We start from the raw sequence: 114,485 nt of genomic DNA on the forward strand, positions 1-114,485 counted from the left end.
ATCAGCTGCGGCAGGGCCGCGAGGCGCTCGATCGACGGGATCCCGACGACGGTCGCGTCAACCAGGTCGCTCCGCAGCGAGAAGTGCAGCGCGGCAGCCGCCAGGTCGACGCCGTGCTCCTGTGCGAGCGCGCGGACCCGCTCGAGGTGCGCGGCGAAGTCGGCCGGCATCTCGCGGTATCCGTATGACGCCGCGTTGTTCGCGAGGGTGCCGCCGCCGAACGGCGCCGCGTTGACGACCGTCATGCCGAGGCTGCGCGCGGTCTCGAAGAGGGTCGTCGCGGACCGGTCGACGAGCGTGTAGCGATTGTGCGAGAGCACGACGTCGAAGACGCCGGTGTCGACGTACTGCTGCACCTGGGCGAGCGTGCCCGACGCGATGCCGACCGCGCCGATCAGGCCCTGCTCGCGCAGATCGAGGAGGGCGGGCACGGCGCCGGCGGCGCCCATGGCCTCGTCGAAGGAGATCGTGTACGGGTCATGGAGCTGGTACAGCGGCAGGCTCTCGAGGCCGAGTCGAGTGAGCGACTCGTCGAGTGAGCGCTTCACGCGGTCGCCGTCGAAGACCCCGGTGCCCGGCTCGCTGTCGGCCTTCGAGTAGACGAGCTTGTCCTGCGGCAGCCCGCCGGCGCGACGGATAGCCGATCCGAGCAGCTCCTCGCTGCGGCCCCCGGCGTAGTTGTTGCTGGTGTCGACGTACCCGATGGTCGAGGCCAGCAGTGCGTCGGCGAGCTGGTCACCGCCCTCGCGCTCGCCGAGTCGCGAGGCGCCGAGGATGACGGGCGTGGGGGAGAGGGATCGCATCTGCTGCCTTCCGAGGCGTGGGTGCAGGGTCGCCCCCGACGATACGCGTGGTCGGCGTCGGCGCGCGGCGGGTTGACGCGGGCGAGACCCGCGGGTTCGCCGAGAAAAATGTGGAGGGGCTGACGGGAATGAGCTCGCATCTCGGACTGATAAAGCCGCGAATCGGAATGCTCGGTTGACGAATGTTGTCTGTAGCTACTCCAGACAACGCGATCCCACCTCTACGTTTCACAGGGGTGGTGGCCGCTCCTGGTCAGGCTCGAGCATCGGCTGGCAGCGCTCGATCCGACGTACAGGGTGTCGCAAGTGAAGTCGAAGTTTGCGGTCCTGCAGTTCTACCTCGCGAGCATGCCGCGGAGCGACGTTGGCGCAGCGTTCGCGGACGCGATCCGCGAAGCGGAGGCAGAGGCTTCGCAGACCTGCGAGCTCTGCGGCAAGCCCGGCGTCCTGCGAAGATCGCGAGAAGGAACGTACGCACTCCTGTGCGCCGAAGATGCCGGAACCGACTACAGATCGACGCGCGACGGCGCTGACGGCAGCGATCGGCGATGAGCGACCTTGAGTTCCGCCCGGTGGTCGCGCTCGACATGGACGGCGTGCTCGGAGTCCCGCCGACTCGGACGGGCAGCCCCGCGCGAGACCTCGTCTCCGTCGAGATCACGTACCGCCGCGACGCGTTCCCCTGTTGCTTTCGCTCCGGTCGCGATGCCTACGTCATGTGGGCCGAGATCCCCGACTTCTGCGATGATCCGCAACCGCGGAAATAGGACATCGCGTCACGCTCGCGGTCGCTGCAGCGTGGCTATCCATCGACGTCGCTGCTGCATTGGATGAACTCGAATAAGGAGCCAGACGCATGAATGAATCGGACCGCCCCGTTATCGCCTTCGACTTCGACGGCGTGGTCCGCGTCCCCAACGCGCGGCCCGGCAAGGAGTACCGCGACCACATCCTCACCGCCGAGATCGAGATCAGGAAGAGTGCGTTCCCGGCCGAGCACCACAGCCCGCCCCTCTGGGACAAGCAGGGCCTGTGGCGCGAGAGGCATTCCTTCTCAGGTGTCGCCGTCGACTGGATTCGCAGCCTCCTAGTTCGGGACATCGAGGTGGTCTGGGCCACCACATGGGTCGACTACGTGAACCAGCATTTCGCCAGTCCGCTCGGTCTCCCATCCCTGCCGGTCGCTGTTGTCAACGACGGCATCCGCGACGAGGACGCGGTCGTCTGGAAGGCGAGACAGCTCGCCGGGTACCGACCAGGCCACCCGCTGCTTTGGATCGACGACGAGATCGAACCTACCTGGGCGGGTGCCTTCCACCTCGTCCGACGACAGGGTGGGAGCGACGCCACCCGCTACCACCGTGTCACGGACCGCGAAGCCGGATTTACTCAGAGCGATGTGGACGCGTGTGAGCCGTGGCTGGCCCAGTGGTTGTGACGCATCGCCCGCCGCGATTCCGGTATCGGGGCCCCGTTCATGACCGACGTCGGCTGTTGTCGTCGCTGGGTAACGCCCACCATGATCGCGCCGCCGACACGAGCTCCCAGTACGCGTCCACGGCTGCGACCGGATCGACGTCGCCGTCGTACTGACGCTGAATCTGCAAACCGTCCATCACGGCGATCCCCAGAGTGGTCACCAACTCGCTGCTGACCCCGCGCAATCCGCCGTCCACGTCGGCGCCAGGCTCGCGGGTCTGCTGGCGAGCTGCTGCGAAGTGGTCTATGAAGTAGCGGTGCGCAGGGTGCTTCGGGTCCGACGCTTCCGCAGATAGCGTGACGTAGAGCGATGTCAGTCCCGGATGGTCCGCGGCGTGACGTGCCACTTCGCGGGAACGCGATGCGACATCCGAGTCCACCGTGTCGGCTAGGCGATCGGCGATCGAGGCGTCCCGCAGATTTAGGACTTCGACGAGGAGATCCTCCTTGTTGGCGAAGTAGTGCAACAGGAGGGCCTGCGAAAGTCCGACGCGCTTGGCGAGCTCCCGCATAGAGGACGAGGCGTACCCGGATTCTGCGAATAGCTCGGCCGCGGCTGCCACGATCTCGCGCCGCCGTTCCACGCCCTTGCGGTAGGGTCCTCGAGCTCTGCTGGGGTCGGGCATGGCACAACGATAGTTCCCCTCTTCACGAGGGAGCGCAAAAACTTGTCATTCGACCAACTTATGCCTCATACTCGAGCTGACTCCGACCGATCTCTGTGGTAGCGATTTGCACGTCGGGCTCGCTGGCTGTGCACCTCACCAGTGCAAAGAACACCACGTACGGAGCACAATGACCGCGCCCGACGCCCGCCTCACACCCGACGGAACCGTCTACCGTGACCTCAACGGCAATGGGGAGATGGACGTCTACGAAGATCCCAGGCGCACGCCGGAGGAACGCACAGACGACCTCCTCGGCCGGTTGTCTTTGCCTGAGAAAATAGGGCTGATGTTCCAGACCGTCATTGAGGCGGGACCGAACGGAGCGCTGCTCGAAGCTCCGGGAAAGATCAGCAAGTCGGCGACGACTGAGGTCGTGGTCGACAAACACCTCACCCACTTCAATGTGCACGGCCTAAGCAGCGCACACGACGCCGCGCGATGGAACAACGCGCTTCAACGCCTCGCTGCTTCCAATCCGCACGGCATCCCTGTCACCATTTCCACCGACCCACGCCACGCGTTCGTCGAGAACGCCGGCGCATCCTTCGCCGAGGGTCCGTTCTCCAAGTGGCCGGACGCGCTGGGTTTGGCCGCGTTGGACGATCCTGACACGACCCGGCGGTTCGCCGAGATCGCTCGGGAAGAGTACCGGGCGGTCGGCATACGGTCAGCGCTCCACCCCCAGATCGACCTCGCCACTGAGCCGCGGTGGTGCCGTCAGTTGCAGACGTTCGGTTCGGATCCCAGCAGGGTTTCCGTGCACACCGCCGCTTACCTGCGAGGTTTCCAGGGCGCGGCGTTGGACGCGGACAGCGTCAGCTGCGTCACGAAGCACTTTCCCGGCGGAGGTCCGCAGAAGGACGGAGAGGACGCTCACTTCCCCTACGGCAGGGAGCAGGTCTACCCGGGTGCAGCGTTCGATGATCACCTTGCGCCGTTCGTGACAGCCATCGCGAACGGAACCGCAGGAATAATGCCCTATTACGGCATGCCGATAGGGCTCACCCTGGACGGGGAGGAGATCGAAGAGGTGGGCTTCGGGTACAACCGCCAAATCGTTCAGGGTCTCCTTCGGGAGCGACTCGGCTACCAAGGCGTGGTCGTGACCGACTGGGAGTTGGTCAACGACAACCACGTCGACAACCAGGTGCTGCCCGCGCGAGCTTGGGGAGTCGAGCACCTCGACGCCAGCGGGCGGATGCGCAAGATCTTGGACGCAGGCGCTGATCAGTTCGGCGGAGAGGAATGCGTCGAACTACTCGCAGAACTCATCGAGCAGGGTTTGGTCGCGAAGTCGCGAGTCGATGAGTCAGCCCGCCGTATCCTTCTCGTGAAGTTTCAGCTCGGGTTGTTCGACGATCCATTCGTCGACGAACTCTCCGCCGCCGCGATCGTCGGAGACGCGGAGCACAGGGCCGAAGGGGAGAACGCGCAAGCACGCTCCGTCGTGATTCTCGAAAACGGAAACGTGAGTCCAGTGTTGCCGGTCCGTCGTGACCAGCGCATCTTCGTGCAGGGGATCGATCACGAGGTCGCGGCTCGCTATGGCGAGGTCGTGGCAACTCCTGCCGAGGCGGATGTCGCTCTCGTCCGCATCGCCGCTCCCTACGAGCCACGCGACGACCTCTTCCTCGAGGCATATTTCCATCAGGGAAGTCTCGAGTTCCGACCCGGTCTCGTCTATGCACTGACGTCGATCGCAGCTGAGGTTCCCCTGATCGTCGACGTACAGCTGGACCGAGCGGCGGTACTCACGCCCATTGGCCGTGCGGCATCAGGGCTCACCGTGACGTTTGGTGTCTCTGACGAGGCGCTCTTGAGGGCGTGGTTCGGCGAGGTGGCTCCGGTAGGGATTCTTCCGATCGCGCTACCACGCTCGATGGACGCGGTCCGGGCCGTCGAGTCGGATGCGGGTTTACGAGGCAACGCCGTTCTGTATCCGCTCGGGCACGGCCTCAGGCTCGATGCTGGGGATAACGCCAGCGGGCGGGCCGTCGCTCCTCCCACGTCGCTGTGAACACCACCCACGCATGCGCGCCGCCATCCCGTTCGTATCGGGTTTTCTTTCGCAGGAGGCCGCGACATGTCCGGGTCGCTGAAATAATTGACACGCGTCAAAATCGGTGCTTCCCTAGGAAACGCACAACCCGATCCGGAACTTCCCGCACCGCGATCGGAACCAGCGCCCGACGACGGGCTCGTGAAAGAGGCACGCAATGCGACGCAAAGACGCGGCAAACATCCCGCTGACCAACGCCCCGATTGAGGAGGTCTCGAGGCTGACCCGAGGCGTGGATGAGGAGGACCCGACGACGACGGAACTCCGTCTGCCGAAAGTGGGTGGCGGGTTCATCTTCACCTACGGGCTCGTCTACTTCGGCTACTTCCTTGCGCTGTTCATGCCAGCGCTGTTCAGCCTCCCCTACAAAATCCAGCTCGTTGATCCGGCGAGCAAGGAAACCGTCTTGGGCATCGTCGTCGGCGTTAGTGCGATCGTGCTCCTGCCCGCAGGCCCGATCGTGGGCGTCCTGAGCGACCGCAGCAAAATCCGGTGGGGTCGCCGTCGGCCATTTCTCCTGCTCGGGCTGGGCGCCTATGCGCTAAGCGCGGTCACCATCGCGCTCGCACCCAACGTGCCGCTTGTTCTCGTCGGTTACCTCATCGCCCAGGTCGCCGGTGCTCTCGTGGGCGCCGCCCTCAACCCCGCCCTCGCCGAGCGCGTGCCCCCGTACCAGCGCGGCAAGCTGGGTGCGCTCAGCGGCGTGATGGCCTCAGTCGCAGGTGTGTCTGCGAGTCTCGTGGGCAGCTTCCTCACGGGCAACCTGCTGCTGCTGTTCCTCCTGCCCGTAGCTGTGCTGGCAGTGGGTGTCGCGCTGTGGATCTTCGTCGTGCCCGACGCCCCGGCGCCCGAGCGGTTCCAAAACCTTTCCATCGGATCATCGCTGCGCTCGCTGCTGTTCGACCCGCGCAAGCACCCCGACTTCGCGTGGGTGTGGGTCGGCAAGCTCGCCATCGGCATCGGTACGGCGTTCTTCACGACGTACCAGCTCTACTTCGTCCTCGATCGCCTGGGCTTCACGGCTGAGGAGGCCGGTCGCCAGCTTGCCGCAGTCGGCGGACTGTCGCTTCTGGCCACGGTCGGCTTCACTGTCCTCGGCGGGTTCCTCTCCGACAAGCTGCGTCGGCGCAAGCCCTTCATCTACGTCGCGTCGGGCATGATCGCCGCCGGCATGGTCGTAGGCGCCTTCGCTCCGAGCCTCGCGGTGTACATCGTCGGCGGCGTGTTGCTGGCCGCCGGTTCAGGTGCGTTCAACTCCGTCGACCTGGCGCTCGCGTCCGACGTGCTTCCCGACAAGGCCGCGGCAGGCAAGTGGATGTCGATCTACCAGGTCTCGGGCACCCTCGCGACCGCCATCGGCCCCGTGATCGCCCCGGTGCTCCTCGCGATCGGCGGGGGCGCAAACTACACCGTGCTCTTCGTCGTCGGCGGCATCATCGCCCTCGGCGCGGCTGTCACGGCGTCGCGGGTGCGCGGCGTGCGGTGACATCCCATAGGCCTCAGCGGTGACCGCCGGGGGCGCGCCCGGCGGCCACCGCTTCGACCTCGACGCTCACGGAACCGCTTCGCGAGCACTCCACCTCCGAATGGAAACGATGATGAACGACGACAACCGCCCCTACCTCGATGCGACGCAGCCCGTCGGCGTCCGTGTTCGGGACCTCCTCGGACGGATGACCCTCGAAGAGAAGGCGGCCCAGACGGCCTCGCCGTTCGGCACCGCCGTGGACGCCCACGATCCGCCCGCAGCGGGGTGGGGTGCCGCGGTCGCGGCGATCGCCGCGCTGAACCTCCCGCCGCGCGAGGCCGCGGAGAAGGTCAACGAGCTGCAGCGCAAGCACATCGAAGACACCCGCCTGGGCATCCCGGTACTGCTGGCCGAGGAAGCGCTGCTCGGATTCAAGGTGCAGGGCGCCACGACCTTCCCAGATGCGATCGCGCAGGCCGCGACCTGGAACCCGGAGCTCATCACCGAGATGGCCGCCGAGATCGGTGCGCAGATGACCGCGCTCGGCGCGCGCATGGCGCTGTCGCCGCTGGCGGACGTCGCGCGAGACCCCCGGTGGGGCCGGGTCGGTGAGACTTACGGCGAAGACCCGTATCTGGTCGGCGCAACCTCCGCCGCCTTTGTCCGCGGCCTGCAGAACGCCGTCGCCGACATGCCCGTCATCGCCGCGCTCAAGCACTTCGTCGCCTACGGCGCCAGCGACGGCGGGCGCAACACCGAGCCCGCTCAGGTCGGTGAGCGCCTGCTACGCGAGTTCTACGGGCTGCCGTTCGAGATGGCGATCCGCGACGGCGGCGCCGAGGGCATCATGCCTTCGTACAATGACCTCGACGGCGTCCCGGTCACCGGCTCGCGCGAGCTGCTCGACGACCTCCTGCGCGACCAGTACGGCTTCACGGGCCTGGTCATCTCCGACCTCGACGCGATCGCGCAGCTCTCGACCAAGCACGCCGTCAGCCCCTCGCTGGTCGCGGCCTACGCCGACGCCCTCAAGGCCGGCGTCGACCTCGACCTCGACAACCGGGTGTCGACTGACCGCGTGATCGACGCCGTCCGTCAGGGCCTGTTGAGCGAAGAGGAGCTCGATCGCGCGGTGGCCGCGGTGCTCCGCGCGAAGTTCCGCCTCGGACTGTTCGAGCGTCCCTACGTTGATATCGCCTCGGTGCCCGAGCTCCTCGACACACCGGATGCTCGGAACCTGGCCCGTCGCGTCGCGGAGCAGTCGATCGTGCTGCTCAAGAACGATCCGGTCAACGGCGCGCCGCTGCTGCCCCTGGCCGACGATCTCGGCACGATCGCCGTCGTCGGTCCGAACGCCCACCGCCCGCTGGGCCAACTCGGACACTACGCCTACCAGGTGCTCGACAGCATGACCAAACGCTTCGCGCTCGCCGCGAACCCTCAGGCGCGGCTCGAGGACGTCGAGGAGCTGCGCGGCAAGACCGGCGCCGACGACGCAACGCTGCTGGTCGACACCGTCCCCCTCGTGACCTTCGCCGACGGCATCCGTGATCGCGCTGCCGGTGCGACGGTGCTCTACGAGCCGGGATGCCCCGTCGAGAAGAGCGATCGCTCCGGCATCCCCGCCGCCGTCGAGGCCGCGCGCCACGCCGACGTCGCCGTCGTCGTCGTCGGCGACCAGGCTGGCATCAACGGATTCGGAACCGTGGGCGAAGGGCTCGATAGCGCGACGTGCGAACTTCCCGGCGTCCAGCGCGAGCTCGTCGAGGCGGTCGTCGCCACCGGCACCCCGACCGTCGTGGTGCTCAGCCACGCTCGTCCGTACGTGCTGGGTTGGCTCACCGAGCTGCCCGTCGCGATCGTCTCGAGTTGGCTCGGCGGAGAAGAGGCGGGCGCGGCTGCGGCCGCCGTCCTCTTCGGAGACGTCAATCCCGCCGGTCGCCTCCCCATCGCAATGCTCCGCGACGTGGGTGCGGCGCCCGTGCCGTACTGGCGCACCCTCAATCCCGTCGACAGCTATGTCGACGGCTCGGCCGGTGCGGTCTTCCCCTTCGGTCACGGCCTCAGCTACACGACGTTCGAGTACCGCGACCTGCAGCTGCAGTCCCCGCGGGTGAGCACTGACGGCGTCATCCGCCTGACGTTCACCGTCGCGAACACCGGTGGCGTCGCAGGCGACGAGGTCGTGCAAATCTACGGTCGTGACCTGGTGGGCCGCACGGCGCGCCGCAGCCGCGTGCTGCTCGGCTTCCAGCGGCTGACGCTCGCGGCGGGCGAGGAGCGCCAGGTTCTCGTGGAGGTGCCGGCGGAGATGTTCGCCCTCTGGGACGTCCGCGAGGGCTGGGTCGTCGAGCCGGGCGCCGTGCAGCTGTTCGTCGGCGGTTCATCGGCCAAGACGCCGCTGCGCGAGCAGCTCGACCTGACCGGCGCTGTGCACCGGCCCGGTCGTGCGCGGGCCTTGCGGAGCACCGTGACCCCGGGCGGCGAGCTACCCGCATCCGCTGAGGACGACGCGCTCGAAGCGGCTCCCGCAGTGGCGCCGCTGACGTCCGAGAGCATGATCGCGGAGTGGCTCGTGCACCCGCGCGGACGGAAGCTGCTGTCGGAGGCGCTCGGCGGAGCCGACGAGGAAGTGCTCGCGCAGGCGGCCGGCCTGACGCTCGAGCAGCTGGTCATGTACAGCCAGGGCGCACTGCCGGCGGAGCTGCCCGCGTTGCTCCTCGAGCGGGTGAATACGCCCTGACGCTCAGCGATCCCGGGCGGTGCTGCCGCCCGGGATCACCGAGACCGACGACCTGACGGTCTCGAGCGCATTCGTCGGCAGCGGTCCGTCGCCGTTCAGAGCGCGCACGATCTCGTGGGCGCTGAAGCGGACGTCGATGTCGACCGTGGTGATGGAGGGCTCGCTGACGCCCGCCACGACGGTGTTGTCGACGCCGATGACACCGATCTCGTCCGGAACTGCGCGGCCGGCGTGGCGCGCGGCGGCGGCGACGGCCAGGGCCGCGTCATCGTTGTAGGCCACAACTCCGACGTCGCGCGGCGGGAGCAGACGGGCGAGCTCGCCGCTGCTGTCGCGCGCGAGTCCGAGCCGGACGGTCGGGAGGGTCGGGATGCCGGCCGCCGCGGCCTCGGCGAGGGCGCCCTGCTGTCTTGCGAGGGCGAACGGCTGCTCGCGTTGATCCTCGGGCATGGCCACCACGATTGCCGGGTAGCCCCTTTCGATGAGGTGGCGAGCCTGCAGCGCGCCGATGCTTTCGTCAATCGCGATCTGGAGCTCGCGCGGCTGGTCGACGACGCGGGCGCCCAGCCGGTCGAGCTGCTCGTGCTGTGCGGGCGACAGCGGTGCCACGCTCCACAGGCCCACGGGGCGCAGCGCCAGCACGGCATCGTCGATGAGCTCCCCGCCGGCTGAGAAGCGGATGAGGTTCGTCGTGCCGGTCTCGGCCAATTCGTCGGTCACCCGGTCGATGAGTTCGCGCAGGCGCGGTCCGAATGAGATGTTCGGCAGCAACGTGATGACGATGTCGCTCTTGCCGCGAACGAGCGCGCGGCCGGCGAGAGACGGGCGGTAGCCGAGCTCTTGCGCGACGGCCTGGACGCGGTCGACCATGTCGGGTTTGAAGCGATGTCCATGACCGTTGAGGATCTGGCTCACCGTCGACCGGGACACCCCTGCCCGGGCTGCGACATCGGCGCTGCTTGTCATCATCGGATCCCTTCTGACCTTTCAGCATAGAGAACGGCCGGATCTTTGACACGCGTCAATTGCTGTGATTCGATGGTCGCGCGGCGGTCGACAGGGCCCGTCGCCAGAAGCGACGAGGACGACGATGACCGTGATGCCCCCCGTGTCCACGACGACCGACGAGGCGATCGAGCGCTGGCAGGCGCGATCGGATGACGAGTCCGTCGTGACCGTGCGTCTCCCCGACGACGCGATGCTGCGGGCGGGCCGTTCGGCGTCCGCCCCGGGCGGCGCCGAGGCCGGCTGGTTCCTCGGCGGCGACTACGAATACACGACCACCTGGACGGCGCCTCGCGGCGACGGTGAGGTCGTGCTCGTGTTCGAGGGCGTCCAGGGCGACGCCGATGTCAGCGTCAATGGCACCCCCGTCGGGACGGTGCGAAGCGGTTACGTCGAGGCGGAGCTGCCGATCACGACCGTCGTCCGGTGGGGCGAGGTCAACGACATCCGGGTTCTCGTCCGTCACCGCGACCAGCCGGCCGAGCGCTGGTATCCCGGGTCGGGCCTCTACCGGCGCGTGCGCGCCGTGGTCCGGCCCGTCGTCCACTTCGGGCGTGACGCCGTCCAGGTCCGGACCGTCCGCCTGGAGGCGGCTCGCGCGACCGTGCGGGTCGATGCCCAACTGAGCGGTCGCGTGCCCGCGGGTGCGCGACTGGAAATCGAAATGTCGCTGGGCGAGACCGTCGTTGGGCGGGCGTTGGGCGAGGCAACGGTCGGATCGGTCGAGCTCGAGGTCCCGCAGCCCCGCCCTTGGAGCGCAGAAGACCCCACGCGCTACACCGTGACGGTCACCGCCGTCACCGGCGATGAGGTGCTCGACCGGTGGGAGAGCAAGGTGGGGCTGCGGACGGTGTCGGTCGACGCGAGCCGCGGCCTGCGGGTCAACGGCCGACAGGTGCTGCTGGCCGGCGCGTGCATCCATCACGACAACGGGCTGCTGGGCGCCGCGACCCACCGGGCGGCCGAGTACCGCCGCATCCGCCTGCTGAAGGAGGCGGGCTTCAACGCCATCCGTAGCGCCCACAACCCGCTCTCGCGCGACCTGCTCGACGCGTGCGACGAACTCGGGATGTACGTGCTCGACGAGCTCGCCGATTACTGGTTCGTCCGCAAGACCCGGTTCGACCACTCGGCGCGGTTCCGCGACACCTGGCGTGAGGACGTCGACGCTCTGGTGGCGAAGGACCGCAATTACGCCTGCGTGATCATGTACGCCTCGGGCAACGAGATCCCCGAGACCGCGACGGCGGCCGGAGTCGAGCTCTCGCGGGAGATCACGGAGTACTTCCACGCCGTCGACGCGACCCGCCCGGTCACCCTCGCGATCAACCTCTTCCTCAACGCGATGGTCGCGATGAACGCCTCGCCGTACGCCGTGGGCGGTGCGTCCGACGCCGAGGAGCCGGCCATGGCCGGCAGCACCGAGGCCAACGTGATGATCAACCACATCGGCCGCATGATGAGCATCGTCTCGCGGCTTCCCCGCGCCGACCGGGCATCCCGCGACGCGTTCGCCACGGTCGACGTCGCCGGCTACAACTACGGCGTCGCCCGATACGCCCAGGACGCGAAGCGGTATCCCCACCGCGTCATCCTCGGGTCCGAGACGCTTCCCGGGGATGTCGCGAAGGCGTGGCGCCTCGTGCAGGACATCCCCTCCGTCATCGGCGACTTCGTCTGGGCCGGCTGGGAGTACCTCGGCGAGGCAGGCGTCGCCGTCTGGGTGCCAGGCCGGCGCGCCGGACTCGCCAAGCCCTACCCGTACGTCATCGCGGGCCCCGGCATGTTCGACCTGACGGGTCGTCCGGACGCCTCGCTGCGTCTGGCGCAGGCGGCGTGGGGCGCACTCGAACAGCCGGCGATCACGGTCCGCCCGCTGGACCGCAGCGGTCAGCCGTATGTGCGCTCGGCGTGGCGGATCACCGACGCCGTCGAGAGCTGGGCGTGGCGGGGGAGCGAAGGAAAGCGCGCAGAGGTGACCGTCTACAGCGACGCCGACGAGGTCGAGCTGGTGCTGGGCGGCCGGTCGATCGGCAGGCGACCCGTGGGCGAGCGCCGCGGATTCCGCGCGACGTTCACGACGCCGTGGGAGCCGGGCGTGCTGCGCGCGATCGCCTACCGCGGCGGAGTCGAGGTCGGCCGCAGCGAGCTGCGCTCCGCCGCCGATGACGTCGCTGTCGCGCTGAATCCGGAGTCGGACGTGATGCGGGCCGACGGCGACGACCTTGCGTTCGTGCACGTCGAGCTCGCCGACGCCGAGGGCGTCGTCGAGATGCTCGCCGACGATCGCGTGTCGATCGAGGTCTCCGGACCGGCCGAACTGGTCGGCTACGGCACCGCGCACCCGGCCCCCGAGGCCTCGTTCCTCTCGGCTGTCACGACCACCTACCGAGGACGCGCCCTCGCGATCCTCCGCTCGACGGGTGCGCCCGGAATCGTACGGGTGACCGCTCGCGCCGAGCGACACGGTGGAGCCGTCGTCGACATCCTCGCCGTCCCCGGCGACGAGCCCGTTCTGGAAATGGCGAGCGCGGGAGAAGGCGCCGCATGAATCGAGGAGACATCATGATCGACCCCGCCGAGATTCCGCTCGACGACAAGCTGGCCCTGCTCTCGGGCGACACGTTCTGGGAGACCCACGCGGTCCCCGACGCCGGTATCCGCTCGCTGTTCCTCGCGGACGGCCCGTACGGACTCCGGCACCAGTCCGGTCAGCACGACAACCTCGCGATCTTCGCGAGCGACCCCGCGACGTGCTTCCCCCCCGGAGTGGCGATCGGCTCGAGCTGGGACCCGGCGATCGCCGCCCGCCTCGGCAGCGCGGTCGGCCGCGAGGCGGTCGCGCAGGGCGTCGATGTCGTCCTCGGGCCCGGCGTGAATATCAAGCGCAGCCCGCTGTGCGGTCGGAACTTCGAGTACTACTCCGAGGACCCGCTCGTCTCGGGTGTGCTCGGTGCCGCGTTCACCGCGGCGCTCCAGGACGAAGGTCCCTCGGTCTCGGTGAAGCACTTCGCCGCGAACAATCAGGAGACCAACCGGCAGACGATCAGCTCGGACGTCGATGAGCGCACCCTGCGCGAGATCTACCTCCCCGCCTTCGAGCGGACAGTCCGCGAGGCCCGCCCCCGCACGGTCATGGCCTCGTACAACAAGATCAACGGCGTCCACGCCTGGGCGAACCCGTGGCTGCTCACCCAGGTGCTCCGCGAGGAGTGGGGCTTCGACGGCATCGTGATGTCGGACTGGAGCTCGGTGACCGACCCCGTGGCCGCCGTCGAGGCGGGTCTCGACCTCGAGATGCCGGCTGAAGAGGGCCGGGTCGCGGAGTTGCGTGCGGCACTCGACGACGGGCGCCTGACCATCGAAGCCGTGGATGCCGCTGTCGCGCGGCTCCTCGCGCTGGCAAAGCGCCCGCGGCCCGAGGCCGGCAGCGTGGACGAGACCGCCCACCACGAGCTCGCGCGAGAGCTCGCGGAGGCCTGCGCGGTGCTGCTGCGCAACGAAGGCGGCGTCCTCCCGCTCTCGCGCGGCACCGACGTCGCCGTCATCGGCCTGCTTGCCGCCGAGCCCCGCTACCAGGGCGGCGGCAGCGCTCATGTGAATGCGACGCGCGTCGACGAGCCGCTGGCTGAACTGCGCGCGCTGGTCGAGGCGGGCGGCGCACGTGTGTCGTATGCGCCGGGCTACCGGCTCGACGGTGAGGCTTCCGACGACCTCGTCGACGAGGCCGTCGCCCTCGCCGCAGCGGCGGATGTCGCCGTCGTCTTCGCCGGCCTCGGCGAGGAACAGGAGTCCGAGGGCTTCGACCGCGAGACCCTCGACCTCCCGCGCGAACAGGTCGAACTGATCCGGCGCGTCGCGGCAACGGCCCGCCGCACGGTGGTCGTGCTGTCCCACGGCGGCGTCGTGAGCCTCGAGGGCTGGCACGACGACGTCGATGCGATCCTCGACGGGTTCGTGCTCGGACAGGGTGGCGGACGCGCGATCGCGCGCCTTCTGATGGGCGAGGCGACGCCGTCGGGGAAGCTCGCCGAGACGATCCCGCTGCACCTGGCCGACCACCCGTCCTGGCTGAACTTCCCGGGCGAGCGCGGTCACGTCCGCTACGGCGAAGGCGTCCTGGTGGGGTACCGCTACTTCTCCTCGGCTGAGGCGCCGGTACGGTATCCGTTCGGTCACGGCCTGTCGTACACGAATTTCGCGTCCGAGCTGCGCGACGTCGAGGTCGTCGGCGACGACGCCGTCACCGTCACCGTCGAGGTGCAGAACACCGGTGAGCGCGCCGGTGGCCATGTCGTCCAGCTGTACGTCTCGACGTCCGCGGGGGATGTGCGCCGCCCGACGCGCGAGCTGCGCGCCTTCACCAAGGTCCACCTCGCGCCGGGCGAGCGGACGGAGGTGCGGATCGGGCTCGACCGTCGCGCTTTCGCGTTCTGGGACATCGACCGCTCCGACTGGACGGTCGCGCCCGGTGCGTACGCGATCCAGCTCGGCGCCGACGCGGCGACGGTGCTCGCCGAGTCGGTCGTCGAGCTCGCCGGTGATCGCCTCGCCGGCGCCGTGACCCTCGACGACGCGATCGCCGCATGGCTCGATCACCCCGAGATCGGCGACGCCACCAACCAGACGCTCGGCTTCGCCGCAGTCGAGATCCCCGCCGAGCAGATGGCGCAGGTCCGCTCGATGACGATGCGTCAGTTCGTCCGCATCTCGGGACTACCGGTGCCGCTGGAGGCCCTGCAGTCGCTGGCTGACCGCACCACCACGTCATGAGAGGGAGCAGACGTATGAAGCTCGAAGGAAACGTCTTTGCCGTCACCGGCGCCGGCAACGGAATGGGGCGGGAGGTGACGCTCGAACTCGTGCGGCGGGGTGCCCGCGTGGCGGCGATCGACCGCGACCCGAACGCGTTGGCGAGAACCGCCGAACTCACGATCGAACCCTCCCGGGTGAGCACCCACGTGGCGGACGTCACCGATGTCGAGACTGTCGCCGGCCTGCCCGGCCAGATCGTGAAGGCGCAGGGGCGCGTCGACGGGCTCGTCAACATCGCCGGCATCATCCACCGGTTCGTGCCGTCGACGGAGCTCTCGCGCGACGAGCAGCAGCGCGTAATGAACGTGAACTTCTGGGGCACGGTCAACATGTGCGAGGCGTTCCTCCCGGTGCTCGCGCAGCGGCCGCAGGCCTCGCTGACGAACATGTCGAGCCTGTCGGCGCTCATCGCCTTCGCCGGACAGACCATGTACGGGGCGAGCAAGGGCGCGGTCAAGCAGTACACCGAGGGGCTGTTCCAGGAACTGCACGGCGGCCGCGTCGAGATCAGCGCGATCTACCCCGGCAACATCGCGACGGAGATCAGCAAGAACTCCGGTGTCGCGATGATCGACGCGAAGGGCCAGAAGGTGCGGGCGACCACGCCGCACGACGCCGGCGTGGCGATCGTGTCGGGCATCGAGAAGGGACGCTTCCGCATCCTCGTCGGCAGCGACGCGAAGCTGCTCGACACGCTCGTCCGGGTCGCACCGCGCTGGACGACCAAGCTGATCGCACGCCAGATGGCCTCGGTCCTGTGACCGGGTCAGCACCGAAGGGACTCACCTCATGACCTCATTCCCCGACGGCTTCCTGTGGGGAGCGGCGACAGCTGCCCACCAGGTGGAGGGAAACAACCTCAACAACGACTGGTGGCGCCTCGAGCAGGTCGCAGCCGACTACGGCGTGCAGTCGAGCGGCGACGCACTCGACAGCTACCACCGGTATCGCGAGGACATGCAGCTGCTCGCCGACCGCGGCTTCACCGCTTACCGCTTCAGCCTCGAGTGGTCGCGCATCGAGCCGCTTCCCGGCCGGTTCTCGCGTGCCGAGCTCGCCCATTACCGCCGCATGATCGAGACCGCGCGCGAACTCGGACTCGAGCCCGTCGTGACGCTCCACCACTTCACCCACCCGCTGTGGTTCGACGACCGCGGCGCGTGGCTCGGCGACGGCGCGGTGGAGGCCTTCACGGCGTATGTCGAGCAGGCGTGCTCGATCCTCGGCGACGTCCGCTGGATCGTCACGATCAACGAGCCGAACGTGCTCGCGATCACTCATGGCGGCCAGCGGCAGGTGGCTCTCGGCAACCCGTATCCGACCAACGGCATGCCCGACCAGGAGATCGGCGACGCACTGATCGCCGCGCACCGTGCGGCCGCCCCGATCGTGCGCCGCCTCACCGACGCCCGGGTGGGGTGGACCGTGGCCAACCAGGCGCTTACCCCGACGCCGGACAACGCCGACAAGCACGCCGAGGTGCAGTACCTCATCGAGGACAAGTACCTCGAGGTCTCCCGCGACGACGATTTCGTCGGCGTGCAGTCGTACACGAGCCAGACGGTCGACGCCGACGGCATCGTCCCTCACGCCCCGGCCGAGGACAACACCCTCATGGGGTGGGCCTACCGCCCCGACGCGCTCGATATCGCCGTCCGGCACACCCGCGACGTGGTCGGCGCGGAGGTCCCGATCCTTGTCACCGAGAACGGCATCGCCACTGACGACGACGAGCGCCGGATTGCGTACACACGGAAGGCGCTGACCGACCTCTCCCGGGCAGTGGCAGAGGGCATCGACGTCCGCGGCTACCTGCACTGGAGCCTGCTCGACAACTTCGAGTGGGGCCACTGGGGGCCCACGTTCGGTCTCGCCTCGGTCGACCGTGAGACGTTCGAGCGCATCCCGAAGCCCAGCCTGGACTGGCTCGGCGAGGTCGCTCGACGAAACGGTGGACCTGTGTGATGAGGCGACCCACCGAACACGTCGTCACACGCTCACGCGAGAGGAGCCTCGCGCAGAGACTGGCTCTTTTCATCGCCCAGAGACAGATGGGTGATGGTCAACGCGCGCGGCGGAGCCAGTTCGACCACCTTGCTCCCGATGCCGGCAGCATCGTGTTCCTCGGTGACAGCATCACGGAAGGCGGCTTGTGGGAGGAATGGTACCCGGGCGCCGGCGTGGTCAACCGCGGGATCGGCGGGGAGACGGCACCTCAAGTCATGACGCGCCTCGACGTCGTCGCGAACGACCCCGCCGCCATCTTCCTTCTCATCGGCACGAACGACCTCACCCTGCGGTATCCGGTCGAGGAGATTGCGCAGAACGTCCGAGCCATCGTCGAGAGGGCGCGCGCACTGGCACCGAACGCCCCGATCTACCTCGAGAGCGTCATGCCGCGCGGAGCGAAGTGGCGACGGAAAGTTCTACGCCTGAACGACCTCCTGAAGCGCGTCGCGGTACAGGCGGGAGCGAACTACGTTGATCTCTGGCCAGCGCTCGCGGATGAGGACGGAGCGCTCAGGCCGGAATACACGATCGATGGTCTGCATCTCACGGGCGCGGGCTACCGTGCCTGGGTCGCGATTCTGCAGCCCGTGATCGCGGCCCTGCGCCCGGCCTGAGTGCGCTCGGCTGCCGCGCGCAGGTGCTACTCGCTCACCAACCCCGACCGGAAGGCGAACGAGACCACCTGCGCGCGGTCGCTCATCCCGAGCTTGGTCATCGCGCGGTTCAGGTGGGTCTTGACAGTGTGCTGCGAGATGAACTCCCGCGCGGCGATCTCGTCGTTTCGCAGGCCCGCCGCGACCGCCACGACGACGTCGCGCTCACGAGGGGTCAGCAGCTCGACGAGACGGGTCAGCTCGGGGTCGGCGCGCAGCGCCCGCGAGGGCGAGGCGACGTGCCGCACGAGCGCGCGCGCCGCGGCGCTCGAGAGCTCGGTGTTGCCGGCCAGGATCGAGCGGATCCGACCGATGAGCTCGTCGGGTTCAACGCCTTTTCCGAGGAACCCGTCGGCGCCCGCTGCGATCGCGTCGAGAACAGTCTCGTCGCCCTCGAAGGTGGTGAGGACGAGGATCCTCACGTGCGCGTCGGGGAGTTCCCGGATGCGGCGGGTCGCCTCGGCCCCGGTGATGCCGGGCATCCGTATGTCCATCAGGATGAGGTCGACCTCGTTCGCAGCGGCGGCCGCCACGGCGTCGTAGCCGTTGTCGACCTCGGTGACGGTCAGGTCCGGTGCCGACCCGAGGATGCCGCGCAGGCCCGCCCGGATCAAGGGTTGGTCATCGACGATGAGGATGCGCGACATCTCAAGCCCTTTCGTTCGCGTCGAAGTGCTGACCGGTGGGAACGGTGAGTGAGACGACCCACTCCTCGCCCGACCGTTGCGAACGGAACCTGGCCCCGATGAGCTCCGCCCGTTCGGTCATCCCGATGACGCCGAAGCCGGTGCGGCCGGCGGGCTCGGGACGGCGGGTCACGGGGTTCGTCACGGTCATCGTCCACTCGCGATCGGTCGCCGAGAAGACGATCGCCGTCGTCCCGTTGGCCCCGTGCCGGTGGGCGTTGATCAGCGACTCCTGGAGGATGCGCATCGCGGTGACGTGAACCGTCGCGGGGGCGTCGGCAGGCAGCCAGGCTCCGGTGACCTCGGTGCGCAGACCCAATTCGCCCGCGGCGCGCAGGATGTCGTCTAGCTGGGGGCGCACGCCCTCCCGGCTGCTGGCGGACTCGTCACGCAGCAGCCCGAGGATACCCTGCACTTCCGCGAGCACGTTGCGCGCCGTGCTCCGTACGGTCTGCAGGGCCGCGCGGGAGTCATCCGCCTCGGCGGGCAGAGCCGCCTCGGCGGCGCCGGCGTTGACGGCGATGACGGCGACGTTGTGGGCCAGCTCGTCGTGAAGGTCCCGGGCGATCTGGACGCGTTGCGCGCTCAGACGTCGCTGGATCTCGCGGTCGCGGTCACGCTCGAGCTCGTCGGCGCGACGCGCGAGGGCGGCTACTAGGGCCCTCTGCGCCCCTATCGAGGTAGCCAGTCCCCAGATGCCGAACGTCCAAGCGACGACCCCCAAGGGCAGTCCGGGCGAACCTTCGGGTGAAAAGGTGAGGGCAAGCGCCAACAACGACGCCGCGAGTCCAACTGCCACCCACACCGAGCGCGAGACCGGCCAGTGCAGCGCAAGGGAGAACAGCACGATCTGCGCTGCCGCCCACGGGCCGACGGCGGGTGCGCCCACGAGCCCGGGGATGACGATAGCGACGGCGGTCGCCGACAGAGCCACCCACGGCATCCGACGGCGAAGGAGCAGGGCGATCGCGACCAGCACGGCGACGCCGACGACGATCGGCACGCCGAGCCACGACGCCCCGAGTATCCAGGCGACGAGGGACCCGGCGCCGAGCACACTGAGGACGAGCTCCCACCCGTCGTCCCGATGAACCCGCCACGGCATATCGTCGCTATTCCCTACCGTCACGCCGCCGCGAGGGCGTCGGCCCAGCTCGTGCCCGCCTCGATGAGACCGCGCCATCTGGCGGCTGCCTTCGCGGCCTTAACGGCGGTAACACCCGTGAGGCGGCCATCCTGACAGTACACCGCGACGAACGAGTCGCGCTCGGCATCCTCCGCCACAATCCGCACTTCGTCGGCCCGGCCGAGGTGCCCGTGCGACTGGACGCGCTGGCCGAGCTGATCGGTCCAGAAGTACGGCACCGGATCGAACGCGACAGGCTCGCCGGTCGCGATCCGCGCGCCGACGTGCAGCCCGGAGTCCGTCGCCTGCGTGCGGTGGGGCACCCGGAGCTCGCGCGCGAACCGGCGGCTCGGCCATCGCAGCACGTCGCCGACGGCGTACACGCCGGGCGCCGCGGACGCGTCGACGCCGGCCCTCACGCCGTCAGCCGTGTCGAGTCCAGAGCCGGCGATCCAGTCCACCGCCGGGTCGGAGCCGACGGTGGCGATGACGACGTCGGCCAGCTCGCTCGTACCGTCGGCGAACACAACCCTCGAGCCCGCGGCAGCGGCGGGCTCGATCCCGACGGCGCGGCCAGCGTCGCCGCGCCGGACGCGTAGGCCGCGCGCGTAATGGGCCGCCATGACCCGCCGTGCCGGTTCCGCACCGAGGAGGGCCGCCAGTGGCTCGCCCGTGGGACAGGCGAGGACGGTTTCGGCGCCGAGGTCCACGGTCGTCCCTGCGATCTCGGTGCCGAGCACCCCGCCGCCGATAACGACCACGCGGCGCGCTCCGGCGAGGGCGGTGCGCAACCGCATGCCGTCCTCGACGGTGTGCAGCGACAAGGCACGGTCGCCGCCGGGCATCGCGAGCGTCCGCGGCCGGACGCCGGTCGCGATCACGACGTGATCGAATGCGAGCGCGCGGCCGTCATCGAGGTGGACGCAGCGAGCGGCGACGTCGAGACCCGCCGCCCGGCCGTGATGACGCTCTACGCCGAGGCCGGCGAGGTGGTTCGCGGGGCGCAGGGCGAGGGCGGCGGCATCCAGTTCGCCCCGCAGGAGCGCCTTGGACAGCGGTGGCCGGTCGTAGCTGTCGTGCGGTTCATCACCCACGATGGCAACGGGCAGGTCGTAACCGTCGGAGCGCAGCGCCTCGGCGGTGTGCAGTCCGCTCGCGCCGGCCCCGACGATCACGACGCCGTGGCGTCCGCCCGTCACGACGTAATGGCGATGACGGCAGCGGGGCAACGCGCCGCCGCCTCCCGGACCGCCTCGTCCTGCTCTGCGGGCGGGTTCGGGTCGAGCACGACCACCGTGCCGTCGTCGTCGTTCTGGTCGAACACGGCGGGGGCCGCGAGGGCGCACACTCCCGCCCCGACGCAGCGCGGCATGGCGATGGTGAAAGTGCTCATGCCACGACCTCGTCCCAATCGACCCGCAGTTCTCGGATGCCGTAGACGACGGCATCGTTCTTATAGGGGATCTCGTCGGCTGGCATGACAACGCGCAGGCCCCGCACGCGGCGGAACAGCTCGGGCAGGGCGATGCGCAGCTCGAGGCGGGCGAGGTGCTGGCCGAGGCACTGGTGCGGACCGTAGCCGAACCCGAGGTGTGCCGAGCTGCGGGCGAGATCGAGGTCGTCGCCGTCGTCGAGGAACGCCGCGTCGCGGTTGGCTGACTCGAGGACGACGGCCACGTGCTCGCCCGCGCGCACGGTGACGCCGCCGATCTCGAGGTCCGCGACGGCCTTACGCAGCACGCCGTTGTGGACGATCGAGAGGTAGCGCACGAGCTCGTCGACCGCCGTGGCCTCGGTGGCCGGGTCGAGCAGCCGAGCGGCCTCCTTGGGGTGCTGCAGGAGGGCGTGCGTGCCGAGCGTGATCATGTTCGCGGTCGTGTCATGGCCCGCCGCCAGCAGCAGCATCGCGATGCCCTGCAGCTCGGCGGCATCCATCGGCCGTTCGGTGGGCTCGAGGATCAGCCGGCTGATCAGGTCGTCGCCGGGGTTCTTCAGCTTCGCGTCGACCAGCTGGGCGAAGAAGGTCACGCTCTCGTAGGCGGCGGCCTGGCGCTCTTCGAGGGAGAAGCGCAGGTCGACCTGCGCGGCGGTGAAGCGCTCGAACTTTTCGCGGTCCTCCTCGGGCACGCCGAGGAGTTCGCTGATCACGAGCGCGGGAACTGGAAGGCCGAAGGCGCGGTACAAGTCGATCGGGCCGGAGGTCGCCGCGAGCCGGTCGATGTGCTCGGCCACGACGCGACGAATGAACGGCTCGAGGTGCGCGACGCGCTTGATCATGAACTCGCGCGCAAGACGCAGACGCAGACGCGAGTGCGCGTCGCCGTCGTGGCGCAGCAGGACACCCGGGGGCGGGGGCGCACCGAGGGCGTCCTTGTCGCCCATAAGGTGGCTCGAACTCGAGTCGATGTTGCTGAAGGATGCGCCGTCTCCGAGCACGCGCTGCGCGTCCGCGTAGCGCGTGACGAGCCAGACGTCGATGCCGGCAGGCGTGCTCACCCGGGTGATGGGTGACTCCTCGCGGAGCGTGCGGTAGCGGGGGTCGGGGTCGAACGGGCAGCGCTGGGTCGGGAGTGCCTCGGTGGGCGATGAAGTCGGGGGCATCGGTGCTCCTTGAATCCGGGGGGCGATTGGAGACAGCTTCGCCCGGGGCAGCCGTGACGGCATCCCCCGGGCGAAGCAGACGCGACTACCGCGTCAGCAGTACATCGGACTCCTCGGCGCGTGCGACCGGAGCCACCGGGAGGTTCTCGCCCTCGATGTCGACCCGCGGGATCACCCGCTCGGCCCACCGCGGCAGCCACCACGCGGCACGGCCGAGCAGCGCGAGGGTCGCCGGCACCAGCAGCATCCGCACCAGGATCGCGTCGGCGACCACGCCCACCGCCAGCGCGAGGGCGATCGAGCCCACGAGCGAAGACGGGCTCAGTGCGAAGCCGCCGAAGACAGCAGTCATGATGGCCGCGGCGGCCACCACCACGGGTGCGGCGCTGCGGAATCCGGTGCGCACGGCCTCGGCCGGCGACAGGCCGTGGCGGTACGCCTCGTGGATGCGGGTGACGAGGAACACCTGGTAGTCCATCGCGAGGCCGAAGAGGATCCCGGTCACGATGATCGGCAGCAGGCTCAGCAGCGGGTTGCCCTGCGGCGCCTGCACGACGGCGTCGAACCAGCCCCACTGGAACACCGCCACGGTCGCGCCGAGGCCGGCGCCGAGCGACAGCAGGAAGCCCACGGTCGCCAGCAGCGGCACGAGGATCGAGCGGAACAGGACGACCAGCAGCAGCAGTGACAGACCGACGATGAGCGCGATGTAGAGGATGAGCGCGTTGCGCAGCTGCTCGTCCGAGTCGATGCTGAGAGCGGTCGAGCCCGTGACCTGCACCTTCGCTTCTTCGGTAGAGAGATCGCGGATATCGCTCACGAGCGCTTTCGTGGCGTCATCGAGCGGTCCCGATTCGGCGACCACCGTCAGCAGTGCCGTATCTCCGGACTCGGAGACGCCGGACGGGATGACGGCGGTGACGTCGTCGAGTCCGCCGATGCTGTCGGCGGTCGTCTGCACCGCCGCAGCGGCATCGTCCGCGCGGACGAGCACGACGAGGGGATCCTGCGCTCCGTCGCCGAACCTGTCGGCGACCAGGTCGTACGCGGCGCGCTGCGAGGAGGTCGGGTCCTCACCGCCGGGGATGACCAGGGAGGTCTGCATCGACGCGACCGGAACGGCCGCGACGCCGAGGATGAGCACAGTGCCGGCGATCGCGAGGATTGGGCGGCGCGTGACGCGAGCGCCCCATCGCGTAGCCCACGCCGGGCCGTACGACGACGTCGAACGACGCCGTCGCGCTCGGCGGGGCAGCGCGCGACGTCCCATGATGCTCATGAGCGCCGGCATCAGGGTCAGCGACATCAGGACGGCGACGACGACGGCGGCGGCCGCGGCCAGTCCCATCTCCCCGAGGAAGGGGATGCCGACAACGGTCAGTCCCACGAGGGCAATGATGACCGTCGCGCCGGCGAAGGCGACGGCCGAGCCGGCCGTGCCGCTAGCAAGGGCGATCGCTTCGGGCACGATGCGGCCGTTGCCAAGCTCGGAACGGAAGCGCGACAGCACGAACAGGCCGTAGTCGATGCCGACCGCGAGACCCAGCATGACCGCCAGGATCGGGGTGACCGAGCCAATAGGTGAGATGGCGGACGCGGCGAGAACACCGAGCACGCCGACGCCGACACCGACGAGGGCCCCGAGCATGTTCGCGCCGGCGGCCACGAGCGAGCCGAACGTGATCATCAGGACGAGAAAGGCGACGACGGCGCCGACGATCTCGCTCGGTCCGAGGATTTCGGGAATCTCCGACGAGACCGTGCCGCCCACCTCCGCGGCGAGGCCGTCTGCGCGCACGTCGTCGGCCACGGCGGCGAGGTCGTCGGCGGCGACCTCCGCCTCGTGCTCGCTGAGCTCGTCGAAGGTCACGTCGATGATCGCCGTCGAGAGGTCGGGGGAGATCCTCGGCTGGGCGGGGTCGAGCGGGTCGGACACCGAGGCCACGTTCGGCAGTGCTGTCAGGCTCTCGCGGGCTTCGACGATGCGGGCGGCCTCGTCGGTGATCTGCCCGTCGTCGGAACTGATCACCAGCTGCAGGGCGGGGCCGGACACGCCGGTCGAGGCGAATTCCTCGTCGAGGGTCTTCATCGCGTCACTGGAGTCGGTGCCGGGGACATCGAAGCCGCCGTCGCTGAACTTCATGCCGGTCAGCGTGACGACGGCCAAGAGGATCAGGGCCAGGATCCAGGCGACGACGACCGCGATGCGGTGTCGCGCCGAGAAGGCCCCGAGGCGGGAGAGCAGGGCGGGCATTTTTTCCTTCGGGGGTGGGGGACGTGTCGACTCTGGTCGACCTCACACAGCCTCTGCGCAGCGCCGCCGTCGCACATCCCGCCCGATGCGCGACGTCACTCCCGCGGACGCAGTAGTGCGGCTACCGCGTCCGCGGTAGCCGCACTCGATCCCGCGCGAGCGTCAGGGCGTGGCGGGGAGGAACTGCGGTTCGCCGGCGGTGACCCCGCCCGGCCCGTAGCTGTCGACGGCCACCCAGTAATCTTGGCCCGCGTTGAGTGTTGTCAGCTCAAGGCGGTCGGACGCCCAGACCTGCCACGACTTGTACAGGCGGTCGGGCGCCAGCCCATAGCGGACGTTGTAGCCGTCCGCCGAAACGGTGGCGGCCCATGACACGACGGCGTCGAGGGGACCGGTGCGCACTGCGCGTGCGGTCACCGCCGGGGGAGCCGGGACATCGTGGTGGCCGAAGACGCGGACCCCGCTCACGGCGAAGACCCCGTCCCAGGCGACGGCGATGCCGGTGACCCGGATGTAGCGCAGGCGCTCCGGTTGGGGGAGCGTGACGAGTCGGTGCGGCCGGTCGGAGGCGTCGTCGCGGCCGTCGTGGAGCGTGATCCAGCGCTCGCCGTCGACGGAGCCCTCGAGGAGATACCGCGTGGGGTGGTCCTCGGCATAGACGGCGCGGTAGGCCACCGGCTGCTCCTGCGGGCTGCGCCGGGGCCGCCGCGGCTTGTGCCGGCGCGCCTGGTGGTCGGCGATGTTCACCTGCACGGCATGCACCTCGCGGGTCTCCTCGAGATCCAACGTGAGCGTGTGCCCGGGCTGCGTATCAGCGGCCGCCCACCACGTGCGGATGTCCTCGTCGACGGCGAGTTCGGGGCCGTGTCCGGGTGCTGCGGAGCTCGCGAGCGTCCGCGCGCGGTAGGACTGCAGCATCCATCCCGTGCTGATCCCCGTCCAGGGGTCGACGGGGCCCTGCGGGACGAGCGTTGGGTAGTCGCCGAAGTTCTGGTTGCAGAACAGCGTGCCCTCGTCGTCGAATCCGGCCGGGAAGATGCCCAGCCGCCGCTCGAACCGGTGGTTGACCGAGATGCGCATCGTCGAGGCGTGCCACCAGTTGCCGTGCTCGTCCTGGAACGTGCTGCCGTGGCCGGCGCCGGTCGCGAAGCCGCCCGGCTTCGACGAGAACGGGCTGTGCGCAGAGGCCGTGTACGGGCCGAGGGGGGATGTCGCGGTGTAGTAGCCGTCGCCGTACACGTTGTACTCCGTGCCGGGACCGGCGTACTGCAGGTAGTACACGCCGCGGTGCTTGTCGACCCACGCGCCCTCGAGGAAGGGCGCTTCGCCGTGGGTGCCGAAGACCCGGGCGCTGAACTTCTCGGCGATCGTGGCCGGCGGGCTGGTGCGGTTGTTCTCGCCGTTGCGCTCCCAGCCGTGCTCGCGCGGCTGCCCGCCGAGCAGGTCGACGGTCTCGCCGATCGGGCGGAGCGTGGCGGGGTCGACCTCGACGCCGCGCAGCGGCTCCTTGTCGGAGCAGCCCCAGTACAGGTAGGTGCGGCCGTCGTCGTCCTGGAAGACGTTCGGGTCCCACCACGCGAACGTGCTCTCCCCGATCTGCTCGAACCCCTCCGTCAGCGGCGCGCGCGAACGGAAGATCGGGCTTCCGGGGCGGCGACGGGATGCCGTGACGACGAGCGCGCCGTCCACCTCGCGGATGTCGGGTGCGTAGTCGCCCGCGGGCAGGTCGGGCGTCGCGGCGAACTCCCACTGGCGCAGATCGGTGGAGTGCCAGTATCCGCCGCTCATCGACGCGAACAGGTAGTACCGCCCGCCGTAGCGCACGACGGAGGGGTCGGCCGCCTCGCGGAAGACCGCGCGCAGCGGCCCGCCCGCGAAGTCTTGGTAGCGGTATGCCAGGTCGACGGGGTTGCAGACGACGGCGGTGGGATCGATATCGGTCACAGTGACTCCAGCGTCTCTCGCAGGTCCCGCTCGAGCTCGGGCGTGCTGTGGGGGATCATCGGCAGCATGATGCCGAGCGTGACCTGCTCTGCCTCGGGCCCGGATGCGTCGATGGGGAAGGGCAGGTGCTTTTTGAACACCGCCGTCAGCGCGCGCCAGGCGGCGCGGTCCTCCGCGAGGGTCTTGAGCGAGGTGTCGAAGTTGTACGCCTCGCGGGCCGCGACGAAGATGTCGTAGGTCCACGCGTGCGCGCCCGATCCGACGGTCTCGACCGCGGCATCCGGGTGGCTCGGCAGGACGACCTCCGCCTCGGTCCCGGCCGGAACCGTCACCTCGACGGTCAGCTTCCGCCCCTCGATGCGCCACGACACCTCGACCCGGCCGTGCGCGGTCTCGTGCGCGAGACGGGCCGAGGTCAGGCCGCCGCCGGGCTGGGGGGCGATCCGCATCCGGCGGTATCCCGGCTCGCGCGCCTCCAGACCACCGATGACGCGGTGCATCCACTCGGCCACCGAGCCGAGCGCGTAGTGGTTGAGCGAGGTCATGCCGGTGGAGTTGAGCGTGCCGTCGGGCCGCACGGCATCCCACCGTTCCCAGATCGTCGTCGCGCCCTGGGTGACGGGGTAGAGGAACGACGGGCAGCTCTGCTCGGTCAGCAGCAGGTACGCGGTGTCGGTGTACCCGGTGTCCGAGAGCGCCTGTGCGACGAAGGGGGTGCCGGCGAAGCCCGTCGAGACGGTGTAGCCGCTCTTGGTGACGAGGTGCGCGAGGCGAGCGCCGGCGTGCTCGCGCTGGGGTGCATCGAGCAGGTCGAAGCAGATGGCCAGCGCGTACGCCGTCGCCGAGTCGCTCACGAGGCGCCCCGACGGCGCGACGTACTCGGTGCGGAAGGCCGCACGTACGCGGTCGGACAGGGCGTCGTAGCGCTCCGCCTGCTCGCCGAGCCCGAGGGCGCGGGCCGCCGCCGTCATCCGGCGGAGGGTGCGGATGAAGAAGGCCGTCGCCACGAGGTGGCGGTCGGTCTTGCCCCCGCTGGCGTCCTCCGGCGGAGCGTCGGGGTCGAGCCAGTCACCGAACTGGAAGCCCGAGCCCCACAGTCCGTCGGGGTCGAGCAGGCCCTCGACCTGGTCGACGAACGCGACCATGGCCGGCCAGTTGCGGCGCAGGATCTCCACGTCGCCGTGCTCCCAGTACAGCGTCCAGGGCAGGCCGACGACGACGTCGCTCCACAGCGCCGTCGGGGCGGACGGGATGCCGGAGATGTCGGGGACGTAGAAGGGCACGTAGCCCTTCTCGCGCTGTTCGGCCGCGAGGTCGTCGAGCCACGAGCCGAGCACGCCGCGCACGTCGTACAGGAACGCCGCGGTCGGTGCGAAGGCGTGCAGGTCGCCCGTCCAGCCCAGGCGCTCGTCGCGCTGCGGGCAGTCGGTCGGAACGCCGACGAAGTTGCCGCGCATCGACCACACGACGTTCTCGTGCAGACGCGACAGCAGTGGGTCGGAGGTCTCGAGCCAGCCGGTGCGCTCCATGTCGCTGTGCACGACGATCGCCGTCAGGTCGGCGGCATCGAGCTCGCCCGGCCAGCCCTCGACGTCGACGTAGCGGAAGCCGTGGAAGGTGAAGGCGGGTTCCCACGTCTCGACGCCGTCGCCGCGCAGCGTGTAGCGGTCGGTGGCCTTCGCGGTGCGGAGGGTCTCGTACTCCGCCTCGCCCTGCGCGTTGAGAAGCTCGGCGTGCCGGAGGGTCACCGCGGAGCCGCGGGGTCCCGAGACGCGGAGCCTCACCCAGCCGGTGAGCACCTGCCCGAAATCGACGACCGTCCGCCCCGAAGGCGTCGTGAGGACCGAAACCGCGGGCAGTTCCTGCGTGCGCCGGATCGGGGGCGCGGCATCGTCGACGAGCACGCCGAGGTCGACCTCGTGTGCGACGACGGGTGCCCAGGTGGAATCGTCGAACCCGGGCTCGCTCCAGCCCTCCGGCTCGCGGCGGGCGTCATAGTCCTCGCCGTCATAGATTCCGGCCGAGAGCACAGCTCCTGTTGCGACACGGCAGTCGGTGTTGGTGCCGATGACCTCGGTACGGTCGCCGTAGTCGAGCTGTAGCTCGAGGTACAGGGCGGGGCGGTCGCTGTAGTGGTGCCGCTTGTGCTCGAACCCGATCCGACCGACGGCCCACCCCTCACCCACGATTGCGCCGATCGCGTTCTCGCCAATTACCAGCAGGTCGGTGACGTCCGTGGTCGTGACCGCGATGCGGTGGGTGTATGAAGTCCATCCCGGAGCCAGCACGTCCCCACCGACGCGTTGTCCGTTGAGGAAGGGCTCCACGATACCCAGCGCCGTCGCCCGCAGCTGAGCAGACTTCAGCCCGGGTTGGACGGAGAACGTCCGCCGGAAATAAGGCGCGGGGGCGCCCTCGGCGGAGGGACTGGCGGTGGCCACAAAATAGGCCCTCGTGATAGCGGAGGCTGCTGCGGTCATGTCGGGCCTTTCGTCGCACCTCATCGTCCGACCCACCCACGATCGGGCAGGGAGGCTAGGTAAACACAGTCATTGACGCGCGTCAAATTATCTGAGGGGGCGTGCCCGCCCTGCGCGAAGCTGCACGCAGTGCTCGCCCCGAGACGGCTGGGCGAACGAAAGGCGCCGCTTTCACGGTGACACTGCAGGGGCCGTCCGAGCTGAACGGTCGGCCCCTGCAGTGACTCCAGCTATCTCACCCTGGCGGCGAGCGGTTTAGAGTCCGTCGAACCGTGAGCATTCGTGAATGTGACAGTCAATTTGTGCAAGCCGACCTCAACGCCCTGCAGCGAAACTGTCGCCGTCTGCGCCTTCGGAGTGTCAGCGTTCAGCTTCCCCTCGCCCACCCTGACACCGTCCAGAAAGAAGGCGTACGAGGTCGCGTTCGTCCCCCACCAGAGGTTAGCGGTGGCGGTGAAGTTCGCATCGTGATCCCAGTTGTCGGTGGAGATGTCGGGTCGCCCGGGCGCCGCGTCCTTCACCTTGACCGTCGTCGTGCTCGTTTTCGTTACGCCCTTCGAGTTGATGAGCTCGGCGCGGTACGAGTAGGTGCCGTTGGGCTTGCCGGAGACGCTCGTCTCGGCCGACTGCGAGGTGACGCCGACTGCGTTGAGTTGCTTCGCGTCGATGAGGACGTTGTTCTCGTAAAGCCGGTAATAGCTGCCCGGGGTGCCGTGGTGCAGGTTCATCGCGACGGTGTAGTTGCCGTCATGAAGGCCCTTCGCCCAACCGCTGGTGTTCGAGAGTCTCGCCTTTCCGGGCGCGCTGTCATGGTGACCAAACGACTGCAATGCATCTCGCACGGCGAAGTAGGCCGGCTTCGGGTTGAACTCTTCGTCGAAGATCGTCGGTTTCGCGCCGGGGAGCCAAGTGTAGAGGTGCTTGTCCGTGAATCCCCAGGTGCTGATCTCGGTTATGCCCGCGGCGAGGGCTTCGGCCACGACATCGCCGTAGATCTGGGCCTGGGAGGCCGGGTCGTAGGTGTGGACATCGAGCTCGGCGATGGAGACCTCGAGGCCGAGTGCCCTGTAGTCGTTCACCATCCCCGTGAGGACGCCGGGTTGAGGCCCGACGATGGTCTCGTGCATTTGCAAAGCGACCCCGTCAATGGGCACCCCGTCAGCCACCATCCCGGCAACGAGGTCATACAGCTCCTGGCGCTTCGCGGGGTAGAACTCCACCATGTTCTCGTTGATGAAGAGCTTGGCGGTCGGATCTGCGGCGTGCGCGATCCGGAAGACCTCTGAGAGGTAGTTGGGGCCCATTCGCTCGTAGAAGAGATTGTGTTCGAGCCCTTCGCCACCAAAGGTTGTGAAGACTTCAGTCGCGACGTCCCAGCGGTCCATCTTGCCGGTGTACCGCTGCATAATCGTCGTGAAGTGGTCGATGACGGCCTGACGGAACTCAGCTGGATCGGTCTTGGCGACGAGGTAGTCAGGATTGAACGAGCGGGAGATGCCGCTGTGAGCCTTCACCTCCATGTCGTGTTCTTCCGCGAAGGCGACCAGCCGGTCCAGACCATCGAAGTCGAAGACGCCTTCCTGCGGCTGCACCATGTTCCACTTGAACTCGTTCTCTGGCGACAGGCTGTTGAACTGTTCCGAGAGGACCCGCCCGTAGCGAGGGTCCGTGAAGTAGTTGGCTGGTCGATCGTCAGCGGTCGATTCGGACGCCTTCACAGATCCGGCTCCGAAGAGAATGCCGGCCTGTTCAGCGAGTTCGCGTATCGAGGGGTCAGTTGCAAATTCCGCGTTAGCGGTACCTGCCGAGGTGAGGGTCAATCCGAGGACGACTGCAGATGCGAGGGCGACTCTGCCTAGCGCTTTCATAGGTCTCTGATTTCTGTGGTGCGCAACTGGTTGCCGTGATCGGCTCGTTCTTGCGCGGCGGGATGCTGATGCGGGACTTCGACGTGAATGCTGCTGCGTGTTACCAACCCCCTTCACTCTTCATTGAGCTTCGGTCGACACCGCTCGGTGTGGTCTGCTGGCCGAGAAATGTAGCATGTGTTCTAGATTCGCAACAATGCGTACTGAAGTTGTGCCCACGGGGGTGGCTGCGAGCCAGCGCTGCGGCACGGAATGACCCCGCACGCGGCCAACCCCACGCTTCTGTGAGGTGCCTGACCTTTGTCCTTGATGTCGCCGGGGCCGGCAGGTGATCGCGCTCGCGTGAAAGCGCGAGCGATGCGCGACCTGGACCGCAGCAACGCTACGCTGGCGCATCTCGTCGATGCCCACCGCTGGCCTGTAGTCTCGCCATCCCGGGCGCACTCAGATGGGACGGAACCATGACGGGCCGGCATGAGAAGGACGCCGTCAGTAAAGCTGCAGCCTCTCAGGCAGCGCGGTCACAGTCTCGCGGACCCTACGCGAAGACTGGGCTCGTCAAGGCCCGGATCGTGGATGCCGCTTTTCAGACCTTCTCGCGGTCCGGTTATAACCGCGGATCACTTCGAGAGGTGGCACGCCGCGCGGGCTTGAGCGAGGCGGGACTGTTACACCACTTCGCTTCCAAATCGGAACTACTGATCGCCGTTCTGCAATATCGCGACGATCATGCTCGCGAGACCTTCGCACTGGCACCTGAGAGCGGAAGACGGGCACTCGAAGAACTGCTTCGTCTAGCGGAATACAACTTCACAGTTCCTGGTGTCGTCGAGCTGTTCACGACGCTAGCCGCGGAGGCGACTCAACCGGACCATCCGGCATTCCACTATTTCAAGCGACGGTACGAGTCTGTTCGTGCGGGCCTCGCTTCCACTCTGCGACACATCGAAACACAAGGGCAGTTGCGGGGCCATGTCGACCCCGACATAGCCGCCCCGCAGATCGTTGCGCTGTGGGATGGGATGCAAATTCAGTGGCTCCTCAACCGCGAGGCGGTGAGCGTGCCGGAGCACTTACGCGCCTACCTCAACACACTTCTCACCGTGCACCTCGATAGATGACGGCCTGGGCCCCGCCGCGGTCAGGGGGCGCCGCGTGCAAGGCGCGGAGCCGCTTTCGAAGTCCCGCTCGCGCGCCGGAAATAGTTCGAACTCGCGCGCCGCGCCACCGCGCCAGGCGAGACAGGCGAGATTTTGGTGACCGTGACCAACAACTTCGACCGTGACGCGGACGAACTCGTTCATCCCCTACGGTGATCACGATCAAACCCGTCCAGCGTGTGGCTGGCCGGGAGACTTCAGCCCTCGATGGAAGACTCATGCTGTGAGCGGTCCCGAGGTGAGAGCGCGACGGCTGGTTCTTTTCGTCACGGCGGGCGTCGTTTTCGTCGCACTGCTCGTGGTGAGCGGATCGCTGGGGCTCCTGCTCGACCGCTGACATCGACCGCCGCGACACGCCGGCTTGGGGCTACGCCGACGGTAGTCCCGCGGGCTCCTTAACGATGTGCATTCCCGTCGGCGAGTTCGCGGTTGCAAGGAGCGCGTTGACCCACGCACCGTTGATCTCGCGCTGCGGGGTCCGATATTTGAACACGAGCATCGAGTTCCGATTGACCCACACGGAGTTCCGTCCGCTGCCTGCAGCCATGTCGACCTTCCAGGTGAACATGAACGGCTCGCCGCGACGGAGCTTCGTCTCGATCGCAGTTTCAACGTGAACGAGTGGGCGGTCTTCGATCTCGAGCGAGAAGTTCTTCTCGTACGTGAAGCGGCCCATGCCGTAAGGCTTACACCGTACGCACGAATGATCAACTGGTGTTGGACCAAGGAAGGATCGCCGAGCAGGGAACTCATGACGAGCTGCTCGCCCTCGGCGCGCGCTACGCGGAACTCAACAACCTGCAGTGACCCGCCTCACCGCGAGAGCTGCGGTACCTCCTTGGTCCGGATCAGGGCGGGTGTTACATTTTGGACGTCAGAACCGGCGACGACGGCAGCCTGAGTGCGACGTTCTTTGAGCTGTCGACCATGAACCGTATGACCGATCGGAACTCTATGTCAGCGTCCAGCCGCAGCACATCCCACGCCACCGATGCGGGCGTCGCCCCGCGCATCGACTCGCTTCGCACTCTCGCCGACCGAGGCGGACTCGTGTGGGGATCGGGATCCGTAAAAGCTTCTCTTTCCACCGCCGACGAGCGTCCAGCCAACTACTTCACGGACCCCCGGTACGGGCGGACCCTAGCTCACCAGTTCAACAGCCTGTCTCCCGAAAACGAGTTCAAGTTCGACATGGTGCAACCGGAGGAAGGCGTCTTCGACTTCGACGGGCTGGATCGCCTTCTGCAGTTCGCGGAAGCGCACCAGATGCAGTTCAAAGCCCACAGCGGCATCTCGCGGGCTTTCAACCCTCCGTGGCTGGCCGCGAAGGAAAATGCCGCAAGCTTTCGAGCTGCGCTCGTCACGCATTTCGAGACCATCATGCAGCGCTATACGGGTCGGATGGACCGGTGGGACATCGTGACCGAGCCCTTCGCGCCACTGGGTGGGGAAGGCCTCGAGCGCAACTTGTTCTACGAGCGTCTCGGGTCGGGCTACATCGCCGAGGCGTTCCGTATCGCTCACGATGCGGACCCGACGGCGCGTCTATTTTTCAACGAGAACCTCACCGAGTACTACCCAGCAAAGCGTCGGGAAATGTACGAACTCGTTTCGTCCATGGTCGCCGACGGAGTTCCCGTGCACGGCATCGCGCTCCAGATGCACGAGACCATCCACGCGCCCGCCGCAGGCGAGCTCACCGCAATCGTCCGTGAGTACCGAGAACTCGGTCTGGAGGTTACGATCGCCGAACTCGATGTGCACACCCTGGACGATCATTCCCAGGCGCAGATTTATCGCGACGTTCTCCAGGAAGCTCTCGACGCCGGAATCAGGGATATCAGCGTGTGGGGCTTCACAGATCGACACCTCTACACGTGGCTACCTGGCGCCAAACCTACGCTGTTCGACGAACAGTTCGAACCGAAGCCGGCCTACTTCGCGGTGCACGACGTGCTCCAGGCCTTCGCGAACCGTCTTGGTATGCCGACGGAACGTCGAAATGGGGAGATCGACAGCCTCGGCTGAACGCGGTGGGCGGTGCCTTCTCGCGAGACGTGCGCCGCATCTGACGGACCGCCCACGTTGCCCCGAGGTCAGTACGTATACGCGCGGATCCGGACGATTCCGGTGTCTGGCAACCTGGTCGGGATGACTCGGCTCGGCAGCAGGGGTGTGTCAACGAACGGCATGAAGAGTGCAGTGCCGCCTGCAGTTTCGTCGCCGTTCAGTTGTCGGGACACCGTCAGCTCGTCGTCTGCGAGGTCGTAATCGGTGGCAGTCAGAAATCCGACCTGGCGTCCTGCTGCGGCGGCGAGGCTGACTCGGAGGCCTCGCCCGATGATGAAGAGGCTGCCGTCGCCGATGTCCACTGCGATGCCGTACCCGGGGACCGGTCGGTCCTGAGGGGGGCGACCGTCCAGCGCGTGGACCTGAACATCGACGTCCCCGAGACGAATCTCGACATGCGGCACCGCTCCGTCGAGGGTGAAGCCGCGAATCTCCGCGTCGGGGTGTCGGCGGATCAGATGCCCGACAACTCTCAGCAGCCGGTACGCGTCTCGCAGCGGTGCTGTGTCAGGATCTTCGGGGTCGAGACTGTCCACCCCGAAGGGGGAGACACCCAGAGCGCGGTGAGCCCCGACCGCAGAAAACATCTGCTCGATGCCGCGTGCATCGGCCCGAAGCTCGGGTATGAACAGGCGGTTCCGGCGCGCTCGATAAGCGGCGAAGACGGGGTCCGCGTCGTCGACGTACGCGTCAACGGCGAGAAAATCGAGCGCCGGAGCGAGGGCTTCCCAGATCGCGGCGACGGGAAGGACCGGTCCGCCGCTGGGGTAATCTCCGGGTCGTTTGCCGCCGGCGACGGCGACGGGTCCGTCCAAGACACTGTCCGCGTCCAGCCAGGCGTTGACGAACACGGGAACGTCGTGTTCCGCGGCGCCTGCGGCGGCTACCGAGCCGGTGTACGCGGCGAAACCGGCAGCCATAAAGGCCTCATCCGTGCGCTCTCCCGGCCCGAACACCTCCGCCCAGCTGCCCGCCTTCGGCGATCCGGCCGACACCCAGGCGCGATACGCAGGTGCGTCTACGTCACGGGCCACGGCGTCGATGACCGAGGCTGGGACGAGGCTCGCGTAGGCAGCGTCCGCATGCCGACTGTGGTCACGGCTCGCGCCGAGAATGCCGACCTCGTTATGCACTTGTACCGCGACCACCGTGTGGTCCACATCGACCTCGCGGATCCGCGCCATGAGCGCAGCGAAGGCGCGTGCGTCGGCGTCGCGTGATGCTGTGACAAAAGGTGTCAGGTGCTCGACCGGTGTGCCATCGGACCGCTCCGAGCGTGGGAACCGGCGGGGGTCGGTCTTGACCCAGCCCGGGACGTACGTGGAGACGGCGTTCTTCCAAGAACCGAACCAAAGGGGAATGAGCTTGAGCCCCAAGCCTCGGGCAGTCGCGATCATCGTGTCGATGAGGTCGAAGTCGAAGACTCCCTCAGTGGGTTCGAGCAGGTCCCACGCGACAGGGGCAAGGACGCTGTTCGCGCCCAGCTGGTGGACAGTCTCGAATGACTCGGTAATCACGGCCGGGCTGCTCGAACTGGAGTTGTGCACCTCTGCGCCGACCACCAGGAACGGCGCCTTGTCCACGCTCAGATACGGTCCCGCCCAACGAACTGCGGGCGCAAGCGCAGAAGTCATGTTGGCGTCCTTTCTCGCGCTGGTCGATCGGGCCGACGGAGGTGTCGACACAGGAGTCTCTCAGCGAGCCGCAAAAAAATGTAGCAGATGTTCTATTTTGAGAGGCCGAGGGGAGAGCACGCGGGCCGCATCGGGACTAGGGGTAAATGAGCAGTCCTCAGGTGTTCAGACGCGCCCATCCGTCCGGTAAGCGTGTCTTATCGGAGTTTCCGCAGGATGCTGGGTTCGCCCCCGCGCGCGTTCACGCATCGTTCCCTGCTGGTGTCCGAGGTGACGTGGGCAATTCACGCCGAACGACTGCTCGCGGGTGGTTGAGGGCTTCAGGCAAGGCGGACTCGAAGAAGAGCAGCATCGCCTTCTCCATGTCCGTGGACGGGTCGATTAGCCACTGGAGCTGAACCCCGTCCCAGACGGCAAGCAACAGCCGCCCGAGCGCCTGCGGATCGCGGGCGGCGTCGATTCGGCCAGAGGTCTGGTCATAGGTGAATGCGTTTGCGAGCTCGCTGGCCTTCCGCTGGTACCGGGCGACGAACCAATCGTGAGCGGGATGCCCGGGGGCCGAGGACTCCGCGGCGAGGATGGCGAAGAGTCTGAGCAACTCGGGCCGTTTCACACTGGAACGGATCCGCTCCAGCGTGGCCGGCACGACTCCTCGATCGACGCACGCGGCGTCGAAGTCGAAGGCTTGATTGCCGTCGGTGGTGCCATCCGAACGCTCGAGCACCGCTTCGAGCAACTCGTACTTGCTGCCGAAGTGGTGCACGACGCTGGTGAGGCTCACGTCGAGTTGACGAGCGATGTCGCGCAGCGATCCGCCGTGGTATCCGTGCGTCCCGAACACCGTTGCGGCTGCGTCAAGGATGTCACTCGAGCGCTGGGCGGACTTTGCGTACGGCCCTCGGGCGCCGGTGGTTTTCGGTGAGCTCATAGTCGTGACCCTACCTATCCGGTCCGGGAGTCGTCGCCTGACTGCCGTTGCCAACTCGTGATCAAAAATGTAGCACCTGTTCCAGTTTCGATGTATGTTGTGTTCACCAAGGGTGGCCCGGCACGGGTTTCTCAATGTTTACAAGGAGGTTGACATGGCTAGACGCGCGCTTCGCGCCCGCCGCACTGCGATCGTTCTGGGAACGTTCGTCACCACTTCGGCTCTGCTCGCTGGATGCACTGGCGGCGGCGGCGGTGGGAACAGTTCCGGAGAGACCACGCTCGACGTCTACATGGGTGCTGGTGACATGACTGATGAGCAGATCGCGACGTTTGAAGATGCGCACCCCGGAGTAGCGATCAACATCATCCCGACCGATCCTGCTCGGCTGAACACCATGCTCGCTTCCGGCAACCCGCCGGACGTCGCGTTCGGCAACGCGCTCGGCAGCGCCAACGTGAACGCTCGCGGACTTGCGACGGACCTCACTCCCTACCTCGAGAAGAGCGAGGTGCTGAAGGAGGACGATCTGCAGGCCGTGAACGACGGGTTCCGTTGGAACGGCGAGCGCAGCGGCGAGGGCCCCCTCTACGGCATCGTGAAGGACTGGAGCCAGGACAACGCGCTTTGGTACAACACGTCGTTGTTCGACAAGGCCGGCGTTCCTTACCTCAGCGACACTGAGCCGATCACCTACGACGAGCTGCTCGAGATTGCGAAGAAGCTCGCAGTCGTCGACGGCGGCACCACGGAGGTCTATGGCCTCGGGATGGAGTGGGCGTGGACGCTGTACGGCCCTCTGGCTGTGATGGTCGAGCAGCAGGGAGGGAGCCTGTTCAGTGACGACCTTTCCGAAGTCGACTTCACCACCCCCGAGGCGCAGAAAGCGCTGCAGTGGTTCGTCGACTTCGGGCAGTCGGGCGTCGGCCCCACTTCGCTCAATCCGCTGCCGGACGGCTCTGACTTCTCGACCTTCGCCGCCAACCGAATGGCGATCAGTCAGGACGGGTACTGGTTCGGAGGCAACTTCGCCGCGGATGACGCGATGAAGACGGTTCGGTTTGCACCGGCTCCCACGATGGGCGATGAGCCGATCGGAGCGAGCTTCGGTGGCGCTGGCTTGTGGATCCCCGAGCAGTCGGACAGCAAGGATCTCGCCTGGGAGTTCCTGGAGTGGTGGCTCGGGGGCGAGCCGGCCGAAGCCCGCGCGTCCAGCGGATGGGGCCTTCCTTCGTTGAAGTCGCTCTCCGACAGACTGCCGCAGGAGCAGCCCTTCCAGCAGCAGGCGTACGAGGTCGTTCAGAACCAGCTGCAGTACACCGCGCCGCTGCCGGACTCACCGTACATTTCCGCCGAGGCCCTGCAGGGATCGATCGACAAGTACCTGCAGCAGGCGATCAAGGGTGAGCTCACCGTGGAAGAAGCTGGCACCCAGCTGACCGACGAGCTGAACGAGACGCTCGCCAAGGGCAAGGACCAGGTCGGCTGACACCGCCGATCTAAGGAGAACGACTGATGGCTCGCAAGTGGACCCGATATCCGAAGCGGACGTTCTATGCGTTCGTGGCGCCGTGGGCAGTGGGCTTCCTACTGCTCACCGCGGCACCGATGATCTACGGGTTGCTGGTGAGTTTCACCAACTTCGATGGAAGCTCGCCCCGCTATAAGTGGGTCGGGTTGAACAACTACATCGAACTGTTCTCCGACGCCGACGCGTGGGCGGCACTGCTCCGAACGCTGGCATTCACCGCCATCGTCGTGCCGCTCACCGTCGGCGGGTCGCTGGGACTCGCTACCATCATCAACCGGCGACTGAGGGCGGTCGGAGTCTGGCGTACCGTCTTCTTCCTGCCATCAGTTGTGCCAGTGGTGGCCATGGCCATCATGTGGAAGCTGATCTTCAATAAAGACGCAGGCATCCTCAACGCCATGGGCAAGGCCTTCGGCATCCCGCCCACCGGCTGGCTCGTCGACCCGGCAGTGTTCTACTCGCTGATCATCCTCATGCTCTGGGGAGTAGGCGGCGGCATGATCATCATGCTGGCGGCGCTTCAGGGGGTGCCGAGAGAGCTCGAGGAAGCCGCCATTGTCGACGGCGCGGGTCGGTGGACGGTTTTCCGGCACGTCACCATCCCGATGATCTCGCCGATCCTGTTCTTCCAAGTCGTGACCGGCGTGATCGCAGCGCTGCAGGTGTTTGTTCAACCGCTGCTCCTGACCAACTCCGCCGGCCTTTCTGGCGCCGCAGCTGTCCCGGAGAGCACGACCCTCTACATGGTCCAGGTGTACCAGGAGTTCTTCTTGAACAACCGGTTCGGCTACGGCTCCGCGATGCTATGGATCTTCTTCATCATCATCCTCGGCCTCACCCTCGTCTTGCTGCGCTCAAGCCGATCCTGGGTTTACTACGAAGTCGACGCCGACGCCGAACGCGAAGGAGCCGTGAAGTGACGCTCACCGAGAACAACTCTGTCAACGAGTTCCCCATCATCACTCCGCCCTCAACGTCACCTCGGCGGCGACGGCGCGCGAAGGTTCGGAGGTCGGAAAGACGGCCCGGCCCCTGGACCTACATCCTGATCCTGGCGCTGAGCGCGTTCTTCATCGGTCCGTTCATCTGGCTCGTCTTGGCAGCACTGAAGACGCCCGCCGAGTGGGCTTCGCTTCCGGTCAAGATCCTGCCCGAGCAGGCGCAGTGGGAGAACTTCGCCGCAGCCCTCAACGATGCCAACTTCTTCGGGTACGCCGGAAACTCCTTGTTCCTCGCGACGACCTACTCGATACTGATCACGCTCTCTAGCGCCGCCGTCGGGTTCGGGTTTGCACGACTCAGGGCCCCGGGGAAGAAGGCTCTCTTCTTGATCGTGCTCGCCACGATGATGATCCCGCAGATTCTGACGCTGCTGCCCACCTACATCCTGTTCTCCCGCATCGGGCTTATTAACACGTACTGGCCTTGGGTTCTCTGGGGCTTGGCGGCGTCGCCGTATATGGTCTTCCTCTTCCGCCAGTACTTCTCCTCTCTTCCGAAGGAGCTGGAGGACGCGGCCATCATCGACGGTGCCGGCTGGTTCCGGATCTTCGCAACCATCTTCCTGCCACTGTCGCGGCCGATCCTGATCACGTCGTTCCTATTGTCGTTCACGTGGACGTGGGGCGACTACATCGCTCCCGCGCTGCTGCTCAACCTGGACAATACGACTCTGGCCGTCGCGATCACCGCGTTCTACCAGGATCCGAACGGGAACACGATCCCCACTGTCCAGGCGGCTGCGGGAGTGATGTACATCATTCCCGTCTTGCTCATCTTTTTCTTTATGCAGCGCTACTTCATCCAATCCAACGTCTCCTCCGGCATCAAAGGCTGAGGACTCCACTCATCCATTTGGCTCCGGCGACGCAATGCCGCGATGACGGTGACGAACGACATGGAAAGAACCACTATGTATCAGGCGCATTTGAGCCCCGGCCACCTCTCATTCCCGCAGTCGTTCGTCCTGGGCGCGTCGACTGCCGCGTACCAGATCGAGGGAGGTGCCGATGCCGGGGGCAGGGGCCCTTCGATTTGGGATACGTTCAGCCACACACCGGGCAAGACGGCGCGGGGAGCTACCGGCGACATCGCCGCCGATCACTATCACCGCGTCGAAGAGGATCTCGGTCACATGACCGACCTCAACCTCGACGCTTACCGCTTCTCCATCTCCTGGCCCCGGGTGATGCCCGCCGGGGAGGGGGGCGTGAACGAAGAGGGCATCGCCTTCTACTCCCGTCTCGTCGATGGCCTTCTCGCACGCGGCATCCGGCCCGTCGTCACCCTCAACCATTGGGACCTCCCGCAGGCTCTTGAGGACAAGTACGGCGGCTGGCGAGGGCGAGAGACTGCCTACGCATTCGAGAAATATGCCGAGGTCGTCGGCGCTGCCCTCGGAGATCGCGTCGATGTCTGGTCAACCCACAACGAGCCCTGGAACAACTCGTTCTCCGGGTACGGGAGCGGCGCGTTTGCGCCGGGGGGCACCAGTCATGCGGATGCGCTGGCTGCAGCGCACCACCTCAATCTGTCGCATGGCCTGGCGGTACGGGCACTGAGGCGAACCATCACCAAGCCCGGCGCGCAGATCTCAGTCGCACTCAACATCTTCCGGATTCAGCCCGCATCCCCGATCGACGGCGAGGCAGCTCGCCTTTTTGACGCCGTTGCCAATCGCATTTTCACGGGCCCCATGCTCTACGGCAGGTACGACTCTGATCTGCTGGCGGATACGGCACGTTTCAGCGACTGGAGCTTCGTGCTGCCCGGGGACCTCGAGGTGGCTCATCAGCCGCTTGATGTGCTAGGTGTGAACTATTACGAGGTCATGCACGTTCGCGTCAACCCCGACTACGATCCCCAAAAGGAGCAACACGGGGGTACCGCCTTTCCCGGTTCTGAGCGAATCGAGTTCGTGCGCAAGAGCGAGCTCGCCCGGACGGGAATGGACTGGGGCATCGAACCGACAGGACTCGAAGAGCACATCGTCGCGCTGTCTGAAGAGTTCCCTGATCTCGCGATCATGGTGATGGAGAACGGAGCGGCATTCGCGGATGACGTGATCGAGGATGAGGGTACCCGACGGGTGCTCGACCATGAGCGGACTCGGTACATCGCGGACCACATCGCAGCGGTCTACCGCGCTCATGAGCGAGGGGCAAAGATCACGGGGTACTTCGTGTGGTCGTTGCTGGACAACTTCGAATGGGCGGCAGGATACGAGCCCCGCTTCGGGATCATCCACGTCGACTATGAAACGCTGCAACGCACACCGAAGCTCAGCGGGCACTTCTTCGCCGAGCTCTGCAGTTCGCGGTCGATCCCTGTTCTCCACGCGCCCGAGGTGCAGCCGACCCGATGACCTCGGCGCGCAGCTGCCAACCCAACGGCTCATGTGGAGGTTGATCCCGCCGCCGCGACGGTAGGCCCCGCACCAGGTGGTGCGCGGCCTGCACGGTCGTCGGCTCGTGAGTCAGTTGAGCGATGTTTTGCTCAACGGCTGATGACCTTCGGCGCGGCGACGGCTTTGAGCCCGGCGACGCCGAACTCCTGGCCATAACCTGAGGCCTTCGTGCCCCGAAAGGCACCACGGGATTGAGGGTGCGGTGGGTGTTGATCCACACGGTTCCCGCCTGGATCCTCTTGGCGACCTCGACCGCTTCATCGACGTTCGAGGACCAGACCGATGACCTCTCAGAAGGTCAGCCGGACCAAGCTACATTCGCGTGGCTGCAACCCACCGTTCCATCCCGTTCCTGGGTCTGAATATTCGCCTGTCCAGAGGTCGACGACTCGCAGCGGCGTGACAAGTCCAAGATCGTCCCAGTTGATCCGCGCGCTGACCACATCGCTAGTCCGATTTATGACTGACACAGCCGCGCCACTGAGCAGCGGCTTGACCCACACATCGAGCCCGTTCACTCGATGCCGCGTTGGCGTTGCGGCGAGCGGATCCTGGTCGATCGCGATCACGTTGCGGTTCGTGAGAACCTGCACCTCGGCCTCGGTGAGATCGCGGGGATCGCAGCTGATGATGAGCGGCGCAGACCGCATCGCCCACATCGTCATCTGCGTGCGGTACTCGACGATCGTGAGGTTGCCGAGGCCGATCTGCAGCATATCGAGGTCGTTCCAGCCTGTGTCGGGATCGCGAGGTTCCGCGAATCCGATGGCTTCGATCGACTCCCAAGAATCCTCGACGTCAGAGCTGACCCGCCAGAGATTTCCACCGACGGAGCCACCCCATCTTGGCACGTCGAACGTTCCGTACTGGCAGAGACTGAATATGATCGGTCTGCCGGAAGCTTGCAGTGCGGCACCCATGCGTTGGAAGGCCCCGCGCATTCCCGCTTCGGTGCGGTAGAACGCGTGCGCTGAGCACCAGTCGTACTTGAGATAGTCCACCCCCCAGCTCGCGAACGTGAGCGCGTCCCGCTCCTCGTGGCCGAAGCTGCCGGTGTAGTCCGCGCACGTCGCGGGTCCAGGCGAAGAGTAGATCCCGAAGCGCAGTTCGAGACCGTGCAGGTGTCGTCCCAGGGCTGGCATGTCCGGGAATCCGCGGTTTGGAAGGAGAGTTCCGTCGAGATCGCGGCCGCCTTGCCAGCCGTCGTCGATGTTCACAAACGTGTACCCGGCGTCGCGAAGGCCCGTGGAGACGAGAGCGTCGGCGATCTCGCGAACAGACGCGTCTGTGACATTGAGCCGTAGGCCGAACCAACTGTTCCACCCCATCGGGGGCGATGTGGCGAGACCGTTTGCCGGGACGTCCGCGAGCGCTGGCGCGGGGATAGCGATCGGGCGTGATGCGCGGTAAGCGGCCAATTGCTCCAGGTCGGCGCGATCGGCCGTGAGGTCGAAGAACACTCCCACGTTCCTGAACTGCAGGTGAAGCAGGTCACCCTCGACCGTGGAGTCGATGGTGAGCGGGAACGGTGCGTCGGCACTCGTTTGCAACACGTATCGCCCCTCGGCCGATTCCGCTGTCACCGCGACTTCGTCGCCCCACATCTCGAGGTGACCGGCACCGTCCTCGCCGATGTGCACGCTTGAGATGACGGGATAGATGCCGCGCACGATCCAGTCGCCGGCGATCACTTGCGCACCCCCGCAGCGAGCTCAACCCGCGGCTCAGTAGATGGAACGGCTTCGTGTTCGTCGTGGGCGGGGACTGCAGCCCATGCCCGCTCGGAAGCCGAGCGGAGGATGGTGTCGCGCACGGCGTGCGTGCGCAGACAATCCTGGAAGGTCGGCAGGTCGGCCACCGATTCGCCAGCCATCGCCCGCTGTGTCGCTTCTAGGAACGACATGTACGCCGCGACGTAGTCTTCGTCGGTACCGTAGGCACCCACCGGAAGGTGCGAGGGTTCGTCGCCTCGAGTCGCCCACCAGATCCGCGTCGTATCACGCAGGTCCATTGCCATAGCTCCCCGCTCGCCGTTCACCTCAAGGGTGAGCGAGTTGGAATGGCCGATGGCTACTTGCGATAGCTGCAGCGAGCCGATGCCACCGCCCTCGAGTTCGAACGCGATTACAACGATGTCATCCCCTGCCGTGGGGATGACGGTCGACGTCGGGACGAACTCCCGCATCGTCGCTGACACCGCGTGAACTCGGTTTCCGGTTACGAACTCGATGAGGTCAACGGCGTGGGAGCCGAGGTCCGCGAGCGCGCGCGACGCGCCGTTCTGCGCCGGGTCGAGCCGCCACTCCTCCGTGCCTGCATCGAGGAGCCACGCCTGCAAATAGCTCGCCCTCACGAGAAGCAGCCGTCCGAGCGCTGCGGCGCGCTCTCGCAGGTCTCGCACGCCAGGGTGAAAGCGGTACGTGTATGCGACGGCGCCGACGAGGCCGGTGTCGTGAGCCAGACGCACGAGCCGGGCTGAGTCTGCCGCGGACGTCGTGAGTGGCTTTTCGCAGACGACGTGTTTTCCGGCTCGGAGCGCGCGTTCCGCCTGCTCGTGGTGTTTCCCGGACGGGGTCGCGATGTGCACGGCTTCGACTCGGGGTTCGTTCAGGAGAGCGTCGAGGTCATCGAATGCCCGGTCTGCGCCGAGGAGGTGGGCGCCCTCGGCGGAGCGGGCTGGCGTGGAGGCGACGACCCCGACCAGTGGCACACCGAGTTCGCGCAGCGCTGCGGCGTGAAGCTGGGCGATGCGACCCGCGCCCACGAGGCCGACACCGCCCGGCATTGTCACTTCACCCCGCGGATGAAGAAGAGCAGCAGCGCCCCGAGGGCGGTCGCGATGATGCCGAACGGCAGCAGCGCCGCATATGAGCCGAACGCGCCGATCGCCAAACTACCGATCGTGACACCGATCGTCTGCGGCAACGTCGTGGTGACGTTGATGATCCCGAGGTCCTTGCCCGTGTTCTCGGCATCCGGCAGCACCAGCGTGATCAGCACGAAGTCGACCGAGATGAACGCGCCCATTCCGAAGCCGGCGAGAGCGGAGTAGACAAGCATCGACGTGAGGCTTGGCGCGAAGAGGGGCACAGCGAGCGCGATGATGATGATGACGGACGCCGCGAAGATCACAGGTTTGGTGCGCTTGAGCTTTTGCACCGCGTAGCCGGCCGCCAAGGTGCCGAGGACCGAGCCGACCAGGTTCGCCGATCCCATCGTCGGGATGGCGCCAACGGCGTCTTCTCCCAAGCCGATGAAGTCTTGCAGCAGGTACAGCATGAAGGTCCAGAGGGGGAAGTACCCGGTGAACAGGAGGAAGCGTCCGAAGAAGGTCCATGCGAAGTTCGGGTACTCGATGGGGTTGACCCAGAACGTTTGCAGAAGCGACACGAGATTCAGCGGCGGCTTGGGCTCTCCGGTGTTTGAACGCACGTTGGTCAGCGCGAACAGCAGCACCAGGGCTGCCAGGATGCCGCCGAGCACCAGATAACCGACGATCAACGTCGTAGAAAACGCCGCACCGACCGACTGGCCGACCACGTTCCCCACCAGCTGAGCGAGGCCGAACGCTGCGGAGAACATGCCGCGCTTGACGGCCGGCACACGGTCAGGGATGTAGGCGCTCACCGGCGTCAGGATCAACGACGTCGTGAACTGGATCGCGACAATGATGACCGCCATCATCGTGATGGACGTGGCGAAAGCAAGCGCCAGCGCAAGCGCGAAGGTGGAGACCGCTCCGAAGATCATCCACGGTGCGCGGCCGCCAAGCCGCGTGCGAGTGCGGTCAGTGAGCGCTCCCGCGATCGGCGCCGCGATCATCGACGCGATCGCGCCCATGCCGATGATCAGCGCGAGCGCCTCGTTCTGGCCGTCCCGGTCGATGTTCTGCACCTGAATCGGCAACAGGACACCCTGCACCCCACCCCAGAAGATGCTGAAACTCAGAATCGCGAGCGGCAGCGTGACGAACAGATTCCGCAGCCCCAACGATTTGAGCGTGGGAGGACGGGAGTTAGCCCACTCTCGCAGGTCAGGCGCTGATTGCTCTCCAGGCAGAACGGACATCGTGAACACTCCCTTGTAGTCGATGCGGTAGGCGGTGGAGAACTCGGGCTCTCGCTGACGCCTCGCAACGGACGATAACAGAAAGGTTCCACGCGGAACTACCGCGTGGAACTTTTTGCGGAGAGGTCGTTCAGATTGTTGAACTCGTTCCCAGGAGTCGGTCGAGGAGGTGCATCGCGCTACGCATATCGACCTGAGGGTCGATGAGCCATTGTGTTGCGAGGCCGTCGCATGCCGCGATGACCAGTGCGGCAGCGTCTTCGATCGAGATATCGGATCGGATGGTTCCCTGCTCACGCCCGACCTCGAACACGGTGACAAGTGCTCGGCGAATGTTGTCGTACCGTTCGACGAAGAACTCGCGCGAGGTCACGTTGTCCCTCTCCAACGCGCTGGCGGCCATCGTGTTGTACAAGGCCATTAGGCCCGGGATCCGCATGTTGTAGTCCGCCCCGCGCAGCACGAAGTCGACGGCTCCCTTGCCTGATTCTTCGGAGAACTCCAGCGCCCGCCGGTCGGCCTCCCGCAGCACTTCGAGGAGCAGGTGCTCGCGCGACGGAAAATAGTGGCGGAGAGCGCCGTGGGAGACGCCGATTGCCTCGCCGAGGGCACGCAAGGACGTTCCCTCCAGCCCGCGTTCGTTGAAGACGCTGAGGGCCCGGTCGAGGAGCTGGCGCCGACGCCGCTCACTTTTCGCGGCGCGCACGCCGGTCGTCTCAGCGTCCGGGGAAATCGTCGATTCAGCCATGTCAGACTCCTGCATTCCTGACGGCGGCGGGCGGCCGCGCAGTCGGACCCAGTGTAGATCGGCAGGACGGAGCAAATGTTCCGCGTGGAACTTTTGTGCTAGCGTGCCGATTCGCGAGTGCCCGCCTGGTGCACTCGACGATGGATAAGGGGATGCTGCGATGAGGCAGGACGAGCACGATCGAGCCGACAGGGATTGGTGGCGACAGGCCGTGGTCTACCAGGTCTACCCCCGTAGCTTCGCCGATGGGAACGGGGACGGCATTGGCGACTTTCTCGGAGTGCTCGAGCGCATCGACCATTTCAGCGCGCTCGGTGTCGATGCCGTGTGGTTCAGCCCCTTCTACCCCTCCGCACTGGCGGACGGGGGCTACGACGTAGACGACTATCGGGACGTCGCCCCCGAGCTAGGCACTCTCGCGGCGTTCGACGCCGTGGTCGAAGCGCTCCACGCTCGCGGCATCCGGGTTGTGATCGACATCGTGCCCAACCACAGCTCTGATCGGCATGAACGGTTTGTCGCGGCGCTGGCCGACGGCCCAGGCTCCGCAGCCCGCAAGCATTACCTATTCCGTGACGGCCGTGGCGATGGGGGACACCTGCCTCCCAACGATTGGCAGTCATTCTTCGGCGGTCCGGCCTGGACCCGCGTCGACGACGGACAGTGGTATCTGCACCTATTCACGCCGCAGCAGCCGGACTGGAACTGGCAGCACGAAGCTGTGCGCGAAGACTTCCTCGAGACCTTACGGTTTTGGGGCGATCGCGGAGTCGACGGCTTCCGTGTTGACGTTGCAATGTGCCTCGCAAAAGATCTGAGCGAGCCCTACCCGGATTGGGATACGGTGCGGGCCAACTTGCCACTACCGGGAGGTCTCGGCCAGGCGAGTGCATTCGCCGACGGCCAACACCCTTTCCTGGACCGCGATGAACTCGTCGGAATCTACGCCACCTGGCGCGAGGTCTTTGAGAGTTACGACCCGCCGCTGTTTGCCGTGGGCGAGACCTGGGTAGAGAATCATCGGCGCGTTCGCTACGCGAGTCCTGAGACGCTTGGGCAAGCGTTCAACTTCGAGTTTCTCTGGAATCCGTGGGAAGCAAAGCGGTTCGTGGATGTCATCGACGAAAACCTGCGGCTTGCCGACGAAGCCGGCTCGTCAAGCACCTGGGTGCTGTCTAACCACGACATCATCCGCCACCCCACACGCTACGCACCCAGCGCTGTTCCCCCAGCGCTGAGGATCAACGCCGCGATCCCGCTCAGCGCAGAGGCTCGCGAGCAAGGTCTGCGTCGTGCGCAGGCGGCGACCCTGCTGGCGCTCGCGCTGCCCGGCAGCACATACCTCTATCAAGGTGAAGAGCTCGGCCTACACGAAGTGGTCGACCTGCCCGTGAGTGCTCGGCAGGACCCTCAAGCACGCACCGTGGAGGGCTTCTTCGCTACCCGGGACGGGTGCCGAGTGCCACTCCCGTGGAACGGCTCCTCGCCACTCCATGGCTTCAGCACATCCGCCAGCCATCTGCCCCAGCCGGCCTGGTTCAGCGAGACGAGCGTCGAAGCACAGGAGGGGAGCCCGGACTCGACACTGTCGCTCTACAAAGCCGCGATCGCGCTCCGGCGCGAATTCACTGGTGCGGAGAGGCTGGATTGGGTCGACGCCGGAGCGAACACGGTAGCTTTCTGCAGACCGGGAGGATGGATCTCAGTGACGAACTTCGGAGACACTCCCATAGATCTGCCTCCGGGCCGCGTTCTCCTATCGAACGTGGACACTACAGGACACAGACTGCCGCCCGATGGGGGAGTCTGGCTCGCAACGCACGCCGCACGGTAGCGGCGATACTGCTAGGGCGACCTGGCGTGCTAGGGATTCAGCTCAAGGATGGAGCACTCTAAGCGTCCGTGTTTCACCGCAGCGGCACCGTTCTGCTTCGCGCAAGTGTGAAGTAGTCGGGCGCCGGGTGTCGGGTCGAGAGAGTTGTCCGAGGTGAACGCGCCGACGCCCACATCTGCTACCAGCGAGGCGGTCGATCACCGCGTGACCGAAGTCCAGTCCGACCTAGCCCTGGAAAGTCCGGACTAGCTCTGGAAGTGACAAGTGGAGGGGCTGACGGGAATCGAACCCGCGCTGTCTGCTTGGGAAGCAGAAGTTCTGCCATTGAACTACAGCCCCATGCGCCCGGAGGCACCTCGCAAGCCTAGCAAGACGAGGAGCCCTTCGCCCGGACGTGCCGCGAGCGGGGCCGTGCTCAGTCGGTCGACGGGGGCGGGGTGCCCGGCCCCCGCGGCGGCGCAGCCGGGGGGAACGGGGGCTGACCGGGGTAGGGCGGCTGAGGGCCCGGGTAGCCGGCGCCCGGGTGCGGACCGCCGGGACGCGGGGCGAAGGTCATCCCGCTCTCCTGCATCGCCCGCAGCATCCCGTTCTTCACCGCCGTCCGCTGGATGAGATAGCCCACCCAGATCATGAGGGCGATGAAGCCCACGTAGAGGACGATCATCACGATGATCAGGCCGACGCCGAGGCCCGCGAAATCTCCATAGCTGTTCATGCCCCGCACCCTATCGGGCGCGATCGACGGGCAATCGCGCACGTCGCCTCGCGGCAGAATCGACGTGGAGCCCGGCGACGACGGAGGAGGCAGGCGTGCGCGCGATGATCATGGAGCGGATCGCAGGTCCGCTGACGGTGGCCGACGTGCCCGCCCCGACCGCTCCCGCCGGTGGCGCCGTGATCGAGGTGCATGCGACGGGGCTCTGCCGCAGCGACTGGCACGCGTGGGCGGGGCACGACGACATCGCCCTGCCGCACGTGCCGGGGCACGAGCTCGCCGGCGTCGTCGTCGAGGTGGGCGTCGGCGTCGCGCGCTGGGCGGTCGGCGACCGCGTGACCGTGCCGTTCGTCTGCGGATGCGGTCGGTGCGAGTGGTGCCTCGGCGGCGACGCCCAGGTCTGCCCCGACCAGGAGCAGCCCGGCTTCACCCACTGGGGCTCGTTCGCCGAGCAGGTGGTCGTCCACGCCGCGGACCGCAACCTCGTCGGCATCCCCGAGACCGTCTCCACCGCCGCCGCGGCGTCTCTCGGATGCCGGTTCGCGACCGCATTCCGAGCGCTCACCGCCCGGGCGCGCCTGAGCGCAGACGAGTGGGTCGTGATCGTCGGCGCCGGCGGCGTCGGGCTCAGCGCCGTCATGATCGCGAAGGCGCTGGGTGCGCGCGTGGTCGCCGTCGATCGATCCGCTTCGGCACTCGACGCCGCGAGCGCTCTGGGGGCCGATCACGTGGTCCGCGCCGACGGGACCGACATCCCGAACGCCGTGCACACCCTCACCGCCGGGGGCGCGCACGTCTCGGTCGACGCGGTCGGCAGCGAGCAGACGTGCGCGGACGCCGTCCACAGCCTGCGCCGCCGGGGCCGTCACGTGCAGATCGGGCTGCTGCCCACGGCATCCGGCCTCTCATCCGTCCCCATGGCCCGCGCGATCGCGTGGGAGCTCGACGTGCTCGGAAGTCACGGCATGGCCGCCGAGGACTATCCCGGGATGCTGGAGCTCATCGTGCGTGGCACTCTCCGCCCGCAGGACCTCATCGAGCGGACCGTCTCGCTCGAGCAGGCTGCGCTGCTGCTGCCGGGTATGGACTCGGCGTCGCCGGCGGGGATGACGATGATCGACCCGCGGGTCTGAGGCGCAGTCAGCCGCGCGGCTCGAGCAGGGCGTCGAGCGCCACCCGCATCGCCGCGACGGGATCGGTGCCGTCGGCGAGCCACCGGACCTGGATGCCCTCCCACGTTCCGATGACCAGGTCGGCGAGCATCGTGGCATCCGTCGTCGTCGTCAACCGTCCCAGCGAGCGGTCGAGGTCGATGGCGGCCGCGTACTCGGGGATCACCGCCGCGTAGCGCGCGCGCAGCCACGCGTGAGCCTCGTGGTCCGCGTGGGTCGCCTCCGCCTGCACGACGGTGAACATGCGCACCAGCTCGCGCCGAGCGATGTTCCGCTCGACGATGGCGAGCACGGTCGGGACGAAGCCGTCGCGCGCGGCGCGTGCGGAGAAGTCGGTGTCGGCGGCGTCCTCCTGCGACAGCACCGCCGCCAGGAGCGAGACCTTCGTGGGGAAGTGGTGCATGACGGTGGTCAGCCCGAGGTCGAGCTGCTTCGCGATCTGCCGAAGCGAGCCGCCGCGATATCCGTGCGTGCCGAAGACCGCCGTCGCGGTCGCGATGATCTCGCCCCGCCGTGCAGCGGATTTCGCGTAGGGGCCGCGAGCGGTCGCGGTCGCATCGGTCATAGCGGCAGTGTAGATCGAGCGAAACCGTGCATGTGCACGTTTTTGAGATACGGTGATCGGATGCAGAACGAGACGAGCGCCTACCGCTGGGTCAAGGACGGCTCCCAGCAGCCCGGAACGATGCGTTACGGCGCCGACTACAACCCCGAGCAGTGGCCGCGCGAGGTCTGGGACGACGACGTCCGCCTGATGCGCGAGGCGGGCGTGAACATCGTCTCGCTCGGGATCTTCTCCTGGGGCCTGCTCGAACCGCGTCCGGGAGAGTTCGACTTCTCCTGGCTCGACGAGATCATCGACCTGCTGCACGCGAACGGCATCGACGTGGACCTGGCGACCGCGACGGCGTCGCCTCCCTCGTGGATGGCCCGCCGGCATCCCGAGATCCTGCCGCAGACCGTCGACGGCACGATCCTCTGGCCCGGTGCCCGCCAGCATTGGCGGCCGACGTCACCGGTCTTCCGTGAGTACGCGCTGCGCCTCGTCCGCGCGCTCGCCGAGCGCTACGGCGACCACCCCGCCGTCGTCGCGTGGCACATCTCGAACGAGCTCGGATGCCACAACCTCTACGACTACTCCGACGACGCCGCGAGCGCGTTCCGGGTCTGGCTCGAAGCCCGCTACGGCACGATCGAGGCGCTCAACGACGCGTGGGGCACGGCCTTCTGGTCGCAGCACTACGAGGAGTGGGACGAGATCCTGCCGCCACGATCGGCGCCCACGATCCGCAACCCCGGGCAGCAGCTCGACTTCGAGCGGTTCTCGTCGGATGCCGTCCGCGACCACCTGCGGGCCGAGGCGGCCGTGCTCGCCGAGGTGACCCCCGACATCCCGCGGACGACGAACTTCATGGTCGCGCAGAACGTCCGCGACATCGATTACCCGTCCTGGGTGGGCGACGTCGACTTCGTCTCGAACGACCACTACCTGCGACCCGGCGAGCTCGGCCGCGACGACCTCTCGTTCTGGGCGAACCTGACCGGCAACATCGCCGGGGGCCTGCCATGGTTCCTCATGGAGCACGCGACGAGCGCCGTCAACTGGCGCGAGGTGAACCCGCCCAAGCGCTCCGGCGAGCTCCTGCGCGATGCGCTCACGCACGTCGGGCACGGCGCCGACGCGGTCTGCTACTTCCAGTGGCGGCAGTCGCGCGCCGGCGGCGAGCGGTACCACTCGGGCATGGTGCCGCACGCCGGTGAGCACAGCCGCGTGTTCCGCGACGTGGTCGCGCTCGGCGGGGCGCTCCGCGACCTGTCGCCGGTCAACGGCTCCCGGCGCGAGGCCGCGCGCGTCGCGATCGTCTTCGACTACGAGTCGTGGTGGGTCAGCGGGCGCGACGCCCACCCGTCGGACTCGCCCGCCTACGACGTCGAGACCCTCGCCTGGTACCGGGCCCTCCTCGACCTCGGCGTCCGCGCCGACGTCATCCCGGTCGGTGCGGCGTTCGACGGGTACGAGGTGCTCATCGCGCCGATGCTGCACGTCGTGCCCGAGGACCTGCGGGCGCGTCTGACGTCGTACGCGGATGCCGGTGGCCACCTCGTCACGACCTCCTTCTCAGGCATCGTCGATGAGAACGATCGCGTCTGGCTCGGCGGCTACCCGGGCGCGCTCCGCGAGCTGCTCGGCGTCCTCGTCGAGGAGTTCGTGCCGCTGCTCCCGGGTGAGCGCATCGCACTCGCCTCCGGCGCCGTCGCGCATGGCTGGACCGAGCGGATCGTCCACGTCGGCGACGACGTCGAGGTGCTCGACACCTACGCCGAGGGCGACCTCGCCGGTGCGCCGGCGGTGACGCGGCGGACCCTCGCGGCCGGTGGCAGCGCGACGTACGTGTCGGCCGACATCGGTCGCGACGGCGTCCGCGCGGTGCTCGCGGGGCTCGGGCTCGAGGCGCTCGCCGGCGACCCGCGGTCGGCGGACGGCCGGCTCGACGTCATCGAGCGCGGCGACGGTGAGGCGCGCTACGTCTTCCTCTCGAACCGCACCGACGAGGAGGTCGCGGCGCCGGTGGTCGGCGACGTGCTCGTGGGTGCGGCCGCGGCATCCGGTGTCGTCGTGGCACCGCGCAGCGTGGTGGTGGTCCGCGTCGCGCGCTGATCGGAGCCCCATGCGGTGACGGATGCACGACGGCTGGTGCTGGTGTGCATCCGCGGGTCGGGCGGGGCTTCAGGAGTCCCACCGGTCGTGCATCCGTCGCGCGAGAGGGAGCCTCGGCGGGTGGGAGGCTGCCCGCGTGCTGCCTACGGCGGCCGGGAAGCGGATCGGGAGGCTGGCCGCGTACTGCCTGGCCGCGCGTGCTGCCTAGTCGGCCAGTAGGCTGGCCGCGTGCTGCCTACGGCGGCCGGGAAGCGGATCGGGAGGCTGGCCGCGTACTGCCTGGCCGCGCGTGCTGCCTGGTCGGCCAGTAGGCTGGCCGCGTGCTGCTCAGCGACCGCGACATCCGACTCGAGATCGACGGCGGCCGCATCGGCCTCGACCCGTGGGACCCGGCTATGGTCCAGCCGTCGAGCGTCGACGTGCGGCTCGACCGGTACTTCCGGCTGTTCGACAACCACAAGTACCCGTTCATCGACCCGGCTGAGGATCAGCCCGAGCTGACTCGGCTGATCGAGGTCGCGCCCGACGAGCCGTTCATCCTGCATCCAGGGGAGTTCGCGCTCGGCGCGACCTTCGAGCAGATCACGCTGCCCGACGACGTCGCCGCGCGCCTCGAGGGAAAGAGCTCGCTCGGCCGTCTCGGTCTCATCACGCACTCGACGGCCGGGTTCATCGACCCCGGCTTCTCGGGGCATGTGACGCTCGAGCTCGCGAATGTCGCGACCCTGCCGATCAAGCTGTGGCCGGGCATGAAGATCGGGCAGTTCTGCTTCTTCCGCCTGACCTCGCCGGCCGAGAACCCCTACGGCACCGGGTCGTACAAGAATCGGTACCAGGGGCAGCGGGGGCCGACGGCATCCCGCTCGTTCCAGAACTTCCACCGCACCGACGTCGGGACGACCGACGCCGGTGCGAAGGGGAACTGACCGCGCTCAGTCGCGCTGCGCCTGCTCGTAGCCGCGGGTGAAGCCGCGCTCGAAGGCCTCGGCGACGGCGGGATGCTGCGCGAAGCCGCGCCGCTCGCCGTGCCCGTGACCGCAGCCACGGCCGTGGTGGCCGTGCCGCTCGTGGTGGCCGAACCGGCCCGGCTCGCCGTGCGCGAATCCGGGGTGGGGGAACCCGCCGCCGAAGCCGTGGCCGAACGGTCCGCGGCGGTGTCCGCGGCCCTCGCGGCGAGGCATCGGCTGGGATTCGTCCCAGCCGAGCTCGCGGGCGATCGCGTCGAGCGAGCGCAGGAGCACGTCGAAGTCCTCCGCCGGGACGGCGCCGGCGACGCGGGAGTGCACGCCGGCGACGATCTCGTCGCGGCGATCGGATGCCTCGGGCCCGGCGGCCGCCATCTGCGCGCGCACTTCGCGCGTCAGCAGACGGTGGACGAGCTTCAGGCGGAAACCGAGGGGCTGGGTGTCGTTGTCATGAGGGGTGTGCATGGGTGTGTCCTTCCGAGACGTCGTGTCACCGGCGGACGTTCCGCGATGATCATTGCATGTCAATGTGCAAGTACATGCAGTGTGACATGCAACTCGGGAACATGTCAAGTGACATCCATTCGCGCGCCCGCGGTATCGTCGAGGGGTGACCGACCCGACCGGCGACCTCGACGCGCTGCTGGCCGCCTTCTCGCAGATGCGCGGCCGGGGCGGGCCGCACCGGCATCACCGTGCGGGAGGCCCGCATGCCCACGGCGGCGGACCGCCGTGGATGCGCGGCGATCGCGGGTTCGGCCCGAATGCGCGGCTGGCGGGGGCACCCGCCCGCATCCGGCTGCTCGACGCCCTCGTGCACGCGGAGCACCCGCTCTCGGTCAGCGAGCTCGCCGACGCCATCGGCGTCGACCAGCCCCGCGCGTCACGGCTCGTGCAGCAGGCCGTCGAGCTCGGTCTCACCGCCCGCGAGGCGGACCCCGACGACGCACGCCGCACCCGCATCGCCCTCACGCCCGAGGGTCGACGCCGCGCCGGTGATGTCCGTGGCGAGCGCCGCGAGCGGCTCGCGGCCGCACTCGCCGACTTCAGCGACGATGAGCGCGCCGAGCTCGTCCGGCTGCTCGGCAAGCTCGCGGCATCCTGGCCCCGGGACTGACGCGCTACCCACCTGCAGCCTGCGACGCAACAGGGTGAGGAGATCGCGGGTCGGAACTAGCCTGGCGGCATGTCCGACAGCGCCCCACCGTCAGAGACCTCCACGATCCCGAGCGGTCCGAAGACCACGGCGAGCATCTGGGTCATCGCTCCCGCGGCCATCGTGGCCGTCGTCTTCAGCGCCTTCGCCATCGCCCTGCCCACCCAGGCGGAGGCGTTCTTCGGCGCCATCCAGGGTGCGATCATCGACACCTTCAGCTGGTACTACGTGCTCATCACGGCGTTCTTCGTCGCGTTCTGCCTCTTCCTCGGGTTCAGCCGCTTCGGTGACATCCGTCTCGGCAAGGACGACGACAAGCCGGAGTTCTCGACGGGGTCGTGGTTCTCCCTCCTGTTCGCGGCCGGGATGGGCATCGGCCTCGTCTTCTACGGCGTCAGCGAGCCGCTCAGCCACTTCGTCGAACCCAAGCCCGGCGTCGAGGGCACCCCGGCGCAGCTCGCACAGTCCTCGCTGACGCAGACCTACCTCCACTGGGGCGTGCAGGCGTGGGCCGTGTACGTCGTGGTCGGGATCGCCCTCGCGTACGCGATCCACCGGCGAGGACGGCCGCTGTCGATCCGCTGGGCACTCGAGCCGATCCTCGGTCGCCGTGTCCGCGGCGGCTGGGGCAACGCGATCGACGCGATCGCGCTCGTCGGCACCCTGTTCGGCGTCGCGACCAGTCTCGGCCTGGGGGTGCTGCAGATCAGCTCGGGGCTCGACAGCGCGGGCATCATCTCCGATCCGAGCCTGCTCGTGCAGGTGATCATCATCGCCGTCATCACGACCGCCGTCCTCTTCTCGGTCCTGTCCGGGGTCACCAAAGGCATGAAGTGGCTGTCGTCGCTCAACCTGATCCTCGCGGGTCTCCTGCTGCTGTTCGTCCTCTTCACGAACGACACGTTCTACCTCCTGCGCGAATGGGTGCAGTCCATCGGGTCGTACCTGCAGGACTTCATCGGGCTGAGCTTCAGCGTCAGCGCGTTCCAGGGCGCCGAGGGCCAGGCCTGGCAGGCGACGTGGACCTCGTTCTACTGGGGCTGGTGGATCTCGTGGGCGCCCTTCGTCGGCATCTTCATCGCGCGGGTCAGCCGCGGGCGCACCGTCCGTGAGTTCGTCATGGGCGTGCTCATCGTCCCGACGCTCGTCGGGGTCCTCTGGTTCGCCGTCCTCGGCGGCTCGGCCGTCAAGCTCGAACTCGACCAGCCGGGCACCATGACGCAGGCGGACGGCACCGTCAACGTCGAGGGAGCGCTGTTCCAGCTGTTCGAGTACCTCCCGGCATCCCTGCTGCTGACGATCGGCGCACTGATCCTCATCGCCCTGTTCTTCGTCACCTCGGCCGACTCGGGTGCCCTCGTGATGGGGATGATCGCCACCGGCGGCGACCCGGAGCCGAGCAAGCCCGTGCGGACGCTGTTCACCCTCATCACGGCCCTCCTCGCCATCGCGCTGCTCATCGCCGGCGGGCTCACCGCGCTGCAGACGGCGGCGATCATCATCGCCCTGCCCTTCAGCATCGTGATGCTGCTCATCTGCTGGGCCACGGTCGTGGCATTCCAACGCGAGAGACGCATCTACGAGAAGGCGGAGCGCGCACAGCTGCTCGCGCACATCGGCGACCACTACGGGCTCGAGGTCGAATCGGAGAACGAGCGCGGCATCCGTCTGCCGTGGACGCGGCGACGCGACGGCTGACGGGAATTCCCCGCGGCTGCGAGCGTTTCACCCACGCATGACACGTGTGGGAATCATCGGAGCAGGACACATCGGATCGGCCGTCGCCCGCGGGCTCGTCGCCCAGGGGCACGAGGTCGCGATCAGCAACTCGCGCGGACCCGAGACGCTCGGGGCCCTCGTGGCCGAGCTCGGCGACCGTGCGCACGCCGCGACGGCGGCGGATGCGGCCGCGTTCGGCGAGTGGGCGGTCGTCACCGTGCCGCTGAAGGCGATCGACGACCTGCCCGTGGAGCAGCTCGCCGGCAAGATCGTCGTCGACACGAACAACTACTACTGGGAGCGCGACGGGCACATCGCCGAGCTCGACGAGAAGCGGACCACGACCTCCCGGATGCTGCAGGACCGCCTGCCGCAGTCGACCGTCGTGAAGGGGTTCAACCACATCCCCTCCGGCGACATCACCACCGACGGCGCCCCCGCCGGCACGCCGAACCGCCGCGCGCTGGCGACCTCGAGCGACTCCGACGAGGCCATCGCGCTGATCACGAAGGTCTACGACGACTTCGGCTTCGACACCGTCAACATCGGCCCGCTCGACGAGAGCTGGCGGGTCGAGCGCGACACTCCGGCCTACGTCGTCCGCCAGAACGCGGACGAGCTGCGCGCGAACCTCGTCCGCGCCGAGCGCTGACGCCCGGCATGGTGCTCAGCTGCCGCGGTCAGCGCAGGTGCGCGGGCCGCGGCAGCCTCACGAAGAGCATGAGGATCAGTCCCAGCGCGAGCACGATCGCGATGCCGAGGATGCCCCAGTAGGTCGCCCCGAAGGCCGTGATGAACAGGGTCCACATGGCCGGCGCGAGGAAGCTGACCACACGGCCGGTCGTCGCGTAGAGCCCGAACACCTCGCCCTGCATGTGCTCGGGTGTGACCCTTGCGAGCAGGGACCGGGTCGACGCCTGCGCGGGTCCCACGAACGCGCAGAGGATGAGGCCGAAGATCCAGAAGGGCAGCTTGCCGGCGTCGTTCAGGAAGAAGACGGCGAGGGCGACGACGACGAGCCCGGTGAGCGAGGTCAGGATGATCGCGCGAGCGCCGAAGCGGTCGTCGAGCCGCCCGGCGATGACGGTCGAGATGCCTGCGACGAGGTTGGCCGCGATGCCGAAGAGGATGACCTCGTTCGGTGAGAAGCCGAAGGCGACCGCGGCGAGCACGCCGCCGAACGCGAAGACGCCCCCGAGCCCGTCGCGGTAGACGGCGCTCGCCAGCAGGAACCAGGCCGTGGGCCGGTGGGACCGGAACAGGTCGCGGATCGACCGGAAGAACTCGCGGAACCACGCCATGAAGCCGAGGGGTCGGGCACCCGCCGGCGCCGGCGGCTCGGGGACGTTCCGGAACAGCGGGATCGCGAAGACCACCGTCCACACCGCGCAGCCGACGGCGATGAGGCGGTAGGCGAGTCCGTTCGAGGTGTCGAGGCCGAACCACTCGACCGCGTTCAGGACGACGACGGCGACGAGGGCGAGGATGCCGCCGATGTACCCGAGGCCCCAGCCCAGGCCCGACACCTTGCCCACGGTCCGCGGCGTCGAGACGCTGACCAGCAGGGCGTTGTAGTTGACGCCCGCGATCTCGGACGCGACCGCGCCGAGCGAGACGAGGATCGCACCGACCCAGAAGTAGGACGGGTCGGCGAACACGAAGAACAACCCGAACTGCAGCAGGGCCAGCAGGGCCGTCGCGATGAGCAGCCAGCGCTTCTTGCGCCCGGTGCGGTCGGCGACCTGTCCGAGGATCGGCGCCAGCAGCAGGATCGCGAGGCCGGCGAGGGTCGAGACGAGACCGTACCCGCTGGACAGGTCTGCGAGTGCGGACTGCTTGATCGGATCGTCGTCGGCAAGGGCGGCGATGTCGGCCGGCAGGAACGTGTCGGACACGAGGTACAGCGACACGAAGACGAAGGTCAGGATGACGGAGTTGAAGGGCTGCGTCGCCCAGTCCCACATCGCCCACGAGACGACGTTCCTGCGGGCGACCGGTCGCTCCTCGAGGTCTTGGAACATCACGGGGAGGGCACCGCTGTCGGCGGTGGCGGGCACGTCGGGCGTGCCCCCGGTGGTACGCGTCATGAGCCGCACCCTACCCCGCGGGAGGGTCGACGCGGTGACGTCAGGGTGGGCGCAACATCCATCGGTGCCGCTCAGCCGGCCGCCGCTTGGAGATGCACGGGTGCCGGCACGCCCAGCGGTGCCAGCCGGTAGCCGAATCCGCGGACGGTCTCGATGCACTGCGGCGCCCGAGGATGCGCGGCGAGCTTGCGGCGCAGGTTCATGATGTGAACCTCCACCGCATGACGGTCGTGAGCCGTGATGTGCTGACCGCCCTGCCCCTGGCTCTCGCGCAGCATGAGCGCGAGAGACGCCTTGCTGAAGACCTGCTCTTTCGCGCGGAGGAACGTGTGCAGGAGGTCGAATTCGGATCGGGTCAGTTCGCACTCCGCGCCTGCGATCTCCACTCGCCGCGAGCCGGGGATCAGCCGTAGGGCTCCGTGCTCGAACGCGCCGCGGTCGACGGCCGCAGCCGACGTGGGGAGAAGCGTGCGAGCTCGGCGCATCAGCGCGTCGATGCGCGCGCGGAGCGCGTAGGGTCCGTACGGCTTGACGACGTAGTCGTCGGCACCGGACCGGAAGGCCTCGACCGCGGCCGATTCCGAGTCGTCATCGGCGAGCACGAGGACGAAGCCGTCGGAGAACTCTCGCAGTCGGCGAACGGTCTCGAACCCGTCGATCCCCGGCAGATCGGTACCGGTGATGACGAGGTCGGGGCGGTGTCGCTCGGCGATGGTCAGCGCGCCGAATCCGTCGGATGCCTCATGGACGGTGAACCCCTGCTGTCGGAGCGAGGTCACGAGACCGGCCCGAACGGCAGGCTCGCGATCGATCACGAGCGCGGTGCGCGCGTACGGATCGGACAGGGGGTGGGCGGCAATGGGGCGCATGGGAGTGTCCTCTGGGGGGGGCGGACGTCGATCGCCGGGTCCTTCCGGCGATGCACTCTGAACATGAGGAGATTCTCATATTTCTCAGATGACTCATAACTTCCACCAGACCCATCAACCACGAATTGCTCAGTTTTCCCTCAGGAGGAGCAGTTCTGGCTCAGCATCCGTCCTCGACAGCCGGGCGCCGACCTCCCGCGACGTAGCGTTGTCCCGTCGCCCGGAGGTGAATCGTGAGAGGCATCGCGCAGACGCTCGTCCTGACCGGAGCCGTGAGGGCATCCGAGCTCGGTGGTCTGATGTCGACGCACGGCGAGACCGACGAGTTCATGCGCCAGCTCGTGGAGCGCGGCCTCGTCACCGCGCGCGAGCTCGGAGAGGCGGTCGCCCGCCACACGGGGCACCGGTTCATGGACGTCGGCGCGGCGCAGCTCGATCCCGCCGTGGTCGGGCTGATTCCCGGGACCCTGAGCCGCAAGTATCGGGTGCTCCCCATCGAGCGCGAGGGCGACCGCGTCGTGCTCGCGATGGTCAACCCCACGGACATCATCGCTCTCGACGATGTGGCCACGCTCACCGATCTTCGCGTGGAGCCCGTGGTCGTCGCCGAGGACGCCCTGCAGTCTGCCTTCCAGCGATACGTCCGCTCCGACGAGGAGCTGTCGGACCTGTCCGCGACCCTCGAGGAGACCGCCGCGACGCACGCCGCCGCGACGGAGGACATCGAGGACCAGGACAGCGACGCACCGATCGTCCGCTTCGTCAACCTCCTGATCACGCAAGCCGTCGACGACCGCGCCAGCGACATCCACGTCGAGCCCGGCGAAGCGCACCTCACCGTCCGGTACCGGATCGACGGGGTTCTCCACGAGATGCAGCGGGCGGATCGGAACATCCAGGACGGCGTGATCTCGCGCCTGAAGATCATGGCCGCCATCGACATCGCCGAGCGGCGCCGCCCCCAGGACGGTCGCCTCTCCGTCACCCACGGCGGGCGCAAGATCGATCTCCGCGTCGCCACCCTGCCGACGGTCTGGGGCGAGAAGATCGTCATGCGCATCCTCGACAACACCGGGGTCAGCCTGTCGCTCGCCGACCTGCGGATGGGTCGGGCGAACCTCACCAGGTTTCGCAGCGCGATCACCCGGCCCCACGGCATGGTGCTGGTGACCGGCCCCACCGGGTCCGGCAAGTCGACGACGCTCTACACCGCGCTCCGCGAGGTCTCGAACCCCGCCGTGAACGTGATCACCGTGGAGGACCCGGTCGAGTACCGCATCCCCGGCATCAATCAAGTGCAGGTCAATGCGAAAGCGGGCCTCACCTTCCAGGCGGCGCTGCGCAGCATCCTCAGATCCGACCCCGACATCGTGCTGGTCGGCGAGATCCGCGACACCGAGACCGCCATCATCTCGATCGAGGCGGCGCTCACCGGCCACCTGGTCCTCTCGACGCTGCACACCAACGATGCCCCGGGCGCGGTCGCCCGGCTCACCGAGATCGGTGCGGAGCCGTACCTCGTCGCGACGGCGCTGTCCGCCGTGGTCGCGCAGCGGCTCGCCCGGCGCCTGTGCGCGTCGTGCCGCCAGCCGTACCGCGAGGACACGACCGTCCTCGCCCGTCTGGGCGTGCCGCACGATCCTGCCGACCCCCCGGTGCTCCACCGCGCCGCCGGATGTCCGGCCTGCTCGGGCACGGGGTACCGGGGGCGCGTCGGTGTGCACGAGGTCATGGCGATGACCGACGAGATGGAGTCCCTCGTCGTCACGCAGGCCGCGGGATCCGACATGCGCGATCTCGCACTGGCGCAGGGCATGACGACGCTCCGGGAGGACGGGTGGGCGAAGGTGCTCGAAGGATTGACGACGATCGAGGAGGTGCTGCGTGTCACGGTCTGAGCTGAGGATGCGGGCCGGAATGCAGGCGACCGGAGTGGATGCCGCGGGCGCAAGCCTGCTCGACGATATCCTGCGCTCGACGGCGGCGGCAGGCGCATCCGACACCCACTTCTCGGCCGATGCGCCGGCGCTGCAGCGACTCGACGGCGACCTGGCGGCGGTCGCGGGCTATCCCGACGCCATCCCGGCGGCTGTGCTCCTGGACGAGCTGCTCGCCACGATGGGTCCATCGCACCGCGAGGACTACCGGGCCACCGGCGAGGTCGACCTGTCGTACACCGTCCCGGGTGTCGGGCGCTTCCGCGTGAACGTCTTCCGGCAGCTCGGACAGGTGGCGGCGGCCTTCCGCCTCATCGCGTCGCGGGCGTTCAGCCTCGATGAGCTCGGCGCCCCGGCCGTTGCGCGCGACCTCGCACTCCGGCCACGGGGCCTCGTCCTCGTGACCGGTCCGACCGGGTCGGGCAAGTCCACGACGCTCACGGCCATGATCGACGTCATCAACTCGACCAAACCCGATCACATCGTGACCGTTGAGGATCCCATCGAATTCGTGCACACCAGTCGCCGGTCGCTGGTCCATCAGCGAGAGGTCGGCTCCGACACCCGGTCCTTCGCCGAGGCGCTGCGGCGCGTCCTGCGACAGGACCCCGACGTGATCCTCATCGGCGAGCTCCGCGACCCCGAATCGATCTCGACGGCGCTGACGGCCGCCGAGACGGGCCACCTCGTGCTCTCGACGCTCCACACGCAGGGCGCGGCGAAGAGCATCAACCGCATCGTCGACGCCTTCCCGGCCCATCAGCAGAATCAGGTGCGCAGCCAGCTCGGAGACACGCTCCAGGGCGTCATCAGCCAGACCCTGCTTCCCAAGGCCCAGGGCGGAGGGCGGGTGATCGCCACCGAAGTGCTCGTCTCGACACCCGCCGTCGCCAACCTCATCCGCGAGAACCAGATCTCGCAGCTGTACAACGCCATGCAGGCCGGCGAGGGGCACGGGATGCACACGCTCGACCAGTCGCTGAAACGACTCGTCGAAGAGGGGGAGGTCGCGGCATCCGTTGCACGCCACTACCTCACCGACGCGCACGCGCTCGACGACGTGCGCGTCCGGCCCCGCGACTACGACGCCGAAGCGTGGCTCGCCGCCGCCTCCCCGGGCGCGGCGCGCCCGGCAGAGGACGACTGGGGGATGTGACGTGCCCCTCGAGGAGTACCAGTGGCGCGCGGTGAGCGCAGCCGGCGGCGAAGCCAAGGGTGCGCTTGAAGCGTCGAGCCAGAGCGCGGTCATCGCGAAGCTGAGGACCCAGGGACTGACGCCCCTCAGCGTCGTGCCGCTGTCGAAGACGGGGCTGAACCGCGAGATCTCGCTGCCCGGGTTCGAGCGTCGCGTCGCGACGAAGGACTTGGCCGTCTTCGCCAAACAGTTCGCCGGCCTCATCCACGCCGGCCTACCGCTCATGCGCGCCCTGTCGATCATCGCCGACCAGACGGAGAACAAGCGGCTCGCCTCGGCTCTGGTCGCCGTGCAGAGCGACATCGAGTCCGGACGGTCGTTCTCGGCGGCGCTCGCCGCGCAGCCCGCGGTCTTCCCGCCCCTGCTGGTCAGCCTCGTCAGCGTCGGAGAGACCGGCGGGTTCCTCGCGGAGTCGCTCGACGCGATCGCCCGTTCCTATCGCTCCGACGTCGATCTGCAGCAGAAGATCAAGTCCGCGATGACCTATCCGCTCATCGTCCTCGTCATCGCCGTCATCGGGGTCATCGCGATGATCGCCTTCGTCGTGCCCATCTTCGAGGGCATGTTCGCCAGCATGGGCGGCGAGCTCCCGGTGCCGACGCAGATCCTCGTCGTGCTCTCGCGGAACATGGCTTGGATCCTCCCGGTCCTGATCGTGCTGTCCGTCGCCGGGGCGGTCGGGTACCAGCGGGTCAAGAACACCGATCGGTTCCGCGGCATCGTCGACCCCTTCCTGCTCCGGATGCCGGTGTTCGGCGCCCTGGTAACGAAGATCGCCGTCGCCCGCTTCGCGCGGAACCTCTCGATGATGCTGAAGGCCGGCGTACCGCTCATGCAGGCGCTCGATCTCGTCGGGAGGGCGGCGAACAACAAAGCGGTCGAAGACGCGCTGCAGAGCGTGCGCGAGTCCATCCGACTCGGGCGGTCGTTCTCGGCGCCGCTCGCCAAGGCGGCCGTCTTCCCGCCTCTCGTCGCGCAGATGGTCTCGGTCGGCGAGGAGTCGGGATCGCTACCCGACATGCTCGAGAGCATCGCGGACTTCTACGAGACCGAGGTCAACGCGGCCTCGGAACAGCTGACCAGCATGATCGAGCCGATCATGATGACGATCCTCGGCCTGCTGATCGGCGGCATGGTCGTCGCGCTGTACATGCCGATGTTCACCATGTACGACCAGCTGGGCGCCCAGTAGTCAGGGACTCGAGAACGCGAGCACCGTCGCCGTCAGCGTCACGCCGTCCTCCGTCGCCTGCGTCACGCTCGCCTGCGTGACAGCAACGGCGCGGGGCCCCGCCCGGAGGGCGTCGAGCACGCGCGTCGCGGCGTCGACGTCGGCCGCCTCGATCACGACGGTGACCGCGATCTGGATGGGAGCGGACGGCTCCGATGGCGCCCCGGCTGCCGTCGCCTTCGGCGTCTCTGCCGCCGTCTGTTCGCCCGGGTCGGCACCGCCCGCCTCTGCGGGGGCGTCAGCTGCGCTCGCCGCTCCGCCCGGAGCCGTCGCCTCCTCCTCGGACCGGATCGCGAAGGGCTCCGCCGTCGCCGGCGTGAGGGCGGTGACACGGCCTCCGTGCGCCTCCGCCGCGCTGAGGGCCAGGTACAGGACGTCGTCGAGATGTGGCGCAGCGGGTATCGCCGCCCGCAGATCCTCAACGTCCGCATCGAGCGCCGCCATGTCGGCCGACTGGGAGCGGAGCGTGTCGAGGAGGATCTCCTGCGTGCGGTTCTGCTGAGCCACGTCGTCGGCGGCGGAGGCGGTGGTCCCCGCCGCCGACAGCAGGGGCAGAGCGCACACGACGATCCCCAGGACGAGCACGGCGACGGCCGCGGCGGCGCCGATCAGGTTCACGAGCTGCTTGGTCATCGCGCCGCCTCCTCGTCGTAGGCGCCCGAGTAGACCGTCTGATCGAGGTCTACGCGGATGGAGTAGGTGAAGAGGTCCTCCGCCGAGGTCAGCGCCTCCACGTCGGCGGCCCGCATCCCGGTCGACGACCGGACGTCACGGGTCACCTGCACGAAGTCGATGGGGGCGGGGCTCGTGAAGGTGATCGTGCCCGAGACGCCCGTCGCGGCCTCCGGGTCGCTGTCCGGGACGGGAGCGGGGCCGGCGTCGAGGCTGTAGCCGGTGATGCTGACGCCGGGGGGCAGTCGGTCGGCGACGAGCTCGACGACACGACGCCACTCGAGGTCGCCCGCCATGGCGTCCCGCCGCATCCCCTGCAGCGCGGTGCGGTCGGCGAGGGCCTCGCTGACGTCGGAGAGCTCCGCGATGCCGCTGAGCAGAGCGGCGGTACGGGACTGCTCGGTCACCAGTCGGAGGTCCGCGGTCATCTTGTAGGCGAAGGCTCCGGCGATGGCCAGCACGGCGACGCCCGTGCACGCGAGGCCGACGAGCAGCCAGAGGCGTGCGCGGGCGAGGGTGTCGCGCCGTCGTATCTCGGAGGGGGGAAGGAGGTCGACGCGAGGCAGTGACCCGACCCGGAGGCCGGGGGTGCGCGAGCCGAACAGGGTCACCGGATGCCTCCCAGGAGCAGCGACGCCGTGCCGGCCATCCGCGTGGCGAGCTCGGGTGCGAGGGCGAAGGTCCGCGAGGTCGCGATGAGGTCGGTCGCGACGACGGGTGCGACCGGCGTCTCGGTGACGCGGGCCACGGCGTCGACCAGGCGCTCGTGGTCGGCGTGGAGTCCGGCGATCCAGGCACGGTCGATGGGCACGGCGTCGGGTCGGTCGCGGTAGAAGTTCACGGTCCCCCGAAGGCGGCCCACCAGCTCGATGAGCGCCGCCTGGACGTCCGGGTCGAGTGCTCGCGGTCCGACGGCAGCGGCCCGCCTCGTCCGCCGCAGCGCGGGTTCTACGTCGGGAGTCGGGGGTCCGTGGGGGGTGTCCGCGTCGGGATCCCCGGCGGGCACGATGTCGAGGGGCACCACGCGGACGAACCTGGGCACCCCGTCCGTCGCCACCACGATGTGGGTCGTGTGCTCGCCGATCCCGAGGAACAGTCCGGTTTCGCCCGGCGCCCCGAGAGCCGCCAGGGCGCGGGCGTAGCCGAAGGCGAGGAGGTCGATCGACGTCGCGCGCAGCTTGGCCTGCGCGAGCGCGCCCACGAGCTCCTCCATGTGCTCTGCGACCGCTGCGACGAGCAGGCCGTGGACGCCCTCCGCATCCTGCCGCGTCGGCACGAAATCGAGTACGGCCTGATCGACGGGGACGGGCAGACGGTCCTGGACCTCGAACGGCAGGGCCTGCCGGATGTGATCGGGATTGCTCAGCTGGGTGGAGTGCTCCCGCACGAGGATGCGGCGATTGCCGACACCGAGCACCACCTCGCGGCTCGAGATGCGGGCATCCGCCCACAGGCGCTGGAGCGCCACGGCCACGGCGTCCCGGTCGAGGATCTCGGAGTCCTTCGCCGCGCCCGGCGGCAGCGCGACTTCGCCGGCGGTGATGATCACCGGCGCACGGCCGATCGTCGTCTCGACGGCGCGGACACCCGCCTCCGTGATCTCGAGGGCCACCTGGGTCTTCGCCATCACACTCCTCCGTACAGCGAGCTGTAAACCGTGCTCAGGGTGTCGCCGGCGAAGACCCCGATCCACGCGCCGACGACGATCCACGGTCCGAAGGCAATCGCGGTCCGCCGACCGGCGCGCCCGCGGGCCAGAAGGGCGATGCCGACGGTTCCACCGACGACGAACGCGGCGAATGCGCCGACGAGCAGCGGTCCCCAGCCCAGCCAGCCGAGCATGAGGCCGACGACGGCGGCGAGGCGGACGTCTCCGCCTCCCATCCCGTCCGGACGGATAAACCTCAGCGCGGCGTAGAACCCCCACAACGAGACCGCGCCGACGCCCGCTCGCAGCAGAGCTCCCCAGTCGGCTCCCGCCAGGCACGCCGCGAGGAGGAGTATCGCGCCGACGAGCAGTGCCGGCCCGGTCACGGCGTGGGGCAGCCGCCGGGTGTCCAGGTCGATGAGCGTCAGGACGATGCCGCACGCGGCGAACCACAGGAATGCGGCGAGCACGAGCAGTCGGGCGGGCAGGGGTTCCGGCGCCGCGGCGGTCGTCACCGACCACCACAGGGCGACCGCGGCGAACGCGAGGCCGGTCGTCAGTTCGACCAGCGGATAGCGCGCCGAGATGGTGCCGCCGCACGAGGCGCAGCGGGCGCGCAGCAGCATCCACGAGAGCACCGGGACGTTCTGCCACCACAGCACCCGCCCTCCGCAGCCCGGGCAGCGGCTCGGGCGCAGCAGTGATTGCCCGGCGGGGAGCCGGTACGCGACCACGTTGAGGAACGACCCGACGACGAGGCCCAGGACGCCGATGAATGCGACGAACGGCACGAGGAGGTAGAGCGGTGTCATCGTGCCCCCACGTCCCGCCGTGAGACGACAGTGCCGAGCGCGTAGTCCCCGGTCTCCACCACGACGGGCGTGCCGCCGTACCCGCCGTCGGGAGGGGCCATGCCCGGCAGGCCCATGAGCTCGCCCTTGATGGTGATCTGCCCGCCCGAGTTGAATCCGTTCGTGTACAGCGACCCGAGCAGCACGCCGCCGCCCGAGACGGACAGCCGGCAGGGGGTGTAGACCAGCGAGCGGACGCCCTCGAGGTTGGCGCCGTTGGTGTCGAAGTTGGTCGCTGTCGCCCCGAGCGGGCACGAGGGCTTGCCGTCGGCCACGGTGTCCTCGGTGACGAAGAACACCTTCGGCGCGGCGCCGGCGGCGGATCGCATCGTCAGGCCGGTGGTGTTGAACTTCTTGGCGAGGAGCACGACGTTCGACGCCTTGATCGTCGGGGCGGGGCTGCCCCCGGCGTTCGACGTCAACTGACTGCAGGCACGCCCGTCCACGACGACCGTGCCGGTGTAGTTGGCGAGGTCCTTCCATCCCTGGTTGGCGAAGGTGCCGTTGTTCTCGTTGAAGTAGCGGCACGAATCCGTCGACATCGTCGACACGTCGCGGAGGGTGATGACGGCGGCGCCTGGCCAGTCGGATGCCCGGTAGACGTAGTCGAACCAGCCGGGCAGGCCCGGAGCCGGGACCGGGCTGATCGAGTCGCTCTTCACGACACCGCCGTCGATGCGGCCACCGTTGATCGACGGCGTGTGTGCCGTCGGGAGCGTCACCCGGCCCTCGATCACGCGGTCGTTGACGGTCACCTCTCCTCGCGCGGTCGCGTCGGCGCGGAACGGCGCCCCGCTCCACAGCAGGTCCAGGGCGCCGTTGACCCGCACGCTCGAGCGCGGGCCTCCCGCCCGCCCCACGGTGCTGTTGATCTTGGACGTCCCGGTGCCCGCCGCGAGGATGTCGCCCTGCACGGTCGTCGCTCCACCATTGAAGGTGACGTTGCCGGCGGCGTAGAGGTCGCCCGTGATGTTGCAGCCGTCCGACGAGGTGACGTCGCCGCCGACGATGAGGTTGCCCGGAATCGTGAGCCGGCAGCCGAACGGTCCTTTCACCGACACGATCTGCGGCTCGTTGCCGCCGTGGGCGAGCAGCGTGACCTGCCCCATCGTCGACCCCTCGTAGAGCACCAGACCGACGGGCGTGAGCGACGGATCGACGACCTCGGTCGTCTCGGGGACGAGGCTGTACACGGTGCGGACGGTCGCGGACGAACCGTCGGCGGTGCCGATGGCGGTGAGCGTGACCGAGCTCCGGGTCTCATTGCACACGACGGTCGCGGTGTAGGACGCGCCGCCGCCGCTGCCGGGGACGTCGCCCGGAGGGACCTCGGTCGCGCAGACCTCGTCCGCTTTGGCCGCTGCGACGGCGGCGGCCATGCCGGCGTCTGCGGCCGACTGGGCCTGCAGACTGCCGCGGACGCCGACGGCCGTGGCCGTCGTGTTCACGACAGCGGCGGACAGCGTCACCACGATGAGACCGAGCACGAGTGCGACGATGACCACCGTGATGAGGGCGGCGCCGTCGTCGTCGGCCCGCGTGCGTCTCACCAGCATCGGGCGCTCCCCTCGTGGCGGGCACGGACGACGGCCGAACCCGCGACGGATGCGGAGTCGCCGGAACTCAGGCGGGGTTGCTGCGACGTCGACACGGCCAGGTTCCACGACGCGCGGCCTGCGGCGACGGCGAAGTAGCTGGCTCCCGGAGCGGCGGGTCCCACGCTCTCGGCGAGAGCGCCCCACGCTGCGGTCGGCTGCGGCGGCGACGCGGCCGCCGACAGAGGGGCGTAGGAGCGGGTGCGGAGCTCGAAGAGACCGTCCGCGCCGGACCGGCGGCCGGCGGCATCCGTCGTCTCGAGGTCGGTGACCGCCCAGGCGCGGCACGTCCAGCCCGACTCGCCCGTCGCGACGAGGGCGCGCAGCACCGAGCCACCCGCGGCGGGCGACTCGACCGTGACCGAGGCGGCGGTGCGGAGGCTCGCGGTCAGCGACGTGCTGATCGCCTGCACCCGCCCGGTGGCGAGGTCGCGGTCGCGGGTCGCCGCGGTCGCCTGCAGCGTGGTGGCCAGGATGGTCGCGACGAGCGCGAGGAGAACCGACCCGACGAAGACGGCGATCATCAGTTCGACGAGCGTCATGCCCGCGTCGTCCTCCGCAGGTTCGCCCGTCACGGAGCGGTCACCACGATCTTGGTCGCCATCGTGACGAGGGCGGCGGTGGGGTCGGATGCCGCTGGGTTCCGCACGTCGACGGTGACGGTGAGGGCGGCGGGGTACGCGGTGGGGCAGGTCGCCGCCGTGGCGCGGGCGACGAGGCCGGTGTCGGCGGGATCGACGGTCGTCGTCGTCGCCGCGCGGACGGCGGCGCAGGAGTTGGCGGCCTCGTCGGGGAACCGGGCCCGCATCGCGGCCAGTTCGGACGAGGCGAACGCGTTCGCGGCGACACGGTCGCGGTTGCCGGCGCTCAGCGTGGTCGCCTGCACGGCGAGAGGGAGGATCGCCATCGCGATCACGGCGAACAGCAGCATCGCGACGACCACCTCGACGAGGCCGAAGCCCTCGTCGGAGTCGGGGGTGCGCGTGCCGGTCATGGGCGACCTTCGGGGGAGGAGAAGGCGGAGGCCGGGCCGACGCTGGGGGACGTCGACCCGGCCGGGGGGTGGTTCGGGTTACGGGCAGCCGGGGCCGGAGGACTGAGCGGGAATAGAGCTACCGGTCTTCGTGGCGGTCACGCAGTACCCCTCGAGGGTGGTCCCGCTCACCGCGACGGTGATGTCGGAGTCCTCGAGGTTGTCCGCGGAGGTTGCTGTCACGGTGTCACCATTGGCGATCATCGTGGCGACCTGGGACGCGCCGTTAGCGGCGACTGTCTTGAGCGCGTTCTCCTCAGCGTCGGCCTGCAGGCCGTTGAAGATCGGGATCGCGATCGCGGCCAGCACGCCGAGGATGACGACGACGACGATGAGCTCGATGAGCGAGAAGCCGGACTCGCCGGTCTCCTCCTTGCGACGCTTGAGGGCGTCCAGGTAGTTCTTCATGATTTCTCCGATGCGGTGAGAGCCGACGCGGGTGCAAGGGAGCGCATCCGCCACGGCATCCACTGTCCTCACGTCACCTCAGATCGCCGTTCCCGCATCGGTCAGCGCTTCCTCAGTCTTTGCTCAGGCCCCAGACGGTGACCGCGGATGCCGCATCCGCATCGGACGATGCAACATCGGCCACGGCGGGCGTCGAGGCCGCTCCTACGCTGGAATCGGGGCGACGTCGCGCCCGGGAAACGGAGCATCATGGAGCGCACACTCTCCATCCACTCGATCATCGCGGGGGCGCCGGTCGCCGGCTCCGGTGAGGAGATCTCGGCCGTCGCCGCCTTCGACGGCTCGCCGCTCGAACCCGCCTACCGGGCGACGAGCCCCGAGGAGTTCGAGCGCGCCGCATCCGCAGCCGCCGACGCGTTCGACGCCTACCGCGCGACCGATCACGAGACGCGCGCCGCCTTCCTCGAGCGGATCGCGGACGCGATCGAGGCGCGCGGTGCCGAGATCACCGAGCGCGGCGTCATCGAGACCGGCCTGCCCGCGGCTCGCCTCGAGAACGAGCGGGGCCGTACGACGGGACAACTGCGCCTGTTCGCCGCCGTCCTCCGCGAGGGCAGCTGGGCGGGTGCGCGCATCGACCGCGCACTGCCCGACCGTGCGCCCGCGCCGCGGCCCGACCTCCGCCGACGCCTCGTGCCCCTCGGCCCGGTCGCCGTGTTCGGCGCCAGCAACTTCCCGCTCGCGTTCTCGACCGCCGGCGGCGACACCGCGTCGGCGCTCGCCGCCGGGTGCCCCGTCATCGTGAAGGCCCACCAGGGGCATCCCGGCGTCGCATCGCTCATCGGCGACGCGATCGCCGAGGCCGTCGAGGCGTCGGGACTGCCCGGCGGTGTGTTCTCGCAGGTCTTCGGCTCGGGCCGGGACATCGGCCAGCGCCTGGTCGCCGACCCGCGGATCGCCGCCGTCGGCTTCACCGGCTCCCGCGCGGGCGGGCTGGCCCTCGTCCGCACCGCACAGCAGCGCCCCGTGCCGATCCCGGTCTACGCCGAGATGAGCAGCATCAACCCCGTCGTCGTGCTGCCCGCCGCCGTCGAGGCCGACGGCGGGGCCATCGCGGCCGGGTACGTCGACTCGCTGACGCTCGGCTCGGGGCAGTTCTGCACGAACCCGGGCATCCTCGTCGTGCCCCGCTCCGCGGCGGGGGACGAGCTGCTGGGCCGCGTCGCCGAGCTCGTCCGCGGCCGGACCGGGCAGACCATGCTGACCCCCGGCATCCACTCCGCCTTCCGTGAGGGCGTCGACGCGCGCCGAGCCGCCGACACGGCGATCGTCGGCGAGGGTGCGCCAGGAGAGGGCCCCCACGCGCCCGCGCCGATCGTGTTCGAGGCGGATGCCGCATCGTTCGGCGATGCGCTGGCCGACGAGGTCTTCGGCGCCGCGGGACTGGTGCTGCGGTACGACTCGGCCGAGCAGCTGCACGGCCTCGTCGACAGCCTCGAGGGGCAGCTGACCGCCACCGTCTTCGCCGCGGAGGCCGACCACGAGGCCGCCCGCGGCCTGCTCCCGGTGCTCGAGCGGCGCGTGGGACGCATCCTGTTCAACGGCTGGCCGACGGGGGTCGAGGTGACGTGGACGATGGTCCACGGCGGACCGTTCCCGGCCACCTCGGACTCGCGCAGCACGTCGGTGGGCGCCGCCGCCATCGAACGCTTCCTACGGCCGGTGGCGTACCAGAACGTGCCGGCCGGGCTGCTGCCCGAGGTCGTCCGCGACGACAACCCGTGGGGCGTCCCGCAGCGCGTCGACGGCGGGATCGTGCTGCCCTGACGCCGGCACCGCATCTCCTCTGATCCGGGTCCCGCCGTCCATCGGGCGACGCGGAGTGCGCTCGAGAGCTGAGGATCTGAGGAGTTGGCGCGGCCGTGGGCGCCGCCCCGGCCGCGCTACCGCGCGAGCGCTGCGGTCTCGGGCACCGGCGTGACGAGCCGGCCGTCCGCGAGGTAGGCGCGCAGGTTCTCGAGCACGAGCGCCGCCATGTCGGCTCGCGTGTCGACGGTGCCGCTGCCGAGGTGGGGGAGCAGCACGACGTCGTCGCGACCGAGCAGGGCGCTCGGCACGTGCGGCTCGTCGGCGAAGACGTCGAGCCCGGCGCCGCCGAGGCGGTCCGCCTCCAGCGCGGCCACGAGAGCGTCTTCGTCGACGACCGACCCGCGGGCGATGTTGACGAGGTAGCCCTCCGGCCCGAGCGCGTCGATGACCGCGGCATCCACCAGTCCGACGGTGCCCGCGCCGCCGGCAACGGCGATGACGAGCGCGTCGCTCTCGCGGGCGAGGGTCACGGGGTCAGGGACGAACCGGTACCGCACGCCCTCGACGGGCCGCCTGCCCGTGTACGAGACCTGCACGCCGAAGGCGTCGGCCCGTGCGGCGATCGCGCGGCCGATGCGTCCGAGCCCGAGGATGCCCAGGCGCGAGCCCGAGAAGCGCCGCGTGAGGGGGAAGGCGGATGCCTCCCACCGCCCCGCGCGGACGAAGCGGTCGGCGGCCGAGAAGCCGCGGAAGACGTCGAGCAGGAGCCCCAGGGCGGTGTCGGCGACGCAGTCGGTGAGGACGTCCGGCGTGTGCGAGATAACGATGCCGCGACGGGATGCCGCGTCCACATCGGTCGTGTCGTAGCCGACGCCGAAGTTCACCACGGCCTCGAGGCGCGGCATCCGCTCGATGAGGTCGGCATCGACGCCGGTGCGTCCACTCGTGACGACCACCCGTGCACCCTGGGCGACGGCGGCGAAGCCCGGGTCGGTGCGGTCCGCCGGCAGGAGCGCGGCGGCGAAGTCCTCGCGGAGGGTCGCCGCGAGACCCGGCAGCAGGGGGCCGACCTGGACGATCTCACCGGGGGTGGGACGGGATGCGGGGGGCGTCGTCATGCGGCCGATGCTAGGTTCGCGCAACGATGCGCGTCCAAGATCGAAAAGGCATGGATCGATCCGCTTACGACATGCAAGCCCGCGATCCGCGTGATCCCGGGGGAGACGGCGGCGCGGCGGCGCCCGGGAGGGCCGTTCCGCGGAATCGCGCGAAATCCCGCGGGTCCCGGCGTCTTGACCTGACTCGGCGGTCTTCCACATCCTGAGACCGTCTCCGACCCGAGAGCGCCCCACCGGCTCCGGACCCGCGATGCCGCAGGAGACTCGACTCTGGAGGAACAACGATGTCTTCTTCTTCACCCCGAACCCGCCGATTCGCGGGAGTCGCCGCCGGCGCCGCCGCCGCGGTCCTGTTCACCGGATGCGCGGTCGCGAACTCCGAGGGAACGTCGACCGGCGCCGACAGCGACGCCCTGCGCGTCGTGCTCTCGCAGGAGCCGCCGACGCTCGAGCCCTGCGAGGCGAACCTGACCTCGACCGGCGTGGTGGTGCGCAGCAACATCACCGAGCCGCTCGTCGAGCGCGACCCCACGACCGGTGAGCTCGACCCGCTGCTGGCCACCGCATGGGAGCAGACCGGCGACACCGAGTGGACCTTCACGCTCCAGGAGGGCGTCACCTTCCAGGACGGCTCGCCCTTCAACGCCGAGGCTGCGGCGTTCTCGATCGACCGCGCGGTGAACTCCGACCTCGGGTGCAACGTCGAGGGCTACGTCTTCGGCGACGACGACCTGGGTGTCGAGGCCGTCGACGCGACGACGCTCGTGATCACGACCCCGAGCCCCGACCCGATCCTCCCGCTGAAGCTCTCCTTCATCGAGATCGTGCCGACCTCGACCGACACGTCGGCGAAGGTCCGCGAGCCGATCGGCACCGGCCCCTACGCCGTGGGGCAGTGGGATGCCGGGACCCGCCTCACGCTCGAGCGGTACGACGACTACTGGGGCGACGCCCCGGAGTTCGCGTCCGTCGAGTACCAGTGGCGTGACGAGGGCACCGTTCGCGCGGCGATGATCACGAGCGACGAGGCCGACATCGCGACCGGCCTGAGCGTCGACGACGGCATCGGCGACCTCGGCGTGCCGTACCCGAACAACGAGACGGTGGCGCTCCGCTTCACCGGCGACATCGCGCCCCTCGACGACATCCGCATCCGGCAGGCCATCAACTACGCGGTCGATCGCGAGGGCATCGTCTCCTCGCTGTACCCCGACGGCGACGTCGTGGCCGCGCAGCTGATCCCCGAGGGCGTGGTGGGCCACAACCCCGACCTCGAGCCGTGGGAGTACGACCCCGAGCGTGCCGCCGAGCTGGTGCAGGAGGCGTCCGCCGACGGCGTGGCCGTCGACACCCCGATCACGCTCGTCGCCCGCAACGCGCAGTTCCCGAAGGTCGGCGAGATGGCCGAGGTCCTGCGCGAGCAGATGGCCGCAGCGGGCCTGAACGTCGAGCTGCGGATGGTCGACACGACGCAGCACCTGCAGTACCAGCTGCGTCCGTTCGTGACCAACGAGGGACCGATCGCCCTGCTGGTGCAGCACGGCAACCAGGCCGGAGACGCGCAGTTCACGGTCGAGCAGTACATGTCGTCCACCGGCGCGCAGAGCACCTTCGGCACGGACGAGTTCGACGCGATCCTCGACGCTGCCTCGCAGCTGTCGGGCGACGAGCGCCAGCAGGCGTACGCCGACATCTTCGAGTACCAGAACGAGGAGATCGTGCAGTTCTCCTTCATCGCCCACCAGACCGGCATGCTGGGCATCTCGGACCGCGTGTCGTACGAGCCGAACTCGGCCTCGGGCGACGAGCTGCGGATCTCGCAGGTCACCCTGGCCGGCTGACGCCGAGCCGTACCGCTCGCCGAACACGGGAGGAATCAGCCATGTGGAGCTACCTGCGCGGACGCATCCTGCAGAGCGCACTGCCCCTGGTCGCGGTGGTGCTGGGAGTGTTCCTCCTGGCCCGCCTGACCGGCGACCCCGCCAGCCTCTATCTGCCGCTCAACGCGACCGAGCAGATGAAGGCGGACTTCAGCGAGCGGTACGGGCTCGACAAGCCCGTCTGGGCGCAGCTGGGCGACTACCTCGCCGGCGTCGCCCGGTTCGACTTCGGCGTCTCGATGCGCACGGGGGAGCCCGCAGCCGACATGGTGCTGCGGGCCTTCCCGGCCACGCTGCAGCTGGCCGCCGCGACGATGCTGCTCGCGGTGATCATCGCCGCGGTGGTCGGATGCTGGGCCGCACTGAAGCCGAACGGCGTCGCCGACCGTGTGGCGAGCTTCACCTCGATGACCGCGGCCAGCGTGCCGGACTTCTGGCTTGCGATCATGGGCATCTGGATCTTCGCCATCTGGCTCGGCGTGCTGCCCACCTCGGGCACCACGGGAGCGGCGGCATGGATCCTGCCGGTCGCCGTCCTCCTCATGCGCCCCGTCGGCGTGCTGACCCAGGTCGTGCGCGGCTCGATGGTGACCGCCCTCGGGCAGCCGTACGTGAAGGTGGCGCGCAGCAAGGGCGCGGGCGAGTTCCACATCGTCTCGCGTCACGCGCTTCGCAACGCGGCGGCCCCTGCGCTCACCGTCGCCGGGGACCTCACTGTGGGCTTCATCAACGGCGCCGTCGTGATCGAGTCGATCTTCGGATGGCCCGGCATCGGCAAGCTGATGATCGACTCCATCCTCATGCGCGACTTCCCCGTGCTGCAGGCCGCCGTCCTGCTCACCGCGATCGCGATCTTCGCCCTCAACATCCTGATCGACGTCTGCTACGCGCTGCTCGATCCGCGGGTGCGCCCCGCGGCGAAGCGACGCCGCACGTCGAAGCCCACCACCGAGTCGACGAAGGAGCCGGCCCATGTCTGAACTCCCGGCCACGCAGAACATCCTCGCGCTCGAGGACCGCGCCCAGACGGGTCGGCGGGCGAGCCTGTTCCGGATGCTGCTGAACGACCCGGTCGCCACGGCGGCCGCCGTCATCCTCGTCATCGTCGGCCTGACCGCGATCGTCGCGCCGCCCCTGCTCGGCGACCTCGCCCGCGCGCAGGATCTCGCAGCCCGCAACCTGCCCCCCTTCAGTGTTGCTGAAGGCTGGCAGTACATCCTCGGCAGCGACAGCCTCGGCCGCAGCATGATCGCGCGCATGATGGTCGCGGCCGGCACGACGCTCGGCGTCGCGGTGCCCGCGGTGCTGGTGGCGGCCCTCGTCGGTTCGGCCTGGGGCATCTGGGCCGGCTTCCACCGCGGCTGGCGCGAGGCGGTCTCGATGCGCATCGCCGACGTGATCATGAGCTTCCCGTCGCTGCTGCTCGCCGTCGTCGTGCTGTACATCTTCAACCCGAGCGCGGCGAACATCGTCCTGGTCCTGGCGGTCACCCGCATCCCGGTCTACCTCCGCACCGCACGGGCCGAGGCGGCCGAGCTGCGCTCGCGCATGTTCGTCGACGCGGCGCGCAACTTCGGCACGCGTCCGAACGCCGTCATCCGCCGGCACATCGTCCCGAACGTCCTGCCGACCCTCGTCACCCTCGCCACGCTCGAGTTCTGCTACGTCATGCTCGCCGAATCGTCGCTCAGCTTCCTCGGCATCGGCATCCAGCCGCCGGACGTCAGCTGGGGCCTCATGGTCGCGCAGGGGCGCGAGTACCTCTCGCAGGCGTGGTGGCTGTCGGTGCTGCCGGGCCTCGCGATCGTCATCACGACCGTGGCAGCGAACGTGCTGGCCGCGTGGCTGCGCCTGGCGACCGACCCCGGGCAGCGCTGGCGGCTCGCCTCGAAGGGGCGCCGCCGGTTCATCGGCCGGGTGACGCCGCGCGCCACGCGTTGAGGACCGTCCGATGAGCGTCGAGGCGCTCCTGTTCCTCGCGCTCATCGTCTTCGTCGCCTCGTGCCTGCAGGCCGCGATCGGGTTCGGCCTCGGCATGGTCGCCGCGCCCTTCGTCGCGATCGTCGACGCGTCGCTCCTGCCGGCGGTCGTCATCATGCTCGCGATCATGGTGTCGGCGGTCATCGCGGTGGTCGAGCGGGCCGCGCTCGACGTGCGGGGCGCGGGGTGGGCGCTCGTCGGACGGGTGCCCGGCAGCATCCTCGGGGCGGTCCTCGTCGCCGTCGTGTCGGCCCAGGTCATCGGCTGGCTGGTCGCCGCGACCGTCCTCGTCGGCGTCGTCGCGTCGCTGCGGGGGTGGATGCCGCGGGTCACCCGGACCACGCAGGTCGTCGCTGGAGGCCTCTCGGGGGTCATGGGCACCGCGACCTCGATCGGCGGTGCGCCGATGGCGCTCGTCTGGCAGGGGTCTGACGGACCGCGCCTACGCGGCACGATGTCGGCGTTCTTCCTCGTGGGGTCGGTGGTCTCGACGGTCGCGCTGGCGGTGCTCGGTCAGATCTCCCTGCACACGCTCCAGATCACGGGCCTGCTGGTGGTGCCGGCGGCGCTCGGCATCGTCGCGTCGCGCTTCGCCGTCCGCCACCTCGACAAGCGCCGCGTCCGTCTCGTCGCGCTCGGCGCCTCACTCCTCGGCGCGGTGCTGCTCATCGGCACGCAGACGGCCGCGCTGCTCGCCGGCTGAGGCCGACGCGCCTCAGCGCACGCGGCGCTCAAGGGGTGCGCCGGCGGCGAGCAGCTCGAGGTTGCGGGCGATGTCGGCTGCGCGTGCGGCGAAGACCTCGCGCGCGTGCCCCGAGTGGTGCGGGGTGAGGACGGTGTGCTCGAACGCGGCCAGGCGGGCGACGGATGCCGGTGCCTCGGCGCCGGTCGGAGCCCCCCACCAGACGTCGATCGCGGCGCCGGCGAGCCGGTCGCCCGCCAGCGCCTCGCAGAGCGCGTCGAGGTCGACGACCGGCCCGCGCGCCACGTTGACGATGATCGCACCCGGCGGCAGGAGCGCCAGCTCGTGCGCCCCGATCGCGCCGCGGGTGGCGTCGCTGAGCGGGACGGTCACGACGAGCACATCGGATGCCGCGAAGAACGCATCGCGCTCGTCATCGCCGTACACCGTCGCGTCCGTGACGCCGTCGGGGAGCGCTCCGGTCACATGCCGGCGGAGGAATGCGATGCGCATCCCGAAGGCCTGCGCGAGCCGGGCGACGGCACCGCCGATCTCGCCGGCGCCGGCGATGCCGATGGTGCCCCCGGCGAGCGCGCGGTGGAACGGCACGTCGACCGTGTTCATGACCGTGCGCCACGCCCCGGCTCGCATCTCGGCATCGGCCTGGCGGGCGCGGCGACGGAGCATGAGCGTCGTCATGAGCACGTGCTCGGCGATCGCCTCACCGTGGTGACCGGTGTTGCAGACGGCGGCACCGTCCGGCACCGACCCCGGTTCGAGGCGGTCGACGCCCGCGCCCGTCACGTGGACGAGACGGAGGCGCCCGGCGTCCCTCGTCATCGCCGGCGTCAGCCGCGAGCACACGACCGCGTCGGCGTCGGCGAGCGCGTCGGCGATCTCGTCGTCGGTGGCTGCGGGCAGCAGCACGACATCGCCGAGGACGTCGGCGAAGCCGCTGATGACGGGATCGGTGACGACGACCTTCACGACCGGTTCACCACCGCGGACTGGCGAGCGTGTAGTCGGGGACGTGCCGCTGCATGTAGCCGGTGTCATCCCGCTCGCGGATGCCGGAGTCCAGATACTGGCGGTGCAGGCGCTGCAGGGCGTCCTCGTCGAGTTCGACCCCGAGGCCCGGACCCGTCGGCACTGCCACGGCGCCGCCCGAGAACGACAGCGCGCCCGGGACGATGACGTCCTCATCCTCGCGCTTCCACGGCCAGTGGGTGTCGCACGCGTAGTCGAGGACCTCGGTCGCCCCCGCCAGGTGCACCATCGCGGCGAGGCTGATGCCGAGGTGCGAGTTCGAGTGCATCGACAGCCCCCAGCCCACCGTCTCGGCGATGCCGGCGAGCAGGCGCGAGCGTTCGAGCCCGCCCCAGAAGTGGTGGTCCGAGAGGACGACGTCGATCGCGCCGGCGCGGATCGCGGGTGCGACGTCGGCGAAGCTCACGACGCACATGTTCGTCGCGAGGGGGATGCCGGTGCGCGCCCGCACCGCGGCCATGCCGTCGATGCCGGGGGTCGGGTCCTCGAGGTACTCGATGACACCGGTGAGCGCGTCGGCGACCCGCACCGAGGTCTCGACGCTCCACGCGCCGTTCGGGTCGATGCGCAGCGGGTGCTCGGGGAACGCGTCGCGCAGGGCCAGGACGGCCGCGATCTCGTCGTCCGGGTCGAACACGCCCGCCTTGAGCTTCAGCGCGCCGAAGCCGTACTCGTCGACGATCCGTCGCGCCTGCGCGACGATCCCCTCGGGGTCGAGCGCCGGTCCCCACGCGTCGGCGGGCGAGCCGGGGTGGCCCTCCCACTTGTAGAAGAGATAGCCGCTGAAGGGCACCGTCTCACGGACGGCGCCGCCGAGCAGATCGCTCACCGACAGACCGAGCGCCTTGCCGCGCACGTCGAGGGCCGCCACGTCGAAGGCGGACAGCACGCGGTCTGCGGTGCTGCTGCCGGTGACCATGCCCGACATCCCGTGGCCGCCGGTGCCCGTGTCCGAGCGCAGCGACGCGCGCACCCGGGCGCGCAGCTCGTTCGTCGCGAAGATGTCGCATCCGATCAGCAGCGATGCCGCGGCTTCGATGCGACGGAGATGCCCCTCGTCGCCGTAGGTCTCCCCGAGCCCGGTCAGACCGCTCTCGGTGCGGATCCGCACGATCGCGCGCAGCGCGTACGGCTCGTGGACCCCCACCGTGTTCAGCAGGGGGAGGTCGGCGAAGGCGACCGGGACGACTCGGACGTCGCGGATGGCGTGCTCGGCGCGTCGCACGGCAGAACCTCAGCGCGCGGCGACGAACGAGTCCGCCAGCACGCGGCGGGCGTCCGAGACGAGCTGCTCGAGGCGGTCGGCGTGCTCCGGCAGGGCGTCAACCAGGGGAGGTCGGACGTGCCCGGCATCCACTCCGGTGAACCGCGTGACACCCGCCTTGATCAGCGAGACCGCGTACCCCGGGACGAGGTTCCGGAGCCGGACCAGGGGGTGGAAGAACGCGGCGTCGAGCGCTGCGATCGTCGCGGTGTCCTCGTTCTCGACGGCGGCGAAGTACGCCAGTGCGATGTCGGGCGCGAAGGCGAAGGATGCCGACGAGTACAGCGGCACGCCGATCGCCCGGTAGGCCACCTGCGCGATCTCGGCCGTGGGGAGGCCGTTGAAGAACTGGAAGTCGGCGGCACCGGGCACGTCGCTGTCGCGGACGGCGCGGATGATGCGGGTGATGACGTCGATCTCGCCGACGCCGTCCTTCAGCCCGATGACGTTCGGGATGCGGGCGATCTCGAGAGTCGTCGCCTCGGTGAATCGCGCCGTGCCGCGGTGGTAGGCGATGATCGGCAGGCTCGTGGCCGAGGCCACACGTCGGACGTACTCGACGAGCCCGGCGTCGGGACCCGCCGTGAGGTACGGCGGCAGCAGCAGGATGCCGGTGGCCCCCGCACGCTCGGCGACCTGCACCTGCTCGATCGCCGCCGGCAGCGGACCGCCCGCGCCGACGAACAGCGGGGTGCGCCCGCCGATCACGGCGGCGCTCGTCTCGACGACCGTGGCGTAGTCGGTCTGCCCGAGCGCGTGGAACTCGCCCGTGCCGCAGGCGGCGAAGATGCCGCCCGGCCGGTGCTCGAGGCCCTGGGCGATGTGGTCGCCGAGGGCGACGCGGTCCACGGTGTCCTCCCGGGTGAACGGGGTCACGGGGAAGAAGAGGATTCGGTCCAGCACGGCAACTCCCTAGATCCTCGGCCCGCTCCGATGCGAAAGGCCGATCACGCTCGACGCTAGGGTTGCGATGGATACAGTCGCAAACCATAATTTGCACCGATTGATATCGGGAGGGTATGGATGCTGTCGCTCGTCCAACTGGAGTGCTTCGTCGCCGTCGCGGAGGAGCTGCATTTCGGCCAGGCCGCCGCCCGCTTGCGGATGACCCAGCCGCCGCTCAGCCGGCAGATCCAGCAGCTCGAGCGCGAACTCGACACCCGCCTCTTCGAGCGGACGAGCCGGCGCGTGCAGCTGACGGAGGCCGGCCGCACCCTGCTGCCGAGCGCCCGGCGCATCATCGACCTCGCCGCGAAGGCGACCGCCGACGTCCGCTCGGTCGGGCACGGCGCCTCGGGCACGCTCACCGTCTCGTACACGGCGATGGCGGGGCAGAGCGTGCTCCCCGCGTTCCTGCGGCGCGCGGCGCGCGAGCTGCCCGGCGCGACGCTGCTGCTGCGCGAGCTCGTGACGGCCGATCAGATGGAGGAGCTGGAGAAGGGCACCGTGGACGTCGGCCTGCTGCGGCCGATCGTCGAGCGGCCCGGGGTCTCGTCGCGGTCCGTCCTCGATGAGAAGCTCGTGCTGGCCGTGCCGTCCGACTCCCGACTGGCGGAGCTCGCCGACCCGATCTTCCTCTCCGACACGAGCGACCAGCCGCTGCTCATGTACTCGCCGGGCGGCGCGCGCTACTTCCACGACCTGCTGCTGTCGATGTTCGTCCGGGCCGGCGTGCACCCGCGCATCGTGCAGTACGCCGGTCAGGTGCCGGCGCTGCTGGCGCTCGTGAGCGCGGGCCTCGGGTTCACGCTCGTCCCGGAGTCGGCGCAGGGGCTCCCCATCGCGGGCGTGACCTTCCGGCGGCTCTCGCCGGACGACCGCTCCGACGACGTCAACCGGGTGCGGCTCGACGTCGCGTGGGCGACCGAGTCGACCAATCCGCTGCTTCCCGAGGCGCTGCGCGTCCTGGATGCGACGCTGGAGCAGCGCGCCGCCGAGTCGGGGATCGATGCCATCGGCGCATGAGTCGATGCCCTAACGGCCTTTGATGGCACCGGTCGGCTGTGCGTAGGGTGGGGCCACTACCGACGTCGAAGGCGAGGATCGGATGAGCACCCCCGTTGTGGTCTCCTACGACGTGATCCCCGTGGCGGGTCACGACAGCATGCTGCTGAACCTGAGCGGTGCACACGCCCCCTACTTCACGCGCAACCTCGTGCGCCTGACGGACGTCGACGGTCGCGTCGGCATCGGCGAGGTGCCCGGCGGCGAGCCCATCCGTGCCGCGCTCGAAGCCTCGGGTGCGCTCCTCGTCGGCACGCCCGTCGCGGCCTACCGCGAGACGCTGCGATCGCTCGCGGCATCCCTCGCCCATCTCGATGCCGCGGGACGAGGTGACCAGACCTTCGATCAGCGCATCGCCGTGCACGCCGTGACCGCCTGGGAGAGCGCGCTGCTCGACCTGGACGGCAAGCAGCTCGGCCTGCCCGTGAGCGCCCTCCTGGGCGACGGTCGCCAGCGCGACGAGGTCGACGTGCTCGGCTACCTCTTCTTCATCGGCGACGCGGATGCCACGGACCTGCCGTACCTGCAGTCGGAGGGCGCCGCCGGGTCGTGGGAGGACGTGCGGCGCCGGACGGCGCTCGACGCGGACGCCGTCGTCGGGCTCGCCCGCGCCGCGCAGGAGCGCTACGGCTTCCGGGACTTCAAGCTGAAGGGCGGCGTCCTGCTGCCCGAGACCGAAGCCGATGTCGTCACGGCGCTCGCCGAGGCGTTCCCAGGCGCGCGGGTCACGCTCGACCCGAACGGCAGCTGGCCCCTCGCCGAGGCCATCCGGTTGGGTGGACGCCTGCGCGACGTGCTGGCCTACGCCGAGGATCCTGTCGGACCCGAGGGCCGCTACTCCGGCCGGGAGACGATGGCCGAGTTCCGGCGGGCGACCGGCATGCGGACCGCGACGAACATGATCGCGACCGACTGGCGCGAGATGGCCCACGCCGTCCGCACGCAGGCCGTCGACATCCCGCTGGCAGACCCCCACTTCTGGACGATGGCCGGCTCGGTCCGCGTCGCCCAGCTCTGCGACGACTTCGGCCTGCAGTGGGGGTCGCACTCCAACAACCACTTCGACGTGAGCCTCGCGATGTTCACGCACGTCGCCGCCGCGGCCCCGGGCACACCGACCGCCGTCGACACCCACTGGATCTGGCAGGACGGACAGCGCCTCACCGTGCAGCCGCCGGTCATCCGGAACGGGCGGATCGCCGTCTCGTCCGCGCCCGGCCTCGGGGTCGAGCTCGACGACGCGCAGGTCGCCGCCGCACACGAGCTGTACCTGCGCGAGGGGCTCGCCGGCCGGGATGACGCGCACGCCATGCGCTACCTCGTGCCCGACTGGGAGTTCCACCCCAAGCGCCCCGCCCTGCAGCGATCCCAGCTGGAGCGCACCGCATGAGCACGCCGTCGTCCGCAGAGGAGTCCCCCGTGTCGACCACCACCGCCGCGCCGCGCGCCGAGGCATCCGTCCCCTCCCGCACCGAGCGGGCCGTCCTCCTCGAGGTGCGCGACCTCACCGTGGCCTACCGGATGGGCGACCGCGAGGTCGAAGCCGTCCACCACATCGACCTGACGATCGGCGCGGGCGAGGTCGTCGCCGTGGTCGGCGAGTCCGGGTCGGGCAAGAGCACCATCGCGCACGCCATCATCAACCTCCTCCCGCCCAACGCGCGCGTGACGTCGGGGAGCGTGAGCCTCGGCGGCGACGACCTGACGGCGAAGCCCGAGGCGCAGTGGCGGAAGGTCCGGGGCAAGCGCATCGGCCTCGTGCCGCAGGACCCGTCGCTCTCGCTCAACCCGGTGCGTCGTGTCGGGCCGCAGGTCGCCGAGCCGCTCCGCATCCACAAACTGGCGACGCGCGCCGAGGCGAACGCCCGGGCGGTCGAGCTGCTCGAGATGGCGGGGATCACCCACCCGGCCGAGCGCGCCAAGCAGTACCCGTACCAGTTCTCCGGAGGGATGCGGCAGCGCGCCCTCATCGCGACCGCGCTCGCCGCACGGCCCGAGCTGATCATCGCCGACGAGCCCACGAGCGCCCTCGACGTCACCGTGCAGAAGCAGGTGCTCGATCACCTCGACCACCTCGCCGACGAGTTCGGCACCTCGGTCCTGCTCATCACGCACGACCTCGGGGTCGCCGCCGACCGCGCCGACCGCATCATCGTGATGAAGGACGGCGCAGTGGTGGATGCCGGGCCCGCCGCGCAGGTGATCTCGTCGCCCACCGCCGAGTACACGCGCCAGCTGATCGCGGCATCCCCCGACATCTCCTCGCACGTGCGCCGCGCCGCGGCGACGGCCCGGCGGGGCCTCGACGACAGCGACTGCATCGTCCGGCTGTCGCACCTCGTGAAGACCTTCCCGCTGCCGGCGTCGTCGCGTCGCGACGGCGCGCGCGAGGTCACCGCCGTCGACGACATCTCGCTCGACATCCGTCGCGGCGAGACGCTCGCCGTGGTGGGGGAGTCCGGCAGCGGCAAGTCGACGCTCGCGCGTCTCGTGCTGCGTCTCGAGGAGCCGAGCTCGGGCTCGATCGAGTTCGACGGCGCCGACATCACCGAGCTCGCGCCGGCACCGCTGCGGCAGCTCCGGCGCAAGTTCCAGCTCGTGTACCAGAGCCCGTACGACTCGCTGAACCCGCGGCTGACGATCGAGCAGCTCATCTCCGAGCCGCTGCACTCGCTCGCCTCGCTCGACGGCACGGCGCGTCTCCGCAAGGTGCGGGAGCTCGTCGAGCAGACCGCGCTGCCGCAGGGCGTGCTCGCGCGCTACCCCGACGAGCTCTCGGGCGGACAGCGACAGCGCGTCGCGATCGCCCGGGCTCTGGCGCTCGATCCGGAGTTCCTCGTGCTCGACGAGGCGGTCTCCGCGCTCGATGTGTCGGTGCAGGCGCAGATCCTGGATCTGCTCATCACCCTGCAGGCCGAGCGCTCGCTCAGCTACCTCTTCATCACGCACGACCTGGGTGTCGTCGCCGAGATCGCCGACCGGGTCGCCGTCATGCGGCACGGCCGCCTCGTCGAGGCCGGGACGGCGGCGCAGATCCTGACCGCGCCGACCGATCCCTACACGCAGGCTCTCATCGCGGCGATCCCCGGACAGGGTCGACACGTGCGCCGGAAGGGCGCGTCGGTCTGACATCGCGACGAGAAGGGCGGCTCCCGGTGGGCCGCCCTTCTCTCGTGTTCGGACGCCCGGCATCCTGCAAAGTTGATATGTATCGACTCAACTTGGTTTGACGTCGGCAGAGGCTCGCAGTAGCCTTGAGTCATCGCGGCTCAGGTTCCCACCGGAGCCCGCGGAACGACTTCACGATCTCGCAGCCACACGAAGGAGACATCACATGGCACGTGCAGTGGGAATCGACCTCGGAACGACCAACTCGGTCGTCAGCGTCCTCGAGGGTGGCGAGCCGAAGGTCATCGCCAACGCCGAGGGCCTGCGCACCACCCCCTCGGTCGTCGCGTTCACGAAGGACGGTGAGGTGCTCGTCGGTGAGACCGCCAAGCGCCAGGCCGTCACCAACGTCGACCGCACCCTGACCTCGGTCAAGCGCCACATGGGCACCGACTGGAAGACCCAGGCGATCGACGGCAAGAACTACACGCCGCAGGAGATCTCGGCCCGCATCCTCCAGAAGCTCAAGCGCGACGCCGAGCAGTACCTCGGTGACACGGTGACGGATGCCGTCATCACCGTCCCCGCCTACTTCAACGACGCCGAGCGTCAGGCCACGAAGGAGGCCGGCGAGATCGCGGGCCTCAACGTGCTCCGCATCATCAACGAGCCCACCGCCGCCGCGCTGGCGTACGGCCTCGACAAGGGCAAGGAGGACGAGCTCATCCTCGTCTTCGACCTCGGTGGCGGAACCTTCGACGTCTCCCTCCTCGAGGTGGGCAAGGACGACGACTTCTCGACCATCCAGGTGCGCTCGACCGCCGGTGACAACCGCCTCGGCGGCGACGACTGGGACCAGCGCGTCGTCGACTACCTGATCAAGCAGTTCAAGGACACCAGCGGCGTCGACGTCTCGGGCGACAAGATCGCCCTGCAGCGTCTCAAGGAGGCCGCGGAGCAGGCGAAGAAGGAGCTCTCGAGCTCGCAGTCGACCTCGATCAACCTGCCCTACCTCTCGCTCACCGACTCGGGTCCCGTGTCGCTGTCCGAGACCCTGAGCCGGGCGAAGTTCGAGGACCTCACCAAGGACCTCCTCGACCGCACCAAGAAGCCGTTCGAGGACGTCATCCGCGAGGCCGGCATCAAGGTCGCCGACATCGACCACGTCGTGCTCGTCGGTGGATCGACGCGTATGCCCGCCGTGAGCGAGCTCGTCAAGCAGGAGGCCGGCAAGGAGCCCAACAAGGGCGTGAACCCGGACGAGGTCGTCGCCGTCGGCGCCGCCCTCCAGGCCGGCGTCCTCAAGGGCGAGCGTAAGGACGTGCTGCTCATCGACGTCACCCCGCTGAGCCTCGGCATCGAGACCAAGGGCGGCATCATGACCAAGCTCATCGAGCGCAACACGGCCATCCCGACCAAGCGCAGCGAGACCTTCACCACCGCCGACGACAGCCAGCCGTCGGTCGCGATCCAGGTCTTCCAGGGCGAGCGCGACTTCACCCGCGACAACAAGCCGCTCGGCACGTTCGAGCTCACCGGCATCGCACCGGCACCCCGCGGCATCCCGCAGATCGAGGTCACCTTCGACATCGACGCGAACGGCATCGTCCACGTGTCGGCGAAGGACAAGGGCACCGGCAAGGAGCAGTCGATGACGATCACCGGCGGCTCGTCGCTGCCCAAGGACGACATCGAGCGCATGGTGCGCGAGGCCGAGGAGCACGCAGCCGAGGACAAGAAGCGCCGCGAGGCTGCCGAGGTCCGCAACCAGGCCGAGACCCTCTCGTACTCGATCGAGAAGCTGCTGAACGAGAACGCCGACAAGCTGCCCGAGGACGTGAAGACCGAGGTCCAGGCCGACGTCGACGCGCTCAAGACGGCGCTCGCCGGTGACGACGACGACGCGGTCAAGAACGCCTATGACAAGCTCAACGCGTCGCAGACGAAGATCGGCGAGGCGATCTACGCCTCAAGCCAGGCCGACGCCGCGCAGGCCGGGGCCGACGCCCCGACCGGCGAGCCGGAGGCATCCTCCGATGAGGACGTCGTGGACGCCGAGGTCGTCGACGACGAGGACGAGAAGAAGTAAGCATGGCGGACAAGGACTTCGACAAGCCGGACGACGGCGACGAGGTCGTGGACTCCGGGGCTGCCGCAGAGGCGGCCCCGGAGGGCTCCGCACCCGAGGACACCGACACCCAGCCCGAAGAGCTGACGGTCGACGACATCCTCGGCGCAGCCCAGTCCGACGAGGCCGCTGTCGCCGACGCCCCCGCGGAAGAGCACGACCTCGTGCTCGACCTCAAGCGCGTCCAGGCCGAATACGCCAATTACCGTCGTCGCACCGAGGGCCAGCGCGAGGTCGAGATCGCCCGCGCCAAGGGCTCGGTCGCGAAGGGGATGCTGCCGGTCCTCGACGACCTCGACCGTGCCGAGAAGCACGGCGACCTCGAGGAGGGCACACCGCTCGCCGCGATCGCCGACAAGATCCGCACGGTCGTCGCCCGCCTGGGCGTCGAGCGCTACGGCGCCGCGGGCGAGCCGTTCGACCCGCAGCAGCACGAGGCGATCTTCCAGGCGCCGACGCCGGGCACGACCGAGGCGACCATCCTCGAGGTGGTCGAGATCGGCTACCGCCTGGGCGACATCGAGCTGCGCCCGGCGAAGGTCGTCGTCGCCGTTCCGGCCGAGTAAGGGGAAGGAGGGGCAATGGCCAGTCAGGACTGGTTCGACAAGGACTTCTACAAGGTCCTCGGTGTGTCGAAGGACGTCTCGGATGCCGAGCTGAAGAAGACGTACCGCAAGCTGGCACGCACCTACCACCCCGATTCGAACGCGGGCGACGCGACCGCCGAGGCGAAGTTCAAGGAGGTCAGCGAGGCGTACTCGGTGCTCTCCGACAAGGAGCAGCGCGCCGAGTACGACCAGATCCGCGCGATGGGGTCGGGCGGCGCCCGGTTCCAGCCGGGCGCGAGCGGCGGCTTCGAGGACGTATTCAGCCGGTTCTCCACCAGCGGTGGCGGTGGTCAGCAGGCCGACTTCGACGACCTGTTCGCCATGTTCGGGCAGCAGAGCGGCGGCGGACGGTTCGGCTCAGGCCGGTTCGGCCAGTCCAGCGGCGGGTTCCGCGGATTCGGCGGGCCGCAGCGCGGTGCCGACGTCACCGCCCGGACGACGCTCGACTTCACCACCGCGGTGAAGGGCGACACGATCACGCTGCAGGGCGAGGACGGCAAGCCGATCAAGATCAAGATCCCGGCGGGCGTGTCCGACGGGCAGAAGATCAAGCTCCGCGGGCGCGGCCGTCCGTCGCCGGACGGCGGCGAGGCGGGCGACATCGTCCTCACGGTGGGGGTGCGACCGCATCCCGTCTTCACGCGTGAAGGACTGAACCTCCGCATCCACGTGCCGGTCACCTTCACCGAGGCCGCGCTCGGCGCCACGATCGAGGTGCCGACGCTCGGCGGCGACATCGTCAAGCTGCGCGTCGCGCCCGGCACACCGTCGGGTCGCGTGCTGCGCGTGAAGGGCCGCGGGGTGCAGACGGCCAAGGGCACCGGCGACCTGCTCGCCGAGGTCCAGGTCGCGGTGCCGACGCACCTCGACGCCGCCGCCCGCGAGGCGCTCGAGCGCTTCCACGATCTGGAGCCGAAAGAGAACCCACGCGCCGACCTGATGATCAAGGCGCGGGAATGAGGTGAGACGCATGGCGAACGAGCACATCGACGACGACGCCCCGATCCTCGCGATCGCGGTGGCGGCCGAGCTCGCCGGCATGCACCCGCAGACCCTCCGGCAGTACGACCGGCTGGGTCTCGTGGTACCGGCGCGCACCCGTGGCGGGTCGCGCCGGTACTCCCTCCGTCACGTCGCGCAGTTGCGCGAAGTGGCGCAGATGTCCGCCGACGGCGTCAGCCTGCCGGCCATCTCGCGCATCATCGAACTCGAGAACGAGGTCCGGATGCTGCGCCGCGACGTCGAGGGCCTCCAGACGCGCCTGCGCGACGAGGTCGCCGCGCGCCGAGGCGCCCGGGTCTTCGCCGCCGGCGCGACGGGCTCCGTCGTCACGCTCCGGCAGGGCACGCGCGTGCGCCGCGCCACGGACGTCGTCCTGTGGCGCCCCGGCCCGCCCCCCGCCGCCGACTGACCCCGGCCGGCGCGTGCCGGGCCGGCCAGTGCCCCGGTGCCGAGCCGACGCGATGTGCACGCGTGGCCGTGCGAGGGCCGCAGATTCCGTCGGGTCGAGGTTCCTCCCCGGGTGGGAGCGGCGACGAGCTGCGCACAGGGTGCGGCGAAGAGGGGGCCGAGGATGCCGCGCGCGCCACACTCGGCGAATGAGACCGCCGAGTCCGCTTCCCGCACATCTCCGGCCGACGTTCGCGCTGTCTGAGGCGCGGAGCGCAGGCGTGACCTTCTCCCGTCTGCGCGGAAGTGACCTGTCCCGCCCCTATCGGGGAGTCCGGGCGCGCACCGAGGCGGCTGATCCCGCGGCGCGAGCCGAGGCGTACCTGCCGAAACTCCGAGCGGGTGAGCACTTCTCACACGCGACGGCGATCGCCCTGGCCGGCGGATGGATCCCCGACCGTCTGCGCACCGAGGTGGACGTCTCAGCCATCCGTCCCACGGGGCGTGCGCGGGGTGCGGGCGTCCGCGGACACGAGGCGCGGGAGCACGCCCACCACCTGATCAGCGGACTGCCGTGCGTCGATGCCGCCAGCGCCTGGTGCCAGGCGGCATCCCTCCTCCGCGAGCGTGAACTCGTCGTCGCGGCAGACTCGCTGCTGCGTCGCCAGCGACCCGTGCTGTCGCTGGACGACCTTCGGGATGCCGTCGCCAGGCGCGCTGGAACTCGTCACATCGCCGCGCTCCGCCGAGCGCTTTTGCGCGCCCGCGAGCGGACCGACTCGGTCGCGGAGACACTGCTCCGATTGGATGCGGCGGATGCCGGCCTGCCGGAGTTCGCCGTCAACGAGGAGATCCGCGATGCCCGGGGCCGATTCCTCGCCTGCGGCGACCTCATGCATGCATCGACGAAAGTGCTGCTCGAATACGACGGACAGCAGCACCGTCTCGACGACCGTCAGTACGCGCGGGACGTCGAGCGCCTCGATGCACTCGCCGCAGCGGGTTGGCGCGTCATCCGGATCAATCGCTCGCACCGCGGGGCGGACCGCAGCCGAGCCCTCGAGCGCGTTCGCGTAGCTCTGACCGAGCGTGGGTGGCGACCGTGATGCTCGAGCCGACGCGAACGTCGGTCATTCGCCCGAGATCCATGCAGATCGCGTCGGCTCGAGGCCGAGCGAACGCCGGTCAGGCGGGGTCGATGCGCAGGGTGCCGGGGCCCTCGCCGACCTGCAGGTCGTCGACGAGGCGCAGCGAGCGGGCGAGGTCGTCGACGGCGGGGATGATGGTGCCGAAGCGCTCGCGGTCGGAGACGACGGCGGTGAGGGTCACGAGGTGGGTGCCGGTGTCCCAGGTGTAGGACGCGAAGGGCGTCTGCCGCGGGTTCGGGGGCAGCGGCATCTCGAGCTTCTCGCCGACGCCGAGCGGGGACCCGGTGAACGACTCGGTGTCGTCGTACTCGATCGGCATACTCGCCCGCATCGTCCGCAGCTGCGGGGTCAGCTCCTGCACCTGTGCCATGGCGACGAGCAGCTCGGGGTCGCCCTTCCACACCCAGACGAGCACGCGCCCGTCAGCGCGGCGCATCAGCGCGGGCAGTGCCTGGCTCATCGCCCACGCCGCGACCCGGCTGCCGGGCTGCTCGCGGCCGAACGCGGCGTTCGCCTGGGAGAGCAGCATCCCGATCGCCTTCTTCCGGGCGCGGCGCCCGCGGAGGCCGAAGGATCCGGTGACGGGTACCCAGCGGGACGGGTCGGGCTGCGCGCTCAGACGGGTCATGCGTTCCAGCGTAAGTTGCTATCATCCGCCTATGCTGCGCGTCCCCCAAGCACGCAGCGCCATCGTAGTGGTCTTCGCGATCGCGCTTGCTCTCGTCCTCCCCGTCTCCCCAGCCACAGCGGCGACGGCCAAGCCCGCGAAAGTCGGGCTGGTCACCTTCACCGGTGCCACCACCACCTCCCTCACCGTCGATTGGTCCTCGGTCGGCGGCGCCGACGAGTACTACGTCTACTGGGCCACCAGTCATTCCGCGGTCGTCAGCCCCAAGCGTGCCTACCGGAAGGTCACGGCGTCCCAGACCACCATCACGGGCTTGAAACCCGGTGTCGCCTACTACGTGCAGGCCCGCGCGGTGCGCGACGGTGTCATGGGCGATCGTTCCGCACCCAGTGCGCACGAGACGATCACAGCTGAGGCCTCGTTCCCCGCCGGCGCTGCGCAGTACCGTGCGCTGACCTGGAACATCTGCTCCAACGCGTGTTCGGGCATCTCGTCACGCGCTCGGGTCATCAACTCCCGCATCGGTGAGCTGAAACCGGATGTCGTGGCGATGCAGGAGGCCTCGCGATATACGAAGGCCCCCACCGGCTACCGCCACGTCGTCAACGGTCAGAACGACATCCTCGTGCGGAGCGGGTCGTTCTCCCTCGTCGGAAAGAACAAGGCCGGAGCGACAACGGGTACGGCCAGGTTCTCGAGCAAGCACGCCGGGTCCGGAAAGGGCCTCGCCTGGGCGGCGCTGAAGCATCGGTCGGGCGCGTACGTCCTGGTCGTGAACGCCCACCTCACCGTCGGGGGCTCCTCATCGCAGATCAAGCAGCGGGAGTACGAGGCGGGCAGGCTGCCGTCGTTCGTCCGGTCGACGCTGGCGAAGCTCGCGGCCAGCCACGGCGGGTTGACGAACTGGAAGAACGCGCCGGTGATCGTCCTCGGCGACCTCAATACCCACAAGTCCCGCAAGACGGAACGGACGCAGCAGATCCTCGAGGATCTCGGCTGGCACGACGCCTACGACCAGGCACGCGGCCTCAGCGGGCAGCACCGGAACAGTGCGATTCCGGGCATGTCGTCCACGCCCGTCATCGGCGTCACGTGGGGCGACCATGTCGACAAGGTGCTCGTACGCCCGTCGCGGACGGTCGTGTACGGCTGGGCCAACGGCGGGAAGATGTCGGGCAGCAGATACGCGATGCCGCTGGGATCGGATCACCAGCCGGTCGTGGTGCGTCTCAGCGTGAAGTGAGCTGACGGGCCGGGCGCCCTGTCCGCCGATGGCGGTACAGGGTGCCCGGCTCTCCCGTGGGATCCAGGGTCCGGCGTCGGTGCCCGATTAGACTCGTGCACCGACGCAACCGCGTCCCCGCGCCCCACGACGCACAGATTGGCCCGCACCCCGTGACCTTGACGCCACCGGACGAGTCCTCCACCGCCCCCGAGCGCCGACCCCTCACGATCGTCATCGCCGCCGACACATTCGCGCCCGACGTCAACGGCGGTGCGCGGTTCACCGAACGCCTCGCCGCCGGACTCGCCGCGCGCGGTCACGACGTGCACGTCGTGACGCCCAGCGTCGGCCACCGCAACCACGGTGTCTTCACCGAGCACATCGAGGGGCAGGACCTGACGGTCCACCGGCTGCCCGGCTGGCGCTGGCCTCCCCACGACTGGCTGCGCTTCGCCCTCCCGTGGATGGCGAAGCACTACTCCCGCCGCATCCTCGACAAGGTCGACGCCGACGTCGTGCACAGTCAGTCGCACATCGTGATCGGTCGCGCCCTCACCCGGATCGCGAACCAGCGCGGCATCCCGGTCGTGGCGACGAACCACATCATGGCCGACAACATCCTCGACTTCACGCTGCTGCCGAAGTTCCTCTACGACGTCTTCCTCAAGGTCGCGTGGGCCGACGCCGCGCGCACCTTCGCAATGTCGCGCGCCGTCACGACGCCGACACGCAAAGCGAAGGAATTCCTCGAGACGACGATCGACATCACCGGCGTCGTCCCGATCAGCTGCGGCATCGACAAGCGCAACTACACGCCCGACCTCACCGCGCGTCCCGTGCGCACACGGGTCCTCTTCGTCGGTCGCCTCACAACCGAGAAGCACGTCGAGGTGACGCTCGGCGCGATCGCGAAGCTCGTCCCCGAGCTGGACGTCCAGTTCGAGATCGTCGGCGGCGGCGATCAGCGCAAGAACCTCGAGCAGGCGACGCAGCGCCTCGGGCTGACCGAGCGCGTCACCTTCCGCGGCCGGGTGTCGGAGGAGGACCTGCGCGCGGCGTACACCCGCGCCGACGTGTTCGTCATCTCCTCGGTCGCGGAGCTCCAGTCGATCGCGACGATGGAGGCCATGGCTTCGGGGCTCCCCGTCATCGCCGCGAACGCGGTCGCCCTGCCGCACCTGGTGCACGACGGTGAGAACGGCTACCTCTTCGAGCCGGGCGATGTCGACGAGCTCGCCGAGAAGATCCGCACGGTGCTCACGGCCGATCAGGCCGAGTACTCGCGGATGCAGCAGGCGTCACTCGACGGCGTCGAGATGCACGACATCGACCGCACGCTCGACACGTTCGAGAAGCTCTACCGCGGCGAGCCGCTCGACGGCTGACATGCGCCTGTTCTTTGACGCCCGCTACATCCGCACGGACTTCCACGACGGCATCAGCCGCTACTCGGCCGAGCTCGCCCGATCGGTGGCGGATGCCGCGTCCGCCCACCGCGCCGAGGTCACCTTCCTGATCCACGACGAACGGCAGCGCGCGCTGCTGCCGACGGGAGCAGTCACCCTCACGATCCACGCGCCGACGTCGCCGAAGGAGCCGTTCGCGTCGGTGCTGCTGAACAGGCACCGCCCCGACGTGGTCTTCTCGCCGATGCAGACGATCGGGTCGGCGGGGCGGCGGTTCCGCCTCATCCTGACGCTGCACGACACGATCTACTACCGCCACCGCACCCCGCCGCGGGCCCTGCCGTGGCCGGTGCGCGTGGGGTGGCGGCTGTTCCACCTGTCGTACTGGCCGCAGCGCTGGACGTTGAACGCCGCCGACCTGGTCGCGACCGTCAGCGAGACGAGCGCACGGCAGTTCGCGCGCGTGCGCCTGACGAAGCGGCCGGTCGTCGTGATCCCGAATGCGCCGCAGCGCCTCGCCGAACTGCTGCCCGAGGGGTCATCGGTCGACCAGGGCGCGGTGCGGAACCTCGTCTACATGGGCTCATTCATGCGGTATAAGAACGTCGAGACCCTGGTCACGGCGATGCGTCAGCTCCCCGAGCACACGCTGCACCTGCTGTCGCGCATCACGCCCGAGCGCCGTGCGGCCCTGACGGCATTGGCCGGCGGTGCGTCGGTCGTGTTCCACGACGGTGTGACGGATGCCGAATACGCGGCCCTCCTCGCTGACCGCGCCGCCCTCGTCACGATGAGCCTCGACGAGGGGTACGGGCTCCCCGTGGCCGAGGCGCTTGAGCTCGGCGTGCCCGCGGTCGTGACGGACATGGAGATCTTCCGCGAGGTCGCGGGCGAGGGTGCGCTGTACGTCGATCCGCTCGATCCCGAGGCGGTCGCGTCGGCGGTGCGCTCGCTGGACGAGCCCGGGGTGCGCGAGCGTCTCGTCGAGGCGGGGTCCGCGCACATTCGGGCGTTCGACTGGACCCGGTCGGCCGAGATCCTGCTGGCCGCCGCGACGGACCTCACCAGGCGCTGACGAGAGCGGAACCGACGGCCGACGACAGGAAGCTGAGGACGGTTCCGACCAGGGTCGCCGCGCCCAGTCCGATCGCGATGCCGCCGAGGAGGCGGGACGAGACCGAACGCCGCGCCGCGATCGCTCCGAGGACGATGGCCACGACGGCGATGATGCAGTTCACCAGCGCGAAGACGGCGTTGGCGAGGGAGACCAGGTCGATGCTCGAAGCTGAGCGGTACAGCTGGATCGACAGCGCGGGCCACAGACCGCCCAGGAGGGCCGGGAATCCGCCGATCAGGACGGCGGCGACAGCGAGCCCGCGCCCGGCAGGAGCGGGCGTCGACGGCACGGTGACGGGAGGCGCGCCGACCGGGTAGCCCTGCTGCGCCCAGCCAGGCGGCGGCCCGGCCGAGTTCTGCGGGTGCTGGGGGTTCTGCGGGGACTGCGGGTTCTGCGGGTACGGGGGGTTCTGCGGGTACGGCGGGGTCTGTTCGCTCATGAGAATCCTTCCGCGGGTGGCCGAGTCTAGGGTCGGCCGGCCGCCCCGCGGAAGGAGTTGACGGTCACGGGTGCCGGAGCGAACGCGGGCAGGTCGGCTGCCGGCGGTAGCCGTCGACCGCGACGAGCCGCACCGCCGCGACGACCGCCGCGACCACGACGAGGAGAAGGATGCTGAGAAGGAGTGTGGTGATCATGGCAGAAACGCTATGCTTGGCGGCATCCTGCCACGAGTGGCCGTTGAGACGCCGCTCGTAGGAATACTGCCAACCGCACTGCATTCGGAGGTCTCCATGCTCAGCACCGTCGCCTGCGTCGTGCAGCCCGGCTTCGCACCCTTCGAGTTCGGCCTCGCCTGCGAGGCGTTCGGGCTCGACCGCAGCGACGACGGGATCCCGAACTTCGACTTCCGCATCGTGACGCCCGACCCCGGCGCCGTGGCGAGCAACATCGGCTTCTCCATCAACGTCGACGCAGATCTCTCCTTCGCCGATGAAGCGGACCTCGTCGTTGTCACGCCGATCCCGCGCGAGGCGTGGGGGAGCGTCGACGAACGCATGCTCGAGGTGATCCGGCGCGCGGTCGACCGCGGCGCCTGGGTGCTGACGGTGTGCAGCGGAGCGTTCGCCGTCGCGGCATCCGGTGTCCTGTCGGGGCGGCGCGCCACCACCCACTGGCGGTACGCCGAGACGATGACCCGCATGTACCCCGACATCGAGGTCGACCCGAATGTGCTGTACGTGCAGGACGGGCGCATCATCACGAGCGCTGGGACGGCGGCCGGCCTCGACGCGTGCCTGCACCTGCTGCGGCTCGAACTGGGTGCCGAGGCGGCCAACACGATCGCGCGACGCATGGTCGTGCCGCCGCAGCGCGACGGCGGGCAGGCGCAGTTCATCGCTGCGCCGCTGCCGGTGTCGACGTCGCTGTCGTTGACGCCTGTGACCGAGTGGATGCTGGAGAACCTCCGACTCGATCTGTCGGTCGACCAGCTGGCGGCTCACGCGCACATGTCGCCGCGGACGTTCGCGCGCAGGTTCAAGGCCGACTACGGCACGACACCGGCGGCGTGGCTCGGGCGGCAGCGGATCCTGCACGCGCAGCGGCTGCTCGAGCAGACGGATCTCGGACTCGATGCGATCGCGTACGAATGCGGGTTCGGGTCGGCCGCCGTCCTGCGGCAGAACTTCGCGCGGGTGCTCGGCCTGACGCCGACGGCGTACCGCTCGCGGTTCGCGTGCGCGACCGACCTCGCGTCGTGACCTCGTGATAAACTTGAGCCCGTCAGACTCAAGTTTGCATCACCCTCCAGGAGTACACGATGAACGCACAGCCGGGATCCGGTCAGGGGGAGCAGGGCAGCGCCCTCGAGCAGTTCGGGATCAACCTCACCGACCGCGCGCGCCAAGGCAAGCTCGACCCGGTCATCGGTCGCGATGGCGAGATCCGCCGCGTCAGCCAGGTGCTCACGCGGCGCACGAAGAACAACCCCGTGCTCATCGGCGAGCCGGGCGTCGGCAAGACCGCCGTCGTCGAGGGGCTCGCGCAGCGGATCGTCGCAGGAGACGTCGCGGAGTCGCTGAAGGGCAAGGAGCTGATCGCGCTCGACATCTCGGCCCTCGTGGCAGGTGCGATGTACCGCGGCCAGTTCGAGGAGCGGCTGAAGAGCGTCCTCAAAGAGATCACCGAGTCCGAGGGGCGCGTCATCACCTTCATCGACGAGCTGCACACGCTGATGGGCGCCGGCGGGGGCGAGGGGTCGGTCGCGGCATCCAACATGCTCAAGCCGATGCTCGCGCGCGGTGAGCTGCGCCTGATCGGCGCGACGACGCTCGACGAGTACCGGGAGTTCATCGAGAAGGATGCCGCGCTGGAGCGGCGCTTCCAGCAGGTGTACGTCGGCGAGCCGAGTGTGGAGGACTCGATCGCGATCCTCCGTGGACTCAAGGAGCGGTACGAGGCGCATCACAAGGTGGCCATCTCGGACGGTGCCCTCGTCGCCGCGGCGGCGCTGTCGAACCGGTACATCCCGGCGCGGCAGCTGCCGGACAAGGCGATCGACCTCATCGACGAGGCGGCCTCGCGGCTGCGGATGGAGATCGACTCGGCGCCGCTGGAGATCGACGAGCTGCGTCGCCACGTCGACCGCTTGAAGCTCGAGGAGCTCGCGCTCAAGAAGGAGAAGGACGACGCGTCGAAGGAGCGTCTCGCGGCGCTGCGCGAGCAGATGGCGACGCAGCAGGAGCAGCTCGACGAGCTGAAGGCGCGGTGGGAGCGCGAACGCGCGTCGCTGAACGCGGTCGGTGAGTACAAGACCCGCCTCGACGCTCTGCGCGTCGAGGCCGAGCGGGCCCAGCGCGAGGGCGACCTCGAGCGCGCGTCGCGGCTGCTGTACGCGGAGATCCCGGCGCTGGAGCGCAAGCTCGCCGAGGCGGAATTGGCCGAGGGCGCGATCGGCGACGGCGCGGAACGCATGGTCGGCGACCGGGTGACGGAGGAGGACATCGCCGAGGTCATCGCGGCGTGGACCGGCATCCCGGTCGGGAAGCTGCTGCAGAGCGAGTCCGCCCGGCTCGTCCATCTGGAGTCGGAGCTCGGCAAGCGCCTGATCGGCCAACGCGCAGCGGTGAAGACGGTGTCGGACGCCGTCCGACGCTCGCGTGCGGGGATCAGTGATCCGAACCGTCCGACGGGCTCGTTCCTGTTCCTCGGACCAACGGGGGTCGGGAAGACCGAGCTCGCGAAGGCGCTGGCGGAGTTCCTCTTCGACGACGACCGTGCGATGGTGCGGATCGACATGAGCGAGTACGGCGAGAAGCACGCGGTCGCGCGCCTCGTGGGCGCACCTCCGGGCTACGTCGGGTACGAGCAGGGCGGTCAGCTGACCGAGGCGGTGCGGCGACGCCCGTACTCGGTGGTGCTGCTGGACGAGGTCGAGAAGGCGCACCCCGAGGTGTTCGACGTGCTGCTGCAGGTGCTCGATGACGGCCGGCTGACCGACGGGCAGGGTCGCACGGTCGACTTCACGAACACGATCCTGGTGCTGACGAGCAACATCGGTTCGCCGGTGCTCATCGATCCGACGCTGACGGACGACACGAAGCGCGAGCAGGTGATGGCGATGGTCCGGCAGGTGTTCCGGCCGGAGTTCCTGAACCGGCTGGATGACGTGGTGGTGTTCTCGCCGCTGACCGAGTCCGACCTGGCGCAGATCGTCGAGCTCGCGGTGGATGCGCTGCAGCGTCGGCTGCGCGACCGGCGTCTGACGCTCGCGGTGACGCCGGATGCGCGCGCGTGGCTCGCCGAGCGAGGGTACGACCCGCTGTTCGGCGCGCGGCCGTTGCGGCGACTGATCCAGTCCGAGATCCAGGACCGGTTGGCGATGGCGCTCCTGTCGGGCGGCGTGCACGACGGGGACATCGTGCGGGTGGACGTGGCGGTGGACGGATCGCAGCTCGTGCTCACCAGCAGTGGCCCCGCCCCGGCGGACCCGGCGGACGACGACGACGTCATCGAGGCGGAGCTGCTCGACTGATGGCCGTGGTCCATCTGGGCCATGAGGTCGCGCTGCGCGAGCTGCTCAGGACGGATGCTGCGGCCCTGGCCGACGCATACCGCACGAATCGTGCGCGCCTCGCGCCGTGGGAGCCGCTGCGTCAGGAGTCGTTCTTCACGGATTCCGGCCAGCAGTCCGAGGTCGACGCGTTGCTCGAGGACCGTGGCGCGGGTATCGCTGCGCCGTTCGTCCTCGTCCATGGTGGACGCATCGTCGGCCGGGTGAACCTCTCGGGGATCGTCCGCGGGGCGTTCCAGAGCGCGAACCTCGGCTACTGGATCGACGCCGGCTACGGCGGCCGAGGGCTGATGACCGCCGCGGTCGACGCGGTAGCGGAGATCGCGGTGCGCGACCTGCGTCTGCATCGGCTGCAGGCGGGCACGCTCCTCCGCAACAGTGCGTCGCAAGCGGTGCTGCGCCGGTGCGGGTTCGCCGAGATCGGCGTCGCGGAACGCTACCTGCGGATCGCAGGCGAGTGGCAGGATCATCTGCTGTTCCAGCGCATCCTCGCGGACTGACTCGCCGTGGTGCGGCGCTGTGCGGACTCGGTTCACGCCACGCGAGCAATCCCGGCGGACGCCGCAACCCCCAGCGTCCGCTGAAGATTCGCGTGACAAGATCGAGCATGCGAACCGTCCGGGCCCTGTGGGGCGCGACCCACCCCGGCCCCGCGGTCGTCGTCACCGTCCTCTCGCTGGCCCTCGGTATCGCCGCCGGTCTCGATGTGGCGCATCTCGTCCTGCTGGTCCTGGCGGTCTTCGCCGGCCAGCTGTCGGTCGGGCTGTCGAACGATGCGATCGACCTCTTCCGCGACGCGACCGTCGGTCGTGCCGACAAGCCGCTCGTGCGCGGCGACACCCGACGGCGCACCGCGTGGATCGCGGCGGGTGTGAGCCTGGCGGTCGCAGTCATCCTGTCGGCCGTTCTCGGGTGGGGGATGCTGCTCGCCCACACCATCGCGCTCGTGTCGGCGTGGGGCTACAACGCAGGACTGAAGGCCACCCCGCTGTCGATCGCGCCGTTCCTCGTCAGCTTCGGGATCTTCCCCTCCCTCGCCACCCTGTCGGCAGACGATCCTGAGCTCGCCGCCCCGTGGGCCATGGCGGCCGGGGCCGCCCTCGGCGCCGCCGTGCACCTCACCAACGTGCTGCCCGACCTCGAGGACGACCGCCGGACCGGCGTGCGGGGGCTGCCGCATCGGATCGGGCCCGGGGCATCCGTGATCCTCGCCGTCGCGGGCATCGTCGTCGCCGCATTGGCGGTGCTGTTCGGCAGCCTGGTCGACGGCGCGAACGCCGTCGTCATGATCGCGTTCGCGGTCGCAGTCGCGGCGATCGCTGTCGCCATCCTGCTCCGGATGCGTCGTCGCGGCCCGGACCGCACCGGGTTCCGTCTCGTGATGGGCGCCGCCCTGGTACTCGCGGCGCAGCTCGTCGCGGGATACGCGCTGGCCTGACCGTCGGATCGGGATGCCGCCGCCGCGCCGTATCGCGGGGATCGATCGCTGACGCCGGCGTGTCGCGGCGGGTCCTCGGCGCGTGCCCGAGGATCCCCGCCGTTCGGCCCCGCCCGCCCCTCTGCGGCCCCGCCCCGCCGCGGTCACGCCACGCCCCGCTGCGGCCCCGCCACGCCCGCCTCGCCGAGGCGCCGCCGGCTCACCGGCTCGCGGCGTCGAACCCCATCGCGTAGGCGTGCGGCACGAGCGTCCCGGTCGCCGCGAGGGCCCGACCCAGCACCCGCGACCGTGCCGCGTGCGCCCGGGCCGACACCGGACGCCCGAGCCGCATGTTCACGGCCGCCATCCGCCCCGCGAGGCGGGCAGACCGCAACCGGTCCCGCTCCCAGGCGGCGAGGTCGGATTCCGGCGCCGCGCCCGTGCGCAGCCACGTCGCCAGCAGCGGGGCGAGCGTCGCCGCGTCGAGCAAGCCGAGGTTGAGGCCCTGCCCGCCGATCGGGCTGATCTCGTGCGCGGCGTCACCGATCACGAAGAGGCGGTCACGGCGCATCCCCGGGGCGAGCACCCGGCGCACCCCGAACGCCGTCGCCTCCGTGACGACCTCGGCGGCGTCGGCCTCCCCGCGCGCGCGCATCGCCTCGCGCAGCCGCCCCGCCACTGCAGCGGGATCCAGCGAGCCGCCCGCATCCCACGCGACGAATCGGCGCTGGCCGTCCGGCAGCGGAAACGACTCGAGGACGCCGCTCGCGGCGAGATGCACGATCGCGGTGTCGGGGTCCTCGCGCGGGAGCACGGTGGCATCCGTCATCAGATACCGGTCCGGGTATGCGGTGCGGCGCAGCGCATCGGAACGGAAGACCAGCTCGCGTGCGCCGACCCCGCCCGCGAAGACGACGATCGGCGCGGAGCGTCCGCCCCGGTCCGTCTCGACCTGCACCCGTGATCGGTCCGGAGCCACCCGCGACACCGTCACCCCGCGGACTGGCTCAGGTCCGGCGCCCCGCAGCGCGTCCTCGGTGTCGACCTGCGGAATCGTCGCGACGTAGGGATGCCGCACGTCGAGCCGGTCGAACCGGACCACCCCGAGCGTCCGGCCGTCGCTCCGCGCCTCACCGCGGCCGACCTTGACGGCGCGGGACAGGATGCGGTCCGTCGCCCCTCCGGCCTCGAGCGCCGCCAGCGTCGGGGCGTGTAAACCGATCGCGCGCGAGCCGCCGCCGGCGGTCGCGCGGCGCTCGAGCACCTCGACGTCGACGCCGAAACGGGCGAGTTCTGCCGCCAGCAGGGTGCCCACCGGGCCGGCCCCGACGACGATGACCTCAGCCACGACCGTCCGCCACGGCCAGGAGTCGGAACGGCGCCGGTGCGGCGACGCGCCACGGCGCGCCGAGCGCTGCCTCGAGCTCGCCGGGGCGGTAGCTGCGCCGGATCGAGCGAAGTCCGTCGGTGCGCAGGAACGTCCCGCGCTCCAGCGCGGTGATGCCTATGCCGTAGAGCGCATACGCCAGTCGTCCGCGTGCGATGTCGGCGTGCATGACAACTCCCGTCGACAGCGCACGGGTGTCGTCCGCGAAGCCGGCGAGCTCGTCCGCGTTCAGGTGATGCAGCACATGGTTGGACAGCACGAGGTCGAAGCGCTCACCGCTCGCGCGGAGGCCGGCGGCATCCGTCGAGGCGAATGAGACGCGTTCACTCTCCCTGGTCCGCGCCACCTCGAGGGCGCGCACGTCCGGATCGATGCCGAGCCACTGCACGTCGAGTCCGTCGCGCTCGGCCCACGCCGCGAGTCGCGCCACGACGTCGCCGCCGCCGCTGCCGACGTCGAGCACCCGTGCCGGGCGACCGAGGCGCTGCAGCCGCGGGCGGATGCCGCGACGCCAGACGCGGCCCCATCCGCCGACTGCGCGGTTCACCAGATCGAAGCGGCGGAGCGTCTCGGCGAGGCGGTCGGGGTCGCAGTCGGGGTCGTCCATGAGCTCGCGGAGCCCGGTGTCGCGGACGGCGAGGCTCACGCCGCCCGCCGGAACGTCAAGCGTGCCGCCTCGAGCGTGAGCCCCGGTCCGAAGGCGAGCGTCGCGACGCGTGCGCCGTCGTCGAGGTCACCGGCGAGCATCGCCTGCAGGATGAACAGGATCGTCGCGCTCGACATGTTGCCGTAGTCGCGGAGCACGTCGCGCGACACGGTCAGCGAGCCGTCCGGCAGCTCGAGGCCGCTCTCGACGCGGTCGAGGACACTGCGCCCGCCCGGATGGACGGCCCAGGCATCCACCCCCTCTTCGCCGAGGAAGGCGCCGACCGCGCCGCGGATCTCGCGCCCGATGATGCGCGGCACCTCTGCGGAGAGGATCATCTCGAACCCCTCGTCGCCGATGGTCCACGCCATGTCCTTCTCGCCCTCATCGGTGAGCGCCGTCGCGAAGCGGTCGAGCTCGAACCACGCCTCGCCCGCCCGGCCGTCATCCGCACTCACGACCGCAGCGGCCGCGCCGTCGGCGAAGACCGAGGCCGCGACGATCTGATCGTGGTCGGACGGGGTGCGCACGTGCAGGGAGCAGAGCTCCGCGCACACGACGAGGACCACCGCCTCGGGTTGCGCGGCGCAGATGCGAGCCGCCGTCCGGAGCCCCGGCACGGCCGCCGCGCACCCCATGAATCCCAGGTGGGCTCGCTCGACCGTCGTCGGCAGTCCGAGATCGCGGACGAGCCGGTAGTCGGGGCCGGGCGCGAACATCCCCGTGCACGAGACGGTGACGACGTGCGTCACGTCGCCGGGCGCCACGGATGCCGCCGTCAGCGCGTTGCGCGCGGCCTCGGCGAACAGCGGGGGAGCGAGCCGGATGTACGCGTCGTTGCGTGTCCCGGTCGACGGGGACAGCAGCGCGCCGGTGTCGGTGACCGTCGGCATCCGCTCGTCATCCGCCGGACGCGCGTGCTCGGCTGCCGCGGCGAGGTCGTCGAGCACGGTGTGACGGGTCTCGATCGCCGAGGCGTCGAACGCCGCCCCGATGAGGCGCTGCGTCAGCCGGTTGGCGCCGGGCTGCCCCGCGAACAGGTCGCGGACCGCGCTCTGCCGCAGTCGGGCCGTCGGCACGGCGGTGCCGATCGACAGGATGCGGGTGGTCATGCCTCACCGTAACCGGCGGCGGGCGCCGGTGGGTGGCCCCTGTCGGACCGGCGTGCCGTCGTCTATCGTGCGGGCGTCGCGGTCGGGCTCGGTCGGCGTCGCGTCGAGCGGGCGTCGCCTGTCGCGGCGTGCGGGGTCGCGCGGCGTGTCGCGACAGGGGAGCAGGCGACGCTTCAGTGGGGCACGTCGGGCTGTCGGCGGGCCCGTCGGTCGGTGCGGGGGTCGTCGCCGGCGGCACTGGCGACGCCGCCCGAGTTGGCGAGCGCCTGCATCGCGATCCTGATCGCGTGCCACAGTGCTCCGAAGGACCGCCGGGCAGATCCGTGCGTGCGTCGATCGCGCGTCATGGCCTGACGCTAGCGGTTCGAGGCGCGTCGCGTCAGTCGTCGACGAGCACCGACTCCGCGATCGGCCGTCGCACGCGAGGTGCCGCCTCGCGCTCGCGCAGTGCGTCCGGGGCGTCCGCGGGGTCGCCGAGCGGGCCGACGGCCATGACCGTCAGGGCGCGCTGATCGGCCGACAGTCCGAACCCCGCCGCGAGGGCGTCCGCGTCGAAGCCGCCCATCTGATGCGTCGAGAGCCCCTCGGCGTGCGCCTGCACGGTGAAGTGCGCCGCGGCCTGGCCGACGTCATACGCCGCCCAGCGCAGCGGCTTGCCGTCGGCCTCGGTCGTCGCGACGAAGACGACGAACGCAGCGGCGCCCGACGCCCACGAGCGGTTGAAGCCCACCAGCGACTCGACGATGCGGGCGTGGGATGCCGAGCCCCGCCGCGCGACGATGAAACGCCACGGCTGCGTGTTCGAGGCCGACGGCGACCACCGCGCTGCCTCGAGCGCGGCGTCGAGCGCGGCCTCGTCGATCGGCGCGCTGCCGTCGAAGATGCGCGTGCTCCAGCGCTCGGTGAGCACGTCGAGGATCGGGGTGTCGGTCGGGGCGGTACGGGGAGGCATCCCGCCATTGCATCACCGCGACGCTGGGAGCGAGGTCGGAGGCGTCACGGATCGACTCAGGGAGTCGGCCACCCCGCGGGCCCCGCGACGCCCGCAGGGTACTCATCGAGAGGGACCTCGCCCGCGTGCCACGCGTCGAGCACCGGCTGCACGATGTGCCAGCAGTCCACCGCGGCGTCGCCGCGGACGGCGAGCATCGCGTCGCCGTCGAGGATGCCGGACAGCACCTCGGCATAGGCCTTCAACGAGCCCTCGCCGAGCTCGGCCACGAGGGTCGCGCGTTCGAGCTCGAGGGGATCGGCCTCGCCGTTGACGTTCAGCTCGAGCGCCATCGAGTCCGGCCCGAGTGAGAACCGCAGCACCGTCGGGGCCGGGTCGCCCGTGAACCCGGTCGGCAGGTGCCGCACGGGGCGGAACCGCACCTCGACCTTCGCCTCGGCGTGCCCGAGAGCCTTGCCCGATCGCAGCGTGATCGGCACCCCCTGCCACCGGGCGTTGCGCACCTCGACGGTCATCTCGGCGAGCGTCTCGGTCTCACGCGACGGGTCCACGCCCGGCTCGTCGGCATAGGAGGGGAAGTCCCGGCCCTCGACGGTGCCGGCTGTGTACCGGGCCCGCCGCGACGACGCCACGGGGTCGTCGCCCCAGATCGCTGTCGCGCGGAGGACGGCACCGGTCGCGTCGCGCAGGTCCCGTTCGTCCAGGGATGCCGGGGGCTCCATCGTCACGAACGCCATCACCTGCAGCAGGTGACTCTGGATCATGTCGACGAGAGCCCCTGCCCGGTCGTAGTAGCCCGCACGTCCTTCGAGCCCGAGTGACTCGTCGAACTGCACTACGATCGACGCGATGTCGTCCGAGGACCAGACGGGCTCGATGAGGCGGTTCGCGAAGCGCACGCCCAGCAGGTTCAGCACCGTCGAGCGGCCGAGGAAGTGGTCGACGCGGAACACCTGCGTCTCGGGGACGAGGTCGGCGAGGGTCGCGTTGAGTCGCTCGGCGCTCGCCGCATCCGATCCGAACGGCTTCTCGAGCGCGAGGATCGTCCCCTCGGGGATGCGCACCGACCGGAGCGCCTCGCACGCGGCCGACGCGACGGCGGGTGGCACGGCGAAGTACAGCGCGGGCCGGCCCTCGGCGGCATCCAGCAACTGCTGCAGCGCCGCGGCGTCGGTGATGTCGGCCTGCGTGTAGGTCGTCGCCGAGACCGCCTCGAACGCGGCATCGGCGTCGGTCGTCGCGAACGAGCGCCGCACCGTGTCGCGCCACTGCTCCTCGCTCCAGTCCTCCATGCCGGCACCGGCGAGGCGCACGCGACGCCCGGGCTCGCGGGAGAGCAGCTGACCGAGCGCCGGGAGCAGCAGCCGCGAGGTGAGATCGCCGGAGGCGCCGAGGATGAGGAGCGTGGTGTCTGCCGTCATGGCCGTCACCCTAACCGCGCGCAGAGGTCGTGCCGAGTCCTTGCCCGAGCGCCCTCGCGCCACCACAATGACGACGATGCCTGCCCCGATCGAGAGTTACGGACTGCTCAGCAACTGCCGGACGGCGGCGCTCGTCTCGTCGGAGGGCAGCATGGACTGGCTGTGCCTCCCGCGCTACGACGACGCCTCGGTGTTCGGTGCGCTGCTGGGCGACGAGAGCCACGGATGCTGGACGCTCCGCCCCACGGATCGACGTGCGACGGCGACGCGCCGCTACGACGGCGACACCTTCACGCTCGTGACGCGATGGACGAGCGCGGCCGGCGTCGCCGAGGTGTGGGAGTTCATGCCGATCGACGACGACATCGATGCGGTGGTCCGCCGGGTGGTGGGTGTCGAGGGCGCCGTGGAGTTCGCGAGCGAGCTGCGACTGCGCTTCGACTACGCCCGCGCCGTCCCGTGGGTGCGGCAGATCGGCGACGACGACGCTCCGGTGCTGCTGGCGATCGCCGGGCCCGACGCCGTGGCGGTGCGCGGCCCCCGCCTGCACGCCGAGGACACCATGCACCGCGCGACGTTCGTCGTGAGCCCCGGCGAGACGATCGACTCGGTGCTCGGGTGGGACCGGTCGTACCACCCGCATCCGATCGCCTGCGATGTCGATGCGAGCCTCGAGCGGACGCGCGAGTGGTGGACGGGATGGGCGTCGCGGATCGATCGCGGCGGACCGTGGGAGTCGCACGTCCTGCGATCCATGCTGGTCCTCCGCGCACTCACCCACACCGACACCGGGGGCATCGTCGCGGCCGCGACCACGTCGCTGCCCGAAGACTTCGGCGGCGTCCGCAATTGGGACTACCGCTTCGTGTGGCTGCGGGATGCCGCACTCACCCTCGAGGCCTACCTCGCGCACGGCTACACACGCGCGGCCGAACGCTGGCGCGATTGGCTGCTGCGCGCGGTGGCGGGAGACCCCGCCGACGTGCAGATCATGTACGGGCTCGGCGGCGAGCGCGACCTGCCCGAGCGCGAGCTCGCGAGTCTGCCCGGCTACGACGGTGCGGCGCCGGTGCGTGTCGGCAACGGCGCGGTCGACCAGTATCAGGGTGACGTCATCGGCGAGGTGCTCGTCGCGCTCGAGGCGGCGCGACTCGCGGGCGTGCACGAGACGCCGTCGTCGTGGTCGCTGCAGCGGGCACTCCTCGCGCAGGTCGTCGAGTGGTTCGACCGGCCCGATCATGGCATCTGGGAGATGCGCGGCGACCTGCACCGCTTCACACACTCGCGGGTGATGGTGTGGGCCGCGCTCGACCGAGGTGTCCGCGCCGTCCGTGAGCACGGTCTGCCCGGGGACGGGGACACGTGGCAGGAACTCCGCGATCAGGTCCGGCGCGAGATCGACGAGCACGGGGTGGATGCCGCGGGGGGTCACTTCACGCAGCACGACGGCACCGATGAGGTGGATGCCTCACTGCTGCTGCTGCCGCTCGTGGGCTTCTGCGCGGCGGACGATCCCCGCATGCTGGCGACCGTCGAGCGCATCGAGCGCGACCTGTTCCGCGACGGCTTCGTGCTGCGATACCGCACCGAGGCGGGGACGGACGGGCTGCCCGGCGACGAGCATCCCTTCCTCGCGTGCTCGTTCTGGCTCGTCGAGCAGTACGCCGCGACGGGCCGCATCGACGACGCGACCCGACTCATGGACCGCCTCTGCGCGGTCGCGAACGACGTCGGTCTGCTGTCGGAGGAGGTCGACCCGGCCACGGGCAGGCATGTCGGCAACACCCCGCAGGCGCTCTCGCACCTCGCCCTCGTCGGCGCCGCCGATGCGCTGTCGGGCCATGTCGGGCGAGCCGCCCACCGGACCTGATGCGTCGTCAAGATCAGGAGGACCTGGTGGGGACGGAGTACCGTCGCTCGGTGGACACCTCCGACGTCCCCGAGAGGAGCATTCGATGAGCGAGCAGCCCGAGCCTCTCGTCGGCGACGTGCTCGACGGCCGCTACCGCCTCATGTCGCAGGTGGGGCAGGGCGGCATGGCCCGCGTCTTCCGCGCCGAGGACACGGCGCTCGGTCGGACGGTCGCGGTCAAGGTCCTGCGCCCCGGCGTCGAGGGCGTCTCGAGCGCCGAGCGGGCGCGCAGCGAGGTCACCCTGCTGGCCTCGCTCAATCATCCGTCGCTCGTCACGCTCTTCGACGCGCAGCTGACGGACGATCGCACGGACTACCTCGTGATGGAGTTCGTGGACGGTCCGACCCTGACCGACCGCATCGACGAGGGCCCGATGGATGCCGCGGAGGTCGCGGGACTCGCGGCCGAACTCGCTGAGGCGCTCGCCGTGGTCCACGCCGCGGGAGTGGTTCACCGCGACGTCAAACCGTCCAACGTGCTGCTCGCCCCGCCGCACCTGCCGACGGGACGCCACCGCGCGAAGCTCGCCGACTTCGGGATCGCGCTGCTGCTCGACAGCGCGCGACTGACCGAGCCCGGCTCGATCATCGGCACGGCGGCGTACCTCGCCCCCGAGCAGGTCCGCGGCGCCGACCCCGCTCCGCCGGCGGACGTCTACGCCCTCGGCCTGGTGCTCCTCGAGGCGCTCACGGGGCAGCGGGCCTACCCGAACACCGACGGTGTCGGGGCTGCGCTCGCGCGGCTGACCACGCCGCCGGAGGTGCCCGCCGCACTCGGAGCGGACTGGGTGACGCTCCTCGAGCGGATGACGGCGACGGCGGCGGCCGACCGTCCGACGGCGCTCGAGGTCGCCGGCGCCGCGGAACGCCTCCGCGACAGCGCCTCGACAGCCTCGACCGCGCCCGCCTCGACCGTGCCCGCCTCGACCGCGGGCGCCTCGAGCGTGGGCACCGTGCCGCCGCTTCCGGCCCTGCCGGCGGCGGTCGCCGCGGCGGCACCGGATGACCACGTCGCCGCGGTCACGCCGGTCGCCGGGATCGCGCCGGCCGGTCGGGCATCGGCGGAGACAGGGCCGACCCGCGTCTTCACCGGAGCGGTCACGGCGGGGGCCGTCGCCGAGGACCGGCCTCGCTCGCGGCGACCCCTGGCGATCGTCCTGGCCGTCGCGGCCGTGGCCGTCATCGCCGCGGTGAGTCTCTGGACGGCGAATCTCGCCGGCGCGCCCGCACCGGCATCCACCGACCCCGCCCCCACCGAACAGGCCGACCCGGCGCCGACGGAGCAGTCCTCGACCCCGTCTGTGGCTCCCGTCGACGATCAGCAGGTCAGCGATGAGCAGGCGGACGACGAGAAGGCGACCAAGGAGGCGGAGAAGGCGGCGGAGGACGCCCGCAAGCGTGCGGAGAAGGAGGCCGAGAAGGCCGCCAAGGAAGCCGAGCGGGAGAACGCGGGGCCGGGCAAGAAGGACGACAAGCCCTGAGCGCACACGGACGCCCCGCCGCAGCAGCGACGGGGCGTCCGGGGGCGGCTCAGCGCGACAGCGCCTCGCGCAGCTTCACGCGCGCGCCCATGCGCAGGAGCGAGTTCTCGTAGATCTTCGCGCCGACGAGGATCGCGGCGATGCACGCCGCGAGCATGACGACGAGGGCGAGCAGCGGCTCCCACCACTGCGCCTCGCCGACGAAGATGCGCACCGGCATCCCGACCGGTGCCGAGAACGGCACATACGACATGATCGTCAGCACGACGGGGTTGTCGTTGAAGAAGATGACGAGGAAGTACGGCGCCATCACGATGTACGTCAGCGGGGTGATCGTGGGCCCGATGTCCTCCTGACGCGACACCATGGCGCCGGCCGCCGCGAACAGAGCCGCGAGCAGGACGAACCCGAACAGGAAGAACACCGCGAACCACGCGATCGGGCCGCCGAGCCCCGCGATGAGGAAGTCCTGGCCCGTCACCGTGAGCCCGACCACCGCGACCGCCGCGATGCCCACGATCTGCCCCATCGCGAGGATGGTGTTGCCGAGCACCTTGCCGGCCAGGAGCGCCCGTGTCGGGATCGCCGAGATGAGCAGCTCGACCACCCGGGTCTGCTTCTCCTCGACGACGCTCGTCGCGATCGTCGTGCCGAAGGTCAGCGCCGCGGCGAAGAAGACGCCGCCGAAGGCGATCGCGATGATGTACCGCAGGAACCCGTCGGTGCCGCCGGGGTTCAGGACCTCCACCTCGGGCGCGATGCTGAGCTGCTGCAGCAGGGTGTTCGATGCCTCGTCGTCGAACACGACGGTGAACCCGAGCGGCTCGGCGCCGCCGGGCACCAGTGCCGCGTCGACGTCGCCGCTGCGGACGAGCTCGCGCGCCTCGTCGGCGGTCGCGGCGTCGATCACGTCGAACGCGTCGTTGCCGTCGACCGCGGCAGCGGTCTCGGACGTGACGGCGATCGGGGTGCGGCTGTCGGTCTGCGATGCGAAGCCCGCCCACAGCACCGCGGCGAGGACGATCACGAACATGACGACCGTCGAGATGACGAAGGACTTCGAGCGCAGCTTCGAGCCGAGCTCGCGCTCGGTCACGAGCCAGATGCTCTGACCGAACGAGGGGGAGGAGACGGGAGCGTTCACTGGATGACCTCCGTGAAGATCTGGGCGAGGGTGGGGCGGCGCGGGGCGAAGCTGGTCACGTCGCCGGCGGCGACGGCGCGTTGGAGGACGCGCTGCACGGTGTCGTCGGAGTCGGCCTCGAACACGGCGTACCCGCCGTCGAAGTCGATCACCTCGATGCCGGGCTCCTCCCGCAGCCAGCCCGCGTCGGTGGCCGACACGAGCTCGTAGCGGCGCGTCGCGTGCTGCTCGCGGAGCGCATCGCGGGACCCGGCGGCGCGGATCGTGCCGCCCGCGATGATGACGAGGTCGTCGCAGAGACGCTCGACCACGTCGAGCTGGTGCGACGAGAAGAGCACCGATGTGCCCTGCGCGGCGCGGGTCTGCAGGACGTTCGCCACGACGTCGACCGCGAGCGGGTCGAGCCCCGAGAACGGCTCGTCGAGGATCAGCACCTCGGGGTCGTGCACGAGGGCCGCGGCGATCTGCGCGCGCTGCTGGTTGCCGAGCGAGAGCGTCTCGACGTTGTCGCCGAGGCGCTCGCCGAGGCCGAGCTCCTCGAGCAGCGCCGTCGCCCGGGTCGTGGCATCCGTCTTCGAGAAACCGTGGAGACGGGCGAGGTAGACGATGTGCTCGAGGACCTTCATCTTCGGGTACAGGCCGCGCTCCTCGGGCATGTAGCCGAAGCGGCGGCGGTCGGCGCTCGTCACGGGCGACCCGTTCAGCGTCACCTCGCCGCCGTCGCGGCCCAGCACGCCGAGCATGATCCGCATCGTGGTGGTCTTGCCCGCGCCGTTGCCGCCGACGAAGCCCGTCAGACGGCCCGGGGCGACGTCGAACGCGATGTCATCGAGGACGCGTCGCGTTCCGTAGCTCTTGGTGATCCCGCGTAGCTGCAGCATCCGTTCCTCCTGTGGTGGTGGCGCCACCGGCGGTGGCACGGGTCCCACGCTACGAAGAGCGGATGCCGGCGGCCTCCCCCCGGCGGCTGATTCGGTCACCCCGCCGCAGGGGGGAGTGTGACCGTTCATTACATTCATAGGAATAGGCCTGCGGCTGCCGTCGTTGCCGCCTGTGATGCCAGGTGGCATCCATTCCGATTCTCTTTGGAGGACCCATGACGGACCGCACCATCGGCTACATCGTCGGCAGCATCTCGTCGACCTCGATCAACCGCCGCCTCGCCAAGGCGCTCGAGCGTCTCGCTCCCGAGGGCACCACGCTGGTCGAGATCCCGATCAAGGACCTGCCCTTCTACTCGGTCGACCACGACGGCAACTTCCCCCAGGTGGCCGTCGACTTCAAGCAGGCGATCGCCGACGTGGACGGTGTCATCATCGTGACCCCCGAGTACAGCCGCTCCATCCCGGGTGTGCTCAAGAACGCCCTCGACTGGGCAGCCCGCCCCTACGGCCAGGGCGCTTTCAACAACAAGCCCACCGCCGTCATCGGCACCTCGGGCAGCGGCATCGCGACCGCCGCCGCGCAGCAGCACCTGAAGGCGATCCTCAGCCACTTCAATGCGCCCACGCTCGGCCAGCCCGAGGGCTACGTGCAGAGCACGCCGGGCCTCTTCGGCGAGGACGGCGAGGTCACGAGCGACGAGACCGCCGGCTTCCTGAGCGGCTACCTCGAGGCGTTCGGCGACCTGGTCGACCGCTACGCGAAGGTCCCCGCGGGCGTCTGACCCCCCGCGATCACGAGCGGCCCCGCCTTCGGGTGGGGCCGCTCCGCGTTCAGGCGAGGCCGTGCCGGTAGGCCCAGACGACGGCTGCGACCCGGTCGCGGGCGCCGAGCTTCTGCAGCACGTTGGACACGTGCGTCTTCACCGTCGCCTCGCCGATGTACAGCTCCCGTGCGATCTCGCCGTTGCTCATCGCGCGGGCGAGCAGGCGCAGCACCTCGGTCTCGCGCTCGGTGAGCTCCACCGGGAGGGCGGGCGCGGCATCCGTCTGACGGGGGAGGGATGCCGTCGGTGCCGCCTCGGTCGCTGCGAACCGCTCGATCACGCGGCGTGTGACGGCCGGCGACAGCAGCGCCTCGCCCGAGTGCGCGACCCGGACGGCGTTCGTCAGCTCTTCGGGTCCGGCGTTCTTCAGCAGGAACCCGCTGGCACCCGCCGCGAGGGCCTGGAACAGGTAGTCGTCGCGGTCGAAGGTCGTCACGATGACGACGGATGCCGGGACCTCGGCATCCGCGACGATCCGCCGCGTCGCCTCGAGGCCGTCCATGTCGGGCATCTGCACGTCCATGCAGATGACGTCGGGGCGCAGCTCGCGCGCCGCGGAGACGGCGGCGACTCCGTCGCCCGCCTCGCCGACGACCTCGACGTCGCCCGCCGCTTCGAGGATCATGCGGAAGCCGGCGCGCATCACGGCGTGGTCGTCGACCAGCAGCACCCGGATCACGCGCGCGTCCCTTCGTTCGACCGGGCGGAGTGCGGCACGCGCACGCGCACCAGGAAACCCCCGCGGTCGCGGGCCCGCGCCTCGAGCGTTCCTCCGGAAGAAGCGGCCCGTTCGCGCATTCCCACCAGTCCGAGGCCCGCTCGTCCGGAGATCGGTCGGCGCCCCGTGTTCGAGACCTCCAGCTCGACTGCGTCGTCGCCGTACCGCACCCGCACGTCGGCTGTCGCGCCGGGACCGCCGTGGCGGCGGGCGTTCGTCAGCGCCTCCTGCGCGATGCGGTAGAGGTTCACCTGCACGACCTCCGACGTCTCGATCGGCTCGCCGACCACCGAGAGCTCGGTCGGCAGACCGTTCTCGCCGGCGTGCGCCACGAGCGCCGGCAGGGCGTCGAGTCGCAGCGTGGACCCGCCCGGCGCGTCGGCGTCGGGGGTGCGGAGGGTCTCGAGCAGCTGCCGCAGCTCGGTCAACGCCTGTCGCGCAGACGTCTCGACACCGGCGAGCGCGGTCTTCGCGGCATCCGGATCGCGGTCGAGCACCGTCCGTGCCGCGCCCGCCTGCACGCCCATGGCCGACACGTGGTGGGCGACGACGTCGTGCAGCTCACGCGCGATGCGCACCCGGTCGAGGGCCACGGCCTGGGCCGCCGTCAGCTCGCGCTCACGCTCGAGCTCGGCGGTGCGCTGCTCGAGTGCGGCCTTGTCCATCGCGCCGGTGTACGCCCGTTCGCCGAACAGGTACGCGCCGCCGAAGAACGCGACGTTGATGAGGAACTGGATCATCGCGAACGCGGCGAAGGGCGAGAACGGCCCCTCCTGCGACAGCGAGTCGTCGCCGGAGGTGGCGGACTGGAAGATCGAGATCATCAGCCAGACGAACATGGCGATGATGACGAGGATGCGGGCGAGCGCCGCGCGGCGGCGATCGGCGACCCACGCGCCCACCGTGTAGATCGCGATGAAGAGCGCGACGTTGCCGACGTAGACCTCGGGGATGCGGAACGACACCCCCACGAAGTACGCCGCCGCGACGGCGACGAGCACCGCGCTCGGGAACCGGCGACGCAGGGCCAGCGGCAGCGTGAGGGCGGCGGCGTAGACGAAGCCCCACCAGAGCTCCGGGTGCTCACCGCCGTAGATGGTCGAGACGGAGCCGAGCGTGGCGCTCAGGATGCCGGCGATCAGCATCCCTGCGGCGAGCCACGCATCGTGGCGCAGCTCGGTCGCGGTCACCGGTCGGCGGACGGTCGAGGCGGGCATCCCTCCACGCTAGAGGGAGCCGCAGCCGCCGGCATCCGCCCTGCGGGGGAGGCCTGGTCGGCCGGGCCGGCGCGGAGTACAGTCCGTCGCGTACCGGCATCCGGGAGGAGCGACATGACCGCGCGAGGTCGCATCGTCATCGACCTGTTCACCACGCTCGACGGCGTCGCGCAGGCGCCCGGCGGGCCGGAGGAGGACGAGTCGGGCGGGTTCCGCTTCGGCGGGTGGCAGGCGCCGTTCCCCGATGACATGGTGGGGGAGCAGGTCGACGCCTACATCCGGTCGATGGACGCGCTGCTGCTCGGGCGGCGGACCTATGACATCTTCGCCGCCTACTGGCCGCAGCACACCGACGGGGCGGTCGGCGAGATCGGTCGCACCTTCGACCGTGTGCCGAAGTACGTCGCATCGCGGTCGGCGCTGCAGCCGACCTGGCAGGGGACGACGCGGCTCGGCGACGACACCCCCGCCGAGGTCGATGCGCTGCGCGACCGGCACCGCGAGATCCATGTCGTCGGCAGCGTCGGACTCGTGCAGACGCTGCTCGAGTCCGCGGTGTTCGACGAGCTGCGGATGTGGGTGCATCCGGTCGTGCTCGGCGAGGGGAGGAAGGTCTTCCCCGAGGGTGCGACGCCGCGGAGCCTCGCACTGATCGAGCCGCCGCTCGTCGGCGATCACGGCGTGGTGCAGCTGCGGTACGCACCCGCGGGCCCGGTCGAGACCGGAGACATGGACGAACGCGCCTGAGCGGCGTTCGCGACGGAGGTCAGAAGATCATCGGGCGATCGTCGTCGTCCTCGCCGTCGAGGTCGAGGTCGATGACGACGGGCACGTGGTCGCTGGGGATTTCTCCCTTGCGCTCCTC

99 protein-coding genes, 1 tRNA gene and 1 pseudogene (2 of these 101 running past the window's edge) are annotated in these 114,485 nt (G+C 69.5%); 49 read left to right on the top strand and 52 right to left on the bottom strand.

The features are described from left to right. On the bottom strand, positions 1 to 803 hold the 5' portion of the coding sequence (locus KZX17_RS04920; RefSeq protein WP_248170387.1) for an aldo/keto reductase. The gene continues 76 nt to the left of window position 1, outside the view; only the first 803 of its 879 coding nucleotides appear in the window; the start codon lies at positions 801 to 803; its stop codon lies beyond the left edge, outside the window. Between the two features lie 856 nt (positions 804 to 1,659). Here KZX17_RS04920 and KZX17_RS04925 point away from each other — a divergent pair. Continuing rightward, positions 1,660 to 2,241, top strand: a complete 582-nt coding sequence (locus KZX17_RS04925) for a hypothetical protein (RefSeq protein ID WP_248170386.1) — start codon at positions 1,660 to 1,662, stop codon at positions 2,239 to 2,241. Between the two features lie 37 nt (positions 2,242 to 2,278). On the opposite strand, the gene KZX17_RS04930 is transcribed toward KZX17_RS04925, so the two are convergent. Continuing rightward, positions 2,279 to 2,908, bottom strand: coding sequence for a TetR/AcrR family transcriptional regulator (locus tag KZX17_RS04930; RefSeq protein ID WP_248170385.1), 630 nt, complete (start codon positions 2,906 to 2,908; stop codon positions 2,279 to 2,281). 169 nt (positions 2,909 to 3,077) lie between these two features. Here KZX17_RS04930 and KZX17_RS04935 point away from each other — a divergent pair, with 169 nt between their 5' ends. From KZX17_RS04935 to KZX17_RS04945, 3 genes are all read left to right on the top strand, one after another. Then, entirely contained in the window at positions 3,078 to 4,967 is a 1,890-nt protein-coding gene (locus tag KZX17_RS04935; RefSeq protein WP_248170384.1) for a glycoside hydrolase family 3 protein, read from the top strand. 199 nt (positions 4,968 to 5,166) lie between these two features. Continuing rightward, entirely contained in the window at positions 5,167 to 6,495 is a 1,329-nt protein-coding gene (locus KZX17_RS04940; protein ID WP_248170383.1) for an MFS transporter, read from the top strand. 109 nt (positions 6,496 to 6,604) lie between these two features. Further along, entirely contained in the window at positions 6,605 to 9,220 is a 2,616-nt protein-coding gene (locus tag KZX17_RS04945) for a beta-glucosidase (RefSeq protein ID WP_248170382.1), read from the top strand. Positions 9,221 to 9,223: 3 nt separating this feature from the next. Here KZX17_RS04945 and KZX17_RS04950 read toward each other — a convergent pair whose 3' ends face one another. Then, positions 9,224 to 10,189, bottom strand: a complete 966-nt coding sequence (locus tag KZX17_RS04950) for a LacI family DNA-binding transcriptional regulator (RefSeq protein ID WP_308194496.1) — start codon at positions 10,187 to 10,189, stop codon at positions 9,224 to 9,226. A 130-nt stretch (positions 10,190 to 10,319) separates the two neighbouring features. On the opposite strand from KZX17_RS04950, the gene KZX17_RS04955 reads away from it, so the two are divergent. From KZX17_RS04955 to KZX17_RS04975, 5 genes are read left to right on the top strand one after another with little or no spacing between them, the layout of a single operon-like run. After that, on the top strand, positions 10,320 to 12,776 hold the full coding sequence (locus KZX17_RS04955; protein ID WP_248170378.1) for a glycoside hydrolase family 2 TIM barrel-domain containing protein: 2,457 nt from the start codon (positions 10,320 to 10,322) through the stop codon (positions 12,774 to 12,776). Between the two features lie 14 nt (positions 12,777 to 12,790). Continuing rightward, on the top strand, positions 12,791 to 14,998 hold the full coding sequence (locus KZX17_RS04960; protein WP_248170376.1) for a beta-glucosidase: 2,208 nt from the start codon (positions 12,791 to 12,793) through the stop codon (positions 14,996 to 14,998). Positions 14,999 to 15,012: 14 nt separating this feature from the next. Continuing rightward, on the top strand, positions 15,013 to 15,801 hold the full coding sequence (locus tag KZX17_RS04965) for an SDR family oxidoreductase (RefSeq protein WP_248170373.1): 789 nt from the start codon (positions 15,013 to 15,015) through the stop codon (positions 15,799 to 15,801). Positions 15,802 to 15,829: 28 nt separating this feature from the next. Beyond that, complete coding sequence (locus tag KZX17_RS04970; protein ID WP_248170371.1) at positions 15,830 to 17,005, top strand: glycoside hydrolase family 1 protein; 1,176 nt, start codon at positions 15,830 to 15,832, stop codon at positions 17,003 to 17,005. Beyond that, positions 17,005 to 17,664, top strand: coding sequence for a GDSL-type esterase/lipase family protein (locus KZX17_RS04975; RefSeq protein ID WP_248170369.1), 660 nt, complete (start codon positions 17,005 to 17,007; stop codon positions 17,662 to 17,664). The genes KZX17_RS04970 and KZX17_RS04975 overlap by 1 nt, the downstream gene beginning before the upstream one ends. A gap of 26 nt (positions 17,665 to 17,690) precedes the next feature. Here the strand turns inward: KZX17_RS04975 and KZX17_RS04980 are convergent, their stop codons facing one another. The 9 genes from KZX17_RS04980 to KZX17_RS05020 all read right to left on the bottom strand — a co-directional run bounded on the left by KZX17_RS04980 (position 17,691) and on the right by KZX17_RS05020 (position 30,662). Further along, positions 17,691 to 18,350 carry a response regulator transcription factor gene (locus tag KZX17_RS04980; RefSeq protein ID WP_248170367.1) on the bottom strand — a complete coding sequence of 220 codons (660 nt, stop codon included), beginning with the start codon at positions 18,348 to 18,350 and terminating at the stop codon, positions 17,691 to 17,693. 1 nt (position 18,351) lies between these two features. Continuing rightward, positions 18,352 to 19,494, bottom strand: coding sequence for a sensor histidine kinase (locus tag KZX17_RS04985; protein WP_248170366.1), 1,143 nt, complete (start codon positions 19,492 to 19,494; stop codon positions 18,352 to 18,354). 20 nt (positions 19,495 to 19,514) lie between these two features. Further along, positions 19,515 to 20,714: an FAD/NAD(P)-binding oxidoreductase gene (locus KZX17_RS04990; protein WP_248170364.1), complete on the bottom strand. Its 1,200-nt coding sequence runs from the start codon at positions 20,712 to 20,714 to the stop codon at positions 19,515 to 19,517. Continuing rightward, a complete protein-coding gene (locus KZX17_RS04995) occupies positions 20,711 to 20,908 on the bottom strand; it encodes a ferredoxin (protein WP_248170362.1) in 198 nt (65 codons plus the stop codon). The genes KZX17_RS04990 and KZX17_RS04995 overlap by 4 nt, the downstream gene beginning before the upstream one ends. Next, positions 20,905 to 22,116 carry a cytochrome P450 gene (locus tag KZX17_RS05000; protein WP_248170360.1) on the bottom strand — a complete coding sequence of 404 codons (1,212 nt, stop codon included), beginning with the start codon at positions 22,114 to 22,116 and terminating at the stop codon, positions 20,905 to 20,907. Before KZX17_RS05000 ends, KZX17_RS04995 begins: the two co-directional genes overlap by 4 nt. 85 nt (positions 22,117 to 22,201) lie before the next feature. After that, positions 22,202 to 24,370 carry an MMPL family transporter gene (locus KZX17_RS05005; RefSeq protein ID WP_248170358.1) on the bottom strand — a complete coding sequence of 723 codons (2,169 nt, stop codon included), beginning with the start codon at positions 24,368 to 24,370 and terminating at the stop codon, positions 22,202 to 22,204. A 162-nt stretch (positions 24,371 to 24,532) separates the two neighbouring features. Continuing rightward, positions 24,533 to 26,314 (bottom strand): family 43 glycosylhydrolase, encoded by a 1,782-nt coding sequence (locus KZX17_RS05010; RefSeq protein ID WP_248170356.1) that lies wholly within the window; start codon positions 26,312 to 26,314, stop codon positions 24,533 to 24,535. Then, complete coding sequence (locus tag KZX17_RS05015) at positions 26,311 to 28,794, bottom strand: glycoside hydrolase family 78 protein (RefSeq protein WP_248170355.1); 2,484 nt, start codon at positions 28,792 to 28,794, stop codon at positions 26,311 to 26,313. Before KZX17_RS05015 ends, KZX17_RS05010 begins: the two co-directional genes overlap by 4 nt. A 230-nt stretch (positions 28,795 to 29,024) precedes the next feature. After that, positions 29,025 to 30,662, bottom strand: coding sequence for an endo-1,4-beta-xylanase (locus tag KZX17_RS05020; protein WP_248170353.1), 1,638 nt, complete (start codon positions 30,660 to 30,662; stop codon positions 29,025 to 29,027). A gap of 572 nt (positions 30,663 to 31,234) precedes the next feature. On the opposite strand from KZX17_RS05020, the gene KZX17_RS05025 reads away from it, so the two are divergent. Further along, positions 31,235 to 31,783 (top strand): TetR/AcrR family transcriptional regulator, encoded by a 549-nt coding sequence (locus tag KZX17_RS05025; protein WP_248170351.1) that lies wholly within the window; start codon positions 31,235 to 31,237, stop codon positions 31,781 to 31,783. A 406-nt stretch (positions 31,784 to 32,189) separates the two neighbouring features. Here KZX17_RS05025 and KZX17_RS05030 read toward each other — a convergent pair whose 3' ends face one another. Beyond that, complete coding sequence (locus KZX17_RS05030) at positions 32,190 to 32,498, bottom strand: ATP-dependent DNA ligase (protein ID WP_248170349.1); 309 nt, start codon at positions 32,496 to 32,498, stop codon at positions 32,190 to 32,192. Positions 32,499 to 32,758: 260 nt separating this feature from the next. Between KZX17_RS05030 and KZX17_RS05035 the strand changes: the two genes are divergently transcribed. Then, positions 32,759 to 33,850: an endo-1,4-beta-xylanase gene (locus tag KZX17_RS05035; protein ID WP_248170348.1), complete on the top strand. Its 1,092-nt coding sequence runs from the start codon at positions 32,759 to 32,761 to the stop codon at positions 33,848 to 33,850. 68 nt (positions 33,851 to 33,918) lie between these two features. Here KZX17_RS05035 and KZX17_RS05040 read toward each other — a convergent pair whose 3' ends face one another. After that, the gene (locus KZX17_RS05040; RefSeq protein ID WP_248170346.1) at positions 33,919 to 35,526 is read right to left on the bottom strand and encodes a DUF5597 domain-containing protein; all 1,608 of its coding nucleotides are present in this window, start codon (positions 35,524 to 35,526) and stop codon (positions 33,919 to 33,921) included. Positions 35,527 to 35,767: 241 nt separating this feature from the next. Continuing rightward, complete coding sequence (locus tag KZX17_RS05045) at positions 35,768 to 36,454, bottom strand: TetR/AcrR family transcriptional regulator (RefSeq protein WP_248170344.1); 687 nt, start codon at positions 36,452 to 36,454, stop codon at positions 35,768 to 35,770. A gap of 154 nt (positions 36,455 to 36,608) precedes the next feature. On the opposite strand from KZX17_RS05045, the gene KZX17_RS05050 reads away from it, so the two are divergent. Genes KZX17_RS05050 through KZX17_RS05065 form a run of 4 tightly spaced genes read left to right on the top strand, consistent with a single transcriptional unit; the run spans position 36,609 to position 41,349 of the window. Continuing rightward, positions 36,609 to 37,943 carry a sugar ABC transporter substrate-binding protein gene (locus tag KZX17_RS05050; RefSeq protein ID WP_248170343.1) on the top strand — a complete coding sequence of 445 codons (1,335 nt, stop codon included), beginning with the start codon at positions 36,609 to 36,611 and terminating at the stop codon, positions 37,941 to 37,943. A gap of 26 nt (positions 37,944 to 37,969) precedes the next feature. Next, on the top strand, positions 37,970 to 38,905 hold the full coding sequence (locus tag KZX17_RS05055) for a carbohydrate ABC transporter permease (protein ID WP_248170342.1): 936 nt from the start codon (positions 37,970 to 37,972) through the stop codon (positions 38,903 to 38,905). Then, the gene (locus tag KZX17_RS05060; RefSeq protein ID WP_248170340.1) at positions 38,902 to 39,822 is read left to right on the top strand and encodes a carbohydrate ABC transporter permease; all 921 of its coding nucleotides are present in this window, start codon (positions 38,902 to 38,904) and stop codon (positions 39,820 to 39,822) included. Before KZX17_RS05055 ends, KZX17_RS05060 begins: the two co-directional genes overlap by 4 nt. Before the next feature lie 42 nt (positions 39,823 to 39,864). Beyond that, positions 39,865 to 41,349, top strand: a complete 1,485-nt coding sequence (locus KZX17_RS05065; RefSeq protein WP_248170338.1) for a GH1 family beta-glucosidase — start codon at positions 39,865 to 39,867, stop codon at positions 41,347 to 41,349. Between the two features lie 131 nt (positions 41,350 to 41,480). On the opposite strand, the pseudogene KZX17_RS05070 reads toward KZX17_RS05065, so the two are convergent. From KZX17_RS05070 to KZX17_RS05090, 5 genes and pseudogenes are all read right to left on the bottom strand, one after another. Beyond that, positions 41,481 to 41,677: pseudogene (locus tag KZX17_RS05070) on the bottom strand (aldehyde dehydrogenase family protein); the annotation flags it as partial. 4 nt (positions 41,678 to 41,681) lie between these two features. Further along, complete coding sequence (locus KZX17_RS05075) at positions 41,682 to 43,082, bottom strand: glycoside hydrolase family 27 protein (protein WP_248170330.1); 1,401 nt, start codon at positions 43,080 to 43,082, stop codon at positions 41,682 to 41,684. Then, on the bottom strand, positions 43,079 to 44,176 hold the full coding sequence (locus KZX17_RS05080) for a Gfo/Idh/MocA family protein (protein WP_248170329.1): 1,098 nt from the start codon (positions 44,174 to 44,176) through the stop codon (positions 43,079 to 43,081). Before KZX17_RS05080 ends, KZX17_RS05075 begins: the two co-directional genes overlap by 4 nt. Before the next feature lie 2 nt (positions 44,177 to 44,178). Next, on the bottom strand, positions 44,179 to 45,381 hold the full coding sequence (locus KZX17_RS05085; protein WP_248170327.1) for an MFS transporter: 1,203 nt from the start codon (positions 45,379 to 45,381) through the stop codon (positions 44,179 to 44,181). Between the two features lie 208 nt (positions 45,382 to 45,589). Continuing rightward, positions 45,590 to 46,207 carry a TetR/AcrR family transcriptional regulator gene (locus KZX17_RS05090; RefSeq protein ID WP_248170326.1) on the bottom strand — a complete coding sequence of 206 codons (618 nt, stop codon included), beginning with the start codon at positions 46,205 to 46,207 and terminating at the stop codon, positions 45,590 to 45,592. 160 nt (positions 46,208 to 46,367) lie between these two features. Here KZX17_RS05090 and KZX17_RS05095 point away from each other — a divergent pair, with 160 nt between their 5' ends. Next, a complete protein-coding gene (locus KZX17_RS05095) occupies positions 46,368 to 48,041 on the top strand; it encodes an alpha-amylase family glycosyl hydrolase (protein WP_248170324.1) in 1,674 nt (557 codons plus the stop codon). Between the two features lie 265 nt (positions 48,042 to 48,306). Here the strand turns inward: KZX17_RS05095 and KZX17_RS05100 are convergent. Together KZX17_RS05100 and KZX17_RS15015 are read right to left on the bottom strand one after the other, a co-directional pair. Further along, positions 48,307 to 48,380: transfer RNA gene (locus KZX17_RS05100), tRNA-Gly, on the bottom strand. A gap of 76 nt (positions 48,381 to 48,456) precedes the next feature. Continuing rightward, positions 48,457 to 48,756: a hypothetical protein gene (locus KZX17_RS15015; RefSeq protein ID WP_282443358.1), complete on the bottom strand. Its 300-nt coding sequence runs from the start codon at positions 48,754 to 48,756 to the stop codon at positions 48,457 to 48,459. Between the two features lie 104 nt (positions 48,757 to 48,860). Between KZX17_RS15015 and KZX17_RS05110 the strand changes: the two genes are divergently transcribed. Continuing rightward, a complete protein-coding gene (locus tag KZX17_RS05110; protein ID WP_282443454.1) occupies positions 48,861 to 49,889 on the top strand; it encodes a zinc-binding dehydrogenase in 1,029 nt (342 codons plus the stop codon). A gap of 7 nt (positions 49,890 to 49,896) precedes the next feature. Here KZX17_RS05110 and KZX17_RS05115 read toward each other — a convergent pair whose 3' ends face one another. Continuing rightward, positions 49,897 to 50,493, bottom strand: coding sequence for a TetR/AcrR family transcriptional regulator (locus KZX17_RS05115; protein ID WP_248170320.1), 597 nt, complete (start codon positions 50,491 to 50,493; stop codon positions 49,897 to 49,899). A gap of 60 nt (positions 50,494 to 50,553) precedes the next feature. On the opposite strand from KZX17_RS05115, the gene KZX17_RS05120 reads away from it, so the two are divergent. Together KZX17_RS05120 and dcd are read left to right on the top strand one after the other, a co-directional pair. Further along, the gene (locus KZX17_RS05120) at positions 50,554 to 52,587 is read left to right on the top strand and encodes a beta-galactosidase (RefSeq protein WP_248170318.1); all 2,034 of its coding nucleotides are present in this window, start codon (positions 50,554 to 50,556) and stop codon (positions 52,585 to 52,587) included. 320 nt (positions 52,588 to 52,907) lie between these two features. Further along, on the top strand, positions 52,908 to 53,513 hold the full coding sequence (gene dcd, locus KZX17_RS05125) for a dCTP deaminase (RefSeq protein ID WP_064002633.1): 606 nt from the start codon (positions 52,908 to 52,910) through the stop codon (positions 53,511 to 53,513). 6 nt (positions 53,514 to 53,519) lie between these two features. Here dcd and KZX17_RS05130 read toward each other — a convergent pair whose 3' ends face one another. Further along, the gene (locus tag KZX17_RS05130; RefSeq protein WP_248170316.1) at positions 53,520 to 54,017 is read right to left on the bottom strand and encodes a hypothetical protein; all 498 of its coding nucleotides are present in this window, start codon (positions 54,015 to 54,017) and stop codon (positions 53,520 to 53,522) included. A gap of 145 nt (positions 54,018 to 54,162) precedes the next feature. On the opposite strand from KZX17_RS05130, the gene KZX17_RS05135 reads away from it, so the two are divergent. From KZX17_RS05135 to KZX17_RS05145, 3 genes are all read left to right on the top strand, one after another. Beyond that, positions 54,163 to 54,669, top strand: coding sequence for a MarR family transcriptional regulator (locus KZX17_RS05135; protein ID WP_248170314.1), 507 nt, complete (start codon positions 54,163 to 54,165; stop codon positions 54,667 to 54,669). Positions 54,670 to 54,738: 69 nt separating this feature from the next. Continuing rightward, the gene (locus KZX17_RS05140) at positions 54,739 to 56,406 is read left to right on the top strand and encodes a BCCT family transporter (RefSeq protein ID WP_248170312.1); all 1,668 of its coding nucleotides are present in this window, start codon (positions 54,739 to 54,741) and stop codon (positions 56,404 to 56,406) included. A 37-nt stretch (positions 56,407 to 56,443) separates the two neighbouring features. Then, the gene (locus KZX17_RS05145; protein WP_248170310.1) at positions 56,444 to 57,079 is read left to right on the top strand and encodes an NADPH-dependent F420 reductase; all 636 of its coding nucleotides are present in this window, start codon (positions 56,444 to 56,446) and stop codon (positions 57,077 to 57,079) included. 28 nt (positions 57,080 to 57,107) lie between these two features. On the opposite strand, the gene KZX17_RS05150 is transcribed toward KZX17_RS05145, so the two are convergent. Beyond that, positions 57,108 to 58,514, bottom strand: a complete 1,407-nt coding sequence (locus tag KZX17_RS05150; protein WP_248170308.1) for an MFS transporter — start codon at positions 58,512 to 58,514, stop codon at positions 57,108 to 57,110. A gap of 71 nt (positions 58,515 to 58,585) precedes the next feature. After that, entirely contained in the window at positions 58,586 to 59,383 is a 798-nt protein-coding gene (locus KZX17_RS05155; RefSeq protein WP_248170306.1) for a response regulator transcription factor, read from the bottom strand. Positions 59,384 to 59,616: 233 nt separating this feature from the next. On the opposite strand from KZX17_RS05155, the gene KZX17_RS05160 reads away from it, so the two are divergent. From KZX17_RS05160 to KZX17_RS05170, 3 genes are read left to right on the top strand one after another with little or no spacing between them, the layout of a single operon-like run. Further along, positions 59,617 to 61,281 carry a GspE/PulE family protein gene (locus tag KZX17_RS05160; RefSeq protein WP_248170304.1) on the top strand — a complete coding sequence of 555 codons (1,665 nt, stop codon included), beginning with the start codon at positions 59,617 to 59,619 and terminating at the stop codon, positions 61,279 to 61,281. Then, positions 61,268 to 62,476 (top strand): type IV pilus twitching motility protein PilT, encoded by a 1,209-nt coding sequence (locus KZX17_RS05165; protein WP_308194494.1) that lies wholly within the window; start codon positions 61,268 to 61,270, stop codon positions 62,474 to 62,476. Before KZX17_RS05160 ends, KZX17_RS05165 begins: the two co-directional genes overlap by 14 nt. Before the next feature lies 1 nt (position 62,477). Beyond that, on the top strand, positions 62,478 to 63,707 hold the full coding sequence (locus KZX17_RS05170) for a type II secretion system F family protein (RefSeq protein ID WP_248170302.1): 1,230 nt from the start codon (positions 62,478 to 62,480) through the stop codon (positions 63,705 to 63,707). Here the strand turns inward: KZX17_RS05170 and KZX17_RS05175 are convergent, their stop codons facing one another. From KZX17_RS05175 to KZX17_RS05210, 8 genes are all read right to left on the bottom strand, one after another. Further along, positions 63,708 to 64,379 (bottom strand): hypothetical protein, encoded by a 672-nt coding sequence (locus KZX17_RS05175; RefSeq protein ID WP_248170300.1) that lies wholly within the window; start codon positions 64,377 to 64,379, stop codon positions 63,708 to 63,710. Further along, the gene (locus KZX17_RS05180; protein WP_248170298.1) at positions 64,376 to 65,029 is read right to left on the bottom strand and encodes a hypothetical protein; all 654 of its coding nucleotides are present in this window, start codon (positions 65,027 to 65,029) and stop codon (positions 64,376 to 64,378) included. Before KZX17_RS05180 ends, KZX17_RS05175 begins: the two co-directional genes overlap by 4 nt. Then, the gene (gene pilM, locus KZX17_RS05185) at positions 65,026 to 66,045 is read right to left on the bottom strand and encodes a type IV pilus biogenesis protein PilM (protein ID WP_248170296.1); all 1,020 of its coding nucleotides are present in this window, start codon (positions 66,043 to 66,045) and stop codon (positions 65,026 to 65,028) included. The genes KZX17_RS05180 and pilM overlap by 4 nt, the downstream gene beginning before the upstream one ends. After that, a complete protein-coding gene (locus KZX17_RS05190; RefSeq protein ID WP_248170287.1) occupies positions 66,045 to 66,878 on the bottom strand; it encodes an A24 family peptidase in 834 nt (277 codons plus the stop codon). Before KZX17_RS05190 ends, pilM begins: the two co-directional genes overlap by 1 nt. Beyond that, entirely contained in the window at positions 66,875 to 68,473 is a 1,599-nt protein-coding gene (locus KZX17_RS05195) for a hypothetical protein (protein WP_248170285.1), read from the bottom strand. The genes KZX17_RS05190 and KZX17_RS05195 overlap by 4 nt, the downstream gene beginning before the upstream one ends. Next, positions 68,464 to 69,054 (bottom strand): hypothetical protein, encoded by a 591-nt coding sequence (locus tag KZX17_RS05200; RefSeq protein WP_248177330.1) that lies wholly within the window; start codon positions 69,052 to 69,054, stop codon positions 68,464 to 68,466. The genes KZX17_RS05195 and KZX17_RS05200 overlap by 10 nt, the downstream gene beginning before the upstream one ends. Before the next feature lie 29 nt (positions 69,055 to 69,083). Next, positions 69,084 to 69,506 (bottom strand): prepilin-type N-terminal cleavage/methylation domain-containing protein, encoded by a 423-nt coding sequence (locus tag KZX17_RS05205; RefSeq protein ID WP_248170281.1) that lies wholly within the window; start codon positions 69,504 to 69,506, stop codon positions 69,084 to 69,086. A 78-nt stretch (positions 69,507 to 69,584) separates the two neighbouring features. After that, positions 69,585 to 69,953, bottom strand: a complete 369-nt coding sequence (locus KZX17_RS05210; RefSeq protein WP_248170280.1) for a prepilin-type N-terminal cleavage/methylation domain-containing protein — start codon at positions 69,951 to 69,953, stop codon at positions 69,585 to 69,587. 249 nt (positions 69,954 to 70,202) lie between these two features. On the opposite strand from KZX17_RS05210, the gene KZX17_RS05215 reads away from it, so the two are divergent. Continuing rightward, positions 70,203 to 71,780 (top strand): aldehyde dehydrogenase (NADP(+)), encoded by a 1,578-nt coding sequence (locus KZX17_RS05215; protein WP_248170279.1) that lies wholly within the window; start codon positions 70,203 to 70,205, stop codon positions 71,778 to 71,780. A gap of 116 nt (positions 71,781 to 71,896) precedes the next feature. Here KZX17_RS05215 and KZX17_RS05220 read toward each other — a convergent pair whose 3' ends face one another. Continuing rightward, complete coding sequence (locus tag KZX17_RS05220; protein ID WP_248170278.1) at positions 71,897 to 72,880, bottom strand: 2-hydroxyacid dehydrogenase; 984 nt, start codon at positions 72,878 to 72,880, stop codon at positions 71,897 to 71,899. Positions 72,881 to 73,164: 284 nt separating this feature from the next. Between KZX17_RS05220 and KZX17_RS05225 the strand changes: the two genes are divergently transcribed. Genes KZX17_RS05225 through KZX17_RS05240 form a run of 4 tightly spaced genes read left to right on the top strand, consistent with a single transcriptional unit; the run spans position 73,165 to position 77,443 of the window. Further along, on the top strand, positions 73,165 to 74,721 hold the full coding sequence (locus KZX17_RS05225; RefSeq protein WP_248170277.1) for an ABC transporter substrate-binding protein: 1,557 nt from the start codon (positions 73,165 to 73,167) through the stop codon (positions 74,719 to 74,721). Between the two features lie 41 nt (positions 74,722 to 74,762). Further along, a complete protein-coding gene (locus tag KZX17_RS05230) occupies positions 74,763 to 75,740 on the top strand; it encodes an ABC transporter permease (RefSeq protein WP_248170276.1) in 978 nt (325 codons plus the stop codon). Beyond that, on the top strand, positions 75,733 to 76,701 hold the full coding sequence (locus KZX17_RS05235) for an ABC transporter permease (protein ID WP_248170275.1): 969 nt from the start codon (positions 75,733 to 75,735) through the stop codon (positions 76,699 to 76,701). Before KZX17_RS05230 ends, KZX17_RS05235 begins: the two co-directional genes overlap by 8 nt. A gap of 10 nt (positions 76,702 to 76,711) precedes the next feature. Next, a complete protein-coding gene (locus tag KZX17_RS05240; protein WP_248170273.1) occupies positions 76,712 to 77,443 on the top strand; it encodes a sulfite exporter TauE/SafE family protein in 732 nt (243 codons plus the stop codon). A gap of 12 nt (positions 77,444 to 77,455) precedes the next feature. Here KZX17_RS05240 and KZX17_RS05245 read toward each other — a convergent pair whose 3' ends face one another. From KZX17_RS05245 to KZX17_RS05255, 3 genes are read right to left on the bottom strand one after another with little or no spacing between them, the layout of a single operon-like run. Further along, positions 77,456 to 78,409: an NAD(P)-dependent oxidoreductase gene (locus KZX17_RS05245; protein ID WP_248170268.1), complete on the bottom strand. Its 954-nt coding sequence runs from the start codon at positions 78,407 to 78,409 to the stop codon at positions 77,456 to 77,458. A gap of 7 nt (positions 78,410 to 78,416) precedes the next feature. After that, complete coding sequence (locus KZX17_RS05250; RefSeq protein WP_248170267.1) at positions 78,417 to 79,694, bottom strand: glucarate dehydratase family protein; 1,278 nt, start codon at positions 79,692 to 79,694, stop codon at positions 78,417 to 78,419. A gap of 9 nt (positions 79,695 to 79,703) precedes the next feature. Beyond that, on the bottom strand, positions 79,704 to 80,636 hold the full coding sequence (locus KZX17_RS05255) for a 5-dehydro-4-deoxyglucarate dehydratase (protein ID WP_248170266.1): 933 nt from the start codon (positions 80,634 to 80,636) through the stop codon (positions 79,704 to 79,706). A gap of 120 nt (positions 80,637 to 80,756) precedes the next feature. Here KZX17_RS05255 and KZX17_RS05260 point away from each other — a divergent pair, with 120 nt between their 5' ends. The 8 genes from KZX17_RS05260 to KZX17_RS05295 all read left to right on the top strand — a co-directional run bounded on the left by KZX17_RS05260 (position 80,757) and on the right by KZX17_RS05295 (position 90,076). Beyond that, positions 80,757 to 81,698, top strand: a complete 942-nt coding sequence (locus KZX17_RS05260) for a LysR family transcriptional regulator (protein ID WP_248170265.1) — start codon at positions 80,757 to 80,759, stop codon at positions 81,696 to 81,698. Between the two features lie 82 nt (positions 81,699 to 81,780). After that, positions 81,781 to 83,127, top strand: coding sequence for an enolase C-terminal domain-like protein (locus KZX17_RS05265; protein WP_248170264.1), 1,347 nt, complete (start codon positions 81,781 to 81,783; stop codon positions 83,125 to 83,127). Continuing rightward, positions 83,124 to 84,866 (top strand): ABC transporter ATP-binding protein, encoded by a 1,743-nt coding sequence (locus KZX17_RS05270; RefSeq protein WP_282443357.1) that lies wholly within the window; start codon positions 83,124 to 83,126, stop codon positions 84,864 to 84,866. Before KZX17_RS05265 ends, KZX17_RS05270 begins: the two co-directional genes overlap by 4 nt. 205 nt (positions 84,867 to 85,071) lie before the next feature. Further along, on the top strand, positions 85,072 to 86,934 hold the full coding sequence (gene dnaK / locus KZX17_RS05275; RefSeq protein WP_248170263.1) for a molecular chaperone DnaK: 1,863 nt from the start codon (positions 85,072 to 85,074) through the stop codon (positions 86,932 to 86,934). 2 nt (positions 86,935 to 86,936) lie between these two features. Next, positions 86,937 to 87,539, top strand: a complete 603-nt coding sequence (locus KZX17_RS05280) for a nucleotide exchange factor GrpE (protein WP_248170262.1) — start codon at positions 86,937 to 86,939, stop codon at positions 87,537 to 87,539. Positions 87,540 to 87,554: 15 nt separating this feature from the next. Further along, on the top strand, positions 87,555 to 88,541 hold the full coding sequence (locus KZX17_RS05285; protein WP_248170261.1) for a DnaJ C-terminal domain-containing protein: 987 nt from the start codon (positions 87,555 to 87,557) through the stop codon (positions 88,539 to 88,541). Positions 88,542 to 88,551: 10 nt separating this feature from the next. Then, entirely contained in the window at positions 88,552 to 88,992 is a 441-nt protein-coding gene (locus KZX17_RS05290) for a heat shock protein transcriptional repressor HspR (protein WP_248170260.1), read from the top strand. Between the two features lie 259 nt (positions 88,993 to 89,251). Beyond that, a complete protein-coding gene (locus KZX17_RS05295; protein ID WP_248170259.1) occupies positions 89,252 to 90,076 on the top strand; it encodes a DUF559 domain-containing protein in 825 nt (274 codons plus the stop codon). Between the two features lie 79 nt (positions 90,077 to 90,155). On the opposite strand, the gene KZX17_RS05300 is transcribed toward KZX17_RS05295, so the two are convergent. Then, positions 90,156 to 90,746, bottom strand: coding sequence for a hypothetical protein (locus tag KZX17_RS05300; protein ID WP_248170258.1), 591 nt, complete (start codon positions 90,744 to 90,746; stop codon positions 90,156 to 90,158). Between the two features lie 31 nt (positions 90,747 to 90,777). Between KZX17_RS05300 and KZX17_RS05305 the strand changes: the two genes are divergently transcribed. From KZX17_RS05305 to KZX17_RS05315, 3 genes are all read left to right on the top strand, one after another. Next, positions 90,778 to 91,989 (top strand): fibronectin type III domain-containing protein, encoded by a 1,212-nt coding sequence (locus tag KZX17_RS05305; RefSeq protein WP_248170257.1) that lies wholly within the window; start codon positions 90,778 to 90,780, stop codon positions 91,987 to 91,989. A 158-nt stretch (positions 91,990 to 92,147) separates the two neighbouring features. Next, positions 92,148 to 93,356 (top strand): glycosyltransferase, encoded by a 1,209-nt coding sequence (locus tag KZX17_RS05310; protein WP_282443445.1) that lies wholly within the window; start codon positions 92,148 to 92,150, stop codon positions 93,354 to 93,356. 1 nt (position 93,357) lies between these two features. Then, entirely contained in the window at positions 93,358 to 94,452 is a 1,095-nt protein-coding gene (locus tag KZX17_RS05315) for a glycosyltransferase family 1 protein (protein WP_248170255.1), read from the top strand. Here the strand turns inward: KZX17_RS05315 and KZX17_RS05320 are convergent. Next, positions 94,439 to 94,933, bottom strand: coding sequence for a hypothetical protein (locus KZX17_RS05320; RefSeq protein ID WP_248170254.1), 495 nt, complete (start codon positions 94,931 to 94,933; stop codon positions 94,439 to 94,441). The genes KZX17_RS05315 and KZX17_RS05320 overlap by 14 nt on opposite strands. Before the next feature lie 64 nt (positions 94,934 to 94,997). Beyond that, a complete protein-coding gene (locus KZX17_RS15020) occupies positions 94,998 to 95,129 on the bottom strand; it encodes a hypothetical protein (RefSeq protein WP_282443355.1) in 132 nt (43 codons plus the stop codon). Between the two features lie 96 nt (positions 95,130 to 95,225). On the opposite strand from KZX17_RS15020, the gene KZX17_RS05325 reads away from it, so the two are divergent. The 4 genes from KZX17_RS05325 to KZX17_RS05340 all read left to right on the top strand — a co-directional run bounded on the left by KZX17_RS05325 (position 95,226) and on the right by KZX17_RS05340 (position 99,944). Beyond that, positions 95,226 to 96,194, top strand: a complete 969-nt coding sequence (locus KZX17_RS05325; RefSeq protein WP_248170253.1) for a GlxA family transcriptional regulator — start codon at positions 95,226 to 95,228, stop codon at positions 96,192 to 96,194. 59 nt (positions 96,195 to 96,253) lie between these two features. Beyond that, positions 96,254 to 98,467 carry an ATP-dependent Clp protease ATP-binding subunit gene (locus KZX17_RS05330; protein WP_248170252.1) on the top strand — a complete coding sequence of 738 codons (2,214 nt, stop codon included), beginning with the start codon at positions 96,254 to 96,256 and terminating at the stop codon, positions 98,465 to 98,467. Continuing rightward, positions 98,467 to 99,006 (top strand): GNAT family N-acetyltransferase, encoded by a 540-nt coding sequence (locus tag KZX17_RS05335; protein WP_248170251.1) that lies wholly within the window; start codon positions 98,467 to 98,469, stop codon positions 99,004 to 99,006. Before KZX17_RS05330 ends, KZX17_RS05335 begins: the two co-directional genes overlap by 1 nt. Before the next feature lie 107 nt (positions 99,007 to 99,113). Next, a complete protein-coding gene (locus tag KZX17_RS05340) occupies positions 99,114 to 99,944 on the top strand; it encodes a UbiA family prenyltransferase (protein ID WP_248170250.1) in 831 nt (276 codons plus the stop codon). Positions 99,945 to 100,143: 199 nt separating this feature from the next. Here KZX17_RS05340 and KZX17_RS15170 read toward each other — a convergent pair whose 3' ends face one another. The 6 genes from KZX17_RS15170 to KZX17_RS05370 form a co-directional block, all read right to left on the bottom strand. Next, on the bottom strand, positions 100,144 to 101,271 hold the full coding sequence (locus KZX17_RS15170) for an NAD(P)/FAD-dependent oxidoreductase (RefSeq protein ID WP_248170249.1): 1,128 nt from the start codon (positions 101,269 to 101,271) through the stop codon (positions 100,144 to 100,146). After that, entirely contained in the window at positions 101,264 to 101,956 is a 693-nt protein-coding gene (locus tag KZX17_RS05350) for a methyltransferase domain-containing protein (RefSeq protein WP_248170248.1), read from the bottom strand. Before KZX17_RS05350 ends, KZX17_RS15170 begins: the two co-directional genes overlap by 8 nt. Next, positions 101,953 to 103,068 (bottom strand): type III polyketide synthase, encoded by a 1,116-nt coding sequence (locus KZX17_RS05355; protein ID WP_248170247.1) that lies wholly within the window; start codon positions 103,066 to 103,068, stop codon positions 101,953 to 101,955. The genes KZX17_RS05350 and KZX17_RS05355 overlap by 4 nt, the downstream gene beginning before the upstream one ends. 173 nt (positions 103,069 to 103,241) lie before the next feature. After that, complete coding sequence (locus KZX17_RS05360; protein WP_248170246.1) at positions 103,242 to 103,415, bottom strand: hypothetical protein; 174 nt, start codon at positions 103,413 to 103,415, stop codon at positions 103,242 to 103,244. A 32-nt stretch (positions 103,416 to 103,447) separates the two neighbouring features. After that, positions 103,448 to 104,020 (bottom strand): nitroreductase family protein, encoded by a 573-nt coding sequence (locus KZX17_RS05365; protein WP_248170245.1) that lies wholly within the window; start codon positions 104,018 to 104,020, stop codon positions 103,448 to 103,450. 56 nt (positions 104,021 to 104,076) lie between these two features. After that, positions 104,077 to 105,441, bottom strand: coding sequence for a glucose-6-phosphate dehydrogenase (locus KZX17_RS05370; protein WP_248170244.1), 1,365 nt, complete (start codon positions 105,439 to 105,441; stop codon positions 104,077 to 104,079). Between the two features lie 67 nt (positions 105,442 to 105,508). Between KZX17_RS05370 and KZX17_RS05375 the strand changes: the two genes are divergently transcribed. Further along, positions 105,509 to 107,311 (top strand): glycoside hydrolase family 15 protein, encoded by a 1,803-nt coding sequence (locus tag KZX17_RS05375; protein WP_248170243.1) that lies wholly within the window; start codon positions 105,509 to 105,511, stop codon positions 107,309 to 107,311. Positions 107,312 to 107,396: 85 nt separating this feature from the next. After that, positions 107,397 to 108,833 (top strand): serine/threonine-protein kinase, encoded by a 1,437-nt coding sequence (locus tag KZX17_RS05380; protein ID WP_248170242.1) that lies wholly within the window; start codon positions 107,397 to 107,399, stop codon positions 108,831 to 108,833. 49 nt (positions 108,834 to 108,882) lie between these two features. On the opposite strand, the gene KZX17_RS05385 is transcribed toward KZX17_RS05380, so the two are convergent. Then, positions 108,883 to 109,977: an ABC transporter permease gene (locus KZX17_RS05385; protein ID WP_248170241.1), complete on the bottom strand. Its 1,095-nt coding sequence runs from the start codon at positions 109,975 to 109,977 to the stop codon at positions 108,883 to 108,885. Further along, entirely contained in the window at positions 109,974 to 110,858 is an 885-nt protein-coding gene (locus KZX17_RS05390) for an ABC transporter ATP-binding protein (protein ID WP_248170240.1), read from the bottom strand. Before KZX17_RS05390 ends, KZX17_RS05385 begins: the two co-directional genes overlap by 4 nt. A 215-nt stretch (positions 110,859 to 111,073) precedes the next feature. Between KZX17_RS05390 and KZX17_RS05395 the strand changes: the two genes are divergently transcribed. Next, positions 111,074 to 111,643: an NADPH-dependent FMN reductase gene (locus KZX17_RS05395; RefSeq protein WP_248170239.1), complete on the top strand. Its 570-nt coding sequence runs from the start codon at positions 111,074 to 111,076 to the stop codon at positions 111,641 to 111,643. 49 nt (positions 111,644 to 111,692) lie between these two features. Here the strand turns inward: KZX17_RS05395 and KZX17_RS05400 are convergent, their stop codons facing one another. Together KZX17_RS05400 and KZX17_RS05405 are read right to left on the bottom strand one after the other, a co-directional pair. Beyond that, positions 111,693 to 112,364: a response regulator transcription factor gene (locus tag KZX17_RS05400; RefSeq protein WP_248170238.1), complete on the bottom strand. Its 672-nt coding sequence runs from the start codon at positions 112,362 to 112,364 to the stop codon at positions 111,693 to 111,695. Then, entirely contained in the window at positions 112,361 to 113,620 is a 1,260-nt protein-coding gene (locus KZX17_RS05405; RefSeq protein ID WP_248170237.1) for a sensor histidine kinase, read from the bottom strand. Before KZX17_RS05405 ends, KZX17_RS05400 begins: the two co-directional genes overlap by 4 nt. 114 nt (positions 113,621 to 113,734) lie before the next feature. Between KZX17_RS05405 and KZX17_RS05410 the strand changes: the two genes are divergently transcribed. Beyond that, entirely contained in the window at positions 113,735 to 114,367 is a 633-nt protein-coding gene (locus KZX17_RS05410) for a dihydrofolate reductase family protein (RefSeq protein ID WP_248170236.1), read from the top strand. A 19-nt stretch (positions 114,368 to 114,386) separates the two neighbouring features. Here the strand turns inward: KZX17_RS05410 and KZX17_RS05415 are convergent, their stop codons facing one another. Beyond that, positions 114,387 to 114,485: the final stretch of an exodeoxyribonuclease III gene (locus KZX17_RS05415; protein WP_248170235.1), read on the bottom strand. Its footprint extends 741 nt past the window's final position; 99 of the gene's 840 nt are visible here — the last part of the coding sequence; its start codon lies beyond the right edge, outside the window; its stop codon occupies positions 114,387 to 114,389.

The sequence above is a fragment of the Microbacterium sp. EYE_78 genome (genome assembly GCF_023149035.1).
Lineage (GTDB): Bacteria > Actinomycetota > Actinomycetes > Actinomycetales > Microbacteriaceae > Microbacterium.

Excerpts from the sequence above, each read along its gene's own strand:
- KZX17_RS04925 (WP_248170386.1), top strand. The coding sequence starts at position 1,660 with ATGAATGAATCGGACCGCCCCGTTATCGCCTTCGACTTCGACGGCGTG.
- KZX17_RS04930 (WP_248170385.1), bottom strand. The coding sequence starts at position 2,908 with ATGCCCGACCCCAGCAGAGCTCGAGGACCCTACCGCAAGGGCGTGGAA.
- KZX17_RS04935 (WP_248170384.1), top strand. The coding sequence starts at position 3,078 with ATGACCGCGCCCGACGCCCGCCTCACACCCGACGGAACCGTCTACCGT.
- KZX17_RS04940 (WP_248170383.1), top strand. The coding sequence starts at position 5,167 with ATGCGACGCAAAGACGCGGCAAACATCCCGCTGACCAACGCCCCGATT.
- KZX17_RS04945 (WP_248170382.1), top strand. The coding sequence starts at position 6,605 with ATGATGAACGACGACAACCGCCCCTACCTCGATGCGACGCAGCCCGTC.
- KZX17_RS04950 (WP_308194496.1), bottom strand. The coding sequence starts at position 10,189 with ATGATGACAAGCAGCGCCGATGTCGCAGCCCGGGCAGGGGTGTCCCGG.
- KZX17_RS04955 (WP_248170378.1), top strand. The coding sequence starts at position 10,320 with ATGCCCCCCGTGTCCACGACGACCGACGAGGCGATCGAGCGCTGGCAG.
- KZX17_RS04960 (WP_248170376.1), top strand. The coding sequence starts at position 12,791 with ATGATCGACCCCGCCGAGATTCCGCTCGACGACAAGCTGGCCCTGCTC.
- KZX17_RS04965 (WP_248170373.1), top strand. The coding sequence starts at position 15,013 with ATGAAGCTCGAAGGAAACGTCTTTGCCGTCACCGGCGCCGGCAACGGA.
- KZX17_RS04970 (WP_248170371.1), top strand. The coding sequence starts at position 15,830 with ATGACCTCATTCCCCGACGGCTTCCTGTGGGGAGCGGCGACAGCTGCC.
- KZX17_RS04975 (WP_248170369.1), top strand. The coding sequence starts at position 17,005 with ATGAGGCGACCCACCGAACACGTCGTCACACGCTCACGCGAGAGGAGC.
- KZX17_RS04980 (WP_248170367.1), bottom strand. The coding sequence starts at position 18,350 with ATGTCGCGCATCCTCATCGTCGATGACCAACCCTTGATCCGGGCGGGC.
- KZX17_RS04985 (WP_248170366.1), bottom strand. The coding sequence starts at position 19,494 with ATGCCGTGGCGGGTTCATCGGGACGACGGGTGGGAGCTCGTCCTCAGT.
- KZX17_RS04995 (WP_248170362.1), bottom strand. The coding sequence starts at position 20,908 with ATGAGCACTTTCACCATCGCCATGCCGCGCTGCGTCGGGGCGGGAGTG.
- KZX17_RS05000 (WP_248170360.1), bottom strand. The coding sequence starts at position 22,116 with ATGCCCCCGACTTCATCGCCCACCGAGGCACTCCCGACCCAGCGCTGC.
- KZX17_RS05005 (WP_248170358.1), bottom strand. The coding sequence starts at position 24,370 with ATGCCCGCCCTGCTCTCCCGCCTCGGGGCCTTCTCGGCGCGACACCGC.
- KZX17_RS05015 (WP_248170355.1), bottom strand. The coding sequence starts at position 28,794 with ATGACCGCAGCAGCCTCCGCTATCACGAGGGCCTATTTTGTGGCCACC.
- KZX17_RS05020 (WP_248170353.1), bottom strand. The coding sequence starts at position 30,662 with ATGAAAGCGCTAGGCAGAGTCGCCCTCGCATCTGCAGTCGTCCTCGGA.
- KZX17_RS05030 (WP_248170349.1), bottom strand. The coding sequence starts at position 32,498 with ATGGGCCGCTTCACGTACGAGAAGAACTTCTCGCTCGAGATCGAAGAC.
- KZX17_RS05035 (WP_248170348.1), top strand. The coding sequence starts at position 32,759 with ATGACCGATCGGAACTCTATGTCAGCGTCCAGCCGCAGCACATCCCAC.
- KZX17_RS05040 (WP_248170346.1), bottom strand. The coding sequence starts at position 35,526 with ATGACTTCTGCGCTTGCGCCCGCAGTTCGTTGGGCGGGACCGTATCTG.
- KZX17_RS05045 (WP_248170344.1), bottom strand. The coding sequence starts at position 36,454 with ATGAGCTCACCGAAAACCACCGGCGCCCGAGGGCCGTACGCAAAGTCC.
- KZX17_RS05050 (WP_248170343.1), top strand. The coding sequence starts at position 36,609 with ATGGCTAGACGCGCGCTTCGCGCCCGCCGCACTGCGATCGTTCTGGGA.
- KZX17_RS05055 (WP_248170342.1), top strand. The coding sequence starts at position 37,970 with ATGGCTCGCAAGTGGACCCGATATCCGAAGCGGACGTTCTATGCGTTC.
- KZX17_RS05065 (WP_248170338.1), top strand. The coding sequence starts at position 39,865 with ATGACGGTGACGAACGACATGGAAAGAACCACTATGTATCAGGCGCAT.
- KZX17_RS05080 (WP_248170329.1), bottom strand. The coding sequence starts at position 44,176 with ATGCCGGGCGGTGTCGGCCTCGTGGGCGCGGGTCGCATCGCCCAGCTT.
- KZX17_RS05090 (WP_248170326.1), bottom strand. The coding sequence starts at position 46,207 with ATGGCTGAATCGACGATTTCCCCGGACGCTGAGACGACCGGCGTGCGC.
- KZX17_RS05095 (WP_248170324.1), top strand. The coding sequence starts at position 46,368 with ATGAGGCAGGACGAGCACGATCGAGCCGACAGGGATTGGTGGCGACAG.
- KZX17_RS15015 (WP_282443358.1), bottom strand. The coding sequence starts at position 48,756 with ATGAACAGCTATGGAGATTTCGCGGGCCTCGGCGTCGGCCTGATCATC.
- KZX17_RS05110 (WP_282443454.1), top strand. The coding sequence starts at position 48,861 with ATGATCATGGAGCGGATCGCAGGTCCGCTGACGGTGGCCGACGTGCCC.
- KZX17_RS05115 (WP_248170320.1), bottom strand. The coding sequence starts at position 50,493 with ATGACCGATGCGACCGCGACCGCTCGCGGCCCCTACGCGAAATCCGCT.
- KZX17_RS05120 (WP_248170318.1), top strand. The coding sequence starts at position 50,554 with ATGCAGAACGAGACGAGCGCCTACCGCTGGGTCAAGGACGGCTCCCAG.
- KZX17_RS05130 (WP_248170316.1), bottom strand. The coding sequence starts at position 54,017 with ATGCACACCCCTCATGACAACGACACCCAGCCCCTCGGTTTCCGCCTG.
- KZX17_RS05140 (WP_248170312.1), top strand. The coding sequence starts at position 54,739 with ATGTCCGACAGCGCCCCACCGTCAGAGACCTCCACGATCCCGAGCGGT.
- KZX17_RS05145 (WP_248170310.1), top strand. The coding sequence starts at position 56,444 with ATGACACGTGTGGGAATCATCGGAGCAGGACACATCGGATCGGCCGTC.
- KZX17_RS05150 (WP_248170308.1), bottom strand. The coding sequence starts at position 58,514 with ATGACGCGTACCACCGGGGGCACGCCCGACGTGCCCGCCACCGCCGAC.
- KZX17_RS05155 (WP_248170306.1), bottom strand. The coding sequence starts at position 59,383 with ATGCGCCCCATTGCCGCCCACCCCCTGTCCGATCCGTACGCGCGCACC.
- KZX17_RS05175 (WP_248170300.1), bottom strand. The coding sequence starts at position 64,379 with ATGACCAAGCAGCTCGTGAACCTGATCGGCGCCGCCGCGGCCGTCGCC.
- pilM (WP_248170296.1), bottom strand. The coding sequence starts at position 66,045 with ATGGCGAAGACCCAGGTGGCCCTCGAGATCACGGAGGCGGGTGTCCGC.
- KZX17_RS05190 (WP_248170287.1), bottom strand. The coding sequence starts at position 66,878 with ATGACACCGCTCTACCTCCTCGTGCCGTTCGTCGCATTCATCGGCGTC.
- KZX17_RS05195 (WP_248170285.1), bottom strand. The coding sequence starts at position 68,473 with ATGCTGGTGAGACGCACGCGGGCCGACGACGACGGCGCCGCCCTCATC.
- KZX17_RS05200 (WP_248177330.1), bottom strand. The coding sequence starts at position 69,054 with ATGACGCTCGTCGAACTGATGATCGCCGTCTTCGTCGGGTCGGTTCTC.
- KZX17_RS05205 (WP_248170281.1), bottom strand. The coding sequence starts at position 69,506 with ATGACCGGCACGCGCACCCCCGACTCCGACGAGGGCTTCGGCCTCGTC.
- KZX17_RS05210 (WP_248170280.1), bottom strand. The coding sequence starts at position 69,953 with ATGAAGAACTACCTGGACGCCCTCAAGCGTCGCAAGGAGGAGACCGGC.
- KZX17_RS05215 (WP_248170279.1), top strand. The coding sequence starts at position 70,203 with ATGGAGCGCACACTCTCCATCCACTCGATCATCGCGGGGGCGCCGGTC.
- KZX17_RS05220 (WP_248170278.1), bottom strand. The coding sequence starts at position 72,880 with ATGACGACGCCCCCCGCATCCCGTCCCACCCCCGGTGAGATCGTCCAG.
- KZX17_RS05225 (WP_248170277.1), top strand. The coding sequence starts at position 73,165 with ATGTCTTCTTCTTCACCCCGAACCCGCCGATTCGCGGGAGTCGCCGCC.
- KZX17_RS05230 (WP_248170276.1), top strand. The coding sequence starts at position 74,763 with ATGTGGAGCTACCTGCGCGGACGCATCCTGCAGAGCGCACTGCCCCTG.
- KZX17_RS05235 (WP_248170275.1), top strand. The coding sequence starts at position 75,733 with ATGTCTGAACTCCCGGCCACGCAGAACATCCTCGCGCTCGAGGACCGC.
- KZX17_RS05240 (WP_248170273.1), top strand. The coding sequence starts at position 76,712 with ATGAGCGTCGAGGCGCTCCTGTTCCTCGCGCTCATCGTCTTCGTCGCC.
- KZX17_RS05260 (WP_248170265.1), top strand. The coding sequence starts at position 80,757 with ATGCTGTCGCTCGTCCAACTGGAGTGCTTCGTCGCCGTCGCGGAGGAG.
- KZX17_RS05265 (WP_248170264.1), top strand. The coding sequence starts at position 81,781 with ATGAGCACCCCCGTTGTGGTCTCCTACGACGTGATCCCCGTGGCGGGT.
- KZX17_RS05270 (WP_282443357.1), top strand. The coding sequence starts at position 83,124 with ATGAGCACGCCGTCGTCCGCAGAGGAGTCCCCCGTGTCGACCACCACC.
- dnaK (WP_248170263.1), top strand. The coding sequence starts at position 85,072 with ATGGCACGTGCAGTGGGAATCGACCTCGGAACGACCAACTCGGTCGTC.
- KZX17_RS05280 (WP_248170262.1), top strand. The coding sequence starts at position 86,937 with ATGGCGGACAAGGACTTCGACAAGCCGGACGACGGCGACGAGGTCGTG.
- KZX17_RS05285 (WP_248170261.1), top strand. The coding sequence starts at position 87,555 with ATGGCCAGTCAGGACTGGTTCGACAAGGACTTCTACAAGGTCCTCGGT.
- KZX17_RS05290 (WP_248170260.1), top strand. The coding sequence starts at position 88,552 with ATGGCGAACGAGCACATCGACGACGACGCCCCGATCCTCGCGATCGCG.
- KZX17_RS05300 (WP_248170258.1), bottom strand. The coding sequence starts at position 90,746 with ATGACCCGTCTGAGCGCGCAGCCCGACCCGTCCCGCTGGGTACCCGTC.
- KZX17_RS05305 (WP_248170257.1), top strand. The coding sequence starts at position 90,778 with ATGCTGCGCGTCCCCCAAGCACGCAGCGCCATCGTAGTGGTCTTCGCG.
- KZX17_RS05315 (WP_248170255.1), top strand. The coding sequence starts at position 93,358 with ATGCGCCTGTTCTTTGACGCCCGCTACATCCGCACGGACTTCCACGAC.
- KZX17_RS05320 (WP_248170254.1), bottom strand. The coding sequence starts at position 94,933 with ATGAGCGAACAGACCCCGCCGTACCCGCAGAACCCCCCGTACCCGCAG.
- KZX17_RS15020 (WP_282443355.1), bottom strand. The coding sequence starts at position 95,129 with ATGATCACCACACTCCTTCTCAGCATCCTTCTCCTCGTCGTGGTCGCG.
- KZX17_RS05325 (WP_248170253.1), top strand. The coding sequence starts at position 95,226 with ATGCTCAGCACCGTCGCCTGCGTCGTGCAGCCCGGCTTCGCACCCTTC.
- KZX17_RS05330 (WP_248170252.1), top strand. The coding sequence starts at position 96,254 with ATGAACGCACAGCCGGGATCCGGTCAGGGGGAGCAGGGCAGCGCCCTC.
- KZX17_RS05335 (WP_248170251.1), top strand. The coding sequence starts at position 98,467 with ATGGCCGTGGTCCATCTGGGCCATGAGGTCGCGCTGCGCGAGCTGCTC.
- KZX17_RS05340 (WP_248170250.1), top strand. The coding sequence starts at position 99,114 with ATGCGAACCGTCCGGGCCCTGTGGGGCGCGACCCACCCCGGCCCCGCG.
- KZX17_RS05355 (WP_248170247.1), bottom strand. The coding sequence starts at position 103,068 with ATGACCACCCGCATCCTGTCGATCGGCACCGCCGTGCCGACGGCCCGA.
- KZX17_RS05360 (WP_248170246.1), bottom strand. The coding sequence starts at position 103,415 with ATGACGCGCGATCGACGCACGCACGGATCTGCCCGGCGGTCCTTCGGA.
- KZX17_RS05365 (WP_248170245.1), bottom strand. The coding sequence starts at position 104,020 with ATGCCTCCCCGTACCGCCCCGACCGACACCCCGATCCTCGACGTGCTC.
- KZX17_RS05370 (WP_248170244.1), bottom strand. The coding sequence starts at position 105,441 with ATGACGGCAGACACCACGCTCCTCATCCTCGGCGCCTCCGGCGATCTC.
- KZX17_RS05375 (WP_248170243.1), top strand. The coding sequence starts at position 105,509 with ATGACGACGATGCCTGCCCCGATCGAGAGTTACGGACTGCTCAGCAAC.
- KZX17_RS05380 (WP_248170242.1), top strand. The coding sequence starts at position 107,397 with ATGAGCGAGCAGCCCGAGCCTCTCGTCGGCGACGTGCTCGACGGCCGC.
- KZX17_RS05390 (WP_248170240.1), bottom strand. The coding sequence starts at position 110,858 with ATGCTGCAGCTACGCGGGATCACCAAGAGCTACGGAACGCGACGCGTC.
- KZX17_RS05395 (WP_248170239.1), top strand. The coding sequence starts at position 111,074 with ATGACGGACCGCACCATCGGCTACATCGTCGGCAGCATCTCGTCGACC.
- KZX17_RS05405 (WP_248170237.1), bottom strand. The coding sequence starts at position 113,620 with ATGCCCGCCTCGACCGTCCGCCGACCGGTGACCGCGACCGAGCTGCGC.
- KZX17_RS05410 (WP_248170236.1), top strand. The coding sequence starts at position 113,735 with ATGACCGCGCGAGGTCGCATCGTCATCGACCTGTTCACCACGCTCGAC.